This is a genomic window from Mycobacterium novum (assembly GCF_010726505.1).
Lineage (GTDB): Bacteria > Actinomycetota > Actinomycetes > Mycobacteriales > Mycobacteriaceae > Mycobacterium > Mycobacterium algericum.
The window spans coordinates 3215123-3330465 of sequence record NZ_AP022562.1; the positions used below are offsets into that span (position 1 = coordinate 3215123).

The following is a 115343-nucleotide window of genomic DNA, read 5'->3' on the forward strand; positions in this document are numbered from 1 at the left end:
ACCACGGCCAACCCCGCGTCAACCCCTTCCACTTCATCGAAGCCGTCATCGACTACCACCGCCGCCCGCCGCCCGAGGACCTGCCACCGCCCGATGCCGACTGCCCGTGGCCGGGCGACTCGGTTCGCGATGATCCATTGTTCGACGACCCACTGTTCGACGGGGACGCCTACGAAGCTGTGGCCGTCGAGGGCCTCGCGCAACGACACCTCTTCGAGGAACACGACTGGGCGGAAGCCGGATGAGGACGGCGGCTAAGCCGATGCCATCGGCGGGTAGCGCAGCACCGCTGCGACGCCGTCGGCCGGATGGATCGTCCCGCCGGCGGCCACCACGCCCGCGTCGGCTGCGATCGCGCCCCACGGCAGCGCCTCGTCGGCGCGAAGCGTGTATTCCGGTGCCGCACCGTAATCGGAGAGCATGTCGGCATCCGGCGCGGTAACCGTGAGGTCCGCGTCGGCCACCACCGTCGCATCGCCGATGTCGCCGATGATCAGCGTCTCCACCGCGCCCTGGCTCAGCCCGGCGCATACCGCGGCGAGCCCTTCGACCGCCAGCCCGGACAGCCGGCCCGATTCGGCGGTGAAGCGCTGCACCGCGTCTTGGATGTTCTCGAGTTGCCTTCGCAGGCATTCGGCTTCGATCGCGTCTTGTATGTCACCGGCGTCGTGTCCCCGGGCGCCGACCGGGAGCTCCCGCGCCAGCGCCGTGATCCGCTTCGGCAACGCCTCCAGCAATGCCGACCGAGACTGCACCTCGCCGACGACGAACACCGCGTCGAGATCGGGCGGGTCGGCGAGTTCGGTGACCCGGGCGGCGACGGCGCGGACGTTTTTGCGAACGGCCTCCTCGACATGTGGTTGCACATCCCCGTAGCCGGGGGTATCGGCTCCGGCGGCCTTGTGCACCGGATAGCCGCCGCCGTCAATGGTTTCCGAGCGCAGTGCGCCGTCGGCGTGCACGGTGATGTCAGCGCCGGTCTGGTCGACTTCGGCCAACACGTAGTTCGGGTACTCGAAGCCGTGCTCGATGATCGGCAGCAGGTAGGGAAGTCGGGACAGGCGAGCAGTGCTCGCTGCGGGCGCCTGCAGATGCTCGTTGAGCACCACGCCGTCGGCGTCGGCGATCACCGCGCGCCCACTCTTGCCGACCGGCGGCCGCAACTCCCGCACGGCGCGTTCGACCTCGCCGACCAGCTGCTGATCAGCGCCCTGTCGGTTGAGCTGTTCACAGACCGCGCGCCAGGTGAGGTCGAGTTTGGTGGCCGCGTCCTCGGTGTCGTGCGAGTCCTCGAAGTACACCGAGATGAACGGGGCACGGGCGGTGAGCAATCCACGGAATCGTTCGGCATCCACGGCTATCCGGGTTGCCCGGTGATCGGCCCGGCAAACGTGGTCGGCACGTTCGACATGGTTGCCGAACCGGTTCGGCGGGTATGCAGACCGGACTGCAGTCGCTGATTGGAGGTCTCATGCCCAAGACGACGAAGAGCGGCGCCGCCAAGCAAGGCGAGTTGCCCAGCACGCTGCAACGATCCAGCGCGAAGGCGCAACGCACCTTCGCCAAAGCGCACGACGCGGCCGCCAAGGAGTACGGCAGCGAGCAGCGCGCCCACCGGGTCGCCTACGCGGCGCTCAAACACAGTTTCGAGAAGGTCGGAGACCACTGGGAGCCCAAGAAGAAGCGCGGCCCGTCGGATAAGCGTGCTCAGGGCGGGGGCCCGAACAACTCGGGACCGTCCGCCGAGGGTGTCGACGCCAACGCCAGCAAGCAGCATCTGATGGACGTTGCGCGTCGGCTGGACATTCACGGCCGCTCGACGATGAAGAAATCGGAACTGGTCACGGCGATCAAGAAGCACAACCGCCGTGTCCGGGGCACGTAGCCGCACTCCGGTCACATCGGCGATCACGGGGCGTGGATGTCCGCCGCGCTGGCCGCCGCGGTGGGGATGCCGTTGATGACGGTGTAGGGCGCCCGGATCAGTGGTTGGGCCACATTACGCACCGGGACACCGCCGGCGGTGCGGCCCGCCTCGATTCCGGAGTGGGCGTGGCCGTGCACCGCCAGGTCGGCCCCGGCGTCGTCGATGGCCTCGGCCAGCAGGCACGACCCCAGAAACGGATAGATCTCCGGAGGCTCGCCCAGCAAGGTGTCGGCAACCGGCGAGTAGTGCAGCAGCGCGATCCGGTAGTCGGCGTGCAGCGCCCCACGGCCCTCGCGCAACCGGGCCGCCGCGGTCGTGGTGGCGGCGACGAACGCCTTCATCTCCGGCTCGCCGAAGGCGGTCGCACACCGGCCGGCGAAACCGCCGCCGAAACCCTTCACGCCGGCGATTCCGACCCGCCGGCCCGCGACGTCGACGGTGTGGGTCTCGCCTTCCAGGACGACGATCCCGGCGTCGCGCAACGCGTCGGTGATCTCGTCCTGCTGATTCCGGTGATAGTCGTGATTGCCGAGCACGCACACCACCGGTACCGGGCACCCGGACAATTCGTCGGCGACCACCCGGCCCTCGGCGGCGGTCCCGTGGCGGGTCAAGTCTCCGGCGACCAGCAGCAAGTCGGCCCGATCATCGATATGGTGCCAGCGCATCGTGCCGCGCGAGTCCTCGCCCAAGTGGATGTCGCCGACCGCGGCTACCCGGATCACCCGGTCACCTGCTCGACGGGTTCGCACAGCTGCACCACTTCGATGTCGTTGACCACGACGCGCGGTTCGACGATGGCGCGAACGACCGTCTCGATCGTCGCCCGGCGTTGCGGGCCGTTGACCGTCCCGGTCAGACACACGGTGTCGGAGTGGATTTCGATCCCGATGCCCAGCTCGCCGATCTCCGGGTTCTCGGCGAGCTGGCGTCGCACCACCGCCACAGATGATCCGGCGGATCGGGTTCGGCGGCGTCATCGGCGTCGACGATGGCCAGCCCGCACAACAGCTGCCAGAACGCCTCGGCGAACGGTGAACCCCGCAATCGCAGCCGCAGCCGGCCCCAATCGACCTGTTCGCGCAGGATGCGTGCGACGACGAGTAGCTCGGCGTAATCGCAGCGGTGACAGTCCAGCACCGCGAGCTTCTGCACCATCAGGTCGGTGGCGCTGATGACCCGTGCGGTCACCGAGCCGACCGGAAGCAGCGGGGCGCGCGCAATGGTCTCCGCGCTGACCGGGGTGTCACCGAGCCGATAGATCAGATCGATGAGCACGTCGCCGTCGAACACCTTCAGCAACCAGTCCTCCGGCGGCTGGAACCGCGCCATGCCGGCGCTGGTGAGGGCTTGCGCGGCGTGTTCGGCGTCGGACGGTTCCACCAGCAGATCGATGTCGTGCTGCGAGTGCGGGCCGCCGCGGGCATACACCGCGGCGCCACCGGCCACTGCGAAGGGCACGTCGGCGCGTTGCAGTGCGCCGATGGCCCGGATCAGCGTGGTCAAGAAGGTGGCCTCATCCATGCCCGGGCCGCCCGTCGGGCAGGTCTGCGATCGGTGTCCGGTCCAGCTGTGTCAGCAGCTCCTCGGCGTTGTCGAAAACGCCCACCGCGCCTGCCGTTTCCAACTCGGCGCGGGACACGCCGCCGCTGAGCACGCCGATACACGGCAGGCCGGCGCGCACGCAGGCCGCCACGTCCCAGACCGCGTCGCCGACGAAAACCGCCCGCTCCGCCGTCGCGCCGATGCGATCGAGGGCGATCCCGATGATGTCCGGCTCCGGTTTGGCGATGTCGACATCGGCGGACGAGGTGACCGCGGCGATCAGGTCGTCGCAGTCGAGCGCCTTGCGCAACACCGCCAGCTCGTCGTCGGGCGCCGAGGTGGCCAGCACCACCGGCAGATGGAGGGCGGCGATGCGTTCCAGCAACCGCCGGGCGCCCGGCAGCGGTGACAGCAGCGGCGCCGACTCCAGGTAGAAGCGCGAGTGCAGCTCTTTGAGGCGCCGGCGGACGTCGTCGGGTGCGTCGTCTGACAGCAGCCGCACCAGCGCGGATCCGTCCATGCCGATGGCGCGGTGGATGCGCCAGGATTCCACCTCGATGCGCTGTTCGGCGAACGCCCGACGCCAGGCGTGCACATGCAGGTAGTTCGAATCGACCAGCGTGCCGTCGACGTCGAACAACACAGCCGATTGGGCGGTCACGATCGTCCCCTCTCGTTCGCGGGTGGCCCTGGCCGTTTGCGGATGTCCCGGCTGGGATACCCCACGCTGGGAATTCCCAATACGCCGACGAGAGGAACCGTGGTGGCTACCGAGGACCCCAAGCAGCGACAGCTCGACGAGCACCGGTACGACCGGCAGTCCGGGTACCTGACCACCCAGCAGGGGCTGCGGGTCGACCACACCGACGACGCGCTGACGGCCGGGGAGCGCGGGCCCACGTTGCTGGAGGATTTCCACGCCCGGGAGAAGGTCATGCACTTCGACCACGAGCGGATCCCCGAGCGGGTGGTGCACGCTCGCGGGTCGGGCGCCTACGGCTACTTTGAGCCCTACGACGATTCGCTCGCCGAGTACACCGCGGCGAAGTTCCTGACCTCGCCGGGTACCAAGACCCCGGTGTTCGTGCGGTTCTCCACCGTGGCCGGCTTCCGCGGATCCGCCGACACCGTGCGCGACGTGCGCGGGTTCGCCACCAAGTTCTACACCGAACAGGGCAACTACGACCTGGTGGGCAACAACTTCCCGGTGTTCTTCATCCAGGACGGCATCAAGTTCCCCGACTTCGTGCACGCGGTGAAGCCCGAACCGGACAACGAGATTCCGCAGGCGCAGTCCGCCCACGACACGCTGTGGGACTTCGTGTCGCTGCAGCCCGAGACGCTGCACGCCATCATGTGGCTGATGTCGGACCGTTCATTGCCGCGTAGCTTCCGGATGATGCAGGGCTTCGGTGTGCACACCTTCCGCTTCGTCAACGCCAAGGGGCAGGGCACGTTCGTGAAGTTCCACTGGAAGCCCAAGCTCGGCGTGCATTCGCTGATCTGGGACGAATGCCAGAAGATCGCCGGAAAAGACCCGGACTTCAACCGCCGCGACCTGTGGGATTCGATCGAGGCCGGCCAATACCCGGAGTGGGAGCTGGGTGTGCAATTGGTGGCCGAGAGCGACGAATTCAATTTCGATTTCGATCTGCTGGACGCCACGAAGATCATTCCCGAGGAACAGGTTCCGGTGCGTCCGGTGGGCAAAATGGTGCTCAACCGCAACCCGGACAACTTCTTCGCCGAAACCGAGCAGGTGGCCTTCTGCACGGCCAACGTAGTGCCGGGAATCGATTTCACCAACGACCCGCTGCTGCAGTTCCGTAACTTCTCCTACCTGGACACCCAGTTGATCCGGCTCGGCGGACCGAACTTCAACCATCTGCCGATCAACCGGCCGGTGGCGCCGGTGCACACCAACCAGCACGACGGCTACAGCCAACACGCCATCCCGGTCGGCAAGTCCAGCTACTACAAGAACTCGCTGGGCGGCGGCTGCCCGGCTCTGGCCGGCGGTGACGACGAGGTGTACCGGCACTACACCCAGAAGGTGGACGGCGACAAGATCCGCAAACGCGCCGCCAGCTTCGAGAACCACTACAGCCAGGCGCGGATGTTCTACAAGAGCATGTCCGAGCCGGAGGCCAAGCACATCGTCGCCGCGTACGCATTCGAACTGGGCAAATGCGAAACCGTCGAGATCCGGCAGCGCGTGGTCGAGCAACTCAACCACATCGACCACGACCTGGCGCGCCAGGTGGCCGAGAAGCTGGGGCTGTCGGCGCCCGATGAGCGCCAGCTCGATGCCGCAGCCGAGAAGGTCGGGACGTCGCCGGCGCTCTCGCAACTGCACGCCGCCACCGTTCCGCCGGAGTCCCGGGGCGCGCCCACCATCGAAAGCCGCAAGATCGCGGTACTGGCGGCTGACGGTGTCGACGTTACGGGCGTCCAAAGCTTCGTCGAGGCGATGCGCCGGCGCGGCGCCGTCGCCGAAGTACTGGCCCCGACCGGCGGCGGCGAACTCGCCGGCGGCTCGGGTGGGCAGCTGGGCGTCGACCGGGCGATCACCACCATGGCCTCGGTGCTCTATGACGCGGTGGTGGTGCCGTGTGGTCCGGAGGCGATGCACACGCTCGCCGCCGACGGCTACGCCATGCATTTCATCACCGAGGCCTACAAACACCTGAAGCCCATCGGGGCGTTCGGGGCCGGTGTCGAGCTGTTACCCAAAGCGGGAATCGTCGAGCGGTTGGCCGAGGACACCGGGGTCACCGTCTCGACCGGCGTGGTCACCACCACGGCGGCCGCCGGCGATCTGGGTGAGGAGTTCTTCGACGCCTTCGCCGCGGTGCTGGCCAAGCACCGGGTCTGGGACCGGGCGGCCGACGCGGTGCCCGCCTAGCCCGCCGGGAGCCGGGTCCGGGTTCGGGCCCGGCTTCAGGTCACCGCGCGCAGCGGGCGCCCGGATTTCTGCACGTCGGCCAGGGCGTCGGCCAGCGAGGGCACCAGCGGCAGACGGGACTGCGGGTCGCAGATCCGCAGCACGCTGGTCACCGCCGGACTCGGTACCACCATCAGCCGGGTCTGCGCCGCGGCGCAGCGGGCGCTGACCGATTGCAGCGCGGTAAATCCGACCGTGCCAATGAATGCCAGCTCGGCCAGGTCCAAGATCAGCCACTCGCAGCAGTCGGCGCAGCGTCTGGCGTAGTCGGCGAACGGTGCGGCGTTGGCCGCGTCGATCTCCCCGTCCGCGGCAACCACCGCTCCCGACCGACCCCAGTGGATGGTGAATTTGGCGGTATGGCTTCGCCAGGCCTGCGTGGATTCCGTTGCGGGAGTGGCGAAAGCGGTTTCGGTAATCCTGCTGGTTGTCATTTGTGGCTCCATCAGTCGACGAATCGTGCTGTTGGATCACGTCAGCGTAATCTCTTGGCGAGCTACATAAAACACGGTGACGTTCAGTTGCGGCTGTGAACTCAACCGGAGGAACCAGACGTTACCCATGCCCGCTTCGATTGGCAAAGAGATCGGCGACAAACTCCGCAAAATCCCAGTGAAACCTTAACTTTCAATTTGCGAGTAACGAAGATCTTCCCGCCGACCAGGCCGCCATCATAAGGTCGGCGAGCCTGTTCTCGACGACATCACGGGCCCGCATGCCGAATACCACGTCGGCCTCCAGCTGCGGCGCGTGACGTATCAGGTCGCCGACCACGCCGGTGCGCACCACCTGTTCGTGCACCGCGTCGGCCACGACGTGCTCGGCGTAGAACGCCACGCACGGCTCCGGGGCGCCCAGCCGCCGCAGCGCGGCCACCAGGCGGGCCGACCCGGGCGGGGAGGTGATCTCGGTCGAGGCGAAGTGCCCGACGGCCGCCCCCCGCCACCGGCGGTGTAGCCCGAACAGCGACATCAGGTTGACCACCGCCAGCGACTCGGCGGGAACAACGTCGAGGTAGACGAGGTAATCGGCGTCCAAGCCGGCGGCGTTGAGCAGGTCGGCGAACAGTTGCTGATGCACCCGCGTCCCTCGACCGGCGCCGTACTCGTCGAACTCGACCGCGACGAAGGAGGCCTTGGCCTGGCCGGTCAGGCGCGGGATGGCAAAGGCGTGCGGATCGCCTTCCTTGAGGTGATACAGCGACCGGTGCACGAAGTACTCCCGAGCCTGTTCCCAGCTGCCCAGATCGCGCAGATACCACGAGGGTCCACTGCCGCGCACGGGTTCGGTTGCCGCAGCTTCCATTTCGTCGTTCACATTGATGTCCGCCGGTATCGGTCCGACGTCCCGACGAACACTATCGAGGAATACGCGCTCCATCCGCGCGCGTAGTTCCAATAAGGTGGCGTCCCACTCCCACCCCGGGTCCACGCCGGCGAAGCCGCGGTAGTGCAGCTCGTAGCAGACGTAGAGGGCCAGCTGCAGGTCCCGCCCGTAGGGGTCGGCGCCGGTTGTCGCGACGGCGACGTCGCCGGGTGCGCCCGCGGGCCGGCGGAGCAGCCGGCAGACCGTGGCCGACAGCGGCCCGCACGCCGCGGGCAGCTCGGGCTCGGTCGCGGGATCGGTGCGCTGCGGTGCAATGGTCACGCTCGCGGGTACCCCGTCCACGGCCGGGGCCAAACGACGCCGCGACCATCCGCCCCGTTTCGGCGATGAGCCGGTGGGTACCCGAGCACCATGACACGGTTCGGCTACACCCTGATGACCGAGCAGAGCGATCCCAAGGATCTTGTCCGTTACGCCGTCTCCGCCGAAGAACGAGGCTTCGACTTCGAGGTGTGCAGCGACCACTTCTCGCCCTGGCTGGCGTCGCAGGGCCACGCCCCGAATGCCTGGGCGGTGTTGGGGGCGGTCGCGCAGGCCACCGAACAGGTCGGCCTGTGCTCGTATGTGACCTGCCCGACGATGCGCTACCACCCGGCGGTGGTGGCCCAACAGGCCGCCACCGTGCAGATCCTGGCCGACGGCCGGTTCACGCTCGGGCTGGGCAGCGGGGAGAACCTCAACGAGCACATCGTCACCGGCGCCGGCTGGCCGAACGTCGGGCGCAGACAGGCCATGCTCGGTGAGGCGATCAAGATCATCCGCGAGCTGTTGATGGGGGAGACGGTCAACCTGCACGGTGACCACTTCCAGGTCGACCGGGCGCGGCTGTGGGACCTGCCGGAGATTCCCGTCGCGCTGGCCGTCGCGGTCTCCGGGGACAAGGGCGTCGACAGATTCGCCACCGCCGCCGACGACCTGATCGCGGTACAGCCCGACGCAGACCTGGTCAGCGCCTGGCACACCGCACGTCGGGCATCAGGGCTGGGTGACGGCCGGGTCATCGGGCAGCTACCGGTGTGCTGGGGCCCCGACCGCGACGCCGCGGTGCAGCGCGCCCACCGGCAGTTCCGCTGGTTCGGCGGCGGCTGGCTGGTCAATTCCGAGTTGCCCACACCGGCCGCGTTCGCCGCCGCCACCCGGTTCGTCACACCGCAGGACGTCGCCGACGCCATCCCGTGCGGCCCGGACCTGGATCCGATCGTCGAGGCGGTGGGCGCCTACCGCGATGCCGGGTTCACCGACATCGCGCTCATCCAGATCGGCGGGGAGACCCAGGATGCCTTCCTCAAGGAGGCCGCGGAACCGCTGCTGGCGGCGCTGCGCGACGCCGCGGCCTGAGCGGTCCCGGTTTCGGGTGCGGCCGCGGCGGGTACCAGAGAGCCATGGACGAGACCGAGTACCCGATCGATGAGGCCCGTACCACGCGGCCGCGGGCCGGAATGATGTTCAAGGATCGCCGTGAGGCGCCGGGCCTGGCCATGCTGCTGATGGCGGTGCTGGCGCTGGTCGGCTTCATGAGCGCCGCCGTGCAGCATCACGCCGGCTGGTCGCTGGGATTCGGGATCGCGGCCCTAGCGCTGGCGGTCGGAGGCGTGGCCTGGATATGGGTCGGGCGAAACCGCGCCATCCGGGCAACCGGGGCCGGTAATCACCGGCGTCAGACCTAGCGCGCCTGCGGCGAACCGGGACACCGCCTGGGCTCCGGTCAGTGCCGCCTCCTGGTGGCCCGGCCGGCTGCGGGTGGCGATGTCACCCGAGGCCGGGTTCAGCGTGACCTCGGCCAACAATTCGCCGGTGGTCGGCTCGCAGACCGCCCACAGGTAGCGGGTGTCGTCGGCCCAGCCGGACTCCGCCTTGGCGACGTAGTCCCGGTCGGACTCCCCGAGGTCGGCCAGTGTCGGACGGTCATCGACGCGATCATCGGCCCGTGGCATCCGTAGATACCACGGGCCGGCGTTGATCTCGACGGGCTCCATCGGTCACCTCCGCCCGGTCGCCTCCACCGCGAGCGTGCGCAAACCCGGTTAGTTCACCGGCGTGTCGGCCGGGGACACGCACCCTGGCGGATAGCGCTGGGTTACTTGATCTCGCAGAGCACCGTGCCCTGGGTGATGGCCGCGCCGGCCTCGGCGGCCAGGCCGGTGACCACACCGTCCTTGTGCGCCGTCACCGGGTTCTCCATCTTCATCGCCTCCAGGACGACGACCAGGTCACCGGCGGCGACCTCTTGGCCCTCCTCGACGGCCACCTTCACCACGGTGCCCTGCATGGGCGCGGTGACCGCGTCACCGGAAGCCGCCGCCCCGCCGTGCGCACCGCGCTTGCGGGCCTTGGGCTTCTTGCGGATGACTCCGGCGGCACCGCCACCGCCACCGCCGCCACCGAGGGCCAGGTCACCGGGCAGCGACACCTCCAGACGCCGGCCGCCGACCTCCACGACCACTTTCTGCCGCGGCTGCGCGTCCTCTTCGTCGAGGGGCTCGCCGCCGGTGAAGGGCTCGATGGTGTTCTCGAACTCGGTCTCGATCCAGCGGGTGTGCACTGAAAAGCCGTTCTCGTCGCCGACGAACGCCGGGTCGCGCACCACCACGCGGTCGAACGGGATGACCGTGGCCAGCCCCTCGACGTGGAACTCGTCCAGGGCGCGCCGGGCGCGCTCCAGCGCCTCGGTACGGGTCGCGCCGGTGACGATCAGCTTGGCCAGCATCGAGTCGAACTGGCCGCCGATCACTGAGCCGGTCTCCACACCGGAGTCCATCCGGATGCCGGGACCGGTCGGCGGGTCGAAGCGGGTGACCGGGCCGGGGGCGGGCAGGAAGCCGCGACCGGCGTCCTCACCGTTGATGCGGAACTCGATGGAGTGACCACGCGGCTCGGGGTCTTCGGTGATGTCGAGCTGCTCGCCGTTGGCGATGCGGAACTGCTCGCGCACCAGGTCGATGCCGGAGGTCTCCTCGGTGACCGGGTGCTCCACCTGCAGGCGGGTGTTGACCTCCAGGAAGCTGATCAGTCCGTCCTGGCCGACCAGGTACTCCACCGTGCCGGCGCCGTAGTAGCCGGCCTCCTTGCAGATCCGCTTGGCGGACTCGTGGATCTCCTTGCGCTGCGCGTCGGTCAGGAACGGCGCCGGCGCCTCCTCGACCAGCTTCTGGAAGCGGCGCTGCAGCGAGCAGTCCCGGGTGCCCGCGACGACGACGTTGCCGTGCTGGTCGGCGATGACCTGGGCCTCGACGTGGCGGGGCTTGTCGAGGTAGCGCTCCACGAAGCACTCGCCCCGGCCGAACGCGGCGATCGCCTCGCGGGTGGCCGACTCGAACAGCTCCGGGATCTCCTCGATGGTGCGGGCCACCTTCATGCCGCGGCCGCCGCCGCCGAACGCGGCCTTGATCGCGACCGGCACGCCGTACTCCTCGGCGAAGGCCACCACCTCGTCGGCGTCCTTGACCGGGTCCGGGGTACCGGGCACCAGCGGCGCCTTGGCGCGGGCGGCGATGTGCCGCGCGGTGACCTTGTCGCCGAGGTCGCGGATCGACTGCGGGCTCGGCCCGATCCAGATCAGCCCGGCGTCGAGCACGGCCTGCGCGAAATCGGCGTTCTCCGAAAGGAAGCCGTAGCCGGGGTGGATCGCGTTGGCACCCGACTGCGCCGCGGCGTCCAGGATCTTCTCGAAGACCAGATACGACTCCGCCGAGGTCTGCCCGCCCAGGGCGAATGCCTCGTCGGCGAGCCGCACGTGCGGTGCGTCGGCATCGGGCTCGGCGTACACGGCCACGCTGGGCAATCCGGCGTCGCGCGCCGCGCGGATCACCCGGACTGCGATCTCCCCCCGGTTGGCGACGAGCACCTTGGAGATCTTCGAGCTGGCATGGTTCGCCACTGGCCCTCCTGATGGCATGTTTAAGAAATGTCTTTAAGAATGTAGTTCACAGCAGTGTAAGGCGCGACCGCCGAACCTGTTTCGGGTGCCCCTTACGCGGCCCGTAACCGCCGCTTGATCCGGGTCAGCATCGCCGACATCCCACGCAGCCGCAACGGGCTGATCAGCGCCGCCAGCCCCAGACTCGAGGCGAAATCCTCCGGCACCGCCAGGATGACGTCGGCCGGCTGGCCGTCGAGGCCCGCGGCCCAGATCGACGCGAACCCGCGCGTGGTGGGCGCCTCCGGGGGAGCGCTGAAATACAACCGCACCCGCTGCCGGTCGGCGGCGTCGACATGCAGGAACAACGGCGACTGGCACTCCGGCACCGGCTCCATGGCGGACTCGACCAGGTCGTCGGGCAGGTCGGGGAGTTCGTCGGAGAACTCCAGCAGCAGCTTGAGTTTGTCCTGACCTTCGACTTCGGCGAAGTCGGACACCACCTGCGCCAATCCCTCCGGCAGGCTCATCAGGCCGGCACGGCTCCCGGTGCTTCACCGTCCACGATGGGCACCCGCACGGTGTTGCCCCACTCGGTCCAGGAGCCGTCGTAGTTGCGCACGCCCTCCATGCCGAGCAGATGGGTCAGCACGAACCAGGTGTGGCTGGAACGCTCCCCGATGCGGCAGTAAGCCACCGGATTGTCACCCGGCTTCAGGAAGCCGTAGAGCTGTTCCAACTCCTCGCGTTTGCGGAACCGGCCGGCGTCGTCGGCCGCCTTGCTCCACGGGATGGAGACCGCGGTGGGGATGTGGCCGCCGCGCAGCACACCCTCCTCCGGGTAGTCCGGCATGTGGGTGCGCTCGCCGGTGTACTCCTGCGGCGAGCGGACGTCGATCAGGGGCACCCGGCCGATGATCTCCAGCACGTCTTCCTTGTACGCCCGGATCGGGGCGTCGTTGCGCTCGACGACGGGGTAGCCCGTCGTGGTCTTGCTCGGCACCTCCAGGGTGGTCTCCCGGCCCGAGGACACCCACAGGTCGCGCCCGCCGTCGAGCAGCCGCACGTCCTCGTGGCCGAACAGCGTGAACACCCACAGCGCGTAAGCCGCCCACCAGTTGGACTTGTCGCCGTAGATCACCACGGTGTCGTCGCGGGAGATGCCCTTGCGGTTCATCAGGTCGGCGAACTGCTCGCCGGAGATGTAGTCGCGGACCGGCGCGTCGTTGAGGTCGGTGACCCAGTCGATCTTCACCGCGCCGGGAATGTGGCCGACATCGTAGAGCAGCACGTCCTCGTCGGACTCCACCACGACGAGACCGGGTTTACCGAGATTTCCCGCGAGCCAGTCGGCGGTCACCAACCGCTCCGGGTGGGCGTAGGACTGCAGGGCGGGGCTGGGGTCGGCAGGCACTGGCACGTGATTGAGCCTACCGCGTGCCTCGGGTGCGGCCCGCGCGCCGAGTGTGAACTGTTGGCGAGGATCCCCTCCGAATCCCGCCCGGTGTTCACACTCGGTGAGCTCGCGCGTCGGCCACCCGCCCGATGATGCCGCCGATGGTGTCGTCCTTGGTGATGCGCACATCGATCCAGCCCCGTTTGGCCACCGCCTCGGCGCGGCGGATGTCGTGGCCGAATTGCCTGGCGCTGAGTCGGTGATGGTCGCCCTCGTAGTCGACGCCGACTTTGATCTCCTCCCAGCCCATGTCGAGAACCGCGATCAGCTCGCCGTAGTCGCCGTAGACCGGAATCTGAGTGGTAGGCCGGGGGAAACCGGCTCTGATCAGCAGCAGCCGCAACCAGGTTTCCCTTGGCGACTCGGCTCCCGGATCGACCAGGTCGATGGCCCGACGGGCTTTCCGGATGCCCCGATGCCCCGGATAGCGCTGGGCGAACAGTTCGATATCGGGCACCTTCAACCTGGTCGACCGGGCCAGCGCGTCGATTGCTGCGACGGCGGGCTCCAATCGGTAGCGCGACGCGAGGTCGAAGGCGGTGCGCAGGGGCGTCGTTACCGGTATGCCGCGGACCACCTCGACCTCGTCTTCGGCGAGTTCGTCAGCCCACGTCCGAATGCCCGGTGGCGGACGGCGATTGACGTGGTGCAGCTCGGCTGGGGAACCGGCGTCGATCCATTTCGCGCCGTGCAGCGCCGCCGCGGACTGTCCGGCCGGCACACCGTGTCTGCGCGACCACAGCCAGGCGGCCTGCGCACGGTTCACCGCCGTGAGGGGTCGGCCTGCGGGCAGGTAAACACCGGGATACACGGCGCGGTGGTCGCGGCGGAGTGCATGCCGCGTCAGCCGCCTCGTCGTGAGGGCCTCACTGCCGAGAAAGGGCTCGTCCATGACGAGAGTTTGCCGAACAGCACTGACAATGCGCCGAGTGTGAACCCGTGCCGCGAATCCCGCCCGGTGTTCACACTCGGCGAGCCGAGTTGGCCGCCCACAGCGCGGCGATCGAGATGCCCGCCGCGGCCAGCAGTCGACGCAGCAGCGGCAGGCTCAGCCCGACCACGTTGGACGGGTCGCCCTCGATCCGATCGATGAACCAGCCGCCGCGGCCGTCGATCGTGAAGGCGCCGGCGACTCCCAACGGCTCTCCGCTGGCCACGTAGGTATCCAGGTCCGCCGCGGCTGGCTTCGCGAAATGCACTGCGGTGGAGCCGACTTCGGCTTCGCGATGGATGACCGCACCGTCGCGCAGTCGTAGCAAGCAGTGGCCGGTGTGCAGCAGCCCGGTGCGCCCGCCCATCGAATTCCACTGGGCGCGAGCGGCATCAGCCGAATCCGGCTTTCCGCAGAGGCGACCCTCGACGTCCAGCATCGAATCGCAGCCCACCACGATGCAATCGCCCGTCACGTCGGCGTCGAGGTCCGCGGCCACCGCGTCGGCCTTGGCTGCCGCCAGTGCGGCCACCACCTGGGCCGGCGCGGCGTGCGGGTCCAGCCCGGCGATGACCGCGTCCTCGTCGACGCCGGAGACCACCACCAGTGGCTCGATCCCGGCACCGCGCAGCACCGCCAGCCGGCCCGAGGACGCGGAACCGAGGACGACCCTCGTCACCGGCGCAGGTGCGTGCGCTCCAGCAGCGTCACCCGCTGCCAGCTGAACAGCGGATACCGCAGCTTGTCGACGGGGTGACCCCACATGTTGCGGTCCTGCGGGCCGGTTTCGACCGGACCGCCGCCGGCACTGCCCAGCACCGCGACCAGGGCTGCGACCTCTTCGTCGGTGGGGTTGCCCCGCAGCACCGTGATGTGCGGCTCGTTGGTCGCCGGAGTCTCTTCGGCCGGTGTGCTCGCCTCGTCGCTCACAGGGGGATGTTCCCGTGCTTCTTGGGCAGCGGCTGGACGATCTTGCGTTCCAGCAGCCGCAGCGACGTCGCGATGTAGCCGCGGGTGTGCGATGGCGGGATCACCGCGTCGACGTAGCCGCGCTCGGCGGCCACGTACGGGTTCACCAGGGTGTCCTCGTACTCCTGCTGCAGGTTCAGCCGCAGCGCGTCCACGTCCTCGCCGTTGCGGGCGGCCTCGGAGAGCTGCTGGCGGTAGACGAACCCGACCGCGCCGGAGGCGCCCATGACCGCGATCTGGGCGGTCGGCCAGGCCACGTTGACGTCGGCACCCATCTCCTTGGATCCCATCACGCAGTACGCGCCGCCGTAGGCCTTGCGGGTGATGACGGTGATCTTGGCGACGGTGGCCTCACCGTAGGCGTACAGGAGCTTGGCGCCGCGGCGGATGATGCCGTTGTATTCCTGCTCGGTGCCGGGCAGGAAGCCGGGCACATCCACCAGCATGACGATCGGGATGTTGAAGCAGTCGCAGGTCCGGATGAAGCGGGCAGCCTTCTCCGAGGCGTAGATGTCCAGACAGCCGGCGAACTGGGTGGGCTGGTTGGCCACGATGCCGACGCTGCGGCCCTCGATGCGGCCGAACCCGACCACGATGTTGCCGGCGTAACCGGCCTGCACCTCGAGGAACTCGTCGTCGTCGAGGATCCGGGTGATCACCTCGTGCATGTCATACGGCTGATTCGGCGAGTCCGGGATCAGCGTGTCCAGCTCGAGGTCCTCGTCGGTGAGGTTGTCCTCGATCGCGCCTTCGGCGACCGGCACCGCGAAGCGCGGCGGGTCGGCGTAGTTGTTCGGCGGCAGGTAACTGAGCAGGTCGCGCACATACTCGAAGGCGTCCTGTTCCCCGGAGGCGACGTAGTGCGCGGTGCCGGATTTGCCCATGTGGGTGTGGGCGCCGCCCAGCTCCTCCTGGGTGACGTCCTCGCCGGTGACGGTCTTGATCACATCGGGCCCGGTGATGAACATCTGGCTGGTCTGGTCGACCATCACGATGAAGTCGGTCAGGGCGGGGGAGTACACGTGGCCACCGGCAGCCGCTCCCATGATCAGCGAGATCTGCGGGATCACCCCTGAGGCCAGGATGTTGTTGTGGAAGATCTTGCTGTACAGGCCCAGCGAGACCACGCCCTCCTGGATGCGGGCGCCGGCGCCGTCGTTGATCCCGATCAGCGGCCGGCCGGTCTTCATGGCCAGCTCCTGGACCTTGACGATCTTCTCGCCGTAGACCTCACCGAGGCTGCCGCCGAACACGGTGGCGTCCTGGCTGAAGATGCACACTTCGCGGCCGTCGATGGTGCCGTAGCCGGTGACCACACCGTCACCGAGCGGGCGCTTCCCGGCCAGGCCGAAGTTGGTGCTGCGGTGCTTGGCCAGCGCGTCGAGCTCGATGAAAGACCCCTCGTCGAGCAGGGCCAGGATGCGCTCGCGAGCGGTCAGCTTACCCTTGGCGTGCACCTTCTCCACCGCGGCCTCACCGACCGGGTGCAGCGTCTCCTCGGCGCGACGCTTGAGGTCGGCAAGCTTGCCTGCGGTGGTGTGGATGTCGACGACGTGCTCGCCCTGGGCTTCTACAGCGGACTCCCCGGAGTGCTCAGTAACGGTCATAAGAAATGATCTTAATCGCGAGCTATCGGATCAGCCGCGCGGACCCGGTAACACCACGTCGGTGCCCGCGCCGCGATGCGGAGTTCCCGGTCCGGGGCGGCCCTCGGGTGCCGGTTTACCGGTTCGGTGTCAACGGGTACGCGGCCGCTATGAAGCCCAACGTCTCGATCACTCATCCCGACCGGGTGCTCTTCCCGGCGTCCGACACCCACGAGGCGATCACCAAGGGCGATCTCATCGACTACTACGCCGAACTCGCGCCGGTGATGGTGCCGCACCTGGACGGCCGCCCGCTCACGCTGACCCGGTTTCCCGGCGGTATCGACGAGGAGGGGTTCATTCAGCAGAACTTCGCCGCCGCACTGCCGGACTGGATGGACCGGGTCGAGGTCGCCCGGAAGTCCGGCGAGGGAACCGTGGTGCATCCGGTGGTGACGCGGGAGGAGGCGCTGGTGTGGGCGGCCAATCAGGACTGCATCACGCTGCATTCCTGGTCGTCCCGGCGTCCGCACCTGGATACGCCCGATCGGCTGATCTTCGACCTGGATCCCGCCGACGACGACTTCGCGGTGGTCCGGGCGACCGCCCGGTCGGTCGCCGACGTCGTGCAGGAACTGGGGATGACGGCCTACGTGCAGACGACGGGTTCGCGCGGCCTGCACATCGTGGCACCGCTGCGCGGGGACGCAGATTTCGACACTGCCCGTGAGTTCGCCAGCACCATTGCCGGCCTCGTGGTCGACGACGATCCGCTGTATCGCACCCGCGAGATCCGCAAGGCCGGCCGCGGCGGCAGGGTGTATGTGGACGTGATGCGAAACGCCTACGGCCAGACCGGTGTTGCGCCGTACGCGGTACGGGCTCGCGCCGGTGCGCCGGTCGCACTCCCGCTGGAGTGGGACGAGCTCGACATACCCGGTATCCGCCCGGACGGATGGACCCTGCGTGACGTGCCCAAGCGGATGTGCGAACGCGGCGATCCCTGGGCCGACATGTACCGGCAGGCGTGCGCGCTGGCCCCGCTCCGGGATCGACTGGCCAAGCTCGGCGCGTAGCGGAAGGCAGGACCGGGTAGCAGAAAGCAGCCGGCGTCAGGCTGCGGCCGTACCGGATTCGGGCGGTTCGGAGACGTCGGTGACCCGCTTGACGAAGTCGCCGATGTAACGGATCGCCCGCCGGCCCTCCGGTAGCACATCGGCGGCCAGCGGGAAATCGTGAATCTGGCCGTCCCACAGGTGCAGATCGCACGGGACGCCGGCGCTCCCCAGCCGCTCTGCCATGACCTCGGCATCGGGCAGCAGCAGCTCGTCGGAGCTGGCGTGGATGGTGACCGGTGGCAGTGCCGACAAGTCGGCATCCACCGGCGACACGACGTGCGCGCGGCGGAGACAGCGGGTGAACGCCGGCAGCGCCCCGCACGGGAACATCGCGCACCGGTTCGCGTTGCGATGCCGCATCTTCGCGGTCGGATCGGCGTCGGTGAACGGTGAAACCACCGCGATACCAGCAGGTTTCGGCAGATCGGATTGTACGGCGGCCAGGGCGGTCATAAAGGCCAGATAGCCGCCGGCCGAGTCGCCGGCGACCACGATTCGTTCCGGGTCGTAGCCGCGCCGGAACAGCCATCGCAAGCCGTTCAAGCCATCCTCGATCGCGTCGGTTATCCCGTGCGAGGGCAACATTCGGTAATCAATGTTGAGAACGGCTGCCTCCGCCGCCTGCGACAGCCGGGCCACCAGCGCGCGGTGGGTGTTGAGTCCGCAGGTCAGGAAGGCACCGCCGTGCAGGTAGAGGATCGCCCGCTGCGCCGATGTCTCCTTGGCCTGAACACGTTCGGCGACACAGGAACCCAGGCGAAGCCGTTCGACCGTCACGGCCGGCCGGTAGGGCACCCAGCCGGCGAACCGGTCGACCGAGGCGAACGGCCAAGGCATGTCGGGCCGAATCGCCCATGCGCGCACCACATTCTTGACGACGAGCCTGCTCGCCAGCGACACCGCAACCGATTGTGCGCTGTGACGACGGTGAATTCGTAGCTTCAACCCCCCGGTGACCACTCCGATCACCCCCTCTAAGTGCCTCTGAGGGGCCGGGTACCCTGCGGTCGGGCGTTTCAACCGGCGCCGCGGGGACGCCGGCTCTAAGCTGGCGAAATGAATGTTTCGCCGCTCGACGCAACCGTTCTGCGTGACGGGCTCACCGGGCCCGGTCGGCCGTGGCGTGCACTGGACGTGGTCGCCGAGACCGGGTCCACCAACGCCGACCTGTTGGCTCGCTCGGCGGCCGGTGAGGACGTCGACGGCGCGGTGCTGCTGGCCGAACACCAGACGGCCGGACGCGGACGGCACGGCCGGGATTGGGTGGCGCCGGCGAGCAGCCAGTTGGCCCTGTCGGTGGGGGTGGCCGCCGACATGGTGCCGACATCGGGCTGGGGCTGGCTGACACTGGCGACCGGCGTCGCGGTGGCCGACGCACTCACCGAGGTCTCGGGCCTGCAGGTCGGTCTGAAGTGGCCCAACGACGTGATCGTGGGCGCAGACAACCAGGGCAAACTGGCCGGGATCCTCGCTGAGGTGGCTGCCCCCAAACAGCTCGTCGTGGTCGGACTCGGCCTGAACGTCACCATGACCGCGCAGCAGGTGCCGGATCCGCGGGCGGTCTCATTGGTCATGCTGGGCGCCTCGGTGATCGACCGAAACCTCTGGGCGGAGAAGATTCTTCGGAACCTGGCGGGCCGGATCGTGGCCTGGCGTGCGGCCGGCGGGGCCGACGAGGCGCTGACGGCGGACTACCGCGGGTACAGCTGCACGCTGGGCGCCCGGGTGCGCGCGGAGATGCCCGGCGGCCAGCGGGTCGAGGGCCTCGCCCAGTCCATCGACGACACCGGCCGACTGGTCATCGACACCGGGAGTGAAACGGTCACCGTGTCGGCCGGCGACGTCACCCGGCTGCGGCCCACCGGCGGTTCTGCGAGGCTCGACGGAGGAGAGCCGAAGCAGGGATCGCCGAATCGGTGCGACTAGGGCCGGCCGTGGGTTATCCCGAAAGCGTGCTGGCCGAAGACGAACAGGTGGTGCTGCACCGGCACCCGCACGTCAAACGCCTGCTCGGTCCGGTGCTGGCGCTGCTGCTGGCCACCGCCTGCGCCGGCTTCGCATCCGGGTTCGTCAACCCGCGGGCCTGGGATCCCAACGCCAAGAACGTGGTCTTCGCGGTGATCTGGGCGATCTGGCTGGTGGTGGTCGGCTGGCTGGCGCTCTGGCCGTTCCTGAGCTGGCTGACCACGCATTTCGTGGTCACCGACCGGCGCGTGATGTATCGGCACGGCTTGCTGACCCGCAGCGGCATCGACATCGCGCTGGCGCGGATCAACAGCGTGGAATTCGTCCACGGGCTCATCGACCGGATGCTGCGCACCGGGACGCTGATCATCGAGTCGGCGTCACAAGAACCGCTGGAGTTCTACGACATCCCGCGCGTGGAACAGGTGCACGCGCTGCTCTATCACGAAGTCTTCGACAACCCGTCCGCTGCGGGCTGATGCCGGGCCGGGCGCCGGAACAGGGTCACCACCCCGGCGTGGCCGTCGGGTGAGGACTCGGCGGTCTCTTCCAGGGTGTCCTCGAGAGCCTCGACGAGCGCGCCGTCCTCGATGGAGGCGCTCAACGCCGAGTCCGGGGTGCGCCCGAACTCGTCGGGGAAGACCCAGCGGCGGAACGCCCAGAACCGGAACGCCATCTGCAGCAGGTTGCCGATGATGTAGGCCGAGATGAAGTCGGCGATGTTCTCCATGGTCAGCGACACCATCGGGGCCCGCAGCTGCAGGACGTAGCTGGAGAACCACAATGGCGCCATCGACAACAGCACGCCAACGCCGCTGACCCCGAAGAACAGCAGTGCCTCGTGGTGGCGCTCCCGGCCACCCCGGTCCTTGAAGCTCCACTCACGGTTGAGGATGTAGGACGCGATCACCGCGACGATGCCCGAGATGACCTTGGCCGTGACCGGCTTGGGTTCCAGGATGGTCAGCTTGAGGGTGTAGAACAGCGCCGAGTCGATGATGAAGGTGGTCGCGCCGACAATGGCGAACTTGATCAACTCGTGGTGGCGCTCGGCCAGCGGCCGGATCACCCGCGGCAACCGGGCGATCGTGGCGTCGGTAAAAGACACAAGTTGCCAGTGTACGGACTTTGCCGGATCGATGCCTAATGACTGGATAACGCCGTAGCCGGGGCGGCGTGACACGATATTGCCCGTGCCAGTGCCCTCCACGCCCCCGGCTGCAACGCCGGCGCCCGCAACCGGGCGCTACCCCCAGGTCGCCATGGTCGGCGGCGGTCAGTTGGCCCGGATGACCCACCAGGCCGCGATCGCGCTCGGTCAGCGACTGCGGGTGCTGGCCACCGCGACCGACGAACCGGCGGCTCAGGTCACCTCCGATGTGGTGATCGGGTCGCACACCGACCTCGACGATCTGCGTCGGGTCGCGACCGGGGCCACCGTATTGACCTTCGATCACGAGCACGTCCCCGGCGAGCTGTTGGACAAGCTGGTGGCCGAGGGAGTCAATGTGGCCCCGCCGCCGGCCGCGTTGCGCCACGCCCAGGACAAGCTGGTGATGCGTCGCAAGCTGGCGGCATTGGGGGCCCCGGTGCCCCGGTTCGCCGCGATCGAGACCGCTGCGGGCATGCCGGCCCTCGACGAGTTCGGGGCGCAGACGGGTGGCGCGATGGTGGTGAAGGCGGCCCGGGGTGGTTACGACGGGCGAGGGGTGTCGATCGTCGACGATGTGGCCGGGGCGCGGGCCGCCGTCGCCGACTATCTGGCCTCCGGGGTGCCGGTGCTGGTCGAGGAGCGGGTGGCGATGCGCCGGGAGCTCTCCGCGCTGGTAGCCCGATCACCGTTCGGCCAGGGCGCGGCGTGGCCGGTGGTGGAGACGGTGCAGCAAGACGGGATCTGTGTGGCGGTGATCGCGCCGGCCCCCGAGTTGTCCGACGAGTCGGCGGCCGCCGCACAGCAACTGGCGCTGCGGCTGGCCGATGAGCTGGGCGTGGTCGGGGTGCTCGCCGTCGAGCTCTTCGAGACGGTGGACGGCGAGTTGCTCGTTAATGAGCTGGCGATGCGGCCGCACAACTCCGGGCACTGGACCATGGACGGCGCGGCCACCAGCCAGTTCGAACAGCATCTGCGCGCCGTACTGGACTATCCGCTCGGCGCGACCGACCCGGTGGTGCCGGTGACCGTGATGGCCAACGTGCTCGGCGCACCCGAGCCGCCGGCGATGACGATCGACGAGCGACTTCACCACCTGTTCGCCCGCTATCCCGACGCGCGCGTGCACCTCTACGGCAAGGACGAGCGGCCCGGCCGCAAGATAGGGCACATCAACCTGCTCGGTGACGATGCGGCGGGTTCGGCGGAGCTGCGTGAGCGGGCTGAAAACGCGGCACACTGGTTGTCGCACGGGGAATGGCGCAACGGATGGGACCCGCATGAGTGAGCAGAAGCCCGGTCCCCGGGTCGGCGTGATCATGGGTAGCGACAGCGACTGGTCGGTGATGGAAGAGGCGGCCATGGCGCTGGCCGAGTTCGACATCCCGTTCGAGGTCGGGGTGGTCTCGGCACACCGCACCCCGCAACGGATGTTCGACTACGCCCGCGACGCCGCCGGCCGCGGCATCGAGGTGATCGTCGCCGGGGCGGGCGGGGCCGCGCACCTGCCCGGGATGGTGGCTTCGGCCACACCGCTGCCGGTGATCGGCGTTCCGGTTCCGCTGGCCCGGCTCGACGGGCTGGATTCGTTGCTGTCGATCGTGCAGATGCCGGCCGGGGTGCCGGTGGCCACCGTTTCCATCGGCGGCGCACGCAACGCAGGTTTGCTGGCAGTGCGAATCCTGGCCTCCGCCGACCCGGCGCTCCGGGCCCGGATGGCGGCTTTCCAGCAGCAGCTGGCGGACACCGTGCTTGCGAAGGACGCCGCACTTCAAGGTAAAGTTACCGGCGAGTAGCTTAGGAGGCTGTAATGGCTGGGTGGGCCGGAAATCCATCGTTCGACCTGTTCCAACTCCCCGAAGAGCACGACGAGCTGCGGGCCGCGATCCGCGCCTTGGCCGAGAAGGAGATCGCTCCGCACGCCAAGGAGGTCGACGAGCAGGCCCGCTTCCCCGAAGAGGCCCTGGCGGCCCTGAACGCTTCGGGGTTCAACGCCGTGCACGTGCCCGAGGAGTACGGCGGGCAGGGCGCGGACTCGGTGGCGGCCTGCATCGTGATCGAAGAGGTGGCGCGCGTCGACGCGTCTGCATCGCTGATTCCCGCCGTTAACAAGCTGGGCACCATGGGGTTGATCCTGTCTGGCTCCGACGAGCTCAAGCAGCAGGTGCTGCCGGGCCTGGCCGCCGGTGAGGTGATGGCCTCCTACGCTTTGAGCGAGCGGGAGGCCGGTAGTGACGCCGCGGCGATGCGCACCCGCGCCAAGGCCGACGGCGACGACTGGATTCTCAACGGGGCCAAGTGCTGGATCACCAACGGCGGCAAGTCCAGCTGGTACACCGTGATGGCGGTGACCGACCCCGACCTGGACGCCAACGGCATCTCGGCGTTCATGGTCCACGTCGACGACGAGGGCTTCACCGTCGGACCCAAGGAACACAAGCTCGGCATCAAGGGCTCGCCCACCACCGAGTTGTACTTCGAGAACTGTCGCATCCCCGGCGACCGGATCATCGGCGAGCCCGGCACCGGGTTCAAGACCGCGCTGCGGACCCTGGACCACACCCGCCCGACCATCGGCGCCCAGGCCGTCGGCATCGCGCAGGGCGCCCTGGACGCGGCGATCGACTACACCAAGGATCGCAAACAGTTCGGCAAGAACATCAGCACTTTCCAGGGCGTGCAATTCATGCTCGCCGACATGGCGATGAAGATCGAGGCGGCCCGGCTGATGGTTTACTCCGCCGCGGCGCGCGCCGAGCGCGGCGAGACCGAGCTGGGCTTCATCTCCGCGGCATCGAAGTGCTTCGCCTCCGATGTGGCCATGGAGGTCACCACCGACGCCGTGCAGTTGTTCGGCGGGGCCGGCTACACCACCGACTTCCCCGTTGAGCGGATGATGCGTGACGCCAAGATCACCCAGATCTACGAGGGCACCAACCAGATTCAGCGTGTCGTGATGAGCCGGCACCTGCTGCGTTAAATTGGCTCGATGACATCCCGGATCGAGACCGCCCGCGCGGCGCGCCAGGCGTTCATCGACACGGTCGACGGACTCACCGACGCGGAATTCGACCACGGCACCACCTTGTGCACCGGCTGGTCGCCGCGCGATGTGCTGGCGCACCTGATCGGCACTACCGAGATCGGCCGGTACCTGCGGGCACCGTGGCGGTTGCACAAGATCAACGCCGAGATCGTGGCGGCCGGGCGGCTTCGCGACCGCGACGAGATCATCGCCGCGGGCCGGCGCTGGGCGCAGGTGCCCGACCGGGCGATGGCCGGGCTGCTGCTGGGCGACGTGGCCATGCATCACCAGGACGTGCTGCGCGGGCTGGGGCGTTCCCGGGACATCCCGCCGGCCGAAGAGGCCGCGATCCTCGCCGAGGGCATGAGCCTGACGCTGCAGAAGCTGCAGCCGACGTTGCTGCGGTATCGGGTGGAGCCCACCAACGGGATCGGCCGGCCTCGCGGCCGTGGCATCGTGGTCCGTGGCACCGCCGAGGCGCTGGGGCTGTGGCTGGGCGGTAGAGACATATCCGATGTCGAGATCGGCTCCGTTCGCCCCGCCTAGGAGAGCTTCATGCCAGGACTTCTGCCCGACGTCGACCCGGACGGATTGCTGGAGTATTCGGTCGTCTACACCGACCGGGCGCTCAACCACATGTCGGTGCGTTTCCGTGACGTCATGACCGACGTCTCGGCCATGCTGCGTGAGGTGTACCGCGCCGATGCGGCAATCCTGGTGCCCGGCAACGGAACCTGCGGCATGGAGGCGGTCGCGCGGCAGTTCGCCAACGGTGCCGACGTGCTCGTGGTGCGCAACGGGTTCTTCAGCTACCGGTGGAGTCAGATCCTGGAGACCACCGGCATCACCGACGCCGTCACGGTGCTCACCGCGCGCCCGGCGGGCGACGGCGAACAGGCACCCTGGGCGCCCGCTCCCATCGACGAGGTCGAAGCGGCCATCGCGCGCACCCGGCCGGCGGTGGTGTTCGTCCCGCACGTCGAGACCGCCAGCGGAATCCTGCTGCCCGACGACTACCTGGCGCGCGTCGGAGCGGCGACGACGGCGGTGGGCGGCCTGTTCGTACTGGACTGCATCGCCTCCGGCGCGGTCTGGGTCGACATGACAGCGCTCGGCGTCGACGTGTTGGTCACCGCGCCGCAGAAGGGCTGGAGTGCCGAACCGGGCTGCGCCATGGTCGGCCTGTCCGGCCGGGCGCTGGCGGCCATGGCGCGCACCCGGAGCACCAGCTTCGCGCTGGACCTCAAGAAGTGGCGGGAGATCATGGCGGCCTACGAGAACGGTGGCCACGCGTATCACGCGACCATGCCGACCGGGGTCATCGGCCGGCTGCGCGACGCCATGGCCGAGACCCGCGACCGCGGTTTCGGCGAGGTCGCCGACCAGCAGTGCACCCTGGGGCGCAAGGTGCGTGCGCTGCTGGCCGAACGCGGCTTCCCCAGCGTTGCCGCGCCGGGCTTCGAAGCACCCGGGGTGGTGGTCAGCTACACCACCGACCCCGAGATCCGCTCCGGGAGAAAGTTTCTGGGGCAAGGGCTGCAGACGGCCGCCGGGGTACCGCTGCAATGCGGCGAACCGGCGACGTTCAGCACCTTCCGGGTGGGGTTGTTCGGTCTGGACAAGCTGGCCGACATCGAGGGGACCGTCGCGCGACTGCGCTCCGCGATCGACCGGATCAGCTGAGCCCGGCCGCCATGACCGAAGCCGATCCGGCCCGCGCATCGAGCATCTACCTGGCCGCCGCCGAGGGCGGCACCGGCAAGGCCGTCATCGCGCTGGGGCTGCTGCACCTGTTGGCCGCCTCGTCGGCGCGGGTCGGGGTGTTCCGCCCGATCGTTCGCTCGCTCGACGGGCCCGATGAGCAACTCGAGCTGCTGCTGGCGCACGCCACCGCCAGGATCGACGACCACGGCAGCTGTCGCGGCGTGACCTACCAGCAGGTCTACGCCGACCGGGAAGCCGCGCTGGGCGAGATCGTCACCCGGTTCCACGAGGTCGCGCGCCAATGCGACACCGTGTTGGTGGTCGGCAGCGACTACAGCGACGTGGTGAACCCGAGCGAGTTGACCTTCAACGCCCGCGTCGCGGTGAACCTCGGCGCGCCGCTGGTGCTGGCCATCAACGGTCACCACCGCGAGGCGCAAGACATCGCTGAGATCACCGCGCGCTGCCTGGCCGAGGCGGCGGCCGTACATGCGCACCCGGCGGCGGTGATCGCCAACCGCTGCGACCCCGACCGGTTGACGGAGATCACCGAGGCGATCTCGGGTCAGCCGGCCGCCGTCGACCTCCCGGCGTTCGCCGTTCCGGAGGTGGCGCTGCTGTCCGCGCCGACGATGGCCGAGCTCTGCGCGGCGCTCGACGGCACCGTCTACAGCGGTGACCCGGAGCTGCTGCGCCGGGAGGCGCTGAGCGTCATGGTCGGCGGCATGACCGCCGAGAACATCCTGGAGCGGCTCACCGAGGGTCAGGTGGTGATCGTGCCGGCCGATCGTTCCGACGTGCTGCTGGCATTGGTGAACGCCCATGACGCACAGGGCTTTCCGTCGCTGGCCGGGATCATTCTCAACGGCGGGCTGCTGCCGCACCCGGCCATCGACAAGCTGGTCAAGGGGCTGCGCCCCACGCTGCCGTTGATCGCCACCGGCCACCGCACCTATGACACCGCCGAGCAGGTGTCGCACACCGGGTCCCGGATCACCGTCGATTCGCTGCGCAAGATCGACACCGCGCTGCAGGTGATGGCCGACCACGTCGACGGCGCCGAACTGACCGAACGGATCCGGGTGCCGGCGTCGACGGTGGTGACCCCGCAGATGTTCACCTACCGGCTGCTGGAGCGGGCCCGGGCCGACCGTCGCCACATCGTGCTGCCGGAGGCCACCGATGACCGGATCCTGCTGGCCGCCGGCCGGTTGCTGTCCCGCGGCATCGTGGACCTCACGCTGCTCGGGGTGGAGGATGTGGTGCGCCGGCGCGGCGCCGAGCTCGGCGTCGACCTGGATACGGCGCAGGTGGTCGACCCGGGCAGCAGCGGGCTGCTGGGTTCGTTCGGTGCGGAATACGCCCGGCTGCGCGCCCACAAGGGCATGATCGAGGACCGCGCCCGCGAGATCATGCGCGACATCTCCTATTTCGGCACCATGATGGTGCAACTCGGTATCGCCGACGGCATGGTGTCCGGTGCCGCGCACACCACCGCCCACACCATCCGGCCGGCGTTCGAGATCATCCGGACCGCGCCGGGAGTGTCGACGGTGTCCAGTGTGTTCCTGATGTGCCTGTCGGACCGGGTGCTGGCCTACGGCGACTGTGCGGTGGTGCCCGACCCGACCGTCGAGCAACTCGCCGACATCGCCATCTCGTCGGCGGCCACCGCCGCGGCATTCGGTATCGAACCCCGGGTGGCGCTGCTGTCGTATTCCACCGGTGAATCCGGGGCCGGTGCAGGTGTCGACAAGGTACGTGCCGCAACGCAACTGGTACACGAGCGGCGCCCCGATCTGCTCGCCGACGGACCGATCCAGTACGACGCCGCGGTCGATGCGGGGGTGGCGGCGGCCAAACTACCGGATTCGGCGGTGGCCGGACGGGCCACCGTGCTGGTCTTCCCCGATCTCAACACCGGCAACAACACCTACAAGGCGGTGCAGCGCAGCGCCGGCGCGGTGGCGATCGGGCCGGTGCTGCAAGGCCTGGCGAAACCCGTCAACGACCTGTCGCGTGGTGCGCTGGTCGACGACATCGTCTACACGGTGGCGATCACCGCGATCCAGGCGCAGGAGGTGGCCCGGTGAGCGCGGTGTCGGCCGGGGTGGTGCTGGTGCTCAACTCCGGCTCGTCGTCGATCAAGTTCCAGCTGGTCGACCCCGTGGCCGGCACCGCGGTGGTGTCGGGGCTGGTGGAGCAGATCGGCGAACCGGACTCGGCGGTCGCCGACCACGCCGCCGGACTGCGGCTGATCCATCAACGGTTGGCCGATTCCGGCGTGGACCTCGGTGAGGTTCGAGCGGTAGGCCACCGGGTGGTCCACGGCGGCACCAGGTTTCACGCACCGACCCTGATCACCGACGCGGTGGTGGCCGAGGTATCGCGGCTCGCCGAACTGGCGCCGCTGCACAATCCGGCCAATGTGATCGGCATCGAGGTCGCCAGAGCCGACTTCCCGGATGTGCCGCACGTGGCGGTGTTCGACACCGGCTTCTTCCACTCCCTGCCGGCGGCCGCCGCCGCCTATGCGATAGACCGTGAGGTGGCAAGCCAGTACGGCATCCGCCGGTACGGGTTCCACGGCACCTCGCACGAGTACGTCTCCCGCGAGGCCGCGCTGTTGCTGGGCCGCGAGCCCGCGGAGGTGAACACCATCGTGTTGCACCTGGGCAACGGCGCGTCGGCGTCGGCGGTCCGCGGCGGGGTGGCCGTCGAGACCTCGATGGGTCTGACGCCGCTCGAGGGGCTGGTGATGGGAACCCGCTGCGGCGACATCGATCCCGGCGTGCTGTTTCATCTCAACCGCACCGCCGGTCTGGGCGTCGACAAGCTCGATGAGTTGCTCAACCGGCGCTCCGGGCTCAAGGGGCTATCCGGGGTCAACGATTTCCGCGAACTGCTACAACAGGTTTCACACGGGTCGTCGGCCGCGACACTGGCCTATGACGTCTACATCCACCGGCTGCGCAAGTACGTCGGCGCCTACCTGGCGGTGCTGGGCCGCGTCGACGCGATCGCCTTTACCGCGGGAGTGGGGGAGAACGTTGCCGCGGTGCGCGAGGACGCGCTGGCCGGCCTGGACGGCCTGGGTATCGTCGTCGACCCGCAGCGCAATCGCGGCGGCAACGGCGCGCGGATCATCTCTGCCGAGCACTCGCGCAGCACCGTGCTGGTGGTGCCCACCAACGAGGAGCTCGCGATCGCCCGGGCGGCCTGGCAGTTCGTGTGACCGTCCCGGGCGCTTTCCTGCTGGTGGCTCAGCCCGACGGTTCCTGGCCCAAGAGATCCGCGTTGTGCTGGCCCGGTGCCGGCGGAGCGCCGGTGGCCACCGCCTCGAACGAGCCATAGCGGGCCGGGGTGCGCACCACGGTGACCGCGTCATCGCCGTCGCCGATTCGCAGCGCCAGCCGATTCTCGGCGAACAGCGCGGTGTCGACGACCTGCTTCCAGGTGTTGGCCAGACACGCCATCAGGCCGTTGCGCTGCAACCGAGCCACCCATTCGGCCGAGGTCGCCGAGGCCAGCGTGGTCTCCAGCTCGTCGGTGAGCTCGGCGTAGTTGATCGACCGGGAGCGCTGATCGGCGAACCGCGGATCCTCGATCAGGTCGGGCCGGCCGATGGTGCGGCACAGGATGTCCCAGTGCTTGGGGGTGTAGGCGCTGATGACGACGTGGCCGTCGGCGGTGCGGAAGGCGTCCGACGGCTGGGTGGCGAAGCCGACGCCCTTGCGGCGCTTGGCCGGCTGCCCGGCCGCAGGTCCGGCGGCAGCGGCCGCCGGCCGGTTCAGGTGCACGGTGAGCTGATTGGCCTGCAGGGCCACCGCCACGTCGTACATCGCCACTTCCACCACGTCGGCGACCCCGTGTCGCTCGCGGTTGAGCAACGCGGCCAGCACCGCCTGGGCCAGCACGTGCCCGCTGGCGTTGTCGACCAGCTGGAACGGGATGATCTGCGGTTTGCCGTCCGGGGTGCGCATGCCCGAGGTCATCCCGGCCTCGGCCGCCACCATCAAGTCGACCCCCGGCCGGTCGCCGTTGGGGCCGTTGCCGCCGTAGGCCGACAACCGCGCGTAGACCAGCTTCGGGTTTCGCGCACGCAACTGGTCGGGCCCCAAGCCCAGCCGTTCCATCACACCGGGCCGGAACGCCTCCAGCACGACGTCGGCGGTGTCGACCAAGGACAGGATCTGCTGTTTGGGACCGTCGGCCCGCAGATCGGCGGTCACCGACTTCTTGCCGCGGTTGTTGGGCAGAAAATAGACGGCCAGCGGCGGACGGCCCGGCAGCACCGAGGTGATCTGCCGGCTGGCCTCGCCGCCCGGCGCCTCCACCTTGATGACCTCGGCGCCCAGGTCGGCCAGTACCTGGCCGGCCAGCGGCCCGGCCACGTTCTGGGTGAAGTCCAGCACCCGGAATCCGTCCAGTGGTTTCGGGCCCGAATCGTCGGTCATCTGCTCAGCCCTCTCCGATGCCGGCCGGACGGCCCGGCGAGCCGCCGTCCGGCGATGATGAGCAACACCATGAACACGATAGGCACAGTGCCCCGGATCCCGGGCGGACGCCGATGCCCGATCCGCTCGATGGGAGTCGGGGTAAGGTTCGGTGCTGTGAAATCCGGCCGATGGTCTGTGTTGCCGACTTTGCTCGTTGTTGGCGCACTTGCCGTTTCGGCGTGCGGCGGCTCCCCTGAGGAGGCGGCCTCGCCGGCCGGGCCGGAGTCGACGGTGGATTGCGGCGGTAAGCAGGACCTGCACGCCGCCGGCTCGGCGGCCCAGCAGAACGCGATCGCACAGTTCGGCTACGCCTACGGCCGGGCCTGCCCGGGGCAGACGCTGAACTACACCGCCAACGGCTCGAGTGCCGGGGTCGACGACTTCCTTGCCGCCGAGACCGACTTCGCCGGCACCGACGTGGCGCTGGATCCGGCCAAAGGGCAGCCGGAACGGGCCGCGGAGCGGTGCGGCTCACCGGCATGGCACCTGCCGACGGTGTTCGGCCCGATCGCGGTCACCTTTCACATCAGCGGAGTCGGCGCGCTGAACCTCGACGGCCCGACCGTGGCGAAGATCTTCAACGGCACGATCGGCACCTGGGACAACCCCGCCATCAAGGCGCTCAATGCGGGCGTGGCGCTGCCGTCGACACCCATCCACGTGGTGTACCGCAGCGATAAGTCCGGGCTCACGGCCAACTTCCAGAGGTATCTCGAGAACGCCTCCGAGGGTGCCTGGTACGCCGCCGACGGCGAGATGTTCAACGGCGGCGTCGGCGAGGGTGCCGCCGGCAACAACGGCACGTCGGCGGCGCTGCAGAACACCGACGGCTCCATCAGCTACAGCGAGTGGTCGTTCGCGGCGGGCAAGCAGTTGCCCATGGCACAGATCATCGCCACGGCCGGCGACCGGCCGGTGTCCATCTCCGCCGAGTCGGTCGGCAAAACGATCGCCGGCGCGAGATTCGCGGCCGGCTCCGGGCACGGCAACGACCTCGTGCTGGACATGTCATCGCTGTACAAGCCGAGCACCCCGGGCGCCTACCCGATCGTGTCGGCGACCTATCAGATCGTCTGCTCGAAATACGCCGACGTCGCCACCGCAACGGCGGTCAGGGCGTTCCTGCAGGCCGCGGTCGGTCCCGGACAGGACGGCCTGGACCAGTACGGGTCGATCCCGCTGCCGGAAGCCTTCGCAGCCAAGGTGCTGGCCGCGGTGAACGCCGTCTCCTGACCGGTTGCCCAGTCGCCGCCGGTTAGGCTGGTAGCCGGTCTTTCGCTGCGGATTCGCGGCACGGTGGTGCGCAGCGGTCGAAAGGAGTGTCGTCGGTGAACAACACCGAGCCCGGTTCGCGGGCCGGGTCACGGTTCGGCCCCTACCAGCTCGGCGACCTGCTGGGCCACGGCGTCGTGGGTGCGGTCTACCGGGCCGAGGACACCCGCAACGACGAAATGGTGGCGCTGAGGCTGATCTCCGAATCGCTCTCCGGCGACGAGGCGTTCCGCAGTCGGCTGGAAGACGAGGCCGAAGCCGCCGGTCAGTTGACCGAACCGCACGTGGTGTCGATCCGGGCCTACGGCGAGATCGACGATCTGCTGTACCTGGAGACCGACCTGGTCGAAGGCACCGACCTGGCCACCGTGTTGGCCGACGGCGGCGCGTTGAGCCCACCGCGGGCGGTGGCCGTCGTGCGGCAGATCGCCGCGGCGCTGGACGCCGCCCACAACGCCGACGTCGTCCACCGCGATGTCAAAACCGCCAACATCCTGGTCACCGACGACGACCTGGCCTACCTGATGGACTTCGGGGTGGCTGCGGCGATCGCCGACCCCGGGAAGCCCGCCGACCCGGCGACCGGCCCGGTGGCCTATATGGCGCCCGAACGGCTGACCGGCGAGCAGGCCACCCACCTCGCCGATATCTACGCACTGGCCGCCGTGCTGGCCGAGTGCCTGAGCGGAGTGCCCGCATTCACCGCCGACACCGTCGACGCCGCGCTGCAGGAACGCCGGACGGCCGCCGCCCCGCGCCCCAGCAAGCTGCGCCCGGGACGCGTTCCGGCCGCCATCGACGACGTGCTGGCCCGCGGGATGGCCCGCAAACCCGAGGACCGCTACAGCAGCGCCGGTGAGCTGGCCGCCGCCGCCTACCAGGCGCTGACCGAGCCCGAACGCCATCAGGCGAGCAGGATCCTGCGGCGAGGCGAGCCGGCGCTGCACCTGCCCGGCGGCCTGGAACCCGAGACCAGGCCCGACGCCCGCCCCGACACCGCGACCGGCGGCTGGGGCGATACCGCGGCGCAGCCGGCGCCGGCCGGCCCGGGCTGGCCGGCGCCCGGTGAGGAGTCCGACGCACGGTTGGGCGGACCGTTCCCGGTGTCCCCGCTGCTGCAGACCGACCTGGCCGCCGAGACCCTGCCGATGCCGACCGCGTCTCGTCGCCGGCGGCTGCCGCGCAAACCGGTGCTGGTGGCCGGCGCGGTGCTGGCCGCGGTCGCCGTCGCCGCCGCGGTGGGCCAGCTGGTGAGCCGGCCGTCATCGGCGACACCGGTGGCAGCGCCCCCGCAGGACGTGCTGCCGTTCACCGACCTCGACTATCGGCTCTCGCCCGGCGGGGTGGCGCTGGACGCCGAGGGCAACGTCTATGTCAGCAGCGAGGGCATGCACGGGCGGGTGGTGAAGCTGGCGGCCGGCTCGGACTCCTCGACGGTGCTGCCGTTCAGTGACCAGTACCAGCCGCGGGGCCTGGTAGTCGACGACATCGGCAACGTCTACTTCTCCGACGCCAGCCGGGTCGTCAAGCTGGCCGCCGCCGACGACTCCCACACGGTGCTGCCGTTCGCCGGCCTGGACGATCCCGACGGGGTGGCGGTGGACTCCGACGGCAACGTCTACGTCGCCGACCGCGGCAGCGATCTGGTGCTGCGGCTCGAATCCGGCACGAACACCCAGACCGCGCTGCCCTTCGTCGGTCTCAACAAGCCCGACGGGGTGGCGGTGGACTCGGCCGGCAACGTCTACGTCACCGACACCGGCAACAACCGGGTGCTCAAGCTGGTGGCGGTCTCCAACGAGCAGGTGGTGTTGCCGTTCGTCGGGATCGTCTCGCCGCGGGGTATCGCGGTCGACGACGGCGGCAACGTCTATGTCACCGAGCACAACCGCAACAAGGTCGTGAAGCTGGCGGCCGGGGCCGCCATCCCGGTGGTGTTGCCGTTCACCGGCCTCAACGCCCCGTTGGACGTCGCGGTGGACAAGCACGGCAACGTCTACGTCGCCGACCGCGGCAATGATCGGGTGGTCAAGGTCGACGCCGACCGCTGAGAGCCGTTTCACCCCGGATCCTGCAGGCTGAGCGGCCCGGCGGCGGGCCCGGGCCCGAAATGGGCGGTAGCATTTTTGTCGTGGACAGTCGCGTCGTGGGCCCCGATGCGGCCGTGGATCCGAGCGGCGTGGACGTCGGCCGCCGTCACGATCACCCCGGACATCGCACCGTCATCCGCCCGGTGTTCGACGCGGGCTGGCATCGCGCCGCACGCTGGGCCCGGCGGCTGGCCTGGGTCAGCCTGCTGGTCGTCGGGGTGGAAGGCGTGGTGGGGATCTGGCAGGGCCTGGCGGCCGGCTCGATCGCGCTGACCGGCTGGGCGCTGGGTGCCATTCCCGAGGCGCTGGCCGGGGCCATCGTGATCTGGCGGTTCACCGGCGCCCGCACGCTGTCCGAGACCGCCGAGCGGCGCGCCCAGATCGGGGTGGCGGTGTCGTTCTGGATCAACGCCCCCTACATCGCCGCCGAGTCGGTCCGCCACCTGTTCAGTGACCACCGCGCCGAGAGCAGCCTCATCGGGATCGCGCTCACCTCGGTGGCAGTGCTGGTGATGCCGGTACTGGGCCGCGCGCAGCGACGGCTCGGCACCCGGCTGGGCTCGGCGGCCACCGTCGGGGAAGGCGTACAGAACTATCTGTGCGCGATCCAGGCCGCCGCGGTGCTGGTGGGGTTGACGCTGACCGCGCAGTGGGCGGGCGGATGGTGGCTGGACCCGCTGATCGGGCTGGCGGTGGCGGCGGTGTCGGTCTGGCAGGGCTTCCGGTCCTGGCGCGGCGAGGGTTGCGGCTGCTGAGCAAAGTCCCGACTGTCCTGGAGCTGGTGGTGTTGCTCGACAGGAACAGTCGGGACGGGGACAGATTACGCCTCCGCGGCGCCCGATGCCATCGGTTCGCGATCCAGCTTGTAGCGGATCAGCCGCGAACTGTTGGCGACCACCGCCACCGACGAGGCGTTGTGCAGGATCGCCGCCAGCACCGGTGACAGCGCTCCGCCGGCGCCGATCAGCAGGCCGGCGGCGTTGACCGCGATCGACATGCCGTAGTTCTGCCGGATCACCTCGACCGCCCGGCTGCCCAGGTCGCGGACGTCCAGCAACCGCCGCAGGTCGTCGTTGGCCAGCGCGACGTCGGCGGTCTCCACCGCCACGTCGGTGCCGGCCAACCCCATCGCGATGCCGATGTCGGCGGCGGCCAGTGCCGGCGCGTCGTTGACGCCGTCACCGATCATGCCGACGACGTAGCCCTCGTCCTGCAGGTCGCGAACCACCTGCAGCTTGTCCTCGGGCAGCACCTCGGCGCGCCATTCGGCGATACCGAGTTCGGCGGCCACCGCCGCGGCGGTCTCCGGGTGGTCGCCGGTGAGCATCACGACGCGGCGAATACCCTTGGCACGCAACTGCTCGAGCACCTCGTGCGCCTCCGGGCGTACCTCGTCGCGCAGGCTGATCAGCCCGACCAGGGTGCCGTCGACGGCCAGCAGCAACGGGGTCTCGGCCTGGGCGCGCAACTTGGTGACCCAGCCCGCCGCCTTCTTCGAGATGCGGACCTTCTCGGCGCGCAGCAGATTCGGGCTGCCCAGCAGCAGGGTGCGCCCGTCGGCCCAGGTGCGGATGCCCAGCCCTACCAGGACTTCGCACTCCTCGTGCGGCGGGATCACGATGTGGCGCTCCTCAGTGGAGCGGATCACCGCCTCGGCCAGCGGGTGCCGCGAGTGCAGCTCCGAACTGGCGGCGTAGGCGAGCACCTGCTCGGGCTCCCAATCCTTGTGGATGGCAACGATGTTCGTCACCACCGGGCGGCCCACCGTGAGTGTCCCGGTCTTGTCGAACACGATGGCGTCGACCCGGCCGGCCTGTTCGAGGTGCGAGCCGCCCTTGATCAGGATCCCGCGCCGGGCGCCGTTGCCGATCGCCGCGCTGATCGCCGTCGGTGTGGCCAGCCCGACCGCGCACGGGCAGGCGATCAGCAGCATCGTCATCGCGCGGCGGACGTCGCCGGTCACCAGCAGGGTGAACGCCGACAGGATGAACGAGGCCGGCACGAAACGGCGGGAGAAGTTCTCGCCGACGGTCTGGATCGGGGCGCGGTCGTGCTGGGCCTCCTCGACGCGGCTGATGATCCGGCCGATCACGGTCTGGCTGCCGACCGCGGTGGCGCGCACCACCACGCGGCCGCGCACCACCACCGACCCGGCGTGCACCGCCGTCCCGGCGATCACGCTGACCGGCAGGGTCTCGCCGGTGATCGCCGACTGGTCGACGATGGCCTCGCCGTCGATGACCTCGCCGTCGACCGGGATCGCGACGTGGTCGTGGACGATGACCTCGTCGCCGAGCTGCACCGTGTCGATCGGTACCTGCACCTCCGTGTATTCCGGATTTTCCGGGGGCCCTTGGCCCAAACGCACCCAGGCGGTGTCCTGACTGCCGCGCAACAGATCCGAGATCGCGCGCCGGGTGCGCCGCAGCGTCAGGTCCTGCAGGTACTCGCCGATGTTGAGCAGCCACAGCACGGTGAGTGCCACCACGTTCTCGCGCAGTACCAGGCTGGCGATGGTCGCGGCGGTCACCAGCGCGTCGGTGCCGGCGCGTCCGGATCGGATCGAGCGCAGCGCGCCGCGCAGGAACGGATAGCCCATGAAGACCGTCGCGCCGGTGGCGACCAGTTGGCCGCTCGGCCCGAGCAGCGGTGGCCGGGCGAACGCGTAGCGGCGCAGGCCCAGCATCGCCAGCGCGGTGCCGCCGATCACCATGCGCAGCACGTCGGTGTTGCGGATATCCGCCGACCGCGGCGTGCGGGCCGGGATGAGGTCGGCCGCGACGTCGGCCGCGTCGCGGATGGCGGCCAGGATCGCATCGGTGTCGCAGCGCTGGGGGGAATACCAGACCACCACCGAGCCGGTGCGCGGGTAGGCGTGCACGGTGCGCACCCCGTTGACCCGGCCGGCCGTCTCCTCGACTGCCACCGCGCGTCGCGAGTCGCCGCGGACCCAGGGGGTGCGCACCCGCATCCGGCCGGCGGCGTCGGAGACGACGATCAGCTCTGCGCTGTTGGCGGCGCTCACGTCGCCGCGATCAATGGTCGTGGTCGTGTGCGACGGCCACCGCCGGCGGGGTGGCCTCCTCGCCGATGCGTTCGCGTGCCTCGGCCACCACGTCGGCCACCTTCAGCCGTGCCGACTCGGCGACCTCTTCGGCCCGCCGGGTGCCGCGCAGGCTCCACTCGGTGGCGGTCACCGCGGCTTCGTGCAGCGGAGCCTTCTCCAGCGCCTTGCGCACCACCTCGTAGGCGCTCACGCCGACCAGCCCGGTGAACACCGTGGTCGCCGCTTTCGCCAGCAGTCCCTGTACCGCCATGAGTCATCCCCTTCAGATCCTGGTTCTCGCCGGTAGGAGCATCAGCATATAAGCATTTATGCATGAATGCCAGGCCGCCGAACCGGGCCTGCCGCCGGGTCAGCCCAGGGCGCGGGTCACCTTCTCGCTTTCCCGGCGGCGTGCTTGGACGTCCGGGTCCGGATTGCCGACCTGCACCAGCGAGGCGCCCACGGCGAAGACCGCCAGCATGTTGTCGATCAGCCGGGCCGGCGTCTGCCAGCCGTTGGCCGACCACACCCGATCGGCAGCCGTCAAACCGGTTGCGGCCGCGGATTTCTCACATAGCGCCAGCACCTCGTCGGCGGACGATCCGGCCAGCGCCGTGCCGGGGGAGCGCTCGGGGTCGAGGTGGTCGCCGTGCACCCGCACCGCCGTCGCATAGTCGGTGACACCCACCGGCAGGTCCGGTGCCGGCTTACCGAACGGGTCCAGGGACGCCACCACCACTTCGCCGCCGGTGGCGGCCACCGCCGCGTCGGCCTCATCGAGCCGGTCGGCGGTGCATAGCGCGATGTCGGCGTCCGGTGCTGCGTCGCCGAGCAGTACTTCGGCCCCGATCCACCAGGCGCCGAACAGCACCGCCGCGGTCTGCCAGTGCGCCGGCAGCAATACCGCCACCCGGGCGCCCGGACCGGCGCCGAGTTCGTCACGCAGCAGGTTGCCGGTCTTGGCGGCCCAGTTCGCCAGCGTCGCCGCCGACAACTCGATGCGTTCGCCGGTGGCGTCGTCGTAGTAAGTGATCCGTGGTCCCGCCGGATCGGCGCGCATGATCGGATCAAGGATCGCCGAGCTGAGGTTGGTCACCTCAGCGACGTTAGTTCACGCATTGCGGGTCGCCGGAACCCGCGGTCAGAATCGGTGACGGGGGCGGGATTTCGCTCACGCCGCCGTCTTCGGCGCCGGAGATGCCGGCCACCTCGGCGTAGCCCCCGCCGCCCAGGCCCGAGCCCGGTCCGGTGTAGTCGTCGGCCAGCACGACGCGCACCGCGCCGGCGGGCACCGACTCGTTGGACACCACCGGCAACCCGCCGAGGTCCTTGGCCACCGCCTGCGCGCCGGGATCGTCGGTATCGGCGGCCTGCACCTGGCTGGCGGGCACATGGGCGGCCTCGTTGTTGCCGACCGCGCCGGTGCCGAATCCCTTGGCCCGCAGCACTCCCGAGACCGCGGCGGCCAAGCCGTTGATGTCGGTGTCGTTGTAGACGCTGGCGGTGGTGTGCTCCGGTTCGTATGCCAGCTGCTCGGTCTTGCCCTCGTCCTGGTCATGCAGCAGCCCGTCCACCCAGTCGGCCACCTGGCCCGGATCGACCCGCACCACACTCTGCATGCCGTCGTCGCTCCAGCCGGATTCCTCGAGCACCGGGATGGTGGCGAACGCGACCTTGCCGCCCGCCAGATCCTGCAGCTTGGTGATGAAATCCAGCACGTCCCAGCCCTCTGACAGCACCACCGACCGCTGCACCGCCGCCTGCAGCCGCGACAGCGTGGCCGGGCTCGACAGCGTCTTGCCGGAGATGACCTTGTGGGCCAGCGACGCCATCACCGCCTGCTGGCGGCGCACCCGGTCCAAGTCGCCGTGTGGCAGCTCGTGGCGCTGCCGCACGAAGCTGAGCGCCTGGGCGCCGCCGAGCCGCTGCCAGCCGGCCGGGAAATCCGCGCCGGAGAGTTCTTCGTACACCGGCTCCCGCAGGCAGACGTCGACGCCGCCGAGCGCGTCGGTGATCAGCGAGAAGCCCAGTAGACCGATCTCGGCGTAGTGGTCGACGGTGACCCCGGTCAACTCGGCCACGGTCTGGATCAGCGCCTCCCGGCCGGCCTGGGTGCCGCGGGCCTGGGCCTGGACCGGGTCCATCCCGGTTTCGACCAGCGCGTCGGCGGTCTCCAGCCGGGTGGCGCCATAGACGCCGTTGATCTTGGTTTTGTCCAGCCCGGGTGCCGCCACGTAGGAGTCGCGGGGGATCGAGATCGCGGTGGCCGACTTCCCGTTGTTGGGGATGCGGACCAGGATGATGGTGTCGGTGTTGGTGGCGTCATCGTCGCCGACCCGCAGCGCCGCCAGCTCCTCGGGCGTCAGCGGGTTGCCATGGGCGTCGGTGCGGCTGTCCATCCCGACCAGCAGGATGTCGACCGCGCCGTCGGATCCGCCTTGGCCCAGGGCCAGCGACGCGACGTGGAAGATGCCGTCCTCGAAGGAGCGGACCTGGCTCCAGGCCACCCCGGTTCCCAGCACGATGACGACGGCTGCCACGGTCGCGATCACACGAATCACACGTTGCGCAGGCATCACATCAGGCTACTTGTGTCACAGCTGTATCGGCGGTAGCCGCGGTCGGCGTGCCAGACTCTCCGGTCATGGGCGCACTGCAGCGGATCGTGATCACCGGAGCCCGCGGCCAGCTCGGCCGGTTCCTGACCGGGCGCGCCGCCGAGGCGGGCCGAGACGTGCTGGCACTGTCCTCGGCGCAGTGCGACATCACCGATCCCGGCGCCGTCGACGCCGTCGACCTGCGCGCCGGTGACCTGCTGGTCAACTGTGCCGCCTATACCGCCGTCGACGCCGCCGAGACCGACCCTGAGCGCGCCCACGCCGTCAACGCGGCGGGGCCGGGCCACCTGGCCGCCGCCTGCGCCCGGGCCGGCGCGCGGCTGATCCACATCTCCACCGACTACGTCTTCGACGGCGACTTCGGCGGCGCCCCGCCGCGCCCGTACGAGCCGGGGGATCCGACCCGGCCGCTCAGTGTCTACGGCGACACCAAACTGGCCGGCGAGAAAGCGGTGCTGGCGGGGTCGCCGGATGCCCTGGTGGTGCGCACCGCCTGGGTCTACACCGGCGCCGTCGGCGGGTCGGACTTCGTCGCGGTGATGCGGGCCCGCGCCGAGGCCGACGAGACGGTGGAGGTGGTCGACGACCAGATCGGCTCACCGACCTACGTCGGCGATCTGGCCGATGCGCTGCTGCGGCTGGCCGAGGCGTGGCCGGCCGCGCGGCTGCTGCACGCCGCCAACGCCGGCGCGGCGAGCCGCTACGAACAGGCCCGCGCGGTGTTCACCGCGCTCGGCGCCGACGCCGACCGGGTGCGTCCGGTCAGCAGCACCGCCAACCCCCGCCCGGCGGCCCGGCCGGCTTACTCCGCGTTGTCGGGGGTCGACTCGGGGCGGGCCGGCCTGGCGCCGCTGCGCCCATGGCGCGATGCGTTGGCCGCCGCGGTGGCCAGATAACCTCTACGCCGTGAGTGAGGCCCTGCCGGTGGTGACGGTGACCTATTCGCCGGGATGGCATCTGGACCGCTTCCTGGCGTCCTTGTCGTTGGCAACCGACCGTCCGGTGCAGGTGGTGATGGCCGACAACGGGTCGACCGACGGTGCGCCGCAGGAAGCCGTGCAGCGCTATCCCAACGTGGAACTGCTGGTCACCGGGGCGAATCTGGGCTACGGCGGAGCGGTCAACCGGGCGGTGTCCAAGCTCGCCGGCAACGATGAGTGCGGTGAATTTTTTATCGTGGCCAATCCCGACGTGCAGTGGGGGCCCGGCAGCATCGACGCGCTGCTGGAGGCGGCCGCCCGCTGGCCGGACGCGGCCACGCTGGGTCCGCTGATCCGCGAGCCCGACGGCTCGGTCTACCCCTCGGCGCGGCAGCTGCCCAGCCTCATCCGCGGCGGCATGCACGCTGTCGTCGGTCCGCTGTGGCGGAACAACCCGTGGTCGCGGGCCTACCGGCAGGAACGCCTGGCGCCCAGCGAACGCCCGGTGGGGTGGTTGTCGGGTGCCTGCCTGCTGGTGCGCCGCGCCGCCTTCGACGCGATCGGCGGCTTCGACGAGCGCTACTTCCTTTACATGGAAGACGTGGACCTGGGAGACCGGGTGGGCCGGGCCGGCTGGCTCAACGTCTACGTGCCGGCCGCCGAAGTGCTGCACCAGAAGGGCCACGCCACCGGCAAGGACCCGGCGGCCAACCTGGCGGCGCACCACCGCAGCACCTATACCTATCTGGCCGACCGGCACACCGGGTGGTGGCGGGCGCCGCTGCGCGCGACCATGCGGGGGGCACTGGCGGTGCGCTCACACCTGGCGGTGCGCAACGCTCGCCGCAAACTGACGAGGGGACGCCCGTGACACTCAGCCAAGTCGACGCGGTCGTGCTGGTCGGCGGCAAGGGCACCCGGCTGCGGCCGCTGACGCTGTCGGCGCCCAAGCCGATGCTGCCGACCGCCGGTCTGCCCTTCGTGACGCACCTGCTGTCGCGGATCGCCGCGGCCGGCATCGAGCACGTCATCCTCAGCACCTCCTACAAGCCGGCGGTGTTCTCGCAAGAGTTCGGCGACGGGTCGGCGCTGGGCCTGGAGATCGACTACGTGACCGAGGACGAGCCGCTGGGCACCGGCGGCGGTATCGCCAACGTCGCGCCCAAGCTGCGCCACGACACCGCGATGGTGTTCAACGGTGATGTGCTCTCCGGGGCGGACCTGGCCGAGCTGTACGCCTACCACCGTGAGCGTGAGGCCGAGGCCACGCTGCATCTGGTGCGGGTCGGTGACCCGCGCGCGTTCGGGTGCGTGCCCACCGACGACGGCCGGGTCACCGCGTTCCTGGAGAAGACCGAGGACCCGCCGACCGATCAGATCAACGCCGGCTGTTACGTGTTGTCGCGTAACGTCATCGACCGCATTCCGCGCGGCCGGGCGGTCTCGGTGGAGCGCGAGGTGTTCCCGGCATTGTTGTCGGACGGGGTGAAGGTCTGCGGCTACGTCGACACCAGCTACTGGCGCGACATGGGCACCCCGGAAGACTTCGTGCGCGGCTCGGCGGATCTGGTGCGCGGGATCGCGCCGTCGCCGGCGCTGGGTGGCCGGCGCGGCGAGTCGCTGGTGCACGACGGCGCCGCGGTCGCGCCGGGCACCGTGCTGATCGGCGGCACGGTCGTCGGGCGCGGGGCCGAGATCGGCCCCGGCGCCCGGTTGGACGGCGCGGTGATCTTCGACGGCGTGAAAGTCGAAGCGGGCAGCGTGATCGAACGCTCGATCATCGGGTTCGGCGTCCGGATCGGGCCGCGCGCGCTGATCCGCGACGGGGTGATCGGCGACGGCGCCGACATCGGGGCGCGCTGCGAATTGCTGCGCGGCGCGCGGGTGTGGCCGGGGGTGTCGATCCCGGATTGCGGGATCCGCTACTCCAGCGACATCTGAGCCGGTTAGCCAGCCTCGTGCAGCCGCAACCCGTCGACCCTTTGGAAGTATTCGTGGTTGCGGGTGGCCAACGGCAGGTCGAAGTTCAAGCAGATGCCGGCCTGCAGGCAGTCGGCCATTCCGATGTCCTGACCATCACGCCGTAGTGCTGCGGCCACGTCGCCGGCGCGCAGCGCACTTCGGGCGTCGAGCGGGAAGGTCCGCGACCGCACCAGCCGCAAAATGTCGTCGCGGCGCGCCAGGAAGTCCGCACCGACCCGCAGCTCGAAGGCGGTAATCGCGGTGACGCGCAGCCGGTGGCTGGCGACCAACTCGCGGACCAACGGCACTCCGGGGCCCTTGCCACGCAGAAAATCGATGACCAGATCCGTGTCGACGACTACGACGCCCGCCATGTGGCTCTCGCGTCGTTGATGCGGGTCTCCATTTCCTGGGCCTCGGCGTCGGTGAGGGTGCCTTCGAGGCCGATCAGCAGATCGACTTCGTCGGTGTCCAAGCTTGCGAGGTAACCGTCCAGCGCCTCCTGGACCAGCAGTGAGAATCCGCGCACGCCTCGACGCTGTGCGATCGCGCTCAGCGCGCGGTGCTGTTCGTCGGTGATCTCGACCGTAGTACGCATGCATGCATGTTAATGCATGTCCATAGGGAGTGCCCTTGTGCTTTTGTCACGGCCCTTTGCGTTTGACTCTGCGCGTCTTGCGTTTGACTCTGCGTCCACCAGGCATCCCACTCGACCTTTTGTCTGGTACATGCAGAGTCAGTGCTGGCGCGCAGCCTGGCTCAGCGCCGGTTGCTCGCTGCGCCCACCAGATACCGCAGCGCATCGTCGGCATCCGGCGGCAGCGCGTCGACCGGCCACCAGCGCAGGTCGACCGATTCATCGCTGATGCCGATCTGCGCCCCGGCCGGCGCGTGCGCCACGAACTGCAGGTCCAGATGCCGGGTGGGGATCCCCAGCGAGCAGGTCACCGGATGCACGTGCACGGCCGCCAGTCGCGGGTCGAGCCGCAGCCCGGCGATGCCGGACTCCTCGGTGGCCTCGCGCATCGCCGCGGCGACGATGTCGGCGTCGGAGCCCTCGCAGTGCCCGCCCAGTTGCACCCAGCGGCCGACCCGTGGGTGCAGCGTCAGCAGCGCGTGTTCACCGGTGTGGTCGAGCACCAGCGCGGAGGCGGTGATGTGGCCGGGCACGCATTCGCGCACGCACGCATCGGGGCGGGCGGCCAGAAATGCCAGCACCGCGTGGCGCAGCGCGTCCTGCGCGAAATCCGGTGCGGTCCAACCGGTCAGCGCGTCGACGGCGGAGGCGTGCGTGCTCACCGACGCACCAGCAGGCCATCGATGGCAGCCGGCGGCCGGGGTTCGGGCGGCTCGACGCTGTATCCGATAGCGATGGCGCCCAACGGTTCCCAGTCCGTCGGTAGATCCAGTTCGGCCCGTACCAGATCCGGTGTGAAGATGGTGGACCCGATCCAGCAACTGCCGACACCGCGCACCGCCAGCGCCACCAGCAGCGCCTGAACCGCGGCACCGACCGCGACGGTGAACATGGTGTGTTCGGCGGCGGTGCGGGTCGCGTCGGGGTAGTGGTGGGCGCCGTCGGGCACCATCACCGGGATGACGACTTCAGGTGCCTCGTAGAGGATCCGGCCGCGCGCGACCCGGGCCTCGACGGCCTCGGGGGATTTGCCGTCGCCGGTCAGGTCGGCGCGCCACTTGTCGGCCATGGCGTCGAGCAGCCGGGTGCGCACGCCCGGGCTCTGCAGCCAGACGAACCGCGTCGGCCGGGTGTGGTGGGGTGCCGGGGCGGTCAGCGCCTCGGCGATGGCGTCGGTGATCGTCTCCGCCGGCACCGGCTCGGCGGAGAACGCGCGCACCGAGCGGCGCAGCAGCTGGGCTTGCCGGCGCCCCGCCTCGATGGCCTCGGCGGTGCCGAGCCAGAACAGGTCCTCGGGTCCGGAGCGCACCAGCGCGGCCGCGGTGGATCCGTCGTCGGGACTGACGACGCCGCGCACCACCGCCACCGGGACATCGGTGAGCTTGCCCTTGACCAGGTCGGCGGCCGCCGCCAGTTCGTCGGCGACGGCCACCTCGGTGACGACCAGCTCGTTGCCGTGCCGGTCGACGGCGCCGGCGTAGCCGTTGAGCACGGTCAGACCGGACGCCCCGATCGCGACGTCGATCTGCCCATGGCGCCAGGCGCGGCCCATCGTGTCGGTGATCAGCACCGCGACGTCGACGCCGAGCTGCTCGGCCAGCCGGGCGCGCAACGTCGCGGCGCTGCCGTCGGGGTCGACCGGCAGCAGCGCGAGTTCGCACGCGCCGACGTTGGAGCCGTCCACGCCGGCGGCGGCCTGCACCAGTCCGAGCCGATTCTCGGTGATCCAGGTGCGGCCCTTGCGGGCCAGTACGCGCACCGCCTCGGCCTCGACCAGTTGGCGGCGCAGCGCATCACGCGCCTCGGGGTCGTGGGGAGCAGGAACGATCCGGCCCTCGCACTTGGACACCACCTTGCTGGTGACGACCACGATGTCGCCGTCGGCCAGCCACGGCGCGGCCTGCGCCAGCGCGCCCGCCAGATCGTCGCCCGGCCGGAACTCGCCCAAGCCGGTGACCGGCAGGATCTCGACCTTCGCGGCACTGCCGTGTTCGCCGGGGCCCGTCACGGTGACACGCCCGCGACATCTAGCCCGACGCGCACCATCTCGGCCGTCGCCGCCGGATCGGTCATCAGCAGCGGGGCGCTGCGCACGGTGATACCGGCCGGCTCGTCGGCGGTCTGTTCGCCCTCGTGCACCAGCCAGTAGTCGAGGATTCCGGTCCCGCTGCGCGACCCGTAGTGCTGACCCACGGCGTGTGAGCTGGACTCCAGGCCGATCACGCTCAGGCAGGTGTCGGCCATGCCGCGCAACGGTTTTCCGGCGATGATCGGCGAGTAGCCGACGACCGGCGCCGGGGTGGACCGCAGCGCTGCCCGGACGCCGGGAATGGCCAGGATGGCGCCGATGCTCACCACCGGATTCGACGGCGCCAGCAGCACGATGTCGGCGTCGGCGATGGCTGAGAGGACTTGCGGTGTCGCGCTGGCCTTCTCGGCGCCCACGAAGCCGAATCCGTGCGTGGGCACTTCGGCGCGGTAGCGCACCCACCACTCCTGGAAGTGGATCGCACGCTGGGTGTCGTCGGCGGGATCGGTGATCACGACATGGGTTTCACAGCTGTCGTCGGTGACCGGCAGCAGCCTTGCGCCGGGCTGCCAGCGGTCGCACAGCGCCGCGGTCACCTCCGTCAGCGGGTAGCCGCCGCGCAACGCCTGGGTGCGCACCAGATGGGTGGCGAGGTCGCGGTCGCCGAGACCGAACCAGTCCGGTTGCATCCCGTAGCGGGCCAACTCCTCCATGGCGTGCCAGGTCTCGTCGCGGTGCCCCCAGCCGCGCTCGGGGTCCACCCCGCCGCCCAGGGTGTACATGCAGGTGTCCAGGTCCGGGCAGATGCGCACCCCGTGCATCCAGGCGTCGTCGCCGACGTTGACGACCGCGGTCAGCTCGTGCGCCGCAGCGTCGGCCTCGCCGAACCGGCCCAGGCTCAGCAATTTCTGCACGCCGAGCAGGAACTTCGCGCCGCCGACCCCGCCGACGAGAACCGTGACCTTCACAGCGCACGACAGTACCGTTGGCGTGGACGCGACCGGTGTGGCGGACCGCCACAGTGGCCGCTCAGCCGGCCCCGGTAAGACACGCCGAAACAGGGGTGTGGGCTAGATGACACGGACTCGCCGGTCTCGGACACGTCCGAAATCGGTCACGAGATGGTAAGGAATTTCGCCATTCGGCTTGACCGGACCAGTCATCCCGTGTCTAATCACATCAGTGTCATTTCCCGGTTGGCCAGCCGATTCCGGTGTCGCAGACCGAGATTCGATCACATGTTCGAATTGGGATGGAGAGCATCGCAATACGGGCGACACATCAGAATCGCGCAACCAGGTGAGGAGCGGAGCATGTCCTATGAGCACCTTTGGGGCGTAATGGGAGCGACACCGCATGCCAATACCGGATTCACGGCACCAGCAGAGGCCGAACCGGCGCCCAGCCGGCCACACCTGAGCCTGGTTCCCGAGCTCGACGACTACGACGAATTCGACCCGTTCGACCCGGCCTCGGCCACCAACGAGCAGTGGCAGGACCGCGCGCTGTGCGCGCAGACCGACCCGGAGGCCTTCTTCCCGGAGAAGGGCGGGTCCACCCGCGAGGCCAAGAAGATCTGCCAGCGGTGCTCGGTGCGCAGCGAGTGCCTGGAATACGCGCTGGCGCACGATGAGCGCTTCGGCATCTGGGGCGGCCTGTCCGAGCGTGAGCGCCGTCGCCTCAAGCGCGGCATCATCTGAAGCGCGTCGAACACCGCTGTCGGCCGCTAGTCCTCGATCGTCGGATCGATGACCGTGGGCTCGACATCCAAGTAGGTGGCGACCTGAGCCACCAGGATTTCGTGCAATAAATCCCCGAGTTCCACGCTGTCATTCGCGCGTTGTTCGATCGGCTTGCGGAACAACAATATTCGTGCTCGTGTCGGGTTACCCCGGACATCCACCCCGGCAGGTATCAAGCGAGCCAGCGGAATCGGCCCGTCGGCGACCACCTCCGGGGGCCACTGCACACTGTCGGGATCCTTGGCGGCGATCCGGGGAATCTCGTCGACCGCGACGTCGAGCGCCGCCAGCCGTTGTTTCCAGCGTTGCTCGATGGGCTCGTAGGCCTCCAGCACCGCCATGTCGAACCGTTCGGCCCGGGTGCGCCAGCCGGGCACGGTCGGCGGCAGCAGCGGCCCGCGGGGTTCGCGGCCGCGCCATGGGCGACGCGTGGCGATCACGGAAGAAGATGGTAACGGTTGCGCATAGGGTCTTCGCCCCTTGCGCGTGTCCGGCGCCCCGGGGCTGCGCCGCCACGATAGCCTCGACCGCGTGAAGGTTCCCCGCCGCTGCTGTCGGCCAGGGTGTCCGCACTATGCGGTGGCGACGTTGACGTTCGTCTACTCGGACTCCACCGCCGTGGTGGGCCCGCTGGCGACCGCCGCCGAGCCGCATTCGTGGGATTTGTGTTTCAGCCACGCCGGCCGGATCACCGCCCCGCGCGGCTGGGAACTGGTCCGTCACCCCGGCCCGTGGGTGTCCCCCGAGGAGGACGACCTGATCGCGCTCGCCGAAGCGGTGCGCGAGGGCCAGTCCGGCCAAGCCGCGCCGGCCAACGGGTGGTATCCGCAGGCCGGGCCGGCGGATACCGGCTCCCGGGGCGCTTCCTCGGGCACCCCCGGCGGCGGCGTACTGGCGCCGCCCGGCCCGCCGGGCAAGAGCAACGGCAGGCGTCGCGGCCACCTGCGCGTGTTGCCGGACCCTTCGGACTGATCGGACGTTCCGGGCTAGGCTTGAGCGTCAAGAGTCCACTTCGTCAGGAGCCCTGTCCATGTCTCGGCCCGCTGCGGCTGTCCACCGTGTGATCAAGGCGTACGACGTACGTGGTCTGGTCGGTTCGGAGATCGATGAATCCCTGGTCGCCGAGGTCGGCGCCGCGTTCGCCCGGCTGATGGCCGACGAGGGCGCCCGGCAGGTGGTGATCGGCCACGACATGCGGGACAGTTCGCCCCCGCTGTCGGCGGCGTTCGCCGAGGGGGTGATCGCCCAGGGCCTCGACGTGATCCGGATCGGGCTGGCCTCCACCGATCAGCTCTACTTCGCCTCCGGGTCGTTGGACTGTCCGGGGGCGATGTTCACCGCCAGCCATAATCCGGCCGCCTACAACGGCATCAAGCTGTGCCGGGCGGGCGCCAAGCCGGTCGGCGCCGACTCCGGCCTGGACCGGATCCGCGATGAGCTGATCGCCGGGGTGGCGCCCGATGCCGGCCGGGCCGGATCCCGCGGGGCGGTCTCCGACCGCGACGTACTGGCCGACTACGCGGCGTTCCTGCACTCCTTGGTCGACATCTCCGGTGGGCGCCCGCTGCGGGTGGCCGTGGACGCCGGCAACGGCATGGCCGGACACACCGCTCCGGCGGTGTTCGGCTCGCTGCCGGCGATCACGTTGCTGCCGCTGTATTTCGAGCTCGACGGGAACTTCCCCAACCACGAGGCCAATCCGCTGGACCCGGCCAACCTGGTCGATCTGCAGGCGTTCGTCCGCGACAGCGGCGCCGATATCGGGCTGGCCTTCGACGGCGACGCCGACCGGTGCTTCGTGGTCGATGAGCGCGGCGAGCCGGTTTCGCCGTCGGCGGTGACCGGCCTGGTCGCCGCCCGGGAACTGGCCCGCGAACCCGGAGCGACGGTGATCCACAACCTGATCACCTCCCGCGCGGTGGCCGAACTGGTGGCCGAGCGCGGCGGCACGCCGTTGCGGTCACGGGTCGGACACTCCTATATCAAGGCGGTGATGGCCGAGACCGGCGCCATCTTCGGCGGGGAACACTCGGCGCACTACTACTTCCGGGACTTCTGGGGGGCCGACTCGGGGATGCTCGCAGCGCTGCATGTGCTGGCCGCGCTCGGCGAGCAGCAGCGGCCGCTGTCGGAGCTGACCGCCGACTACCAGCGTTATGCGGCCTCCGGCGAGATCAACTACACCCTGGCCGACGGCGTCGACGCGCAAGCCTATGCGGACGCCGTGGTCGCGTCGTTCGGCGAGCAGGCATCCGTCGACCATCTCGACGGGGTGACCGTCGACCTGGGCGGAGGCAGCTGGTTCAACCTGCGCAGCTCCAACACCGAACCGCTGCTGCGGCTCAACGTGGAGGCCCCCGATTCCGCCGCGGTCGATGCGGTGGTGGCCCGGGTCACCGAACAGGTCGAGGCCGTCACCGCCGCCGAGAAGTCACGGTCGTGAACGCGTTCCCCGGATCCTTCTCGTCCACCGTCGACCTCGACGACGCCGAGGCGTTGCTGGCCGCTGACCGCGACGGGGCGCTGTGGGCCGCGTCGATGGCCGGGGCGCAGGTGCGCGCCACCGCCGCCGCGGTCGCCGAGGGCGCCTTGGACACCGTGCGCGGTGACATCCGGGACTTTCCGGCGCGCACCCTGATCTGGGTGGCGACCCGCGGCGCGGCGGCGACGGCGGGGAGCCTGCTGGCCGCGGCCCGGGGGGATTCGGCTCGCGAACCGCTGGTGCTGGCCGCCGAGGCCCCGGCCTGGATGGGCTCGCTGGACGTACTGGTGGTCGCCGGCGACGATCCGGGAGATCCCGCGCTGGTCGCCGCGGCCTCCGCCGGGGTGCGCCGCGGCGCACGGGTCGTGGTCGCCGCGCCCTACCAGGGCCCGTTGCGCGATGCCACCGCCGGCCGTGTCGCGGTGCTCGAGCCGAGGGTCGGGGTCCCCGACGAGTTCGGCCTGCCTCGCTACCTGGCCGCCGGGCTTGCCGTGCTCGAAGCCGTGGAGCCGGGGAATCCCGCCGCGCAGATCGACCTGGGTGTGCTGGCCGACGAACTGGATGCCGAGGCGCTGCGCAACAGCGCCGGCCGCGAGCTGTTCACCAACCCGGCGAAGATCCTGGCCGACCGGATCGTCGGCCGCGACGTCGCCCTGGCCGGTGACTGCGCGGCATCGCTGGCACTGGCCCGGCACGGGTCGGCGATGATGCTGCGGATCGGGCGGACCGCGGTGGCGGCGACCGGGTTGGCCGACGCGGTGAGCGCGCTGCGCGCCCGGGCCGCGGACGGCGCCGGCGGATCCGCTGATATTTTTCATGACGAGCAGATCGACGGGCCGGCTGCCGAGCGGCTGCGGGTGCTGGCCTTGGCACTGTCGGCCGAGCGGACGGTGGTGGCGGCCCGGATCAGCGGGCTGCACGATGTCGACCTGATCGGCGCCGGGGACGTGCCGCTGACACCGGCGGCGGCCGAGGAGACGTCGGGTCCGGCGGCCGTGCCGGCTCCGGCCGGGCCGGGCCGGGCCGAGCAACAGCTTGCGGTGCTGGCCGTGCGGCTGGAGATGGCCGCCGCCTACGTGCGACTTTTACGAGGTTGACGGGAACAGTGGAACCACTACGCGGCGCGATACGGACCTACGCCTGGGGATCGCGGACCGCCATCGCCGAGTTCACCGGGCGGCCGGTCCCGGCGGCGCATCCGGAGGCCGAGCTGTGGCTGGGCGCCCACCCCGGCGACCCGGCCTGGCTGGAGACCGCCACCGGCGAGGTGTCGCTGCTGGAGGTCTTGACCGCCGACTGGGAGGGCCAGCTCGGGCCGGTGGCCCACGCCCGCTTCGGTGACCGGCTGCCGTTCCTGGTCAAGGTGCTCGCCGCCGACGAGCCGTTGTCGCTGCAGGCCCACCCCAGCGCCATGCAGGCGATCGAGGGCTACGAGCGGGAGGAGCGGCTCGGGGTTCCGGTGTCCTCGCCGATCCGCAACTACCGCGACACCAGCCACAAACCCGAACTGCTGGTGGCGTTGCAGCCGTTCGAGGCGCTGGCCGGCTTCCGTCCCGCGGCGCGCACCGTCGAGTTGCTGCGGGCGCTGGCGGTATCGGATCTCGATCCGTTCATCGACCTGCTCGGCGGCCAGACCGCCGGCGATCGCCCCGCCCTCGATCCCGCCGATGCCCAGTCCGACGCCGACGGGCTGCGGGCGCTGTTCACCACCTGGATCACCGCGCCTCAGCCCGATCTCGACGTCCTGGTTCCCGCGGTACTCGAGGGTGCCATCCAATACCTGCATTCGGAGGCCGGCGAATTCGCAGCCGAGGCCAAGACCGTGCTCGAACTCGGTGAGCGCTATCCGGGCGACGCCGGCGTGCTGGCGGCGCTGCTGCTCAATCGGATCAGCCTGGCGCCCGGCGAGGCCATCTTCCTGCCGGCCGGCAACCTACACACCTATCTGCACGGTGTCGGGCTGGAGGTGATGGCCAACTCGGACAACGTGCTGCGGGGCGGCCTGACGCCCAAGCACGTCGACGTGCCCGAGTTGCTGCGGGTGCTGGACTTCACCCCGACCACCGAGCAGGCGCTGCGGCCGGCGATCCACTCCGACGGGCCCGAGGTGGTCTACCAGACCCCGGCCGAGGAGTTCGCCGTGTCCCGGTTGACGCTGGACGGCGCCCACCTCGGCCACGAGCTGGACGCTCCGGCCCACCATGACGGCCCGCAGATCCTGCTGTGCACCGAGGGCTCGGTCACCGTGCACGCCAAGTCGGGGAGCCTGATACTGCGCCGGGGCGAGTCGGCCTGGGTGCCCAGCGACGACGGGCCGATCCGACTGCTGGCCCAGCAACAGGCCGTGCTGTTCCGGTCGACGATAGGTCTGTGAGTGTCCACCTCCGGTAGCACCAGGGCGATCCTGGCGGCACTGTTGGCCAACGCCGGGATCGCGGTCGCGAAGTTCACCGGCTACGTGATCACCGGCAGCGCCGCCATGCTCGCCGAGGCGGTGCACTCGGTGGCCGACACCTCCAACCAGGCGCTGCTGCTGTTCGGGCAGCGGGCCGCCGCCAAGGCCCCAGATGAGCTGCATCCGTTCGGATACGGCCGCAGCCGCTACTTCTGGTCGTTCGTGGTGGCCCTGGTGCTGTTCAGCCTGGGTTCGATGTTCGCGTTGTACGAGGGCTACAAGAAGGTTCACCACCCGGTCGAGTTGAGTTCGCCGGTGGTGGCGATCGTGATCCTGGTGGTGGCGATCGGGATGGAGACGTTCAGTTTTCGCACCGCGGTGGTGGAGTCGCGCCCGTTCAAGGGGGAGGGCAGCTGGCTGCGGTTCCTGCACACCTCGCGCACCCCGGAGCTTCCGGTGGTGCTGCTGGAGGACACCGCCGCGTTGATCGGCCTGGTGCTGGCGTTGATGGGTGTGGGCCTGAGTGTGGTCACCGGCAATCCGGTATGGGACGGCGTGGCAACCCTGGGCATCGGCGTGCTGCTGGGCGTCGTTGCGGTGTTCTTGATGGTCGAGATGCACAGCCTGCTGATCGGTGAGGGCGCCACGGTCGCCGAGGACCGGGCCATCCGCGCGGCGCTGGAGCAGACCCGTAACGTCACCCGGCTGATCCACATCCGCACCCTGTATCTCGGCCCCGACGAGATGCTGGTGGGCGCCAAGATCGCGCTGCGTCCGCAGCTGGATCTGCCCGCCGTCGCCGCCACTATCGACGATGCCGAAGCCAACGTCCGCAGGGCGGTACCGGCAGCCCGGGTGATCTACCTCGAACCCGACCTGGACCGCACCGCTGTGCCAGACTCGCGGCAGCAGAAAGGTTGATCGCTTTGTCCAGCTTCTCCTACCGGCAGCTCACCGCGGCCTGTCAGGCCGGCGGTGCGAGCACGCTGAGCGTGTACACCGAACTGGCCCCCGCCGGCGGGCCGCATGTCGCGATCAGCCCGGCCCACCGCGCCGGACGTGGCCCGTCGGCCATCGCCCACGAGACCCGGCTGATCGACGGCAATCCGACCGCGTCGGTGATCATCGACGACAACCAGAGCCAGATCCAGCGGGTGGAAGCCGCGATCCTGCAGGGCATCCGCGATCAGCATCCAGTGTTGGGCCGGGTGCCGCGGCTGGAGGTGTCCTACGAAGGCGGCCGGACGGTCTACACCGATCTTGAGCTGCCGCAACGGATTTTCGACGGCCACTTCTTGACCGGCTCGATCGGCGGCAAGCCGGCGATCGCCCACCCGGCCTACCGGGCCGCACGCGAGAGCACTCCCGAGAATGCCCGCGCCGTGGCCGAGTTGAGCCCGGGCAGCCTGGTTTTCGGTGCGATCGACGCCGCCCGCGGCACCGGCCAGAGCCGCTTCCGCGGCGTGCTGTCCGGCGAGATCATCGGGGTGCTCGTGGACGGTGCGCCGACGGATTCGCGCGCCCCGGCCGAGTCCGGTGTCTGCTGCGGCCGCATCATTCGCACCCAGGTGCTGAGCTTCGCCGCGCTGCGGCAACTGCGCTTCGACTGCGGCATCGCCGGGGATGAGGCCGGCCGCGCGCTGCTGGCCGCCTACGCGCTGGCGGGGCTGACCCGCGCCAACTCCGAGCTGAGCATCCGGGCCAACTGCGACCTGGTCGAGACCGGCCCGACGACGCTGAAACTCGACGCCCGCGACGGCGAATTCGTCGAGTTGGCGGCGCTGTCGATCGAGCAGGCCGACGAACTGCTGGAGCGCGCGCTGGTGGCAGCCTACCGGGAGGCCGACATCACCTGGCGCGGCCAGGTGCTGGCTGTCACCGGTAACTCCGGTGCCTACGCCGCGGCCCAGAACGGCGGAGTGGCGCAACAGGAACCGGTCGCGCACGAGCCGCGCCGCTTCCGGCTGCCGCACTTCATCGAGAACCGGCGCGCCGGCGCACGCTGAGCTGGGATGCGGCGTGCGACGGGCCGGGGCCGGTTAGAGCCGCAAAACGCTCGGCTGGGATACCCCAGCCGAGCGCTTGCGTGATCGATCACCGACTCAAAACCGTCGAGCCTGCCGGCTGCCGCCCGAAGTCTTCCCCGGGTTAATGGTCGTGGTCGTGGTCGTGGTCGTGGTCGTGGTCGCCACCGGGATCACCACCGGGGTCACCACCGGCGTCGTGGTCGTGGTCGTGGTCGTGGTCGTGCGGGTGCCCGATTCCGCCGGCGCCGCCAGTCCCACCGGTTGCGCCGTCGGCCTCGCCGCCGGCTTCGCCCGGGTCACCCAAGAGGTTCCCCGATGCGCCGCCGTTGCCACCGACGCCACCGTCACCACCGGGAGCGAGAACCTGGCCGTATTCATCGACGGCACCGCTACCGCCGCTACCACCGGCACCGCCGTCGCCACCGACACCGTGGCCGTTCGCGTTGTCACCGCCGTTTCCACCGGCTCCACCGTGGCCGGCAGCGCCAGAGACGACGCTGCCGTCGGGCAGCGTGAGGCTTTCGCCCGCCGAGCTGCCGCCGTTCCCGCCGACGCCGCCCTGGCCGCCGTCGCCCGTGTTGCTGTCGCCACCGGTGCCACCGGCACCGCCTGCACCGCCTAGCACGTCGCCGTCGCCGCCGTTGCCGCCCGCGCCGCCGGCGCCACCGATGCTGCCGTCCCCGCCGCCGCCGCCCGCGCCGCCCGCGGCCCCCGCGGAGATGAAGCTGGCCTCGTCGACGGCACCGTTGCCACCGTTCCCGCCTGCGCCACCGTCGCCGCCGGCTCCCAGGGTTCCGGCGGTGCCGTTCACACCAAAACCGAACAGGGTGCGCGCGACTCCGGCGGCACCCGCAGCGCCGCCGTTGCCGCCGACACCGCCATTGCCTCCTTCGGTGGCCTCGTGGACGTAGTGGTCGTGATCATGATCGTGCGCGATGCTGTCTGAACCGGAGCCCCCGAGACCACCACCGCCGCCGGCACCACCCGCACCGGCGTCACCACCGTCGCCGATGATCCAGCCACCGTTGCCACCGTTGCCGCCGGCACCACCGGCACCACCGTTTCCGCCGTTTCCTCCGACCTGGTCCAGTTGGCTGCCGGCACCCGCGCTGCCGTGCCCGCCCGCACCGCCGTTACCACCATTACCACCACTGCCGAAGAGGAACGCACTGCCTCCTTCGCCGCCGCCAGCCCCGATGCTGCCGTTGAGCCCGTCGGCGAGGATTCCGCTCCAGCCGGCACCACCGGCGCCGCCGTCGCCGCCGTCGCCGAACAACCAGCCGCCGGAACCACCGGCACCACCGGCCGTGGCCTCGACCAGGGTGTTGCCGCCGTAGTAGTCGGCATTCAACCCGGCGCCGCCGATGCCACCGTTGCCGATCAGTCCGGCGTTGCCGCCCACCCCGGCAGCGGTGAGCAGATTGTCGACATAGCTGGCGTCGGTGCCGGCGCCGCCGTCACCGAAGAGGAACCCGCCGTCACCGAGGTCGCCGATACCGGGCAGCCAGCCGAACAACGACGTGTTGGTACCGGCGAATTCGTCGATCCCATTTCCGATCAACAACCGACCGAAAAGGGATTCAAAGAGTCCGTAGCCGTTGATCAGATTGAGCAGATCGGTGTTGCCGGGGTCGGTGATGAAGTCTTGCAGGTCGGCGTGCAGGTTGCTGTAGGACGAATCGAAGCCGTCGATCCAGATCCCCGCATCGGCGGCGCCCGCCGTATCGGCTGATGTCGCGCTGATGTCGAGAAAATCCACCAACCAGTCGATATCCGCATGTGCTTGCGGTGCGGTTGCCATCGGGCCCAGGCCGAACGCCAAGAAGGCGCCTATGGCGCTGCCTGCACCGGTAGCACGTCGGCGCTCGCGAACCCGCTGCCGTTCGTTGTGGCGACCGTACATGTGTGCTCCTTCATTTGTGTTGTACCTACTCGTTGATCCAGCGGGGTCCGTCGATAGCGCCGCCAGACGCGTTCTTGCGCAGCTGCCTTCCTGCAGGTACTGGCCGAGGCATGAGCCGCTTCGGTCGCAATCCCTTTCAATCGCTCAGGACAAGCTGTGCACGACCTTATCGATAATGAAAATCATTGTCAATAAGGGTGAAGGGGGCGTGGGTCTAGCCGTCGTTCGGCGCGATCGGCGCTACCTGGGATGTATTGGCAGAGCACACGTTCGGGCTGTATGAGACCAGAGAGGTCTGCAAGGACTCCGGCCGACTCAGGTACACCACACCGGCCGGCTGGCCGGAGTCAAGTATCTAGGGCCTGCCCCATAGGCCCGAAATGCGTTAATCCCCAACGACTCTGGCGATCATGGCCGGTTTGTCAGCCCTCGGGCATGTCAGCCCGGTGTAATTCGAGACACTGCCTCGATGACGCCAGCTCAGGGCATCGGCTCAACGGCGATCACGTAGTCGCGGCCGTATCTGAGGGAGCCTTCGCGTTCGATCAGTGCCAGCGCCCGAGACTGCAAGTCGTCGATGTACTGCCGCATCGAACTACCGAGCGCCTGGGAATGGAAGCGTTCGAGCCGATTACGGCACATGTTGAGCTGGCCGTATACGTGCCGGGCGCCGTAGCGTATCGGGAAGTATCGACTCTCCACTGCAAGGAAACCGGCCCGCTCGAGCTGTCGGAGGATCCATTCGAGGGGGTACTCACGGTAGGGCCGCTCACCGGCCAGCAGCAGACATGCGTCGCGGGCCCGGCCGATTTCCCAAATGACATGGCCGCTTTCGGTGTTGGGCCGGTACTGAACGTAGGGCTCCAGTCCGGTGACATAGAGTCGGCCGCCGTCGGCAACCAGGGGGCGCAGCCTTTCGAACAGTCGATCCTGCCAGTAAGGTGCGAAGCCCTCGATCGCGCCGACGAGATAGTCAACCAGCACGGTGTCGAAGGTCTCGCCGGCGAGCAGGTTGTCATCCATCCAGTTGCCCAGCATCAGCCGGTCTTGTGGTCTGATATCGCCCGGGGTGGCGCGGGTCGCGTCGACCATACTGGCTGCCGCGGTAATCGCAGTCCAGCGGTCGGTCGGTAATGTCCGAATCCACTGCAGCGACTTCACCCCGGTGCCGGAGTCCAACACACTGCCCCACGGCCGGTCACCTTGAAGGCTTTCGATGTAGCGGAACAGCGACGAGATTCTGGGATTGGCGTTGGTAGACAACAGCATTGCTCGCTTTGCAGACGCGGCGTTGCGCGCACGGGCAACGACTGTCGGGGCAGGGCTCGAGGAGGTGCGTAGCCCTTAGAGTACTGTGAACCACGGGTTATTGAAAATCATTATCAATAACTGCCCGGGTCATATACCCGGGCTGCTCAGCTCGCGGCGCTGAGCAGCAGCCGGGCCGACTTCTCCAACCGGTCGGCGATCTGCTGGTAGGAGCCGTACCCCATCCCGGCCCGCACCAGCGCCCCGGAGTAGAGCAGCTCCAGTGAATCGACCAGGTCCGGTTCGCCGCCGGGGCCCACCGCGGTGGCCAGTCGGTCGTGGATCTCGGTACCGATCCGGCGGCGCAGATGCTCGACGTCGGGATCGCTGCCGAGCAGCGCAGCGGTGACGGCACCGGCCAACTCGGGTTCGTCGGCGACCAGCAGCGCGATGTGGCGCAGCACGGTGACGACCCGGATTATGCGGTCGGGGGAGTCGACCGTCGGGGCCGGTGTCAGGGCCAGCCGGCGCCAGAAGATCTCGGCGACCAGGTGCTCTTTCGACGAGAAGTAGGTGTAGGCGGTCGCGGCGCCGATTCCGGCCTCGGCGGCCACCATGCGAATCGTCAGGCCGGAGAATCCCTCCCGGCCCAGCACCGTCATCGCGGCGCGGCTCAGCCGCTCCACCGTGTCAGCCTGTTTGGCCGTCAGCCGACGGCGCGTCGACTCCCGAGCCACCGGACTGGACACATGTCTGGACGCTACTACAACAGCGCAGCGGACGCTAGCGTAGTTTGCCTGCATGGCATCCGATGAGACCCAGCGACTGTTCGACCTGGCCGACCGGGTGACCGGCTTCATGCCCGAGGACGAGGGCCGGGCGCTTCACCAGGCCGCGGTCGATGCGCTCGACGGCGGCGTGGCGGTCGAGATCGGTACCTACTGCGGCAAATCCACCGTGCTGCTCGGCGCTGCGGCGCACGAGCGCGACAGTGTGCTCTACACCGTTGACCACCATCACGGATCCGAGGAGCATCAACCGGGCTGGGAGTACCACGACGTCACCATGGTCGACCCGCACAGCGGCCGGTTCGACACGCTGCCGGCGTTCCGGCGCACCCTGGATCAGGCCGGCCTCGACGACACCGTGGTGGCGGTGGTGGGCAAGTCCAGCGTGGTGGCCCGGGGCTGGCGCACCCCGCTGCAGCTGCTGTTCATCGACGGCGGCCACAGCGAGGCGGCCGCGCAGCAGGACTTCGACGGCTGGGCGCGCTGGGTCGACCGGGGCGGCGTGCTGGTGATCCACGACGTGTTCCCGGATCCGGCCGACGGCGGCCAGGCGCCCTACCAGATCTATTGCCGGGCGATCGAAAGCCGGCAGTTCGAGCAGGTGTCGGAGTCGGGGTCGCTGCGGGTGCTGCGGCGCACGTCCGGGGTTGCCGGCGACGACGTCTAGCGCGGTAGTTCGGCGCAGGCGCAGTCGTAGTCGCCTTCCAGCCCGCGGGGCAGGTCGGCGCCGCGGAAGATCCCGGCGCCGGCAGTGGTGTCCGACAGCGCATCGGCGGCCAGGATGACGGCGGCCCCGGTCCAGGTGGTGCGCTCCACCGGCCAGCGTTTCCCGTCGGAGAAAACCAGGCCGGTCCAATAGGATCCGTCCGCCTCGCGCAGATGCTGCATCGCTGCGAGCTGGTTGCGGGCCGCATCGGCCCGGCCCATCGCGTCCAATGTCAGCACCAGCTCGCAGGTTTCGGCGCCGGTCACCCACGGCCGGTCGTCGACGCAGCGGATACCCAGGCCGTCGACGACGAAGGCGTCCCACCGCGCGGCGATCCGCTCATCGGCCGCCGGGCCGCGCAGTGCTCCGGTGAGCACCGGGTAGTACCAGTCCATCGCGTGATGCGGCTTCTCGGTGAACGCGCCGGGGTGGGCGGTGATGGCGTGCCCGAGCCGTCCCAGCGCCACCTCCCACTCCGGTTGCGGCGCACCGAGATAGTCGGCGAGGGCGAGCGCGCAGCGGATGCTGTGGTAGATGCTGGCGCATCCGGTCAGCAACGCCTCGCCGACCGGGCCGGCCGGTGACGCCGCCCAGCAGATCTCCCCGTAGCCCCGCTGCAGCCCCAGCACGAAGTCGATCGCGGCTGCCACCGTCGGCCACATGGCCGCGGCGAACGGCCGATCTCCGGTGATCAGTACGTGGTGCCAGACCCCGGTGGCGATATAGGCGCAGAAGTTGCTGTCGCTGTTGGCGTCCTCGATCTCGCCGGCCCGCAACTGAATCGGCCACGACCCGTCGGCACGCTGGGACTCCCGCGACCAGTCGAACGCCGCGCGGGCGGGCTCGATCAGTCCGGCCGCGGTCAGCGCCATCGCGCATTCGACGTGATCCCACGGGTCGGTGTGCCCGGTGGCCGACCACGGAATCGCCCCGGAGGATTCCTGCACCGCGGCGATCGAGGCCGCGGTCTGGCGGCACTGCTGCGGGGTGAGCACACCGGGAACGCCCGGCGCGCCGGCCTCAGCGGAGCGCACGGGTTCTCGCCGTGGTGGTGAAGTCCGCCTTGGTGAAATACATAGCGACGCTCTTGCCGACCACCGGATTGAGCACCGCCTCGGCGACTCGGGTGGCCGACGGCCGCGACATCATGTCCCACACCAGCAGCTTGTGATAGGCCGACACCAGCGGATGATCCGGATTATTGACCCCCACAGCGCATTTGAGCCACCAGAACGGTGCGTGCAGCCCGTGGGCGTGATGCGATCCGGTGAATCGCAGCCCGGCGCCGGTGATCTTGTTGCGCAACGCGGACGCCCGGTAGATCCGGACGTGACCGCCCTCGTTGCTGTGGTACTCGTCGGAGAGCAGCCAGCAGATCTGCTCGGGCAGCCAGCGGGGCACGCTCACCGCCAGGGTGCCGCCGTCGGCGAGCACCCGGATCAGCTCGGCGATCGCGGTACCGTCAGCCGGGACGTGCTCGAGGATCTCCGAGGCGATCACGACATCGAAGGCGCCGTCGGGGTAGGGCAGTGCCAGGGCGTCGCCGACCACCGCGCGGGCCGACGCGCCCGCCGGAGCCTCCCCGGCCTCGGCCATCGCGGCGAACATGGTTGCGACACCGTCGATCTCGTCGGCATCCTGGTCGAACGCGATGACGTCGGCGCCGCGGCGGTAGGCCTCGAACGAGTGCCGTCCGGCGCCGCAGCCCACGTCGATCAGCGTCGTCCCGGTTCCGATCCCCAGCCGGTCGAAGTCCACGGTCAACACGGTGCGGCGCTCCGTTCGATCGCGTCGCGGTAGACGGCGACGGTCGCCGCGGCGACGGCCGGCCAGCTGTAGACATCCAGGGCGCGGCGGCGGCCCGCCGCGCCGAGCCTCCGGCGTCGGTCGGGGTCGTCGAGCAGCACGCCCAGCGCCCGCGTCAGCGCCGCCGCGTCGCCGGGCGGCACCAAGTGCGCGCAGACCCCGTCGTCGCCGAGCACCTCGGGCAGGGCGCCGGCCCGGCTGGCCACCACCGGGGTGCCGCTGGCCATCGCCTCCACCGCCGGCAGCGAGAACCCCTCGTAGAGCGAGGGGATGCAGACCAGTTCGGCAGAAGCCAGCACCGCCGCCAGTTCGGCGTCGGTCAGGCCGCTGGAGACCGTCACGATGTCGGCGATCCCGAGTTCGGCGATGAGCTTCTCGGTCACCCCGCCCCGTTCCAGCTTCGCCACCAGCTGCAGCTCCACGTCACGCTCGGTGCGCAGTTCGGCCACCGCCGCCAGCAGATGCGCCACCCCCTTGAGCGGCACGTCGGCGCTGGCGATCGCCACGATGCGCCCGGCGACCCGCGGTTGCTCGCGGGGGCGGAAGACCTGGGTGTCCACCCCCAGCGGGACCACCCTGAGCCGAGCCGGATCCACCTCGAAGTCGGCGGCGATGTCGGCGGCCGAGGTGCTCGAGACGGTCAGCAGCTCGGGGAGTCGGCGAGCCACTCGCTTCTGCATCTCGGCGAATCCGTACCAGCGGTGCACCGCCGGTTTGCGCCACCACGGCGCGGCGGCCAGGTCCAGCCGCCGGTCGCGGGTGATCGGATGGTGCACGGTGGCCACCACCGGCAGCCCGGTCGCCGCGATCCGCAGCAGGCCCGTGCCGAGGCACTGGTTGTCGTGGACGACGTCGAAGTCGTCGCGGCGGGCGGCGAGCAGCCGGGCGGCGCGCAAGCTGAAGGTGCGCGGCTCCGGGAACCCGGCGGTCCACATGGTGGTCAGCTCCAGCAGGTCGATGCGGTTGCGGATCTCGCTGGGCCGCGGCACCCGGAAGGGGTCCGGTTCGCGATACAGGTCCAGGCTCGGTACCTCGCGCAACTGCACCGCCGGGTCGAGCCGCTCGGGGTAGGGCTGCCCGGAGAACACCTCGACGCGGTGGCCGAGCTCGGCGAGCCCCCGGCTGAGGTGTCGTACGTAGACGCCCTGGCCGCCGCAGTGCTCCTTGCTGCGATAAGACAGCAGCGCGATCCGCAGGCGCTCGACATCATCGGCTGGCTGTCTGGACATGTGTCCAGATATTAGGTTGCTTAGCTAAGTGACGCAATCAGGGCGCCGCGCCGCAGGTCAGGCCGGCGGGTCGATGGCGGCGAAGTTCACCGTCGCGGTGGCCGCGAGCTGGTCGTCGTTGCCGCGGTAGATGTCGACCTGGACCACCACCGAGCGCCGGCCGGTGCGCAGGATGGCCGCGACGGCACGGGCGGGCCCGATCTTGATCGGCCGCAGATACCGGATGAACAGATCCGTGGTGGCGATCGCGTTGCCGAACGCGGTGCTACGGGCGGCGAGCTGCCCGGCCGCCACGTCGGCCATGGTGGCGATCAAGCCGCCCTGCAGCCCGCCGGCGGTGTTGACCACCCGCTCATCGACCGGCATCTCCATGGTCAGGGTGTCATCGGGCGACGGCACCTCCTGCAGGCCGAGCTGGTCGAACAACTCCCTGATCGATTGAGGTGCGGTCATGGCGTGAGTCAGCGCGCCTCGGCGTCGTCCCAGACCTGCGACATGGTGCGCAGAATCTCCTCCGCGCGCCCCAGTCCGGCCAGATGACTCTCACCGGGCAGCGGGTAGAGCTGCGCGTCGGGCAGCAGCGAGACCGCGTGCTCGCCGTGGGCGAACGGGACGATGTGGTCGGCATCCCCGTGCCACCAGTGCACCGGCACCTTCACCTCGTCGAGCCGGAAACCCCAGTACCGGGCGAACAACACGGCGTCGGCGATGGGCGCGGCAAGCTGCTTGCGGGAGCCGTTGAGCAGGTCGTCGAGGAACATCGCCTTGAACTCCGGCCGGGCCAGCAACCGGCGGTCGCCCTCCGGGGAGATCAGCGCGTAGAGCTCCAGCGCCGGTTCGGCGACCGGCCGGATCATCCGGATCAGGCCGGTGGCCAGGATGCCGATCGGGCGCCCGGCGCGCTGCAGCACCGGCTCGGCGATCCGGGCCAGTGTCATCAGGTTGCTGTCGATGGCATCGGGGCCCACGGCCGGGGCGACACCGCCCAGAATCCCGGCGGCCACCACCCGCTCGGGCATCGCCGCGGCGCACGCCAGGGTGTACGGGCCGCCGCCGGACAGTCCGATGACCGCCATCTTGTCGATGCCGAGCGTGTCGGCCACGCTGCGCAGATCCTCGGCGAACTGCGACACCGTCTCGTACTGATACGGCGTCGAGGAGCCGATACCGGGCCGGTCCACCCCGATCAGCCGGATGCCGGCCTCCTTGGCGACGACCCGCGCCTCGACCGGGATCTGCCGCCGGGCGCCGGGGGTGCCGTGCAGCCAGAACATCGCCCGGCCGTGCGGAGCGCCGAACTCGGCGAAGCCGAGCTGACGGTCTTCACCGACGGCTATCTTGCCCTCGATCTGAGGTCGGGCGATCGCGTAAACCATGCCCAGAGTGTGACATGACGGTGGGAGCTGGGTCACATGCCGGTGGCCGGCACCGGGATCGGCTCGCCGGTCGGCATGGACATCACGGTGGGCTCGGCACGGCCGCGCAGCACCGCCGTCTCGTGCCTCGCCCACCGCGCCCGCTCGTCGTCGTCGGCCCATTCCAGTGCCGTCTGGGAACACAGCGCGCGGGCGGCCACGGTCTTGGCGCGATCGGCCAGCCGCGCGGCCTCGTTGACGGCGTCACCGACCACGGTGTACTCGTAGCGGTTCTCGCTGCCGATGTTGCCGGCGAACACCGGCCCGGCCGAGACGCCGATCCCGAAGTCCACCAACGGCAGCCGCCGCAGCTGGGTGAGCAGGGTCCGCGCGGTGGCCAGCGCCGCTGCGGCCGCACCGTCGGAGGCGACCGGGGCGCCGAACACCGCCAGCGCCGCGTCGCCCTGGAACTTGTTGATCGAGCCGTGCCGCGCGTCGACGGCGGCCACCACGATGCGGAAGAAGTCGTTGAGCACCGCGGCGACCTCATCGGGCGGGTGAGTGGCCGCCAGTTCGGTCGAGCCCATCAGGTCGATGAACAGGATCGCCGCGTCCTGCACCTGGCCCGACAACGCGAGATCCCGCTCCACCGCCAGCCGGGCCACCTCCGGGCCGACGTGCCGGCCGAAGAGGTCCCGCAGCCGGTCGCGTTCGCGCAGGCCGGCAACCATGCGATTGAACCCGGTTTGCAACCGGCCGATCTCGGAGTGCTCGTAGACGCCGACGGCGACGTCCCGCTCGCCGTGCTGGACCCGGGCCATCGCGCGCACCACCTCGCCGACCGGATCGGAGATCGAGCGGGCCACCAGGATCATGGCGCGCATCCCGAGCAGCACCGCCACCAGGCACAGCACCAGCACCGGGATCTCCACCGAGGCGTCGCGGTCGATGACCCACCCCATCCGGCGGCAGACGATCAACACCACGATCGCCGCCGCGGGCAGCGCGCTGGTGATGAACCACATGGTGACCAGCCGCGGCAGCACGCCGGGAGCGTTCTCGCGGATCTCGGTCTCCCGCCAGGCGGCAGCCACGATCGGCCGAAACGTGCGGTGGGTGAACAGCATGCTGGTGCTCACCGTGGCGGTTCCACCGAAGACGACGACCAGGCTCTGCAACACGATCATCCCGGCGTCACTCGAGCGCACGGTGGCCAGGCCGATCGCTCCGCCGATCACCCAGGTGCCGAACACGACCGCCGACTGCCGGCGCACGATGTGCACGGCCGCGCGGCGCTGCGCGGCGTCGGGCTGTTGTCCGGCGGTGTACCAGCGCAGCGTGGGGGCGATGCTGACGGTGCCCGCGATGGCCACGCTGAGCGTGCTGAGCGCGACGAGCACCACGGTCAGGACCACGTAATCCGAGCGCCAGATACCGGTGCCGCTGTGGGTCTCACCGCTCAGCGACATCACCACAGCGATCGCTTCGGTACTGGTGAGCAATTGCGCGAACGCCAGCCCGGCGGCGTAGTGGGCGCCGAGTCGCAGCGCTGTGGGCGGCCGCGAATCCGCCCCCGGCCCTGCAGTGATCATCGCGGTCGTGCCCGTCCGTGAGTGGGTTGTGCACTCAAAGTTATACGGCTGCGCGGATGCCGTTGCACCAAATGTTCGTGTACAAATCAGCATCAAATGTCTAGACACCGGACGAACTGCGAGGTAATGTCCATCCGCAACGGTGGTTGAACTCACAAGGAGGGCAGGAATTTGAGCACCGAGGCGGCAGCGGAGGTCTGGCGGGACAAGAAGCGCTACCTGTGGCTGATGGGCCTGATCGCCCCGACGCTGCTGTTCACCATGCTGCCGATGATCTGGGTGATGAACCGGCTCGGCTGGCACGTCGCCGCCCAGCTGCCGTTCTGGATCGGGCCGATCCTGGTCTACATCCTGTTGCCGGCGCTGGATCTGCGGTTCGGCGCCGACGGTCAGAATCCGCCGGACGAGCTGATGGCGCAGCTGGAGAGCGACCGGTACTACCGCTACTGCACCTACGCCTACATCCCGTGCCAGTACGCCAGCGTCGTCATGGGCGCCTACCTGTTCACCGCAACCGATCTGAGCTGGTTGGGAGTCGAGGGGTCTCTCAGCTGGTTCGCCAAGATCGGGCTGGCGTTGTCGGTGGGAACCCTGGGCGGCGTCGGCATCAACACCGCGCACGAGCTGGGTCACAAGAAGGATCGGCTGGAGCGGTGGCTGGCGAAGATCACCCTGGCGCAGGTCTGCTACGGCCACTTCTACATCGAGCACAACCGCGGCCACCACGTGCGGGTGGCCACTCCGGAAGACCCCGCGTCGGGCCGGTTCGGCGAGACGTTCTGGGAGTTCTTGCCGCGCAGCGTGTTCGGTGGGTTGCGCTCGGCCTGGCAGCTGGAGGCCGCGCGGCTGCGCCGACTCGACAAGAATCCGGCGGATCCGAGAACCTGGCTGTCCAACGACGTGGTCAACGCCTGGCTGATGTCGGTGGTGCTGTGGGGTGTGCTGATCGCGGTGTTCGGCCCGGCGCTGATCCCGTTCGTGATCATCCAGGCCGGCTACGGCTTCTCGCTGCTGGAGTCGGTGAACTACATCGAGCACTACGGCCTGCTGCGCCAGACCCGCGCCAACGGTCGCTACGAGCGCTGCACACCCGAACACAGCTGGAATTCCGACCACTTGGTGACCAACCTGTTCCTCTACCACCTGCAGCGGCACAGTGACCACCACGCCAACCCGACGCGGCGCTATCAGACGCTGCGCAGCATGGACGAGGCGCCGAACCTGCCCAGTGGGTACGCCTCGCTCATCGGGCTGACCTACCTCCCGCCGTTGTGGCGAGCCCTGATGGACCACCGGGTGTTGGCCCACTACGACGGCGACATCACCCGGGTCAACATCGAGCCGCGCCGGCGGGCGAAGATCCTGGCCCGCTACGGTGCGCCCCTGGACGAAGGGGCGGCCGCGTGATGGCGAGCTACCGCTGCCCGGGCTGCGACTACGTCTACGACGAGGCGCTCGGCGCGCCCCGCGAGGGCTTTCCGGCCGGCACCCCGTGGGCGCAGGTGCCCGACGACTGGTGCTGCCCGGACTGCGCGGTACGCGAGAAGGTGGACTTCGAGCAGGTCCACGCGTGACACCCGCTAATCTCGCGGTGGTGAAACGCGTCCCGTACGCCGAGGCATCCCGGGCGCTGCTGCGCGACTCGGTCCTCGATGCGATGCGGGAGCTGTTGACCAGCCGGGACTGGTCGTCGATCACACTCGCCGCGGTAGCGGAGGCGGCCGGGGTCAGCCGGCAGACCATCTACAACGAATTCGGTTCCCGTCAGGGCTTGGCGCAGGGCTACGCGATCAGGCTGGCCGACCGGCTCGTCGACGCTGTCGAGCGCGCCATCTACGACAACGTCGGCGACGTCCACGCTGCGTTTCTGGAGGGATTCCGGTCCTTCTTCTCCTCCTCGGCCGCCGACCCGCTGGTGATCTCGCTGCTGACCGGTGCCGCCAAGCCGGACCTGCTGCAGATCATCACCACCGACAGCGGCCCGATCATCACCCGCTGCTCGGCACGGCTCACCTCGTCGTTCATGCACAGCTGGGTCAAGGCCAGCGAGGAGGACGCCGGAATCCTGGCCCGGGCGATCGTCCGGCTGGCCATGAGCTATGTCTCGATGCCGCCGGAGGCCGACCACGATGTGGCCGCTGACCTGGCCCGATTGTTCACCCCGGCAGCCGAGACCTATGGGGTCCTAGACATCTGACTGACGTCGATTGACCCGCTCGAGCAGACTCGGCTTCCCGCCGGTAGCTTGTAGCGGAGCTGATTTCACCGAACCTACGGGGGCGCACTGATGAGTTTGACCGCAGACAGCCGTAACGGCATCGACTACAAGGTCGCCGACCTGTCGCTGGCCGACTACGGCCGCAAGGAGATCCGGCTGGCCGAGCACGAGATGCCCGGCCTTATGGCGCTGCGCAACGAGTACCACGGCGTCAACCCGCTCAAGGGCGCTCGCATCACCGGCTCGCTGCACATGACCATCCAGACCGCCGTGCTCATCGAGACGTTGGTGGACCTCGGTGCTGAAGTGCGATGGGCGTCGTGCAACATCTTCTCCACCCAGGACCACGCCGCCGCCGCGGTCGTCGTCGGCCCGCACGGCACCGTCGAGGAGCCCAAGGGCACCCCGGTGTTCGCCTGGAAGGGCGAGAGCCTCGAGGAGTACTGGTGGTGCGCCGAGCAGGCCCTGACCTGGGACGGCGAGCCGGCCAACATGATCCTCGACGACGGCGGCGACGCCACCATGATGGTGCTGCGCGGCGCCCAGTACGAGAAGGCCGGCGTGGTCCCGCCGGCTGAGGACGGCGACTCGGCCGAGTGGAAGGTCTTCCTGAACACCCTGCGCGAGCGCTTCGAGACCGACAAGACCAAGTGGACCAAGATCGCCGAGTCGGTCAAGGGCGTCACCGAGGAGACCACCACCGGCGTGCTGCGCCTGTACCAGCTGGCCGCCGCCGGCGAGCTGGCGTTCCCGGCGATCAACGTCAACGACTCGGTCACCAAGAGCAAGTTCGACAACAAGTACGGTTGCCGGCACTCGCTGATCGACGGCATCAACCGCGGCACCGACGCGCTGATCGGCGGCAAGAAGGCGCTGGTCTGCGGTTTCGGTGACGTCGGCAAGGGCTCGGCGGAGTCGCTCAAGGGCCAGGGCGCCCGGGTGACGGTCACCGAAATCGACCCGATCAACGCGCTGCAGGCGCTGATGGAGGGCTACGACGTGGCGACCGTGGAGCAGGCCATCGGCGACGCCGACATCGTCATCACCACCACCGGCAACAAGGACATCATCACCCTCGAGCACATGAAGGCGATGAAGAACCAGGCCATCCTGGGCAACATCGGTCATTTCGACAACGAGATCGACATGGCCGCCCTGGAGACTTCCGGCGCGGTGCGCGACAACGTCAAGCCGCAGGTCGACGTCTGGACCTTCCCCGACACCGGCAAGTCGATCATCGTGCTGTCCGAGGGCCGGCTGCTCAACCTGGGCAACGCCACCGGCCACCCGTCGTTCGTGATGAGCAACAGCTTCTCCAACCAGGTGATCGCTCAGATCGAGCTGTGGACCAAGGGCGACGAGTACGACAACGAGGTCTACCGGCTGCCCAAGCACCTCGACGAGAAGGTGGCCCGCATCCACGTCGAGGCCCTGGGCGGCACGCTGACCAAGCTGACCAAGGACCAGGCCGAGTACATCGGCGTCGACGTCGAAGGCCCGTACAAGCCGGACCACTACCGGTACTGATTCCATGTCGACCGTGCGGTTTCGTACGCAACACACCGTAGGTGGCGTGCGAAACCGCACACTCGCGCCATGCTGATCGCGATCGAAGGCGTCGACGGCGCCGGCAAGAACACCCTGACCCAGGGGTTGCGCGCGGCGTTCGAAGCCGCCGGGAAATCGGTGGCAACTTGCGCGTTCCCGCGCTACGGCAGCTCGGTGACCGCCGACGTCGCCGCCGAGGCGCTGCGCGGGCAGCACGGTGACCTGGCCGATTCGGTGTACGCGATGGCGTTGCTGTTCGCGCTGGACCGGGCCGGCGCCATAGAGGAGATCGCGGGCCTGCACACCAGCCACGACGTGGTGATCCTGGACCGGTATGTGGCCTCCAACGCCGCCTACAGCGCCGCCCGGCTGCATCAGGACGCCGACGGCGGGGTGGTCGCCTGGGTGCGGCAGCTGGAATTCGAGCGGCTCGGGCTGCCCGCGCCGGACTGGCAGATACTGCTGGACGTCCCCGCCGAGCTCGCCGCCCAGCGTGCCCGCGACCGCGAGACGCGCGACGCCGCCCGGGCCCGCGACAGCTACGAACGTGACGACGGTCTGCAGCGCCGCACCGGCGAGGTGTACCGGGGGTTGGCCCGCGCCGGCTTCGGCGGCCCCTGGCAGTTGGCCGGTCCGACGCTCGCCCCGGCCGAGCTGGCCGACGTTCTGTGCGGTTAACCTGCGAAACGCGGGTGTGGTAGCAGGGTTTTATCTCGATCTGGTGACACCATGTACGCCATGAGGCAAAGGATTCTCGTCGTCGATGACGACGCTTCGCTGGCCGAGATGCTCACCATCGTGCTGCGCGGGGAGGGTTTCGACACCGCGGTCGTCGGCGACGGCACCCAGGCGCTCACCGCGGTGCACGAGCTGCGGCCCGATCTAGTGCTGCTGGACCTGATGCTGCCCGGCATGAACGGCATCGACGTGTGCCGGGTGCTGCGCAAGGACTCCGGGGTGCCGATCGTGATGCTCACCGCCAAGACCGACACCGTCGACGTGGTGCTCGGGCTGGAGTCGGGTGCCGACGACTACATCATGAAGCCGTTCAAGCCCAAGGAGCTGGTCGCCCGGGTGCGCGCGCGGCTGCGCCGCAACGACGACGAGCCGGCCGAGATGCTCTCGATCGCCGACATCGACATCGACGTGCCGGCACACAAGGTCAGCCGCGGCGGTGAGCAGATCTCCCTGACGCCGCTGGAATTCGACCTGCTGGTGGCGCTGGCACGCAAACCCCGCCAGGTGTTTACTCGGGAGGTGCTCCTCGAACAGGTCTGGGGATACCGGCACCCGGCCGACACCCGGCTGGTGAACGTGCACGTCCAGCGCCTGCGGGCCAAAGTAGAGCAAGACCCGGAGAATCCGACCGTGGTGCTGACCGTTCGAGGAGTGGGTTACAAGGCCGGACCTCCGTGATCCCCCCCGGGGTGCGGCGCCAGTGATCTCCGCGTCTTCGACGATGCCGAGCGCCAGCGAGGCTGAGGAGAAGCGCCAATGATCTTCAGCTCCAGACGGCGCCCCCGGCGGTCGGGTCCGCTGCTGCTCGGCGTGAACACGCTGCGCCGCGCGGTGCAGATCGCCTGGCGCCGGTCGCTGCAGCTGCGGGTCGTGGTGCTGACGATGGGGCTGTCGGCTGCGGTCATCCTGGCACTCGGCTTCGTGCTGACCAGTCAGATCACCGACCGGGTGCTCGACGTCAAGGTCCGGGCGGCCACCGAACAGATCGAGCGGGCCCGCATCACGGCCGGCGGCATCGTCGGCGGTGAGGAGGCCCGGTCGCTGACCTCGAGCCTGCAACTGGCCCGCAACACGCTGATGAGCAAGACCGACCCGGCATCCGGCAGCGGAACCGCCGGCGCGTTCGACGCGGTGCTGGTGGTGCTCGGCGAGGGCCCGCGTGCGGCGACCAGCGCCGGGCCGGTGGATCAGGTACCGGCCGCACTGCGCGAATTCGTCAAGGCCGGTCAGGTCAGCTACCAGTACGCCACCGTGCACGTGGAGGGGTTCTCCGGCCCGGCGCTGGTGATCGGGACACCGACCACCTCGCGGATCACCAACCTGGAGCTCTACCTGATCTATCCGCTGGGCAGCGAGCGCAACACTATCTCGATGGTGCGCGGCACCATCGCCACCGGCGGCCTGGTGTTGCTGGTGCTGCTGGCGGGAATCGCGCTGCTGGTGTCGCGCCAGGTGGTGCTGCCGGTGCGATCGGCCTCGCGGATCGCCGAACGGTTCGCCGAGGGGCACCTGTCCGAACGGATGCCGGTGCGCGGCGAAGACGACATGGCCCGGCTGGCGGTGTCGTTCAACGACATGGCCGAGAGCCTGTCGCGCCAGATCACCCAGCTCGAGGAGTTCGGCAACCTGCAGCGCCGGTTCACCTCCGACGTCAGCCACGAGCTGCGGACCCCGCTGACCACGGTGCGGATGGCGGCCGACCTGATCCACGATCACAGCGAAGACCTGGAGCCCTCGCTGCGGCGGTCCACCGAGCTGCTGGTCAGCGAGCTCGACCGGTTCGAGTCGCTGCTCAACGACCTGCTGGAGATCTCCCGGCACGACGCCGGTGTGGCCGAACTGTCGGTGGAGTCGGTGGACCTGCGCTCGACGGTCAACAGCGCGCTGGACAACGTCGGTCATCTGGCCGCCGAGGCCGGCGTCGAACTCCGGGTGAACGTGCCGGGCGACCCGGTGATCGCCGAGGTCGATCCGCGACGGGTGGAACGGATTCTGCGCAATCTGATCGCCAACGCCATCGACCACGCCGAGCACAAGCCGGTGGTGATCCGGATGGGCGCCGACGCGGACACCGTCGCGGTCACCGTGCGCGATCACGGGGTCGGATTGCGGCCGGGGGAGGAGAAGCTGGTGTTCAGCCGGTTCTGGCGCGCCGACCCGTCGCGGGTACGCCGCTCCGGGGGCACCGGGCTGGGGTTGGCGATCAGTGTCGAGGACGCCCGACTGCACCAGGGCCGGCTGGAGGCCTGGGGCGAACCCGGCAAGGGCGCCTGCTTCCGGCTCACGCTGCCGCTGGTCCGCGGCCACAAGGTCACCACCAGCCCGCTGCCGATGAAACCGGTGAGCGCCGCCGAGCGCCGGGAGCGCCGGCAGCGGGCGCGTGAACATGCTGAACGGAGCGGGTGATGCGCCGGCGGACTCCGGTGGCGTTGCTGGTCGCCCTGATGAACGCGGTGCTCGTGTTGGCGGGCTGCGCCGGGGTGCCCAGCAACTCGGCGCCGCAGGCGATCGGCACGGTGCAGGCGCCACCGCCGTCGGTGCTGCCCAAACCCACCCCGGGGATGGACCCTGACGTGCTGCTGCGCGAGTTCCTCAAGGCGACAGCCGATCCGGCCAACCGACACCGTGCCGCGCGGCAGTTCCTCACCCAGTCGGCGTCGGACGCCTGGGACGACGCCGGCAGCGCGCTGCTGATCGACAACGTGGTGTTCGTCGAAACCCGCAGCGCCGACCGGGTCGCGGTCACCATGCGAGCCGACATGCTGGGTTCGCTATCGGACATGGGGGTTTTCGAGACCGCCGAGGGGGCACTGCCCTCCCCGGAGCCGATCGAGCTGCTCAAGACCTCCGATGGCTGGCGCATCGACCGGCTGCCCAACGGAGTCTTTTTGGACTGGCAGCAGTTTCAGGCCACCTACAAGCGCAACACGCTGTATTTCGTGGACCCCACCGGCAAGACGGTGGTTCCCGACCCCCGGTACGTGGCGGTGTCCGACCCGGACCAGTTGGCGACGGAGTTGGTGTCCAAACTGATCGCCGGCCCCCGTCCGGAGATGGCCGGGGTGCGCAACCTGCTGGCGGCGCCGTTGCGGTTGCGCGGGCCGGTGACCCGCGCAGACGGTGGCAAGAGCGGGGTGGGCCGGGGCTACGGCGGCGCGAAGATCGACCTGGACAGCCTCTCGACCACCGACCCCAACAGCAGGCAACTGCTTGCCGCCCAACTGATCTGGACGCTGGCCCGGGCGGACATCAAGGGGCCGTATGTGATCAACGCCGACGGCGCGGCGCTCGACGACCGGTTCCCCGACGGCTGGACGACCTCCGATGTGGCCACCACCGACCCGGGCGCCTCCGACGGTGCCGGCGCCGGGATCCACGCCCTGGTGGGCGGTTCGCTGCTGGTCCTCGACGGCCAGCAGGCCAACCGGGTGCCCGGGGCGTTCGGCCGCGAACCCGACCAGCAGGCGGCCGCGTTGTCCCGCAACGGGCGTCAGGTGGCGTCGGTGGTGGTGCATCCCGGCGACCCCGAGGCCACGCTGTGGATCGGCGACCTCGGCGGTGAGGCGGTGCAGGCGGCCGAGGGGCACACCCTGTCGCGGCCCAGCTGGTCGCTGGACGAAGCGGTGTGGGTGGTGGTCGACGGCAACTACGTGGTGCGGGCGATCCAGGAGGTGGCCTCGGGCCGCCCGGCCCGGATCCCGGTGGACTCCGGGGCGATCAATGCGCGGTTCCCCGGCCCGATCAGCGAGCTGCAGCTGTCCCGCGACGGCACCCGGGCCGCCATGGTGATCGAGGGGCAGGTGATCCTGGCCGGCGTCGAGCAGACCGCGGCCGGCCAGTTCGTGCTGAACTATCCGCGCCGGCTGGGCTTCGGGCTCGGCTCCTCGGTGGTGTCACTGAGCTGGCGCACCGGCGACGACATCGTGGTGAGCCGGTCCGATCCCAAGCACCCGGTGTCCTACGTCAACATCGACGGGGTGAACTCCGATGCGCCCAGCGGCAATCTGCAGCTGCCGGTGTCGACGATCGTCGCCGACCCGTCCACGGTCTATGTGGCCGATCCGCGCGGGGTGCTGGCGCTGTCGTCGTCGCGGGCACAGGACGACCAGAGCTGGTCGCCGCTGGGCCCGTTCATGGTCGGTGGCGCGCTGCCGGTGTTGCCGGGCTGATCGCGTCGGTACGCTGCGGCGGATCGCTCACCCGGTGACGACCAGCACCGGCTGCCGGTGTTCGCTACGTTCCCGCCTGGCGTTACGCCGCTTGGCGACGGCAACCAGCCGGGCCACCGCGGTCTCGATGCTGCGGGCGAATTCATCGACGTCGGGCATGGTGTCGTAGTCGGCCAGTACGCCGAAGAACAGGCTCTCGGCGTAGCTCAGCATCGCCACCCCGGTGCGCAGCTGCAGCGCGATCGGCGGCACCGGAAGCACGTCGAGCACGGTGCGGCCCATGATGTGCAGAGTCTGCGACGGACCCGGCACATTGGTCGCGATGGTGGTGACGCCCTGCTGAGGCAGCCGCGTCAACAGCCGCACCGCCCATGCGGTCAGCGGGAACGGGATGTGGTTGGCCGCCGAGACGAACGCACTGCCGGCCTGGCGCTGCCCGGTGCGCTTGGTTCGGCTCAGCCGCGCGTGCACCAGTTTCAGCCGCCGCACCGGGTTGTCCTCCTCCACCGGCAGGTAGGGCAGCATCACCGACACCCGGTTGTCGGTCGCGTCGACGGCGTCGCCGCCGCGGGTGGACACCGGCACCAACGTGCGCAGCGTTTCGGGCAGGGGGCGTTCGCCGCGGCGGTGCAGCATGCCGCGGTAGGCCTCGGTCAAGCCGGCCAGCGCGACATCGTTGAGGGTCACGTCGAATGCCTGACAGATCTGGTGGACGTCGGCGAGCGATACCTTCGCCGAGCTGTACCGGCGCAGCGCGCTCATCGGTCCGTTCAACGAGGTGGGGGTGCCCTGGTGCAGCAGCCCGGCGGACAGTTCGACGGTGCCGCGGGCGGCCCGTAGGGCCGCGGCGCTGATCGCGGTCGACACGTTCCACAGATCGGCGGCCCAGGCCGCAGGGCTGGTGTTCACCGCGGGAAGTCCGAAATGCCATTCACCCGAATGTGATTCGTGCGAGCTCCGAAGGTGGCCGGCGAAACTCGCCACCCCGCCGCCGAGGTCGCCGCCTTCATCGCAGAGCCCGGTGAACAGGTGCGAGGTCGCGATCCCGTCGCCGATACAGTGGTGAACTTTAACCAGCATGGCCCACCGGTCGCCGGTCAGCCCCTCGATCACCCAGATGTGCCACAGCGGCCGATCCCGGTCCAGCCGGCGTGCCATCTGGTCGGCGACGAAGCCGAACAGTTCGGCGTCGCCGCCCGGGCCCGGCAGCGCGACCCGCCGCAGGTGATGCCCCATGTCGAAGTCGGGATCGGCCACCCACTGCGGCGGCGCCAGGTCGAACGGGTGCACCTGCAGTTTCTGGCCGAACCGCCGGCAGCCGCTGATCCGCGCACCCAACGCGGAGACCAGGGCGGCGTAATCCGGTGGCGGCCCTTCCAGGATGACCAGCCCGCCGATCGCCAGGCTGATGTGGCGGTCGGAGTCCTCGGCCTCCAGAAAACCCGCGTCCAGTGTGGTCAGTTGCTCCATGATGCGGACCTCCTGCCTGCGTCCGCTCTTTATGATCCGCCCGCATGAGTCGGCGTCGGCAGAGCCAGAAGTCCCGAGTAGCGCCTGCCAGCGTGATCCACCGGGCTTCGGCGCGCAGGCTGGCCCAGGGCGTGCGCCGGCATACCGGATGCCTCGGCGGTCGACGGATCCTGGACGAGCACCCGGCCCACCATTGCGTGTGCCCGCCCGGCACCCGTTGGAGCCATCGGCCAGTCGCCCCGCCAGGATCACCGCAATCGTCGCGTCTGGGTGGCTGAACTGGCCAAGCCCGCAGACCGCGTTCTGCCAGGCGAAGCCCGCTGCCGCTGGTGGCCCAAAGTCCTTCGCAGCCAGGGCCTTCCTGCCCTGTCGCGGGCCACCCGCCCAGCGGCATCGTGGAAACGTCACGGGCTCGGAGACGGCGCCGATTCGGCTCGGGCCCATGACAGCCGAAAGGGGGCCCGGACCGTGGACGAACAGCCTGCTGGCTACCAGGCCACCGCGGCCGTTCGGGAGACCGTTCGCACTGCGCTGCAGCTGGCGGCCCGCGCACCGTCGGTGCACAACTCCCAGCCGTGGCGCTGGAAGGTGCAGCTGGTGACACAGCAGCCTCGACTGGAGCTGTTCGCCAACCCCGATCTGCACCTGCGCAGCGTGGATCCCGACGGCCGCGGTCTGATCCTGAGTTGCGGTGCGGCGCTGCATCATTGCGTGGTCGCGCTGGCCGCGTTGGGGTGGCGTTGCCGGGTTCACCGGCTGCCCGATCCGGCCCACCCCGACCACCTGGCCTCGATCGAGCTGTTCGTGCCCGATCCCGGGCGGCTGCCCGAACAGGTCCCCGAGCAGGTGAATGTGTCATTGGCCGCGGCGATACCCCGGCGCCGCACCGATCGCCGCTACTTCAGCGGCTGGCCGGTGGCGGCGGCCGACATCGCGTTGATGGGCGCCCGCGCCGCCCGCGCCGGGGTGATGCTGCGCCGAATCGACGCGCTCGACCGGCTGAATACCGTGGTGGCTCAAGCTGTTTTCGCCCACCGGACCGACTACGACTACCTTGCCGAGCTGGCGAGGTGGAGCGGTCGGTACGGGTCGGTGGCCGGCGTCCCGGCGCGCAGTGTTCCGGCGCCGAGCACCGGCGCGCCGCTTCCGGGGCGGCTGTTCGCCGACCCGCTGCTGGCCCAGCCGCCCGGAGCCGGCCCGGCCGAGGACCGCGCGGTGATGCTGGCGTTGGGCACCGAGCACGACGACCGGCTGGCGCAGCTGCGTGCCGGTGAGGCCACCAGTGTGGTGTTGTTGACCGCGACGGCGCTGGGGCTGGCCAGCTGCCCGGTCACCGAGCCGCTCGAGATCGCCGAAACCCGCGCCGCGGTGCGCCGCGACGTCTTCGGCACCAGCGGCTATCCGCAGATGCTGCTGCGGGTGGGCTGGGCCCCGATCAACGCCGACCCGCTGCCGGCGACCCCGCGGCGCTTCCTCGACGACACCGTCGAATGGCTGACCGCCGGCGATCGTCCGGCCGGCACCGCCGAAACCGGGAACCTCGCGGTGTGTGTCTGACGGCGGTGGCGAAGGCTATATCGTCAGCGGCGCGGACCAGCGCACCACCGTGCCACCGCCCGGCGCCGCCTCGATGCCGAACGTCCCGCCCGCCTGCTCGGCGCGTCGTCGCAGGTTGGCCAGACCACTGGGGGTGACCACCTCCGGCATCCCGCGGCCGTTGTCGGCCACCTCGATGGCCAGCTCGTCTTCGACCTTGATCTGCACCGTCAACTCGGTGGCGCCCGCGTGCCGGACCGCATTGCTGACGGCCTCGGAGACCACCGCCTCGGCGTGATCGGCCAGCACCGGTTCGACCACCGACAGCGGGCCGATGAACGCAACGGTGGTGTGCAGGCCCGAACCGGAGAATTGGGCGACGGCGTTGTCGAGGCGTTGCCGCAGCCGGGTCACCGTCGCCGAGGTGCCGTGCAGGTCGAAGATGGTGGTGCGGATCTCGCCGATGATCTCCTGCATGTCGTCGACCGCGTCGGTCAGCCGGCGCCGCACCACGGCGTCGCGGGCCCGCGGAATGGTGCCCTGCAGCGACAACCCGACGGCGAACAGTCGCTGGATGACGTGGTCGTGCAGGTCGCGGGCGATCCGGTCCCGGTCGGTGAGCACGTCGAGTTCGTGCATCCGGCGCTGCGAGGTGGCCAACTGCCAGGCCAGCGCGGCCTGGTCGGCGAACGCGGCCATCATGTCGAGCTGTTCGACGCTGAACGGAATGGTGGTGCCGTGGCGCATCACCACCACCACGCCGGCCACCGCGTCGGCGGCTCGCAACGGCAGGATCAGTGCCGGACCGGTCGCGTCGATCCCGGGCAGCGCAAGCCGGGCCACCTGGCGTGGCTTGCGCTGGGAGAACGCCTCGCCGACCGAGCTGCCGGCGACCGGGATGGTGTCGCCGTCGAGGGGAGCCATTACCGCGCCGATGGTTTCGACCACCAGAAGCTCGTCGACCTCGGCTTCGACGGTGTCGTCGTCGAGCGGGATGGCGACCAGCGCCGACTCCGATCCGGTGAGCTTGCCGGCTTCCTCGGCGATCAACCGGAACACGGTGCTCGGATCGGTTCCGGACAGCAGTTCGGTGGCGATGTCGCGGGTGGACTCGATCCAGGACTGTCGCGCCTTGGCCTGGGCGTACAACCGGGCGTTGGCGATGGCGATCCCGGCCGCGGCGGCCAGTGCCTGCACCAGCACCTCGTCGTCCTCGCTGAACGGCAGCCCGTTGGCCTTCTCGGTGAGATACAGATTGCCGAAGACCTCGTCACGCACCCCGACCGGCACCCCCAGGAACGTGCGCATGGTCGGGTGCCCGGACGGAAATCCCACCGATGAGGGATGTTTGGTCAGATCATCGAGCCGCAGCGGTTTGGGATCCTCGATCAACAGGCCCACCACGCCCAGTCCCTCGGGCAGCCGTCCGATCCGCGCGAACGTGTCGTCGTCGATGCCCTCGTGGACGAACTCCAGCATCCGGCGGTCATTGTCGTGCACTTCCAGCGCACCGTATTTGGCATCGACCAGGTTGGTCGCGGTCTGCACGATGGAGCGCAGCGTGGCGTCGAGCTCCAACCCGGAGGTGACCACCAGCATCGCGGCCAGCAGGCCGTCGAGGCGATCGCGGCCCTCTACGATCTGTTCCACCCGGTCCTGGACACCGACCAGCAGCTCACGCAACCGCAGCTGAGATAACGTGTCGCGCAGCGGGTCCGGGCCGTCCGCGGGTCCGTCGTCAGTCATTCCGGGAGCGCTCGAGTTTGGTGGCGAACACCGCGGCCTGGGTCCGCCGTTCCATCCCCAGCTTGGCCAGCAGCCGCGACACATAGTTCTTGACGGTCTTCTCGGCCAAAAACATCCGGTCGGCGATCTGCTTGTTGGTCAGGCCCTCGGCGAGCAGGCTCAGCAGCGTGCGCTCCTGTTCCGAGAGCCCGGACAGTGGATCGGGCTTGGCGGTGGCGCCACGCAGTTTGGCCATCAGCGCCGCCGCGGCGCGGTTGTCCAGCAGCGAGCGTCCGGCGCCGACGTCTTTGACGGCACGGGCCAACTCCATGCCCTTGATGTCCTTGACGATGTAGCCGCTGGCGCCGGCCAGGATGGCGTCGAGCATGGCCTCGTCGGAGGTGAACGAGGTCAGGATCAGGCACCGCAGCTCCGGCATGCGCGACAGCAGTTCGCGGCAGAGCTCGATGCCGTTGCCGTCGGGCAGCCGGACGTCGAGCACCGCCACGTCGGGGCGCAGCGCCGGGATGCGCGCCAGCGCTTCGGCGACCGAACCGGCCTCGCCGACCACGTCGAGCTCGGGATCGGCGCCGAGCAGGTCGATCAGGCCGCGGCGCACCACCTCGTGGTCGTCGACCAGAAAGACTGTGACCACAACGCGTCCTCTCCGCTCAGGCACTGACCACGGTAGCGGCGCAACCCACGGATTCACAGGGTACAAAGCCCCGATACCGCCCGGAAGTGATTTCGGCATTCCCCGACAAGGAGGTCGCAGTGGACCGGTCCGCCCTCAACGCGTTGTTCGACCTGACCGGCCGCACTGCCATCGTGACGGGAGGTACACGCGGCATCGGGTTGTCGGTGGCGCACGGCCTGGCCGGCGCCGAGGCGATCGGGGTGGCAACGCATCTCGGCGACGTCGAGGCGATCCAGCAGCTGGTCGACACCGCGGCTGGCCACGCCGGCAGCTTCATCACCGGGCAGGCCCGCCACGCCGACGGGGGATGGTGGCCCGCTAACCGCCGCTAACCGACTCAGTCGGCTGTGCTGTCCCGTCCGGTAGCACGCAGCGCCTGGCTCGCGCCGCCCAGGAACGGCGTGATGATGTCCACCGGCAGCGGGAACACCACCGTCGAGTTCTGGTCGGCGCCGAGTTCCAAAAGGGTTTGCAGATAACGCAGTTGCAGCGACGCCGGGTTACGCGACAGCGTTTCGGCGGCCTGGCTCAGCTCCTCGGATGCCTGCAGTTCACCGCGGGCGTTGATGACCTTCGCCCGGCGTTCCCGCTCGGCCTCCGCCTCGCGGGCCATCGCCCGCTGCATCGATTCGGGGATCTCCACGTCCTTGATCTCCACCACCCGGACCTGCACGCCCCACGGCTCGGTCTGCTTGTCGATGATGGTGCGCAGGTCGGCGTTGAGGTCGTCGCGGTGGGCCAGCAGGGTGTCCAGGTCGGCCCGGCCCAACAGCGAGCGCAGCGTGGTCTGGGCGATCTGGGAGGTGGCCACCGCGTAGTTCTCGACCGCCAGGATCGCTTTGAGCGGATCGACCACCTGAAACATCACCACCGCGTTCACCCGGGCGGGAACGTTGTCGCGGGTGATCACCTCCTGCGGGGGAATGGTGAGCGTCACGACCCGCTCGTCAACGCGGATCATCTTGTCCACCACGGGAATCAGAAACCGCAAACCGGGCTGGTAGAGCGGCCGGGCATGGCCGACCCGGAACACGACACCCCGCTCGTATTGCGGCAGCACCCGAATGGAGAAGTAGGCCAGCACGGCCAGCGCCGCGATCACGAGCACCACCACGGTGATGAGCCCTTCACTCACTTGCGTACTGCCTTCCTGGTCCTGGTCGTCGACGAACTGTCCGAGAAACCGCCCCACCGGGTGGAGTACCGGTCGATGGCCGCTTCGACCTGCTCGACCTGCGCTTGCCCGCCGGCCCGGTCCGGTGTCTCAGCGGGGGCGTTCGACGGAGTGTTCCACAGATGGCGCACCAGTGGGGCACCGCCGGCCAGCACGATCAGGATCGTCGCACCCAGCACCAGGACGTCGCCGGACCGGTGGTTGGCGATCAGCGTCGCCAGCGGCATGACCACCCCGAATCCCGCTACCGCACAGGCGATGCCCCGATGGAACCGGCCCGCCTCCGAATGCGGCCACGGGTCCACCGGCCGGGTGATCTCCCGGCCGTGGTTCGACGTGGTGCAGGTGTCCTTGACCGGGCAGGCGTTGCAGATCGACGGCGTCGCCCGGTAGCGCATCACCCGGTTGTCGGGGTCGAACGACGTCGGCCAGAGCCACTGGTCCTCCGGGCACTTCCAGGCGTCGTGATCGTCGTGGTAGGTGAACCTGCCGGTGCGCCACTGCGCGGCGCGGTCGGAGGTCCGTCTGGCCATGGCGTCGAAGCCCCACGCGAAGACGAGCAGGAGCAGGGCGTAGCCGGACATCAGCCACACCCACGCTCCCGGCATCGTCATCGTCGTCAGCTCTGCGTTTCGGAAGCTTCAGCATCCGCGCCGACGGTCACCGTGGCGTAGAGCGGGTGCTCCGGCAACTCGTCGACCGTCTCACCGGAACGGAAGTTGCGCAACGCGATCCAGGCGATCCAGCAGAACGGCAGCACGCCGCCGACGATGACGATCAAGTCACCGGGCAGTCGCATCCACTCCAGCAGGGCGTTGCCCGGCTTGGTGATGTAGCCCAGCGACCGCGCCTCGAAGTAGCCGGCGTTGACCGAGTGGAACAGCTGCAGCACACCCAGCGGCAGCAGCGTGACGAACACCATCCAGGCCAATCCGATGTTCATGCTCCAGAACGAGAGCCGGGCCAGCTTGTTGGGCCACTTGTCCGCCGGGATCACATAGCGGAAGGCGAACATCGCCAGCGCCACCGCGAGCATGCCGTAGACCCCGAACATCGCCGCGTGCGCGTGGTTGGCGGTCAGCGCGGTGCCGATCTCGTAGTAGGACACCACCGGAAGGTTGATCAGGAAGCCGAAGATGCCCGCCCCCAGGAAGTTCCAGAACCCGACCGCGACCAGGAACATCACCGCCCAGCGAGCCGGGAAGTTGTGCTCGCCGCCGGCCTCCTGGCGAGCGCCCAGCTGCAGGAACGCCCACGCCTCCACGGTCAGGAAGGTCAGCGGGATGACCTCGGCGGCCGAGAAGAACGCGCCCAGGGCCATGTGCTCCACCGGGGTGCCGGAGAAGTACAGGTGGTGCATGGTGCCGATCACACCGCCGGCGGAGTACAAGATGATGTCGAGGAAGATCACCAGCAGCGCGACGCGCTCGCGCACCACCCCGAGCTGCACGAACAGATAGGCCACCATCGCCGTGGTGAACAGCTCCAGGAAGTCCTCCACCCACAGGTGCACCATCCAGAACCGCCAGAAGTCGGCGACCGAGAAGTGTGTTTCGCTGCCGGCGAGCAGGCTGACCGCGTAGAACGCCGGGATGGTCAGGCCGGTGAAGAAGAACACCCAGGGCAGATTGAGCTTCGAGGTGGACGCCAGCTTGGCGCGCATGCCGCGCCAGATGATGAAGATCCACAAGAACAGGCCGATGATCAGCAGCAGCTGGAACACCCGCGGCAGGTCCAGGAACTCCCACTGCTGGGAGAGGGCGGTGCCGGGCTCGATCATCCCGAAGATCGACAGCGCCTCGAATGCCATGGATCCGAAGACCACGATCGCGAGCGCACCGAGCAGCCCGTAGACCAGCCACGACTGCTTGGTGGGCTCGCGGCGGGTGATGAACGGCACCAGGAAGATCCCGCCGGCCAGGAACGCCGCCGCGGTCCAGAACAGCGACAACTGCAGGTGCCAGGTGCGGGCCAGGTTGTAGGGCAGCAGCTTGGCCAGGTCGATGCCGTAGAACTCCGCCAGGTCCGCGCGGTAGTGCTCGACGGCGCCGCCCAGCAGCGTTTGGATCAAGAACAGCACCGCGACCACGGCGAAGATCCAGATCGCGGCGCGCTGCGAGCGGGTCAGCGGCACCTCGCCGGGCTGGCGGAACCTGAGCTTGGTCGTCTCGGCGCCGTGCCAGCCGATGTTCTGGCTCCACCGGCCGTAGATGGTGAACATGATCCCGATGCCGCCGAGCAGCGCGATCAGCGACAGCACCGACCACACCACGACCGATCCGGTGGGGCCGTTGTCGACGCGGGGCTCCGAGGGCCAGTTGTTGGTGTAGCTATAGCTGTGGCCGGGCCGCTCGGCCGCCGCCGCCCAGGCGGTCCAGGCGAAGAACGCGGTCAGGTCGCGGATCTCGCCCGGGTCGGTGATCATGTCCGGCAGCAGGCCGTATTTGGTGGTGGACTCACCGAAGTACTCGGCGTAGTGGCGTTGGATGTCGTGGAATGCGCGGGCCTGTTTGTCGGTGAAGACCAGCGTGGAAGTGTCGGCGTTGTAGCGGTTGGTCCGGAACTCCGCGACCACTTCCTGGTGCGGGTTGGGTACGCCCTGTGCTTCGAACTGGCCGGCCACGTTGTCGGTGGCCAACCGCAGGTATTCGGCGGTGTAATCCGGGCCGAGGTAGGCGCCGTGGCCGAGGATCGAGCCGTACTGCATCAGTCCGCGGGCCTGGAACAGCGTCTGGCCGCGGGTGATGTCGTCGCCGGTGAACAGCTGCTCGCCGGTCTCGGTGACGACCTTGTCCGGCATCGGCATCGATGCGGTGTAGGTGCGGTACGCCAAGATTCCCATCACCAGGAATCCGAAGATCATCACCAGGGCCACCCCCTGGGCCCAGCCTTTGCCGACCAATGCTTCGGCGCGGCCGGAGTCGCTGGTCGGCGTGCCCATCTGTGTCGCTTCGGATGTCATGGACGGGGACGCTAACAGCATCGGGTTGGAAAATTCGTGAATCTGTTAGGGACCTCACGGTATTGGGGTCCGGCGTCAGCATTGTTGCTGACCAAGGCCCCTTGACACTGAAATACGACATCGCGTAGTAGCGCCTCGGCGCAGGCCAGGTTGTCGGTGGGCGATGGCAGTTTCACCGTTGTGCTCGACCTCGTGCTGCCCCGGCAGTGTGGTGGCTGCGGCGCCCCGGCGACCCGATGGTGTCCCGGTTGCGCGGCGCAGCTGGCCATCGGGGACGACGAGCCGCGGCTGGTGAGTCCGCGGCTGGACCCGCAGGTGCCGGTGTTCGCGCTGGGCCGCTATGCCGGAGCCCGCCGGGCGGCGATCGTCGCGCTGAAGGAACACGGGCGCACCGACCTGATCACACCGTTGGCATCGACGCTGGCCGAGGCGCTGCACCGGCTGGTGTGCTGGCGGATGGTCGACCTGCCGCTGACGCTGATTCCCGCACCCACCCGGCGCAGCGCCGCCCGCCGCCGCGGCGGTGACCCGATCGGACGGGTGGCGGCCGCGGCCACGGCGCGACAGCCCGGGATGACGGTGGTGCCCGCGCTGCGGATGCGGGCGCTGACCCGCGACTCGGTCGGGCTGGGCAGTGGCGCCCGGGAACGCAACATCGCCGGCCGGGTGCTGCTGAACCGCCGCCGGCTGCCCGCCGCCGGCGGTGACGTCGTGATCGTCGACGACGTCGTCACCACCGGCGCCACCCTGGCCGAGTCGGCGCGGGTGCTGCGCGCCGGGGGCGCTCGGGTGATCGCCGCGCTGGTGATCGCCGCCGCCTGATGCCGCTGCGGCAACCAACCGGCAACGGGTCCGTCAAACCGGTGGCACGTATCCGGCGGCATGGCTACGGTCGTCATCAAGGGGTTCGCTGGACCGTAGAGGCGCAGCACTACGTGGTCGAGACGACGAGAAAAGAGTGTCGAGTATGGCAAGTCAATTCGTGGAAACCAGCCGTACGCAGGTCGACGTCGACGACAGCCAGGAGCAGTCGACCGGCGCGGAGATCGTGGTCAAGGGCCGCAACGTGGAGATACCGGACCACTTCCGGGTCTATGTCGCGCAGAAACTGGCCCGGCTGGAGCGGCTGGACCGCTCCATCCGACTGTTCGACGTCGAGCTCAAACACGCCAACAACCGCCGGCAGCGAAAGTCCTGCCAGCAGATCGACATCACCGCGCACGGTCGCGGGCCGGTGATCCGCGGCGAGGCCCGCGCCGACAGCTTCTACGCCGCGTTCGAGGCCGCGATCGACCGACTGGAGGGCCGGCTTCGCCGCCACAAGGACCGCCGCAACGTCTCCTACGGCGACAAGACGCCGTTGTCGGTGGCCGAGGCGACCGGGGCGACGACGCTGGACCCGGAGTTCCTGGCCACGGCGTTCAACCGGGACGGCACCGCCGAACCGGACCGGGACGGCTCCGCGCACAGCCGTCCCTTTGACGGGCACGGCCACGATCACGAGCCGGGCCGGATAGTGCGCACCAAGGAGCACACCGCCACGCCGATGTCGGTCGACGACGCGCTGTATGAGATGGAACTGGTCGGCCACGACTTCTTCCTGTTCCACGACAAGGAGACCGACCAGCCGTCGGTGGTCTACCGCCGCCACGCCTACGACTACGGCCTGATCCGATTGGTCTGACGCCGCCCCGACCGGCGCCGCGGAGAAGCCGTCCCGACACTGCTCGGCCGCGGCAAAACCGGGCTGCGCAGCGGCGTCACCTACCATGGGTGACGCTCGTAATAGACGAAGACTGAGTAGGGGACCAGCCGTGCTGTCCAAGTTGCTGCGTTTTGGTGAAGGCCGGATGGTCAAACGGCTCAGGAAGGTCGCCGACTACATCGACACGCTGTCCGATGATGCCGAGGCCCTCACCGACGCCGAACTGCGGGCCAAGACCGACGAGTTCCGGGAGCGGCACCAAGCCGGCGAATCCCTTGATGACCTGCTGCCGGAGGCGTTCGCGGTGGCCCGCGAGGCGGCCTGGCGGGTGCTGACCCAGCGGCCGTTCCACGTCCAGCTGATGGGCGGCGCCGCGCTGCACTACGGCAATGTCGCCGAGATGAAGACCGGTGAGGGCAAGACCCTGACCTGTGTGCTTCCGGCCTACCTCAACGCGATCGCCGGCAAGGGCGTGCACGTCGTCACCGTTAACGACTACCTGGCCAAACGCGACAGCGAGTGGATGGGCCGGGTGCACCGGTTCCTGGGCCTGGAGGTCGGGGTGATCCTGTCGGCGATGACCCCCGACGAGCGGCGGGTCGCCTACAACGCCGACGTCACCTACGGCACCAACAACGAGTTCGGCTTCGACTACCTGCGTGACAACATGGCGCATTCGCTGGACCAGCTGGTGCAGCGCCCGCACAACTTCGCCATCGTCGACGAGGTCGACTCCATCCTGATCGACGAGGCCCGCACCCCGCTGATCATCTCCGGGCCGGCCGACGGCAGCTCCAATTGGTACACCGAGTTCGCCCGGATCGTGCCGTTGATGGAGAAGGACGTCCACTACGAAGTCGACCTGCGCAAGCGCACCATCGGGGTGCACGAGCTCGGGGTGGAGTTCGTCGAGGACCAGCTCGGGATCGACAACCTCTATGAGGCGGCCAACTCGCCGCTGGTCAGCTACCTCAACAACGCCCTGAAGGCCAAGGAGCTGTTCAACCGCGACAAGGACTACATCGTCCGCAACGGCGAAGTCTTCATCGTCGACGAGTTCACCGGCCGGGTGCTGGTGGGACGGCGCTACAACGAGGGCATGCACCAGGCCATCGAGGCCAAGGAGCAGGTGGAGATCAAGGCCGAGAACCAGACGCTGGCCACCATCACCCTGCAGAACTACTTCCGGCTCTACGACAAACTCGCCGGGATGACCGGCACCGCCGAGACCGAGGCCGCCGAGCTGCACGAGATCTACAAACTGGGCGTGGTGCCGATCCCGACCAACAAGCCGATGGCGCGCACCGACCAGATCGACCTCATCTACAAGACCGAGGAGGCCAAATTCGCCGCGGTCGTCGACGACCTCGTCGAGCGGTACGAGAAGGGCCAGCCGGTGCTGATCGGCACCACCAGCGTGGAGCGCTCGGAGTACCTGTCCAAACAGCTGACCAAGCGGCGGATCCCGCACAACGTGCTCAACGCCAAGCAGCACGAGCGCGAGGCGCACATCATCGCCGAGGCAGGCCGGCGCGGCGCGATCACCGTGGCGACCAACATGGCCGGCCGCGGCACCGACATCGTGCTCGGCGGCAACGTCGACTTCCTGGCCGACCAGCGGCTGCGCAGGAAGGGCTTGGACCCGGTCGAGACACCGGAGGAGTACGAGGCCGCCTGGGACGAGACGCTGAGCGAGATCAAGGCATTGGCGGCCGTCGAGGCCAAGGAAGTGATCGAGGCCGGTGGCCTCTATGTGCTGGGCACCGAGCGGCACGAGTCCCGGCGCATCGACAACCAGCTGCGCGGCCGGTCCGGCCGGCAGGGTGACCCCGGTGAGTCGCGGTTCTATCTGTCGCTGGGCGACGAGTTGATGCGACGGTTCAACGGTGCGGCGCTGGAGTCGCTGCTGACCCGGCTCAACCTGCCCGACGACGTGCCGATCGAGGCCAAGATGGTCAACCGGGCGATCAAGAGCGCCCAGACCCAGGTCGAGCAGCAGAACTTCGAGATCCGCAAGAACGTGCTGAAGTACGACGAGGTGATGAACCAGCAGCGCAAGGTGATCTACGCCGAGCGCCGGCGCATCCTCGACGGCGAGAACCTGGCCGAGCAGGCCCACGACATGCTCGTCGACGTGATCACCGCCTACGTCAACGGCGCCACGTCCGAGGGCTACGCCGAGGACTGGGACCTGGAGCAGTTGTGGACCGCGCTGAAGACGCTGTACCCGGTGGGCATCGACTATCACGAACTGCTGCACGCCGCCGACGTCGGCGAGGCCGACGACCTGACCCGCGAGGAACTGCTGGAGGCGCTGATCGCCGACGCTGAGAACGCTTACGCCGCACGTGAGGCCGAGGTCGACGGCAAGGCGGGTGCCGGGGCCATGCGGGAGCTGGAACGCGGCGTGCTGCTGTCCGTCCTGGACCGTAAGTGGCGTGAACACCTCTACGAGATGGACTACCTCAAGGAGGGCATTGGGCTGCGGGCGATGGCTCAGCGCGACCCGCTGGTGGAATACCAGCGTGAGGGCTACGACATGTTCACCGGCATGCTCGAGGGCCTCAAGGAGGAGTCGGTCGGCTTCCTGTTCAACGTCGCCGTCGAGGCCGCGCCCACCCAGCCGCAGGTGGCACCGGTGGACGCCCCGGAGGGGTTGGCGCAGTTCGGCTTGCGCGCCAAGGGAGTCGACGGTGCCAATGGCGCCGACGGCGCCGACGGCACCGCGGGCCTGACGTACTCCGGGCCCGACGAGGACGGCTCCGCGCAGGTGCGGCGCGGTCGCGACCTGCAACCCGCCGGTGCCAACAATTCGACGTCCCGTCGATCGCGGCGCGAAGCGGCCCGCCGTGAGGGTCGCGGGCCCCGGCAGCCGAAGACCCCGCGAAAGGGCTAGCCCGAAGGACCGCTCAGCCGATGTGCAGGGCGACGATCTGCCATGCCGTGCTTTCGGGTCCGGTTGCGGCCACCCGCTCGATACGGCAGGCCAGCGCGTGGGTGCGCCGGCCGCGCCGGTAGGTGCCGAACGCCTCGACGGCCGTGGCCGGTTCGGCTGATCCGGCCGGTCGCGCGCGCACCCGCTGCAGTGTCGCCGGCCCGCCACGGACCGCCGCCGCTGCGCGCGCCGACAGCACCGACTCGGCGAGTCCGGCGGCGAGCAGTGGATACATATGCGCCGCTGAACGGCGACCATCGATGACCTCCAGCACCCGGCGCAGCGCGGCGTCGGCGAACACCACGGCCGACTGCAACGGTGGCGGCAGCCGGTGACGCGGGGGCCGGTCCTGCCGAACTCCGGGGGGCTGACCCCGTCCGCGCCGGGGCCCGGGCGGTGGTGACTGTTGTGCCGGCCGGCACGGCGTCGCCGCCCGGGCCGGTGGCTCGTAGTCGATCACCGGGGCGACGGTCGAGCCTACGGGCGGGGAGGGGTCCACGGTCACGGCAGCTCTCCACGGTCGATCCGACGGATGGCCCTGCTGGAGAGTGGCAGGATGTGTGGCGATCATCGCACAATCACGGCGCGGCCGTATCCGGGTACGCTGCGCTGCGGCGGCGGGCTACCGTGAGCGGCAGTGTTTCTCCGGTTCTGGTTCCGGTGGGTGTCGCGCGCCAGGCCGAATCGAGTCAGCAGGGAGGGCGGGCGGCGATGGTGAACCGGCTGTCGGCGACGGACGCGGCCTTCTACCGGCTGGAGAACACCACCACGCCGATGTACGTGCAATCGCTGTTCATCCTGCGCCGGCCGCGCGGCGGATTGAGCTACGAGCAGCTGCTGGCCACCGTCGAGCAACGGCTGCCGCAGATCCCGTATTACCGGCAGAAGATCCGCGAAGTCACGATGAGCCTGGCCCGGCCGGTGTGGGTCGACGACCACGAGTTCGACATCACCTATCACGTACGCCATCTGGCGGTGCCCTCGCCGGGCAGCGACCGCCAGCTGCACGAGCTGATCGCCCATCTCGGGCAGCAGCCGCTGGATCGCCACCGGCCGCTGTGGGAGCTGTACCTGATCGAGGGGCTGGCCGACAACCGGATCGCGGTCTACATCAAGTCGCATCAGGCGCTGGTCAACGGAATGGCGGCGCCGGCGCTCGGGCATGTCCTGGTGGACCGGACGCAGCGCCCGCCGCCGTTCGACGAGGACATCTGGGTTCCGCGGCGCGAGCCCGGCGCCGTCGAACTGGTGCTGGGGGCGGTCGGGGACTGGGTGGCGGCACCTCGAGCCCAGCTGCAAGCGGTCGGATCGACGTTCAGCGACCCGCTGACCTGGGTGGGGCGCAAGGCATTCGACACCGCCCGGGCGCTGGTGCGCGGCACCGCGCCGCACACCCCGCTCAACACCCAGGTGTCGCAGAACCGCCTCTTCACGGTGGCGCACGGGGCGCTGGAGGACTACCGCACGGTACGCGCCCGCTACGGCTGCGCGATCAATGACGTCGTGCTCGCCGTGATCACCGGGGCACTGCGCAACTGGCTGCTGTCCCGCGGCGAGCCGGTGTCCTCGACGCGGACGGTGCGGGCGATGGCGCCGCTGTCGGTGTATCCCGACCATGAGTACGACACCGCCGGTCAGCCAATCGGTGCGGTCACCCCGTTCCTGGTGGATCTGCCGGTCGGAGAACCCAATCCGGTGGTGCGACTGTCCCAGATCGCCTACGCCACCGAGTCGCACCCAACGCCGACCGGCCTGGTGGACGCCCGCACCATTCTGACGGTGTCGGGCTTCGCGCCGCCGACGCTGCATGCGATGGGCGTTCGGGTCGCCACCGCGTTCGCCGGGTTCTCCGGGCGGGTGTTCAACCTGTTGATCACCAATGCGCCCGGCGCGCAGCGGCAGCTGTACGTCTGCGGCGCCAAACTGCTCGAGACCTACAGCGTGCCCCCGCTGCTGCCCAACAAGGCGTTCACTATCGGGGTCACGTCCTACAACGGCACGCTGTACTACGGGGTCAACGCCGACCGCAAGTCGATGAGCGACGTCGGCCTGGTCTCGGCACTGTTGGACGAGGCGCTGGCCGAACTGCTGGAGGCGGCCACATGAGCGGTGCGCAGGCCCGGATCGCCGACGATGTGTACCAGGCCGAATTGCTGCGTTTGCAAACCGAATTCGTGAAACTCCAAGAATGGGTGCGGCGCTCCGGCGCCCGAGTCGTGGTGATCTTCGAAGGCCGCGACGCGGCCGGCAAAGGCGGTGTCATCAAGCGGATCACCGAGAGCCTCAACCCGCGTGTGGTCCACGTGGCGGCCCTGCCGGCGCCCACCGAACGTGAACGCGGGCAGTGGTACTTCCAGCGTTATGTCGCCGCGCTGCCGGCCCGCGGCGAGATCACCCTCTTCGACCGGTCCTGGTACAACCGCGCCGGCGTGGAGAAGGTGATGGGGTTCTGCACGGCCGACGAGCATGCGCGCTTCCTCGAGCAGGCACCGGTGTTCGAGCAACTGCTGATCGACGACGGGATCCTGTTGCGCAAGTACTGGTTCTCGGTCTCCCAGGAGGAACAGCTGCGCCGGTTTCGCAACCGGCGCAACGATCGGCTGAAGCAGTGGAAGCTGTCGCCGATGGACCTCGAGTCGGTGAATCGCTGGGATGACTACTCGCGGGCCCGTGACGAGATGATGGCGCACACCGATGTCCCGGCAAGCCCCTGGTATGTCGTCGAGTCCGAGATCAAGAAGCACGCGCGGCTGAACATGATGGCGCACCTGCTGTCGACGATTCCCTACCGCGAGGTGGCGCTGCCACAGGTGGAACTGCCGGACCGGCCCGCGGCGGGCGATGGTTACCAGCGCCCCGACCGGGGAAACTACCGCTACGTCGAGGACTACGCGGCGACGCTGGCGGGCGAGGCATGACCGGCCCGGCCGGGCCGCTGTGTTTGATGGCGGCGACCCGCTTCGCCCGGCTTCGCCGCGCTCGCGATCACCGCTAAGGTCTGGGCTCATGCGCGTGTACATCCCGGCGACGCTGGCCATGCTGGCCCAACTGGTCGCCGACGGATCACTGCAGGCGGTCAGCGGGACCGCGTTCGCCGTGACCCCGGCGCTGCGGGAGTCCTACGCCCACGGCGACGACGAGGAACTGGCCGAGGTGGCACTCGCCGAGGCAGCGCTGGCCTCGCTGCGGCTGCTCGGTGCCGCCGGCACAGGCCCGGACGGCGATACGCTGCCCACCCGCCGGGCGGTGCTGGTCGCCGAGGTCGACGGCGCAGCCGCGCGGCCTGATCTCGATGCCGCCGTGGTGCGGCTGGCCGGGCGGGTTGAGATCGGCGACGTCGTCGCGGCTTACGTGGACAACGCGGCCGCCGAACCGGCGGTGCGCGCGGCGGTGGCCGCGATCGATGACGCCGACCTCGGCGACGAGGACGCCGAGCTGACCGTCGGCGACGCCCAGGACCACGACCTGGCCTGGTACGCCACCCAGGAGCTGCCGTTCCTGCTTGACCTGCTCTGATGTCGGCCGGGCGAAGCTACGCTACCGTAGGTTCATCGTGAGCAAGAAACATTCCGCGGTCACCGCGAACATCGGCGACACCAAACGGCCGACCGTCGCCGGCGCCGACCGCCATCCGGGTTGGAACGCGTTGCGCCGCATCGCCACACGCATCACCACCCCGCTGCTGCCGGACGACTACCTGCGACTGGCCAACCCGTTGTGGTCGGCCCGTGAGCTGCGCGGGCGGGTGCTTGAGGTGCGGCGTGAGACCGCCGATTCGGCGACGCTGGTCATCAAACCGGGCTGGGGTTTTCACTTCGACTACACCGCCGGTCAGTACATCGGCATCGGCCTGCTGGTCGACGGCCGCTGGCGCTGGCGGTCCTACTCGCTGACCTCCAGCCCCGTGACCGAGGCACGCACCATTGCGATCACCGTCAAGGCGATGCCCGAGGGATTCCTGTCCAGCCACCTGGTAGACGGGGTCGCCCCGGGCACCGTGGTCCGGCTGGCCGCCCCCCAGGGTGAGTTCGTGCTGCCGGATCCGCCGCCGGCCACGGTGCTGTTCTTGACCGCCGGGTCCGGCATCACCCCGGTGATGTCGATGCTGCGGACCCTGGCCCGCCGGGACGGCATCACCGACGTGGTGCACCTGCACTCGGCGCCCACCGCCGACGACGTGCTGTTCGCCGAGGAGTTGGCGGCCCTGGCGCGTGAGTTTCCCGGCTACCGGCTGCTGTTGCGGGCCACCCGCACCGAAGGCCGGCTGGACCTGTCGGGCCCGGGCTCGCTGGACGCCGAGGTGCCCGACTGGCGCGGCCGACAGGCCTGGGCGTGCGGGCCGGCGCCGCTGCTGGGTGACGCCGAGCGCATCTGGGCGGCCGCCGGGATCGCCGACCGGCTGCACATCGAGCGATTCACCCTCGCGCGTACCGCGGTGGCCGACGGTGGCGGTACGGTCACCTTCGCCGCCAGCGGCAAGAGCGTCGTGACGGATGCGGCGACGACGCTGCTCGAGGCCGGTGAGAGCGTCGGGGTGCAGATGCCGTTCGGCTGCCGGATGGGTATCTGCCAGTCCTGTGTGGTGGAGTTGACGGCCGGCCAGGTCCGCGATCTGCGCACCGGCGCCGATCATGAGCCGGGCACCCGCGTCCAGACGTGCATCTCGACGGCCGCCGGCGACTGCGAACTGGACGTCTGAGGGTTACCCGTTGGTAACCTACGCCAACGTAGGTTACGATATCGTAGGTCAAGGTTTTTGGTATCCATGCCCGAAAGGCGGTTCGATGGCGGTAACCGACGTCGAGGTGTTCGCGCACCTCAGCGACGCCGATGTGGAGAATCTCGCCGCTGAGCTCGACGAGATCCGCCGCGACATCGAGGCATCCCGCGGTGAGCGCGACGCTCGCTATATCCGTCGCACCATCGCCGCGCAGCGGGTGCTCGAGGTGACCGGCCGGCTGATGCTGGCCGCCGGCTCTCGCCGCTCGGTCCGCTGGGCCGGCACCGCGACGCTGGGGGTCGCCAAGATCATCGAGAACATGGAGATCGGCCACAACGTCATGCACGGTCAGTGGGACTGGATGAACGACCCCGAGATCCACTCCAGCGGCTGGGAGTGGGACATGGCCGGGTCGTCCAAGCACTGGCGCTTCACCCACAACTTCCAGCATCACAAGTACACCAACATCCTCGGGATGGACGACGACGTGGGCTACGGCCTGTTGCGGGTCACCCGCGACGCGCCCTGGAAGCGCTTCAACCTGTTCAACCTGTTCTACAACACCATGCTGGCGATCGGGTTCGAGTGGGGAGTCGCCCTGCAGCACTTGGAGATCGGCAAGATCTTCATGGGTCGTGCGGATCGTGCGGCGACGCTGGTGCGGCTGCGGGAGTTCGCCGGCAAAGCCGGTCGGCAGTTGTTCAAGGACTACATCGCGTTCCCGGCGCTGACCGCGCTGTCGCCCGGCGCGACGTTCGGCTCGACATGCAAGGCCAACGCGATCGCCAATGTGATCCGCAACGTGTGGTCCAACGCGATCATCTTCTGCGGCCACTTCCCGGACGGTGCCGAGAAATTCACCAAGACCGACATGGTCGGCGAGACGCGCGGCCATTGGTATCTGCGGCAGCTGTTGGGCAGTGCCAACATCGACGCCGGGCAGCCGATGCGGTTCTTCAGCGGCAGTCTGTCCCATCAGATCGAACACCACCTGTACCCGGACCTGCCCAGCAACCGCTACCCCGAGATCGCGGTGCGGGTGCGCGAGATCTGCGAGCGCTACGACCTGCCCTACACCTCAGGGCCCTTCCTGGTGCAGTACGGCAAGACCTGGCGCACCATCGCCAAACTGTCGCTGCCGGACCGATTCCTGCGTGACACCGCCGATGACGCCCCGGAGACCCGCAGCGAGCGGATGTTCGCCGAGCTGGGCCCGGCGTCGACCGGAGCCGACCCGGTGACCGGCCGGCGTCGCGGACTCAAGACCGCGATCTCGACCGTGCGGGGCTGGCGGCGCGACAAGCCGGCCCGCCTGGCCGCCTGATCTTCGTTGTGGCGCGCTAACCCTCGCGGAGTGTGGACAGCAGGTGCCGCGCCGCGGCGACGCGCCGTGCCGCGGGCCCGCTCAGCGAGTCCAGGGCGCATTCAGGGTCGGCCGGCGGCCCCAGATGTCCACAGCCGCGCGGGCATTCGGTGATCGCATCGGCGAGATCGGAGAACGCCATCAGCACATCGTCGGGCGCGATATGGGCCAGCCCGAACGATCGGATGCCCGGGGTGTCGATCACCCAGCCGGATCCGGCCAACCGCAGCGCCACCGACTGGGTGGAGGTGTGCCGGCCCCGGCCGATGTCGGTGACCAGCCCGACCGCTCGGCCGGCCTGCGGGACAAGGCGATTCACCAGCGTCGATTTACCCACCCCGGAGTGGCCCAGCAACACCGTGATGTGGGACTGCAGTAGCGGCGCCACGGCGTCCAGCGGATCGTCGCGCCCTGCGGTGACCACCGTGAGATCCAGGTCGGCGAACTGGCCGGCGAACGGCCCCGGATCGGCCAGGTCCGTCTTGGTCAGGCACAGAATCGGCACCAGTCCACCGGCGTAGGCGGCGATCAGCGTCCGCTCGACCAGCCCGGTGCGTGGCGGCGGGTCGGCCAGGGCCACCACGATCAGCAGCTGGTCGGCGTTGGCGACCACCACCCGCTCGGTCGGATCGGTGTCATCAGCGGTGCGGCGCAACACTGTTCGGCGGGGACCGCGCCGGACGATGCGGGCCAGCGTGTCGGGCCGGCCGGACAGGTCGCCGACGACGTCGACGTCATCGCCGACAACGATCGGGGTGCGGCCCAGTTCCCGGGCGCGCATCGCGGTGATCTGTCGATCCGGCTCGCCGTCCAGCACACACCCCCAGCGGCCGCGGTCGACGCTGACCACCATGGCCGAACGGGCGTCGGCGTGTTCGGGGCGGATCTTGGTGCGCGGCCGGGAGCCGCGGCCGGAGCGGACCTTGACGTCGGACTCGTCGTAGTCGCCGGGCTTCAAGCGCTCGAACCCGAATCGGCCAGCATCTCCGCCCACATCCGGGGGAACGCGGGCAGGGTCTTGCCGGTGGTCTCGATGTCCTCCACGTCGACGTCGGGGACCCGCAGGCCGATGATCGCCCCTGCGGTGGCCATCCGGTGATCGGCATAGGAGCACCAGGTTCCGCCGTGCAGCGGCGCCGCGGTGATGACCAGGCCGTCGGGAGTCTCAACGGCGTCACCGCCCAGCCGGTTGATCTCGGTGGTCAACGCCGCCAGCCGGTCGGTCTCGTGGCCACGCAGGTGCGCGATACCGCTCAACCGAGACACCGATCCCGGCTCCGCCAGCGCGGCCAGCACGGCGACGGTCGGCGTGAGCTCGCCGACCGTTCGCAGGTCGACGTCGAACCCGCCGTAGCTGGGCGGCCCCTGTACCTGTAGCTGCGAATCGCTGTGGCGCACCGTCGCGCCCGTCCTGCCGATGATGTCGATGATGGTGTCGGACGGCTGGACGCCGAGGGCCGGCCAGTCGGCGATGCGCACCTCACCGCCGGTGACCACGGCCGCGGCCATGAACGGGGTGGCGTTGGACAGGTCCGGCTCGATCTCCCAGTGCCGGGCCTGAAGGGTGGCCGGCGACACCCGCCAGCGGTTGGCGGTGGTGTCGTCGACGTCGATCCCGGCCTGGCGCAGCATCGTGACCGTCATCGCGATGTGCGGCGCCGACGGTAGCGACGCGCCGGTGTGCACCACGGTCAGCCCGTCGTCGAACGCCGCCGCGGCCAGCAGCAGGCCCGAAACGAATTGTGAGGACGCCGAGGCGTCGATCGCCACGGTGCCGCCGGTGACCGACCCGGTGCCCTTGATCGTGAACGGCAGGGTGTCACCGTCGACCGCGATGCCCAGGCCGCGCATCGCATCCAGCAGCGGAGCGATGGGCCGGGCCCGGGCCTGCTCGTCGCCGTCGAAGGTCACCGTGGCGGTGCCCAGCGCGGCCAGCGGCGGGACGAACCGCAGTACGGTGCCGGCCAGGCCGCAGTTCAACCAGGTGTCCGGCTCGGGGTCGATCTCGCCGCTGACGGTCACCTGGTGGGCCACCGCCTCGACGCGCAGGCCCAGCGCACGCAGCGCGTCGAGCATCAGGTCGGTGTCGCGGCTGCGCAGCGCCCCGGAGAGGGTAGAGACCCCGCCACCGCGCGCGGCCGCCAGCGCCGCCAGCACCAGCGCCCGGTTGGTCTGGGACTTCGAGCCCGGCACGGTGACCGTGGCGTCGACAGGGGTGGTGGTGGTCGGTGCCGGCCAAGTCGTCACGGCTTCATCCTGCCAGCGTTTTGCTCCGACGCTGGTATCCGGCGGTTCAGCGAGGCTCGACGGAGGAGGGGCGAAGCTGGGAGCGCCGCATCAACACCGCGGTTCAGCGAGGCTCGACGGAGGAGGGGCGAAGCTGGGAGCGCCGCATCAACACCGCGGTTCAGCGAGGCTCGACGGAGGAGGGGCGAAGCTGGGAGCGCCGCATCAACACAGCGGTTCAGCGAGGCTCGACGGAGGAGGGGCGAAGCTGGGAGCGCCGCATCAACACAGCGGTTCAGCGAGGCTCGACGGAGGAGAGGCGAAGCTGGGAGCGCCGCATGAACCCGGCGTACGGGGTGTGCTGGACGCGTTCTTTGCCGATTGGCCGCTTTGCCGCACCCGGCCGTTCACCCGGGATCGTTACCATCGCGGCATGGCTCTGGCAGCGGGCTCTATTTTTGCTGAGTACACCATCCTCAAACTGTTGGGTGCCGGCGGGATGGGCAAGGTGTACCTCGCGCAGCATCCCCGGCTCCCGCGCCGTGATGCGCTGAAGGTTCTTCGCCGGTCGCTGAGCGCCGACGACGAGTACGAGGAGCGCTTCCGGCGGGAAGCCGAAGCCGCCGCGGTGTTGGACCACCCGAACATCGTGCGGGTGCACGATCGTGGCGAGTACCGGGGACGGTTGTGGATCGCCATGGAGTACGTCGACGGCGAGAGCCTCGCCGAGCTGATCACCCGCAGGTTTCCGGCCGGTATGCCCCCGGAAGCCGTGGTCCCGATCGTCGCGACCATCGCCGACGCGCTCGATTACGCCCACCGGCAAGGCGTGGTGCACCGCGACGTCAAGCCCAGCAACATCCTGGTGACCGAGTCCGAAGCCGGCGAGCTGACGGCCGTGCTGGCCGACTTCGGCATCGCCCGGCAACTGAGCGGGCCCACCGGGCTGACCGCGAGCAACCTGGCGATCGGCACCATCGCCTATGCCGCGCCGGAGCAACTGATGGGCGCCGAGGCGCTGCAATACGCCGACCAGTACGCGCTGGCCGCCACCACCTTCCAGATGCTCACCGGTACGCCGCCGTTCCAGCACGACAACCCGGTGACCGTCATCAGCCACCATCTGAACACGCCGCCACCGCCGCTGAGCGCGCAGCGTCCCGAGCTGGAAGAACTCGACGACGTGCTGGCCGCGGCGTTGGCCAAAGACCCCGCCGAGCGGTTCCGGAACTGTTCGGACTTCGTCGCGGCGCTCGCCGAGCGGCTGGGCGATCCGGATGCCGAGGATGCACCCGACGCCGCGAGCACCGTCGTTCGGGGTGTTCCGCGAGCGGTGCCGGACCCGGCGCCGCGGAGCCGGTTGGCGACACTGGCCCGGCCGGCCCTCGTCGTGCCGCTGGCGCTGGTGCTGGTCGGCTCGGTGGCGACCGTCGTCCCGCGCATGTTGGCCGACGAGCAGGTGGAGACGGCCGCCGCCGGTGGCGAGCCGGCGGCCGCGGTGGTGCCGCCGGTCAAGGCGCCGGCGTTCGACGGGACCTACCGGGTGGACGCCAACCGGGCGGGGGAGAAGTACAACGGTGTCCCCAACCCGCACCCGCCCAACGTGAGCACCTGGTGGGCGATCCGGACGTCATGCGACGAGAAGGCCTGCACCGCCTCGGCGAGGATGCTCGACCAGAAGGATCACCGGAAAGCGGCGACGCTGCCCGACGGCGGCACCCAGATGGTGCTCGAATACGCCAACGAGACCTGGCGGTCCGAGCCGCAGCAGCTGGAGGGGCCGTGCATGGCGCCCGACGGGCGGCTGGGCACCCACACCACCACGCAGGTGCTGACGCTGTCGCCGACCATCCCGGGCGTGCTGCACGGCGCGATGGTAGCCACCGTCGACACCAACGAGTGTTCCCAGCGCGGCGCCCAGATCTGGGTTCCGGTGGTCGCCAGTCGCTTCGGCGATGCGCCGGCGGAGGTCGTCGGAGCCGTGGACCCCGTCGAACCCGTCAAACCCGCCAAACCGGCCTGAGTTTCCCGCTGCCGTCAAGGCCTGCCGCCGCGTGCGGTGCGCGGCGCGGTTGATCAGGCAGCGATCGGTTAGCCGGCGCTGGGCGGGCGGTTCATGACGCGGTGGCGGTAGCCGTAGCGGGGAACGAAGCGAAAACCGGTGGGCCCGCCACCGCCACCGGCGCCGGCTGCGGCCGCGGGCAGCGCCGCCAGGCCGGCCATACTGCCCATACCGGCGCCGCGGGGCATCGCTCCGGCCTCCGAGGCCGCGGCGCCACTGGAAGCGGCCATCCGGGACACCAGCGTCGCCGCGGCCTGATTGGCCCCACTCGGTGCGACGGGCCAACTCTGCGGCACCGACAACCCGCCGAGCTGGATACCCCGGCCCACCGCGGCGGACGGTGCCGCGGGAGTGAAACCCGACGTGCGGGTAGCGGCGGAGCCGGCGCTCTTGGCCGCTTCCTCAGCGGCCTTCGCCGAGTCCGCCAGGAAAGTGCGCACACCGGCGGGGCCGGAGCCCGCGTGCTGCCAGCCTTTGAAAACTTCACCGGCCGGATGCATGTACCGCGTCGGCAGCAGCGGGTTGCCCCGCATGCTGTCGAGCGGCTTCATCGCATCGACGAACCTCTGCAGGAACGCGGTCAGCGGCGACACCGGTTCTCCGGGCGGCGCGGTGCCCGGGGGCACCGGGGTGCCCGGCGTGGTGGGCGTCCCGCTGGCGGTGCCGGCCTGGGCGAGCGACTGGTTCAGCGCCTGCGTCGCCGCCGAGTTCCCGGCCGCATTGCTGGTCGCGGCGGCCTGTTCGGCGGGCCCGGCCGGATTGGTGATCTGCGGCGGCGAGGTGAACTCCGACAGTTGCGTGGCGGCCGCGGAACCACCGGCGTAGGCGTACATCGCCGCGGCGTCCTGCGCCCACATCGCCGCGTACTGGGCTTCGGTGGCCGCAATCGCCGGGGTGTTCTGACCGAAGAAGTTGGTGGCGACCAACGTCATCAGCTGGACCCGGTTGGCCAGCACCGCCGGCGGCGGCACGGTCATGGCGAACGCGGCTTCGTAGGCGGCCGCCGCGGCCTTGGCCTGCAGGGCCGCCTGCTCGGCTTGCGCGGCGGTGGTCTGGAACCAGGTGGTGTAGGGCAGTGCGGCAGCCGCCATGGCGGTGGCCGACGGTCCACGCCACGGACCACTGGTCAGGTCGGTGATGGTCATGTGCACCGCAGCAGCGGTGATGCTCAACTCTTGGGCCAGGACGTCCCAGGCCCCCGCGGCTGCCAACAGTGGACCGGAGCCGGCTCCCACGTACATGCGTGCGGAATTGACCTCCGGCGGCAGCGCCCCGTAGTCGATCACTTGGGCTTCCTCGGTCTATCCGCCGAACGGACGACGTGGCATGACTGTCAACGGGCTTCCGTAGCGCGGCGCGCCGAACCCCTTGAAGCCGGCCCCGGCCGCACCCGCGGCACCCGCCGGCATGCCGGCCATCCCCATCGGGGGCGCCATCGGGGTGTTGCCGAGGATTCCGCTGCCGGCCGCACCGCCGATCGGCTGCCACGTGCCGCCCGACACCGGCCCCAGGGCGCCGCTCAACGGCGCCGACGGAACAGTCCAGCTCGGCGGCACCGACAAGCCACCGAGTGAGCTGGCCGCACCCGAGGCGGCGCTGGCGGCACCCGAGGCGGCTCCGGAGGCGGCGTTGGCGGCACCTGAGGCGGCCCCGGAGGCCGCGCCGGCGGCTCCGGAGGCGGCTCCGGAAGCGGCCTTGGCAGCGTCCTTCGCCCCATCGGCGAACATCTTCTGCAGGCCGGTCAGACCGCTCATACCACGCCAGACCGCACAGAGGTTGTTCGAGTGCATGGTGATCTGGCCGGTGGCCATGCTTATGGCCTCGTCGCCCAGCTTGAAGTTCGGGTCTTCGAGGATGTCCCCTGCGGGGCTGCCCGTGCTCTCGGCCGACATCGGGCGGAACAGGTTCTGCAAGGCGCTGGATGCCCTCGCCGCCTGCCCCGTTGCCGCGTTCCCTGTGGCCGCCTCGCCGCCCGGGTTGGTCGGGTTCGGCGGCGGGGCGAACTCGTTGAGCTGGGTGGCCGTGCTGGACTGGGCCTGGTAGCCGTACATCGCCATGGTGTCCTGCGCCCACATCTCGCCGTGCTCGGCCTCGGTGGCCGCGATCGACGGGGTGTTCTGCCCGAGGATGTTGGTGTTGACCAATTCCTGCAGCATCTCGCGGTTCGCGTAGACGGCCACCGGCGGCACCGTCTGAGCATGTGCCGTCTCGTACGCGGCCGCGGCGGCGCGGCCCTGGGTGGCGGCCTGCTCGGCCTGCGCGGCGGTGAGCTCCATCCAGTTCACGTAGGGCGTGACCGCGGTGACCATCGTCGCCGACGCCGGCCCCAGCCATTCCTCCGAGGTCAGCTGACCGATCACTGCCCGGTACTGGGCGGCAATGGATTTCAGCTCCGCGGCCAGCGAGCTCCAGGCCGAGGACGCCGCCACCATGGGCCCGGAGCCGGGCCCGGCGTAGATCAGTGTGGAGGTGACCTCCGGCGGTGAAGACAAATAGTCCATTGTCGTCGCCTAACCGGCCGCGGCCGCGTTGGCAGCCTCGGTGGCGGCGTACGCGTTTGCGCCGTTGCTCAGTGCGTTGACGAACATCTCGTGCACCGCCACGGCCTGGGCGCTCACCGCCTGGTAGGACTGGCCGTGATTGGCGAACTGGACTGCCGTCAGCGCGGAAACCTCGTCAGCGGCGGCCGGCACCACACCGGTGGTGGGGCTGGCGGCCGCGGCGCTGTGGGCGGCCAGCGACGAACCGATGACGCGCAGGTTGGCGACCGCAGCCAGTAGTGCCTCGGGCTGCGTGGTGACGAACGACATGAACGCTCCTCATCGAAGTCCATGATCTGCGATCGCAAAGTTTGCGAGGCGCAGGCGCGGTTGTGCGCAGCTCCGACGCTAAGCGATCTGACCCCCGAGACACAGTCGGGAGGCGGGCTTTTCGGAGACTGTCAACAGTTGTTCATCGACCGTTCGGAACGGCACCCGATTCATTCACCGAGCGGCCCGCCGATGTTGCTTTGGCGTCACTCTTCGTTCACCTAGTGCGGCAGGGCGCCGGCCACCAATTTCAGGGTGGTTTCGCGACCCGGCGAGGCGGCGGGATCGGTTCCCTGCCGGGCCGAGGCGACCGGGTTGAGCATCAGTTCGTCCACGCCGAACCGCTCGGCGAGCGCACGCAGCTGCGCCAGCGCTTCCGCGGGCGTTCCCACCACCGCGCGCCCCAGTTCGGCTTGGGCGATACGGTGCTGCTCCGGGGTGAGCGTGGCCTGCTGGGCCTCTTCGACGAGCTCCACGGGACCGGGCAGCTGCCCGGTGGCGGTCCGGGCATGCAGATGCAGGTACGGAAGTATCAAAGCCGTTGCCTCCTGGTGTGTTTCGGCGACAACGGTGTTGACGGTCAGGAATGCGGTCGGCTCGGTGGTCAGCTCGCTCGGCACGAACTCCGACCGGTAGCACGCCAGTGCCTCGTCGGTCTGCTCGCCGAACAGGTGGTGGCCGAACACATAGGGCAGCCCCTTGGCCGCGGCGACCCGGGCCGATTGCACCGAGGAACCCAGCACGAAGACCCGCGGCCGCGTCAGTGCATGCGGCGTCGACTTGAGCACATAGTCGCGATCGGGCAGTCGCACCGACACCCCGGCGGGCCCCAGCAGGGCGATCACGTCATCGAGGTGATCGGGGAACTGATCGACGGCGCGGTCGTCGCGGCCGCCGCGCAACACCGTCGAGGTAACCGGGTCGGCACCGGGGGCACGTCCGATGCCCAGGTCGATGCGGCCGGGGTAGGCGGCCTCCAGCAGCGCGAACTGTTCGGCCACCGCCAGTGGCGCATGATTGGGCAACATCACCCCGCCCGCGCCCACGCGCAGCCGGGAGGTCGCGGTCGCGAGCATCGCGACCAGCACCGCCGGGTTGGTCGCCGCGACCGAGGGGAGGTTGTGGTGCTCGGCGACCCAGTACCGGACGTAGTCCAGACCGTCGACCAGCTTCGCGAGCCGCAGGGTCGCCGCCAGGGCGTCAGGACTGGACTGGTCGGTGCGTACCGGGGCTAGGTCGAGGACGGAGAGACGCACATCGCGATCTTGCCATTCCCCGGTCGGGTATCGACGCCGGTAACCCGGCGTTCCGATTTCGTTAACTTCGGTCACGCACAGTGGGCCGATGAGCAGCGACGCCGAGTTCGCCGGTGCTGTGCCTTCCGGGCCCCCGGAGCCCTGGGACATCGGCCGGCCGCAGCCGGTGGTGCAGCAGCTGGTGGCTTACGGCGCGTTGCGCGGTGAGGTGCTCGATCCCGGCACCGGCCCGGGGCATCACGCGATCCACTATGCCTCGCAGGGCTATCCCACGACCGGGATCGACGTGGCACCGGCCGCGATCGCGGTGGCGCAACGCAACGCCGCGAAAGCCGGTGTGACGGTGAACTTCCAGGTGGCCGACGCGGTCGAGCTCGCCGGGTTCGACGGCCGGTTCGACACCGTCGTCGACAGCGCGTTCTACCACGTGTTCCAGGACGACGAGGAGACCCAGCTGCGGTATGCCCGAAGTCTGCACCGGGCCACCAAACCACAAGCGCGGCTGTACATGTTCGAGGCCGGACGCCACAACGTCAACGGCTGGCAACTGGACGGGCTGTCGCCCGAGCGTTTCGGGCCGTTGCTCGCCGAGGCCGGGTGGCGGATCGACCACATCGGGCCCACCACCTATCAGGGCACCTTCGACCCCAACTCCTTCACCGAGATGATCACGGTGATGGAGGCGCTTGGCCGGGAGGATCTGCTCGACGGCGTTCGCGCGCTGGCCGAGCGGTTCGCCTACCTGCAACCGCTGCTCGAGGACAACGTGGTGCACATGCCGTTCTGGGCCGTGACCGCCACCCGGCTCGACTAGCTGCCACCATGGAGGCATGTGCGGGCGCTTCGCGGTAACCACCGACCCGGCGCTGCTGGCCGAGCGGATCGAGGCGATCAACGAGGTTCCGGCGGACGCCGATCCGGGCCCGAACTACAACGTGGCACCGACCGACGCCGTCGCGACCGTGGTCAGCAGGCATACCGATCCCGGCGACGCCCCGACCCGCCGAGTCCGGCTGATGCGGTGGGGACTGGTGCCGCCGTGGACCAAAGCCGGCCCTGACGGCGCCCCGGCCGGCGGTGGCCCGCTGCTGATCAACGCCCGCGCCGACAAGCTCACCACCTCGCCCGCCTACCGCTCGGCTGCCGAACGCCGGCGCTGCCTGATTCCGATGGACGGCTTCTACGAGTGGCGCGCCGAAGCCCCCGGCGGGAAGAAGGCGCGCAAGACACCGTTCTACATCCACGGTGACGACGGGATGCTGTTCGCGGCCGGCCTGTGGTCGGTCTGGCGGGGCGGCCCTCGATGCGACCCGCTGCTCAGCGTCACGATCATCACCACCGGGGCGGCCGGAGAGATCGCCGGCATTCACGACCGGATGCCGCTGCTGCTGCCCGAAAAGCGTTGGGACGCTTGGCTGGATCCGGACGCACCGCTCGACACCGCGCTGCTGGACAGTTCGCCGCAGGCGCCGGGGCTGGTGTTGCGTGAGGTCTCGACGCTGGTCAACAGCGTGCGCAACAACGGACCGGAGTTGATCGCGGAAGCCGCGCCGCAGCCCGAGCAGGGCTATCTGCTGTAGCCGGACGCCGACGGCTCCGCTAGTGACCGACCAGGGCCCGCTTCTCGGCGGCGTATTCCTCATCGGTGAGCACGCCGGCGTTGCGCAGTTCGGCCAGCTCACGCAGTTCGATGTCGGCCCCCATCAGCAGGCCGAACGCCGATTCCGGTGTCAGCTCCGGCAGCTCGTTCGGCCGCTGTTCGCGCGGCCGCGGCGTGGTGGCGCCGGTAGTCGGTGTGCGCCGGCCGCCCGCGGCACCCGCGCTGGCCCGGCCCGCCAAGCCCGCCGCGGCCATCCCCACCGCGGGCACCGCGGTCTCGCCGGCGATGGCCGGGGCGGCGGAGCTACCGGCCGAGGCCAGCGAGACTCCGGCCTGCCCGATCACCGATGGCACCGCCGATGCCCAGGCCAGCGGCACCGACAGGCCGCTGATCGAGACCGCCGAGGCCATGCTGGCCGTCATCGGCAGCGCACCGGACATCGCGGCCCGAAACAGTTCTTCAGCTATCCCGGCGACGCCGAGCGGATCGATCAGGAACGTGCCGAGGGCGTCGATGCCGAACGTGCCTATCGAGTCGACGACGACCTCGAGACCGGCGTCAATGAGCTCGATCGTGTGTGCGCTGGACGCCGCCGAGGCGGTGAGTGGCCCGATGATGCCGGCCAGCGCGGTTGCACCGGTCGACGAACCGGCGGCGGTCGGCACGGTGGAACCCGGCAGGGCCGGGGCGATCCCGGCGAGAAGGCCCTCGCCCTGGCCCTCGGCGGCGGTGGCGGCGGCCTGGCCCACGGCTTTACCCAATCCGGTGGCCTGGCCCACGGCTTTACCGAATCCGGTGGCGTGACCCACGGTTTTACCGATTCCGGTGGCGTGACCCACGGTTTTGCCGATTCCGGTGGCGTGACCCACGGTTTTGCCGATTCCGGCGGCCTGGGCGGCGCCCGCGGCGGCGTTGGTGGTGGGCGGCGGTTGGCTGAACGGATCGAGCCGGGTGGCTGACGCGGCTCCGGCGGCGTAGCCGGACATGGCGGTGGCGTCCTGGGCCCACATTTCGCCGTAGTGCGCTTCGGTGGCCGCGATCGCGGCCGTGTTCTGACCCAGGAAGTTGGTCGCGACCAGGGTCATCAACAGGCTGCGGTTGGCGGCGATGACCGGCGGTGGCACCGTCATGGCGAACGCGGCCTCGTACGCGGCGGTGGCGGCCCTGGCCTGGATGGCAGTCTCCTCGGCCTGGGTCGCGGCGGTACGCATCCAGTGGGCATACGGTGCGGCGGCCGAGGCCATGGCGGCGGCGCTGGGCCCGGCCCAGCCGGACGACAGTTCGGTCAGCACCGATTCGTAGGCAAGGCCCGCGGCGTTCAATTCGGCGGCGAGGGCATCCCAGGACGATGCGGCGGCCAGCAGCGGACCGGCACCCGCGCCGGCATACATCCGGCCCGAGTTGATCTCCGGTGGCAAGAACGCGAAATCCATAGGTGTTACCGGCCGAGGAGGCGCCGCTTCTCTTGGGCGAACTCGTCTTCGGTGAGGATCCCGGCGTCGCGCAGTTCGGCCAACTCCCGCAGTTCGCCGGAGATCCGCGTGATCGGCCCGTTCAACGGCCGCGCCGGCGGTGACTCCGGCTTCCCGGCCGGGTCGCGTTGCTTGACGATCGCGCGCGGAGGCCGCTTGGCGGTTGCTTTCGTGCTCGTCGTTGCGGTCGCGGCGCCGCCGCGGCTGCGCCCCGACGCCGGCGGTGGCCCGGCCGGCCAGACCGGCGGCGGCCATCGCGGCCAGCGGCAGCGCGGCGGCCCCCGCCGCGGCGGGGACGGCTGCCTCGGCGGCGGTGGGCAGTGCGCCGCCCACCTGCTGGATCACCGTGGTTGTCGGGGCGGTGGTGGCCCAGGTCTGCGGTACCGACAGCCCGCTGAGCGTGGCGGCCTCGCCCATCTCGGCGCTGACCGGGGTCACCGCGCTGGCCAGTGCCATCTCCGGCAGTAGTTCGCTCTCGATCTCGCCGATGCCGATCAGGTCGATGCCGAAGGAACCGGCCGCGTCGACGCCGAACGTGCCGGCGGAGTCGATGACGAATGTGCCGAACAGGCTCGCCGCCAACGCCGCGTACGACGCCGCCAGACCGGGCTCCATCGCCGCCGCCGACCCGATGGAACTGAGCAGCGACGCATTCGTTCCGGCCGCTGTCGAGCCGGGGGCGGCGAGGCCCTGCAGGGCCTGGGTGACCGCGGCGGCCACGGTGTTGGCCTGGTTTCCGGCCGCGGTGGCGGTCGCCTGCCCGACCGCGCCTGCCTGGCTGGGGGCGCCGGCGGGGCTGGTGGTGGGCGGTGCCTGCGTGAAGGGGGTAAGCCGGGAGGCCGCCGCGGAGGTCGTTGCGTAGCCGTACATCGCGGTGGCGTCCTGGGCCCACATCTGGCCGTAGTGGGCTTCGGTGGCTGCGATCGCGGCGGTGTTCTGGCCCAGATAGTTGGTGGCCAGCAGGGTCATCAGCTGGGCCCGGTTGGCGGTGATCATCGGCGGCGGGACCGTCATGGCGAACGCGGATTCGTAAGCGGCGGCCGCGGTTCTGGCCTGCGACGCGGCGTGTTCGGCCTGTGCCGCGGTGGCGTGCATCCACTGCGCGTAGGGCGCCGCAGCGGCGGCCATCGCGGTGGCGCTGGGCCCGGCCCAGCCGCCGGACAGCTCATCGATCATCGAGTCATAGGCCACGCCGGCGGTGGTCAGTTCGGCGGCCAGGGCGCTCCAGGCGGTGGCGGCGGCCAGTAGCGGCCCGGCGCCGGCTCCGGTGTACATCCGGGCCGAGTTGATCTCTGGTGGAAGTGTTGCGAAATCCATTGCTAGCCAGACCCGTCAGTGATAGGCGTCATGATGCCTCCTGAATCGCCGGGGTCGCTGCGGCCGCCACGCGTACGCAGCGTTGACCGAGTAACGGCGACGCTAGATGGTGAACTTGAAGTGAACCTGAAGATGCTGCCGGTCAACGAGAACCGGCGGAGGGATGCTCCCCATCCGGGCGCTGCGGTGTTATCAATGGACCATGGCCGATTCGCGGTCCGCCGATCGGCGAGGCGGCATTCCCTCAGCGCGCGGCGCCGAGACCTTCAGCGTGGGGACACCGCGGGTGCTGGTGGTGGAGGATTCCGAGACGATCCGCGAGATGGTCAGCGAGGCGCTGGCCGACGCCGGCTATCTGACCGAAACCCAGCCCGACGGCCGCGGGCTCGAAGAGGTGCTGGACGGCTTCCGGCCGGATCTGGTGGTGCTTGACGTGATGTTGCCGGGCCGCGACGGGTTCGACCTGATGGAGGTGATCCTGCGTTGGGGTGAGGTCGGAGTGGTGCTGCTCACCGCGCGTGACGGACTGCCCGACCGGCTGCGCGGGCTCGACAGCGGCGCCGACGACTACGTGGTCAAGCCGTTCGAGCTGGCCGAACTGGTGTCTCGGGTCGGTGCGGTGCTGCGCCGGCGGGGCCGGCTGCCGTCAGCGGTGCAGTTCGGCGATCTGATGGTCGATGTCGACGCCGGGGTGGCCTCCCGCTCGGGGACCCCGTTGGGGTTGACCGCGACCGAACTGCGGGTGCTGGTCTACCTCGTGGAACAGCGCGGCCGCATCGTCAGCAGTGCGCAGATCCTCAATGCGGTGTGGGGGTATGAGGCCTACGACCCCAACCTGGTTCAGGTCCACATCAGCGGGTTGCGACAGAAGCTGGAGACGCACGGGCCGCGGATCCTGCACACCGTGCGCGGGATCGGTTACCGGCTGCAGCTGTCGGCCTCATGACCGCCACCCCGTCGTTGCGCCGGCGTTTGACGGTGATGGTGCTGGCACTGCTGGCGGTGTTGATGCTGACCATGGGGCTGGTGATCAACGCCACGCTCACCGCGCTGGAGAATCACAGTCTGCAGGAGCGGCTGGCGTTGGCCACGCAGCGTGCGGATTCCCTCGTCGCACTGGGTGTTTCGCCGGAACAACTGGCCGATCAACTCAACGGCGGCATCATCAGTGCACTCGTCGTCGCCGTGGACGGGTCCAGCTACGGCGACCCCGCTATCGAGCCCGACGCCACCACCGGATCGCGAGTGGCGCCCCCGCCGCTGGAGCCCGACGAGACCTCGACGGTGCTGGTGCATCCGCTGGCCTACGGCGGGCGGGTGATCCTGGTCGCCGACACCACCGAGGCCGCCGAGACGCTGAGCCGGCTGCGGCGCCTGATGGTCGGCGCCGGCCTGGGGATCCTGTTCATCGCGTCGATCCTGTTGGCCGGGGTGAGCCGGGCCATGCTCGCCCCACTGGATCGGCTCACCGATCTGGCCCGTGACATCACCACCGGTGACCGCGGACGACGGCTGCGTCCCGACCGGCAGCGAACCGAACTGGGCCGCGCGGCAAGTGCTTTCGACGACATGCTCGACGAGCTGGAGGATTCCGAGAAGCGCGCGCAGCGAGCCGCCGAAGCTGCCCGGCGCGCCGAGGCCGCAGTCCGGCGATTCCTCGCCGATGCCGCCCACGAGCTGCGCACCCCGATCGCCGGCATGCAGGCCGCCGCCGAGCAGATCGCCGGCAATGTCGGCCAGGACGTCGGGCTGGACGCCGGGCTGGACACGGTCGAGCCCGAAGTGCTCCGCCAGCACCGCCGCGCCACCCTGCTGCTCACCGAGGCGCGCCGCGCCACCCGGCTGGTCACCGACATGCTCGACTTGAGCTACATCGACGCCGGGCTGCCCCTGGAACTCAAAGACATCGATCTGGTCGGCATCGTCGACACCCAGCTGGACCGGGCGGCGCTGTTGGCGCCGCAACTGCGCCTGGGCCGCACCGGTGTGGACACCCTGACCGTCCGGGCCGATCCGACCCGGCTGGCTCAGATCCTGTCCAATCTGCTGGACAACTCCCGCCGTTACACCCCGCCGGGCGGGAGCATCATGGTAGATGTGGCGCGCCTCGGCGAGCGCGCCGAGGTAACGGTCACCGACACCGGGATCGGCGTCCGCGGCGAGGACGCCGAGCGGATCTTCGACCGGTTGGTGCGCCTGGACAGTGCCCGCGGACGGGATCACGGGGGAGCCGGTCTGGGCCTGCCGATCGCGCGGGCACTTGCCGACGCACACGGCGGCCGGCTGGGCTGTGTCCCGCGGGACGGTGGGGCCTGTTTCCGGCTGACCCTGCCGCTGCGCGCAGTTTCCGGCCGATAGCTGGCAGATTGCGGACGAATTGGGTACAACGGTGCGATGGAAAGTTGGCCACAGCTGTGGAGTCGCTCGCCGATGTTGCAGGAGGCGATGGCTCGGCGGCTGCATCGCAGGTCCGAGGCCACTGGGCGAATCAAGCTGCCGGCGGTTCCGGGCATGGTCGATGAGTATGTCCGGATGTGCGAGACGATGTTCGCAGCGCTGGGTACCCCGCTCGACACCCAGCAACGGGATCACCTGCAGAAAGTCCTGCAAACAGAGGCGGAAGCGGCGTTTTCGGGCTCGCCGCGCTCATACATCATCATCAGCTATGAGGTGCCGGTCGGCAGCGTCCTCAACTACTGGGTCCGCGCCGAATGGCAGTCGATCGAAGCGGGGTACGAGAGCTGGGTCGCCCTTCGCGAGCCGCCCTTGTTCGGCACCGAGCCCGATGCCCGCGTGTGGGCGCTGGCCGGCGAGGCCACCGATCCGGAGAACTGCCGGGTGCTCGACATCGGAGCCGGCACCGGGCGCAACAGTCTGGCGCTGGCCCGGCGCGGACACCCGGTGGACGCGGTCGAGATGACGCCGCTGTTCGCCGACGGCATTCGCGCGGACGCGCAGCGCGACGGGCTCGGGGTCCGCGTGATTCAACGGGATGTCTTCACAGCCGGCGACGAACTGGGCAGTGATTACCAGTTGATCGTGCTCTCGGAGGTCACGCCGGATTTCCGAAGTACCGGGCAGCTTCGCGACATGTTCGAGCTGGCCGCCCGTCGGCTGGCCCCGGGCGGGCGTCTGGTTTTCAACGTGTTCTTGGCCCGGGATGGCTATCTGCCCGACGCGGCCGCCCGCGAACTGAGCCAGCAGTGCTACAACATGTTCTTCACCTGGGACGAGATGCACGGTGCCGCAGCCGGGCTGGGCCTGCAGCTGGTCGCCGACGATTCGGTTCACGACTACGAGAAGACGCATCTGCCCGAGGGCGCCTGGCCACCTACCGGTTGGTACACCGAGTGGACCCGCGGCCAAGACGTGTTCGACGTCGCGCCGGCCGCCTGCCCCATCGAGATGCGTTGGCTGGTTTACCGCAAGCCTGCCCAGGCCGGCGAGGCTACGATGGCGCGATGAGCGTCACTTTGACCGCCCGCGACGCGGAACGGCGGGACTTCTGGAGCGCACTGTGCCCCCAATTGTCGATCGACGGCGATGCCGTGGCGGTACCCGCCGCGGTCGGTGCGACCGACCCGCTGCTGGTGACCCTCAAACGAGAGGGCTACATCCGGGTACCCGGCGCGCTGCCCGAAGCGGTGGTCGCGCCGATCCGTGACGCGGTGTCGACGCTGTTCGGGTTGGGCATTCCGCTGCCGTTCGTGTTCGTCTACGACCAGTTATGGCGGGCATTCCAAGGACTTTCGGACTTCCTGACGGCGGTGCTCGGCGACGGTTATCGGGCGTTGCCCGACTTCTGGGTCTGGCATGTCAAGCCCGACGAGAGCGCGGCGGGCTGGGGACCACACCGCGACCGGGTGATGCCGACGTTGGATGCCGACAACTCGCCGCACACGCTGACGGTGTGGCTGCCGTTCAGCGACGCCACCCCGCTCAACGGGTGCATGTACTTCCTGCCCGCCCACCTCGATGACCGGTTCCGGCAACGGCGTTGGGACGGCCCCGACAACACCCTGGTCCACAACCTGCAAGACATCCGCGCTGTGCCGGCCACCGCCGGCACGCTGATGGCCTGGAACCAGGCGGTGCTGCACTGGGGTGGACGGGCCAGCCGCCTGGGTGAAGCCCCGCGGATCAGCGCGGCGTTCGAGTTCCAGCGCGCCGACTCGCCGGCGTTCAACTCTCCGTTGCTCGACCCGGGCCGACTGCCGACGTTCGGTGAACGACTTGGGCTAATCGGCAAGCAGGTGCTGCAGTATCGGCACATGTATCCACTCAGCGACGACGTCGCCGCCATCGCCACGTCATTGGTGGAGCGCTTCATGCCCGGCGTCGCGCCGGTGGGGGATTCGCCGTCGGTGGGAACGGCGGTGTCGTTCTGACCGGATGTGCGCTACTGCTGCACATACCCCGGCGGGTTGACGGTGTCCACCCACAGGTCCACGCCCAGGTCGCTGCCGGGCACGCAGTCATACACCGATAGATCGGTGACGCCTGATTCGACCAGCACGTCCTCGCACAGCACCGTGTTCCCGGTGTATTCGGTCGCCGGTTTGGTCAGGATCGCGTAGGCGGCGTCGGCGTAGACCTCGGGGGTGCGGGCCCGGGCCATCGCCTCGTCGCCGCCGAGCAGGTTCTGCACTGCGGCGGTGGCGATCAGGGTGCGCGGCCACAGCGTGTTGGATGCGATGCCGTGCGAGCGCAGCTCCTCGGCGATGCCCAGCGCACACAGCGTCATCCCGAATTTCGCCATCATGTAGGCGGTGGGCTTGAGCCATTTCGGTTCCAGTCGTATCGGCGGGGACAGCGTGAGGATGTGCGGGTTCTCCCGGCCGATCATGTGCGGGATGCAGGCCTGTGACACCGCGTAGGTGCCGCGAACCTCGATGCCGTTCATCAGATCGAAGCGCTTCAGCGGAACCTCGAGGATGGACCCGAGGTTGATCGCCGAGGCGTTGTTGACGCAGATGTCGATGCCGCCGAACCGTTCGACGGTGGCCGCCACGGCACTGGTCACCGAGTCACCGTCGCGGATGTCGCCGACGATCGGCAGCGCCTGCCCGCCGGCCTCCTCGATCTCGGTGGCCGCGGTGTAGACGGTGCCGGACAGCTTCGGGTGGGGTTCGGCGGTCTTGGCGATCAGCGCGATGTTGGCGCCGTCGCGTGCGGCCCGCTTGGCGATCGCCAGGCCGATGCCGCGGCTGGCACCCGAGATGAACATGGTCTTGCCGGAGAGCGGAGCTGGATTGGCCATGGTGTCACCCTATGCCTAACCGCCGCCGGCTCCGTTCGCTGCGCGAGAAAGGCCCTGGTGCGCTTGCGGGTCGGCATCATCAGCCCGCGGCCGGTGACCACTGCGGCAGGTCCAGCTCGCCGGCAGGGGTGGCCAGCTGGGGGAATTAGAGCGCGCCACCGGTGCCGTCGGGTTGCTGCCGGTCACGCCACCTGTTGCCCACCGGTCCAGAAAGTCGTCAACAAATGATGAAGACGGCACAACTTGAGGTTGTTGCAAGTCGGGAATCTACCCCCCCTGACGGCCCTCGGCCAGCCAGCCGGGCCGCGGTCTGTATGAGATCGACCAGACCCGCGGTGCCCAGACCGCCGATCGCGGTCAGCGACGCCAACTCGGCATCGAACATACATACCTTCGGCCATACCCGAATCGGCCGACACGATCCGGCGCGTCGCCAATCGGTGCGAGGTCCGTCGAGGATTGGTAAAGATATCAATACCCGTCACTACTGTTGAAAACGTGACCACTTCCCCCGACATCATCGCCCCCGCCCTCATCGAACATCTGGAGCGACCGTGAGACGCGCCGCCGACGATGCGGAGCGCACCGACAAGGACGAGAGGCGCAAATGGCACTGAACAAAGTGGTCGAATCGGCCGCCGCGGCGGTCGCCGACATCCCGGACGGCGCCAGCCTGGCCGTCGGTGGCTTCGGGCTGGCCGGCATCCCGTGGTTTCTCATCGAGGCGCTGCTGCAGCAGGGCGCAACGGATCTGACCATCGTGTCCAACAACTGTGGGGTCGACGGCGCCGGGCTGGGCCTGCTGCTCGACGCGCGGCGCATCAGCCGGGTCATCGCCTCCTACGTCGGGGAGAACAAGGAATTCGCCCGCCAGTACCTGTCCGGTGAGCTGACCGTCGAACTCACTCCGCAGGGCACCCTGGCCGAACGGATGCGGGCCGGCGGCAGCGGTATCGGTGCCTTCTTCACCCCCACCGGCGTCGGGACCGCCGTCGCCGACGGCGGACTGCCCTGGCGATATCACCCGGATGGCAGCGTTGCCCTTGCCTCGCCGCCCAAGGAGGTCCGCAACTTCCGCGGCACCGACATGGTGCTCGAAGAAGGGATCGTCACCGACTACGCATTGGTGCGCGCGGCGGTCACCGACCGGGCGGGCAACTGTCAATTCCATGCGGCCGCACGTAATTTCAACCCGCCGGCGGCGATGTCCGGTCAGATCACCATCGTCGAGGCCGAGCGGGTCGTCGAGGTCGGGGAACTACACCCCGACGCGGTCCATCTGCCCGGGATCTTCGTCAAGCGGATCCTGGAACTCACCGCCGAGCAGGCCGCCCGCAAAGACATCGAGAAACGCACCACCCGACAGCAGGAGACGATCCGATGAGCTGGACCCGCGACCAGATGGCCGCCCGGGCGGCACAGGAACTGCACGACGGCGACTACGTCAACCTCGGCATCGGTCTGCCCACGCTGATTCCCGGCTACCTTCCCGAGGGTTCGACCATCACGCTGCACGCCGAGAACGGCATCCTCGGTGTCGGGCCGTTCCCCTACGACGACGAGGTCGACCCGGACTTGATCAACGCGGGCAAGCAGACCGTCACCGTGCTGCCCGGGGCATCGTTTTTCGACTCGGCGACGAGTTTCGCGATGATCCGCGGCGGGCACGTCGACGCGGCCGTGCTGGGTGCCATGCAGGTCGCCGGCAACGGTGACCTGGCCAACTGGATGGTGCCCGGCGCCATGGTCAAGGGCATGGGCGGCGCGATGGATCTGGTCAGCGGGGTCGAACGGGTCATCGTGCTCACCGAGCACGTCACCAAAACCGGTGCTGCCAAACTGGTTACGATTTGCGATCTACCGCTGACCGGCCGCGGTGTGGTGAGGCGGGTGGTCACCGATCTCGGGGTGTTCGACGTCACCGGCGTCGGCTTCGCGGTGGTGGAACTGGCGCCGGGAGTGAGTTACGACGAGGTGGTGGCGAAAACCGGAGCGCCGGTGACCCCTCACCGCAGCAGCGAGTTGAGCGCGTAGCGGGTCTGCAGGCCGATGTAGTCGTCGAGGCTGTACAACTCGCCGAAGTGCCAGTGCTTGAGCGCCCAGCCGTGGGCCAGCAGCATGATGTCGAACACCATCAGATCCACATTCACCTCGGCGAATGTTCCCGCGGCGATCCCGGCCTCGATCGCAGTGCGAAGCGGTGCCGCACTGGCGATCTCGAGCTCTTTGATCTGGGTCCGCCCGGCCGCGTTCAGGGTGCGGCTCTCCCGATAGGTCAGCACGACCGCATCGAGATTCTCGTCGACGATCTCGATATAGCGCCGGATTCCGGCGGTCAACTGGGCGACCGGATCGGTACCGGCCGCCGCGATCACCGGGGCGAGCTGATCGACGAACGCCTCCTGGATCCGCACGATCGTCGCCAGCAACAGATCCTCTTTGCCGCCGAAATACTTGTAGATCAGCCCGACGCTGACATTGGCTTCGGCCGCCAGATCCTGCATGGACATCTGATGAAAGCCGGTCTGCTGCATGACTTTCACCGCGGCGTCCAGGATCTGTCGGCGCCGGGAGTCGGTGCGGGCCGCCCGCACGGCCTCCTCGACGGGCAGCTGAGCGTAGTCGATGGCCATCAGATACCGAGATCCTTGGCGATGATCGTCTTCATGATCTCGGTCGTGCCGCCGTAGATGGTCTGGATGCGGGCGTCGACGAACGCTCGCGCCACCGGGTATTCGCGCATGTAGCCGTAGCCGCCGAACAACTGCAGGCACCGGTCGGCGGTGCGGACCTGCAGGTCGGTGGTCCACCACTTCAGCTTGGCGGCCCGCGCCGGGGTCAGCTCGCCGTCCAGGTGTGCCGCGATGCAGTCGTCGAGGAAGGTGCGAGCCACATCGAGTTCGGTGGCGATCTCGGCGAGCACGAACTGGGTGTTCTGGAAGCTCGCGATGGGGGAGCCGAACGCCTGGCGTGCCTTGACGTAGTCGAGGGTCTCGGCCAGCACGCCCTCCGCCGCGGCGACCGCACCCACCCCGAGCGACAGCCGCTCCTGGGGCAGGTTGCGCACCAGTTGATAGAAGCCCTGGCCTTCCTCGCCGAGCAGGTTGGCGGCCGGCACCCGCATATCGGTGAAGGACAGCTCGGAGGTGTCCTGGGCGTGCAGTCCGATCTTCTCCAGGTTGCGCCCGCGGTGAAAGCCCGGGGTGTCGCCGGAGACCACCAGCAGCGACAGGCCCCGGTGCCGGTCCTCGCCGGTGCGCACCGCGACCACGAACAGATCACCGGTCTGGCCGTTGGAGATGAAGGTCTTGGCGCCGTTGACCACGTAGAAGTCGCCTTGTGAATCAGATTGGCGGCGGGCGGTGGTGCGGATACCGGCCAAGTCGCTGCCGGTGCCGGGTTCGGTCATCGCGATACCGAGCACGGTCTCGCCGGTCACCACCCCGGGCAGCCAGCGGCGCTGCTGCTCGGGCGTGGTCAGGTCGGTCAGGTAGGGCAGCACCACGTCGTTCTGCAGCGAGAACGCGACGGCCTCGGCGGCGGCGCCGGCCCGCTGCAACTCCTCGATGACGATCGCGTGGTAGCGGTAGTCGTGCACGCCGGGCCCGCCGAACTCCTCGGGGACCGGGAATCCCAACAGGCCGAGCTCGCCGGCCGCGGCGAACAGCGAGCGGTCCCACGCGCTGGAACGCTCCCAGTCCTGGTGGGCCGGGACGACGGTTCGCTGCACGAAGTCGGCGACCGTCTCGCGGAACTGCTGATGTTCGGGGGTATAGCTCAGCGCCATCGGAGTTGCCCTGGTCAGTTGAATGCCGCAAGCCCGGTGAAGGCTTTGCCCAGGACCAGTTGGTGCATCTCGGGGGTGCCCTCGTAGGTCAGCACCGACTCCAGGTTGACCATGTGCCGGATGACCGGGTACTCCAACGAGATCCCGTTGCCGCCCAGGATGGTTCGTGCGGTGCGGCAGATCTCGATCGCTTCGCGGGTGTTGTTGAGTTTGCCGAAGCTGACCTGCTCGGGCCGCAGGCCGACGGAGTCCTTGAGTCGTCCCAGGTGCAGCGAGAGCAGCTGGCCCTTGTGCAGCTCGACGGCGGTGTCGGCGAGTTTGGCCTGGGTGAGCTGGAATCCGGCGATGGGTTTGCCGAACTGGGTGCGCGCCGTGGCGTAGTCGCGGGCGGCCTGCCAGGCTGAGCGGGCCGCACCCATTGCGCCCCAGACGATCCCATAGCGGGCCTCGGACAGGCACTCCAGCGGCCCCTTGACCCCGCGTGCCTGCGGCAACATCGCCTCGGCCGGCAGCCGCACGTCGTCGAGCACCAGTTCGCTGGTGATCGAGGCGCGCAGCGACAGCTTGTGATGAATCGTGTTCGCCGTGAACCCGGGGGAGTCGGTGGGAACCACGAAGCCGCGGATGCCGTCGTCGGTGGCCGCCCACACCACCGCGACGTCGGCGATTGATCCGTTGGTGATCC

107 protein-coding genes and 5 pseudogenes (2 of these 112 running past the window's edge) are annotated in these 115343 nt (G+C 69.5%); 55 read left to right on the plus strand and 57 right to left on the minus strand.

Annotation, left to right across the window (positions count from 1 at the left end; genetic code table 11):
- A protein-coding gene (locus tag G6N19_RS14955) for an HNH endonuclease signature motif containing protein (RefSeq protein ID WP_013829986.1) crosses the window boundary here: on the plus strand, nt 1–245 show its 3' end. It extends 1306 nt beyond the left edge of the window; only the last 245 of its 1551 coding nucleotides appear in the window; its start codon lies beyond the left edge, outside the window; it ends in the stop codon at nt 243–245.
- Between the two features lie 9 nt (nt 246–254).
- Here G6N19_RS14955 and G6N19_RS14960 read toward each other — a convergent pair whose 3' ends face one another.
- A complete protein-coding gene (locus G6N19_RS14960) occupies nt 255–1355 on the minus strand; it encodes an Rv2629 family ribosome hibernation factor (RefSeq protein WP_193465220.1) in 1101 nt (366 codons plus the stop codon).
- 116 nt (nt 1356–1471) lie between these two features.
- Between G6N19_RS14960 and G6N19_RS14965 the strand changes: the two genes are divergently transcribed.
- On the plus strand, nt 1472–1885 hold the full coding sequence (locus tag G6N19_RS14965) for a ChaB family protein (protein ID WP_013829984.1): 414 nt from the start codon (nt 1472–1474) through the stop codon (nt 1883–1885).
- Between the two features lie 23 nt (nt 1886–1908).
- On the opposite strand, the gene G6N19_RS14970 is transcribed toward G6N19_RS14965, so the two are convergent.
- The 4 genes from G6N19_RS14970 to G6N19_RS14985 are packed head-to-tail and all read right to left on the minus strand — an operon-like array spanning nt 1909 to nt 4133.
- A complete protein-coding gene (locus tag G6N19_RS14970; RefSeq protein ID WP_193465221.1) occupies nt 1909–2652 on the minus strand; it encodes a metallophosphoesterase family protein in 744 nt (247 codons plus the stop codon).
- Complete coding sequence (locus G6N19_RS14975; protein ID WP_332101732.1) at nt 2649–2873, minus strand: BON domain-containing protein; 225 nt, start codon at nt 2871–2873, stop codon at nt 2649–2651. Before G6N19_RS14975 ends, G6N19_RS14970 begins: the two co-directional genes overlap by 4 nt.
- Nucleotides 2783–3451 carry a nucleotidyltransferase gene (locus G6N19_RS14980; RefSeq protein WP_193465222.1) on the minus strand — a complete coding sequence of 223 codons (669 nt, stop codon included), beginning with the start codon at nt 3449–3451 and terminating at the stop codon, nt 2783–2785. Before G6N19_RS14980 ends, G6N19_RS14975 begins: the two co-directional genes overlap by 91 nt.
- Nucleotides 3444–4133 carry an HAD family hydrolase gene (locus tag G6N19_RS14985; RefSeq protein WP_083036140.1) on the minus strand — a complete coding sequence of 230 codons (690 nt, stop codon included), beginning with the start codon at nt 4131–4133 and terminating at the stop codon, nt 3444–3446. Before G6N19_RS14985 ends, G6N19_RS14980 begins: the two co-directional genes overlap by 8 nt.
- Before the next feature lie 99 nt (nt 4134–4232).
- On the opposite strand from G6N19_RS14985, the gene G6N19_RS14990 reads away from it, so the two are divergent.
- Nucleotides 4233–6377 (plus strand): catalase, encoded by a 2145-nt coding sequence (locus G6N19_RS14990; RefSeq protein ID WP_193465223.1) that lies wholly within the window; start codon nt 4233–4235, stop codon nt 6375–6377.
- A gap of 35 nt (nt 6378–6412) precedes the next feature.
- On the opposite strand, the gene G6N19_RS14995 is transcribed toward G6N19_RS14990, so the two are convergent.
- Both G6N19_RS14995 and G6N19_RS15000 read right to left on the minus strand, forming a co-directional pair.
- Entirely contained in the window at nt 6413–6850 is a 438-nt protein-coding gene (locus G6N19_RS14995; RefSeq protein ID WP_232062403.1) for an STAS domain-containing protein, read from the minus strand.
- Between the two features lie 193 nt (nt 6851–7043).
- Entirely contained in the window at nt 7044–8063 is a 1020-nt protein-coding gene (locus tag G6N19_RS15000) for an iron-containing redox enzyme family protein (RefSeq protein ID WP_013829977.1), read from the minus strand.
- Nucleotides 8064–8153: 90 nt separating this feature from the next.
- Here G6N19_RS15000 and G6N19_RS15005 point away from each other — a divergent pair, with 90 nt between their 5' ends.
- Complete coding sequence (locus tag G6N19_RS15005; RefSeq protein WP_013829976.1) at nt 8154–9140, plus strand: TIGR03557 family F420-dependent LLM class oxidoreductase; 987 nt, start codon at nt 8154–8156, stop codon at nt 9138–9140.
- Nucleotides 9141–9373: 233 nt separating this feature from the next.
- On the opposite strand, the gene G6N19_RS15010 is transcribed toward G6N19_RS15005, so the two are convergent.
- The 8 genes from G6N19_RS15010 to G6N19_RS15045 form a co-directional block, all read right to left on the minus strand.
- Nucleotides 9374–9778, minus strand: a complete 405-nt coding sequence (locus G6N19_RS15010; RefSeq protein ID WP_013829975.1) for a GNAT family N-acetyltransferase — start codon at nt 9776–9778, stop codon at nt 9374–9376.
- A 101-nt stretch (nt 9779–9879) separates the two neighbouring features.
- Nucleotides 9880–11679 carry an acetyl/propionyl/methylcrotonyl-CoA carboxylase subunit alpha gene (locus G6N19_RS15015; protein WP_013829974.1) on the minus strand — a complete coding sequence of 600 codons (1800 nt, stop codon included), beginning with the start codon at nt 11677–11679 and terminating at the stop codon, nt 9880–9882.
- Nucleotides 11680–11771: 92 nt separating this feature from the next.
- Nucleotides 11772–12188, minus strand: coding sequence for a SufE family protein (locus G6N19_RS15020; RefSeq protein ID WP_013829973.1), 417 nt, complete (start codon nt 12186–12188; stop codon nt 11772–11774).
- On the minus strand, nt 12188–13078 hold the full coding sequence (locus G6N19_RS15025; RefSeq protein ID WP_013829972.1) for a sulfurtransferase: 891 nt from the start codon (nt 13076–13078) through the stop codon (nt 12188–12190). The genes G6N19_RS15020 and G6N19_RS15025 overlap by 1 nt, the downstream gene beginning before the upstream one ends.
- An 88-nt stretch (nt 13079–13166) precedes the next feature.
- Nucleotides 13167–14006 carry a hypothetical protein gene (locus G6N19_RS15030; RefSeq protein ID WP_041318477.1) on the minus strand — a complete coding sequence of 280 codons (840 nt, stop codon included), beginning with the start codon at nt 14004–14006 and terminating at the stop codon, nt 13167–13169.
- A 70-nt stretch (nt 14007–14076) separates the two neighbouring features.
- Nucleotides 14077–14724 (minus strand): Maf family protein, encoded by a 648-nt coding sequence (locus tag G6N19_RS15035; RefSeq protein ID WP_041318474.1) that lies wholly within the window; start codon nt 14722–14724, stop codon nt 14077–14079.
- Nucleotides 14721–14975, minus strand: a complete 255-nt coding sequence (locus G6N19_RS15040; RefSeq protein ID WP_193465224.1) for an acyl-CoA carboxylase subunit epsilon — start codon at nt 14973–14975, stop codon at nt 14721–14723. Before G6N19_RS15040 ends, G6N19_RS15035 begins: the two co-directional genes overlap by 4 nt.
- Nucleotides 14972–16621: an acyl-CoA carboxylase subunit beta gene (locus tag G6N19_RS15045; RefSeq protein ID WP_193465225.1), complete on the minus strand. Its 1650-nt coding sequence runs from the start codon at nt 16619–16621 to the stop codon at nt 14972–14974. The genes G6N19_RS15040 and G6N19_RS15045 overlap by 4 nt, the downstream gene beginning before the upstream one ends.
- 149 nt (nt 16622–16770) lie before the next feature.
- Between G6N19_RS15045 and ligD the strand changes: the two genes are divergently transcribed.
- A complete protein-coding gene (ligD, locus tag G6N19_RS15050) occupies nt 16771–17676 on the plus strand; it encodes a non-homologous end-joining DNA ligase (protein WP_193465226.1) in 906 nt (301 codons plus the stop codon).
- 36 nt (nt 17677–17712) lie between these two features.
- On the opposite strand, the gene G6N19_RS15055 is transcribed toward ligD, so the two are convergent.
- The gene (locus G6N19_RS15055; RefSeq protein WP_013829966.1) at nt 17713–18618 is read right to left on the minus strand and encodes an alpha/beta hydrolase; all 906 of its coding nucleotides are present in this window, start codon (nt 18616–18618) and stop codon (nt 17713–17715) included.
- A 156-nt stretch (nt 18619–18774) separates the two neighbouring features.
- Here G6N19_RS15055 and G6N19_RS15060 point away from each other — a divergent pair, with 156 nt between their 5' ends.
- Nucleotides 18775–19644 carry a biotin--[acetyl-CoA-carboxylase] ligase gene (locus tag G6N19_RS15060; protein ID WP_013829965.1) on the plus strand — a complete coding sequence of 290 codons (870 nt, stop codon included), beginning with the start codon at nt 18775–18777 and terminating at the stop codon, nt 19642–19644.
- Between the two features lie 8 nt (nt 19645–19652).
- Nucleotides 19653–20162, plus strand: a complete 510-nt coding sequence (locus G6N19_RS15065) for a PH domain-containing protein (RefSeq protein ID WP_013829964.1) — start codon at nt 19653–19655, stop codon at nt 20160–20162.
- Here G6N19_RS15065 and G6N19_RS15070 read toward each other — a convergent pair.
- A complete protein-coding gene (locus tag G6N19_RS15070) occupies nt 20126–20791 on the minus strand; it encodes a GtrA family protein (RefSeq protein ID WP_013829963.1) in 666 nt (221 codons plus the stop codon). The two genes, G6N19_RS15065 and G6N19_RS15070, sit on opposite strands and share 37 nt — an antisense overlap.
- 154 nt (nt 20792–20945) lie before the next feature.
- Here G6N19_RS15070 and G6N19_RS15075 point away from each other — a divergent pair, with 154 nt between their 5' ends.
- From G6N19_RS15075 to G6N19_RS15105, 7 genes are read left to right on the plus strand one after another with little or no spacing between them, the layout of a single operon-like run.
- Nucleotides 20946–22121 carry a 5-(carboxyamino)imidazole ribonucleotide synthase gene (locus G6N19_RS15075; RefSeq protein WP_193466408.1) on the plus strand — a complete coding sequence of 392 codons (1176 nt, stop codon included), beginning with the start codon at nt 20946–20948 and terminating at the stop codon, nt 22119–22121.
- Nucleotides 22114–22629, plus strand: coding sequence for a 5-(carboxyamino)imidazole ribonucleotide mutase (gene purE / locus G6N19_RS15080; RefSeq protein WP_013829961.1), 516 nt, complete (start codon nt 22114–22116; stop codon nt 22627–22629). Before G6N19_RS15075 ends, purE begins: the two co-directional genes overlap by 8 nt.
- 14 nt (nt 22630–22643) lie before the next feature.
- Nucleotides 22644–23813 carry an acyl-CoA dehydrogenase gene (locus tag G6N19_RS15085; RefSeq protein ID WP_013829960.1) on the plus strand — a complete coding sequence of 390 codons (1170 nt, stop codon included), beginning with the start codon at nt 22644–22646 and terminating at the stop codon, nt 23811–23813.
- A gap of 9 nt (nt 23814–23822) precedes the next feature.
- The gene (locus G6N19_RS15090) at nt 23823–24404 is read left to right on the plus strand and encodes a maleylpyruvate isomerase family mycothiol-dependent enzyme (RefSeq protein WP_193465227.1); all 582 of its coding nucleotides are present in this window, start codon (nt 23823–23825) and stop codon (nt 24402–24404) included.
- Between the two features lie 9 nt (nt 24405–24413).
- Nucleotides 24414–25541 carry an aminotransferase class V-fold PLP-dependent enzyme gene (locus G6N19_RS15095; RefSeq protein WP_013829958.1) on the plus strand — a complete coding sequence of 376 codons (1128 nt, stop codon included), beginning with the start codon at nt 24414–24416 and terminating at the stop codon, nt 25539–25541.
- An 11-nt stretch (nt 25542–25552) separates the two neighbouring features.
- Entirely contained in the window at nt 25553–27655 is a 2103-nt protein-coding gene (pta, locus tag G6N19_RS15100) for a phosphate acetyltransferase (RefSeq protein WP_193465228.1), read from the plus strand.
- Entirely contained in the window at nt 27652–28797 is a 1146-nt protein-coding gene (locus G6N19_RS15105; RefSeq protein WP_193465229.1) for an acetate kinase, read from the plus strand. The genes pta and G6N19_RS15105 overlap by 4 nt, the downstream gene beginning before the upstream one ends.
- Nucleotides 28798–28825: 28 nt before the next feature.
- Here G6N19_RS15105 and G6N19_RS15110 read toward each other — a convergent pair whose 3' ends face one another.
- The gene (locus G6N19_RS15110; protein ID WP_193465230.1) at nt 28826–30019 is read right to left on the minus strand and encodes a CoA transferase; all 1194 of its coding nucleotides are present in this window, start codon (nt 30017–30019) and stop codon (nt 28826–28828) included.
- A gap of 156 nt (nt 30020–30175) precedes the next feature.
- On the opposite strand from G6N19_RS15110, the gene pstS reads away from it, so the two are divergent.
- The 3 genes from pstS (at nt 30176) to G6N19_RS15125 (ending at nt 34178) form a co-directional block, all read left to right on the plus strand.
- Complete coding sequence (gene pstS / locus G6N19_RS15115; RefSeq protein WP_408632440.1) at nt 30176–31294, plus strand: phosphate ABC transporter substrate-binding protein PstS; 1119 nt, start codon at nt 30176–30178, stop codon at nt 31292–31294.
- Between the two features lie 95 nt (nt 31295–31389).
- Nucleotides 31390–33384 carry a serine/threonine-protein kinase PknD gene (locus G6N19_RS15120; protein WP_193465232.1) on the plus strand — a complete coding sequence of 665 codons (1995 nt, stop codon included), beginning with the start codon at nt 31390–31392 and terminating at the stop codon, nt 33382–33384.
- Between the two features lie 182 nt (nt 33385–33566).
- Nucleotides 33567–34178 (plus strand): cation transporter, encoded by a 612-nt coding sequence (locus tag G6N19_RS15125; protein WP_013829951.1) that lies wholly within the window; start codon nt 33567–33569, stop codon nt 34176–34178.
- A 65-nt stretch (nt 34179–34243) separates the two neighbouring features.
- On the opposite strand, the gene ctpC is transcribed toward G6N19_RS15125, so the two are convergent.
- The 4 genes from ctpC to G6N19_RS15145 form a co-directional block, all read right to left on the minus strand.
- On the minus strand, nt 34244–36394 hold the full coding sequence (gene ctpC, locus G6N19_RS15130) for a manganese-exporting P-type ATPase CtpC (protein WP_081465670.1): 2151 nt from the start codon (nt 36392–36394) through the stop codon (nt 34244–34246).
- 64 nt (nt 36395–36458) lie between these two features.
- On the minus strand, nt 36459–36740 hold the full coding sequence (locus tag G6N19_RS15135) for a DUF1490 family protein (protein WP_083035940.1): 282 nt from the start codon (nt 36738–36740) through the stop codon (nt 36459–36461).
- Nucleotides 36741–36839: 99 nt separating this feature from the next.
- On the minus strand, nt 36840–37529 hold the full coding sequence (locus G6N19_RS15140) for a TIGR03089 family protein (RefSeq protein ID WP_049793041.1): 690 nt from the start codon (nt 37527–37529) through the stop codon (nt 36840–36842).
- 46 nt (nt 37530–37575) lie between these two features.
- Complete coding sequence (locus G6N19_RS15145; RefSeq protein WP_041318466.1) at nt 37576–39045, minus strand: LCP family protein; 1470 nt, start codon at nt 39043–39045, stop codon at nt 37576–37578.
- A gap of 68 nt (nt 39046–39113) precedes the next feature.
- On the opposite strand from G6N19_RS15145, the gene rfbD reads away from it, so the two are divergent.
- Genes rfbD through manB form a run of 3 tightly spaced genes read left to right on the plus strand, consistent with a single transcriptional unit; the run spans nt 39114 to nt 41948 of the window.
- A complete protein-coding gene (gene rfbD / locus G6N19_RS15150) occupies nt 39114–39983 on the plus strand; it encodes a dTDP-4-dehydrorhamnose reductase (RefSeq protein WP_013829946.1) in 870 nt (289 codons plus the stop codon).
- A gap of 28 nt (nt 39984–40011) precedes the next feature.
- Entirely contained in the window at nt 40012–40878 is an 867-nt protein-coding gene (locus tag G6N19_RS15155) for a glycosyltransferase family 2 protein (protein WP_085975777.1), read from the plus strand.
- Nucleotides 40875–41948, plus strand: a complete 1074-nt coding sequence (gene manB / locus G6N19_RS15160) for a mannose-1-phosphate guanylyltransferase (RefSeq protein ID WP_013829944.1) — start codon at nt 40875–40877, stop codon at nt 41946–41948. The genes G6N19_RS15155 and manB overlap by 4 nt, the downstream gene beginning before the upstream one ends.
- Before the next feature lie 5 nt (nt 41949–41953).
- Here manB and G6N19_RS15165 read toward each other — a convergent pair whose 3' ends face one another.
- The 5 genes from G6N19_RS15165 to cofD form a co-directional block, all read right to left on the minus strand.
- Nucleotides 41954–42343, minus strand: a complete 390-nt coding sequence (locus G6N19_RS15165; protein WP_013829943.1) for a type II toxin-antitoxin system VapC family toxin — start codon at nt 42341–42343, stop codon at nt 41954–41956.
- Entirely contained in the window at nt 42328–42567 is a 240-nt protein-coding gene (locus tag G6N19_RS15170) for a hypothetical protein (RefSeq protein WP_013829942.1), read from the minus strand. The genes G6N19_RS15165 and G6N19_RS15170 overlap by 16 nt, the downstream gene beginning before the upstream one ends.
- Before the next feature lie 161 nt (nt 42568–42728).
- Nucleotides 42729–43268 (minus strand): NUDIX hydrolase, encoded by a 540-nt coding sequence (locus tag G6N19_RS15175; RefSeq protein WP_013829941.1) that lies wholly within the window; start codon nt 43266–43268, stop codon nt 42729–42731.
- Complete coding sequence (locus G6N19_RS15180) at nt 43265–44614, minus strand: coenzyme F420-0:L-glutamate ligase (RefSeq protein ID WP_013829940.1); 1350 nt, start codon at nt 44612–44614, stop codon at nt 43265–43267. Before G6N19_RS15180 ends, G6N19_RS15175 begins: the two co-directional genes overlap by 4 nt.
- Nucleotides 44611–45603: a 2-phospho-L-lactate transferase gene (gene cofD / locus G6N19_RS15185; protein WP_013829939.1), complete on the minus strand. Its 993-nt coding sequence runs from the start codon at nt 45601–45603 to the stop codon at nt 44611–44613. Before cofD ends, G6N19_RS15180 begins: the two co-directional genes overlap by 4 nt.
- Nucleotides 45604–45975: 372 nt before the next feature.
- On the opposite strand from cofD, the gene G6N19_RS15190 reads away from it, so the two are divergent.
- Nucleotides 45976–46335, plus strand: a complete 360-nt coding sequence (locus G6N19_RS15190; protein ID WP_041318462.1) for a WhiB family transcriptional regulator — start codon at nt 45976–45978, stop codon at nt 46333–46335.
- Between the two features lie 26 nt (nt 46336–46361).
- Here G6N19_RS15190 and G6N19_RS15195 read toward each other — a convergent pair whose 3' ends face one another.
- On the minus strand, nt 46362–46817 hold the full coding sequence (locus G6N19_RS15195) for a metallopeptidase family protein (RefSeq protein ID WP_013829937.1): 456 nt from the start codon (nt 46815–46817) through the stop codon (nt 46362–46364).
- 91 nt (nt 46818–46908) lie between these two features.
- Between G6N19_RS15195 and G6N19_RS15200 the strand changes: the two genes are divergently transcribed.
- The 6 genes from G6N19_RS15200 to G6N19_RS15225 are packed head-to-tail and all read left to right on the plus strand — an operon-like array spanning nt 46909 to nt 53260.
- Entirely contained in the window at nt 46909–47349 is a 441-nt protein-coding gene (locus G6N19_RS15200) for a DUF3499 domain-containing protein (RefSeq protein ID WP_081465668.1), read from the plus strand.
- Between the two features lie 58 nt (nt 47350–47407).
- Entirely contained in the window at nt 47408–48820 is a 1413-nt protein-coding gene (locus G6N19_RS15205; RefSeq protein ID WP_083035921.1) for a phosphomannomutase/phosphoglucomutase, read from the plus strand.
- The gene (locus tag G6N19_RS15210; RefSeq protein WP_013829934.1) at nt 48817–49956 is read left to right on the plus strand and encodes a hypothetical protein; all 1140 of its coding nucleotides are present in this window, start codon (nt 48817–48819) and stop codon (nt 49954–49956) included. The genes G6N19_RS15205 and G6N19_RS15210 overlap by 4 nt, the downstream gene beginning before the upstream one ends.
- 8 nt (nt 49957–49964) lie before the next feature.
- Nucleotides 49965–51233 (plus strand): mannose-6-phosphate isomerase, class I, encoded by a 1269-nt coding sequence (gene manA / locus G6N19_RS15215; protein ID WP_013829933.1) that lies wholly within the window; start codon nt 49965–49967, stop codon nt 51231–51233.
- Nucleotides 51234–52175, plus strand: a complete 942-nt coding sequence (locus G6N19_RS15220) for a cation diffusion facilitator family transporter (protein WP_013829932.1) — start codon at nt 51234–51236, stop codon at nt 52173–52175. It abuts the gene before it with no gap.
- Nucleotides 52172–53260, plus strand: coding sequence for a type I-U CRISPR-associated protein Cas7 (locus G6N19_RS15225; RefSeq protein ID WP_232062405.1), 1089 nt, complete (start codon nt 52172–52174; stop codon nt 53258–53260). The genes G6N19_RS15220 and G6N19_RS15225 overlap by 4 nt, the downstream gene beginning before the upstream one ends.
- A 142-nt stretch (nt 53261–53402) precedes the next feature.
- Here the strand turns inward: G6N19_RS15225 and G6N19_RS15230 are convergent, their stop codons facing one another.
- The 3 genes and pseudogenes from G6N19_RS15230 to G6N19_RS15240 form a co-directional block, all read right to left on the minus strand.
- Nucleotides 53403–55184 (minus strand): hypothetical protein, encoded by a 1782-nt coding sequence (locus tag G6N19_RS15230; RefSeq protein ID WP_193465233.1) that lies wholly within the window; start codon nt 55182–55184, stop codon nt 53403–53405.
- 480 nt (nt 55185–55664) lie between these two features.
- Nucleotides 55665–56423, minus strand: a pseudogene (locus tag G6N19_RS15235) (class I SAM-dependent methyltransferase); the annotation flags it as partial.
- 176 nt (nt 56424–56599) lie between these two features.
- The gene (locus G6N19_RS15240) at nt 56600–57169 is read right to left on the minus strand and encodes a TetR/AcrR family transcriptional regulator (protein WP_013829928.1); all 570 of its coding nucleotides are present in this window, start codon (nt 57167–57169) and stop codon (nt 56600–56602) included.
- A gap of 64 nt (nt 57170–57233) precedes the next feature.
- Between G6N19_RS15240 and G6N19_RS15245 the strand changes: the two genes are divergently transcribed.
- Entirely contained in the window at nt 57234–57887 is a 654-nt protein-coding gene (locus tag G6N19_RS15245) for a class I SAM-dependent methyltransferase (RefSeq protein WP_013829927.1), read from the plus strand.
- On the opposite strand, the gene G6N19_RS15250 is transcribed toward G6N19_RS15245, so the two are convergent.
- The 6 genes from G6N19_RS15250 to G6N19_RS15275 form a co-directional block, all read right to left on the minus strand.
- Entirely contained in the window at nt 57884–58960 is a 1077-nt protein-coding gene (locus G6N19_RS15250) for a prenyltransferase (RefSeq protein ID WP_193465234.1), read from the minus strand. The two genes, G6N19_RS15245 and G6N19_RS15250, sit on opposite strands and share 4 nt — an antisense overlap.
- A complete protein-coding gene (locus G6N19_RS15255; RefSeq protein WP_193465235.1) occupies nt 58947–59693 on the minus strand; it encodes a class I SAM-dependent methyltransferase in 747 nt (248 codons plus the stop codon). The genes G6N19_RS15250 and G6N19_RS15255 overlap by 14 nt, the downstream gene beginning before the upstream one ends.
- The gene (locus G6N19_RS15260) at nt 59687–60928 is read right to left on the minus strand and encodes a glycosyltransferase family 4 protein (RefSeq protein WP_193466410.1); all 1242 of its coding nucleotides are present in this window, start codon (nt 60926–60928) and stop codon (nt 59687–59689) included. The genes G6N19_RS15255 and G6N19_RS15260 overlap by 7 nt, the downstream gene beginning before the upstream one ends.
- A 90-nt stretch (nt 60929–61018) precedes the next feature.
- Nucleotides 61019–61414, minus strand: a complete 396-nt coding sequence (locus tag G6N19_RS15265) for a PaaI family thioesterase (protein WP_013829923.1) — start codon at nt 61412–61414, stop codon at nt 61019–61021.
- Nucleotides 61415–61422: 8 nt separating this feature from the next.
- Nucleotides 61423–62337, minus strand: a complete 915-nt coding sequence (locus tag G6N19_RS15270) for an alpha/beta fold hydrolase (protein ID WP_193465236.1) — start codon at nt 62335–62337, stop codon at nt 61423–61425.
- Nucleotides 62338–62369: 32 nt separating this feature from the next.
- A complete protein-coding gene (locus G6N19_RS15275; RefSeq protein ID WP_408632441.1) occupies nt 62370–63908 on the minus strand; it encodes an adenylate/guanylate cyclase domain-containing protein in 1539 nt (512 codons plus the stop codon).
- Nucleotides 63909–64136: 228 nt separating this feature from the next.
- On the opposite strand from G6N19_RS15275, the gene G6N19_RS15280 reads away from it, so the two are divergent.
- The 8 genes from G6N19_RS15280 (at nt 64137) to lpqB (ending at nt 72581) form a co-directional block, all read left to right on the plus strand.
- The gene (locus G6N19_RS15280) at nt 64137–65315 is read left to right on the plus strand and encodes an alkane 1-monooxygenase (protein ID WP_081465667.1); all 1179 of its coding nucleotides are present in this window, start codon (nt 64137–64139) and stop codon (nt 65313–65315) included.
- The gene (locus G6N19_RS15285; protein WP_041318448.1) at nt 65315–65482 is read left to right on the plus strand and encodes a rubredoxin; all 168 of its coding nucleotides are present in this window, start codon (nt 65315–65317) and stop codon (nt 65480–65482) included. The genes G6N19_RS15280 and G6N19_RS15285 overlap by 1 nt, the downstream gene beginning before the upstream one ends.
- Nucleotides 65483–65502: 20 nt before the next feature.
- On the plus strand, nt 65503–66105 hold the full coding sequence (alkX, locus tag G6N19_RS15290; RefSeq protein ID WP_013829918.1) for a TetR family transcriptional regulator AlkX: 603 nt from the start codon (nt 65503–65505) through the stop codon (nt 66103–66105).
- A 90-nt stretch (nt 66106–66195) separates the two neighbouring features.
- Nucleotides 66196–67653 (plus strand): adenosylhomocysteinase, encoded by a 1458-nt coding sequence (ahcY, locus tag G6N19_RS15295; protein ID WP_193465237.1) that lies wholly within the window; start codon nt 66196–66198, stop codon nt 67651–67653.
- 69 nt (nt 67654–67722) lie between these two features.
- Nucleotides 67723–68352 (plus strand): dTMP kinase, encoded by a 630-nt coding sequence (locus tag G6N19_RS15300; RefSeq protein WP_193465238.1) that lies wholly within the window; start codon nt 67723–67725, stop codon nt 68350–68352.
- Nucleotides 68353–68403: 51 nt separating this feature from the next.
- Nucleotides 68404–69090, plus strand: a complete 687-nt coding sequence (mtrA, locus tag G6N19_RS15305; RefSeq protein WP_013829915.1) for a two-component system response regulator MtrA — start codon at nt 68404–68406, stop codon at nt 69088–69090.
- A 78-nt stretch (nt 69091–69168) separates the two neighbouring features.
- The gene (gene mtrB / locus G6N19_RS15310) at nt 69169–70818 is read left to right on the plus strand and encodes an MtrAB system histidine kinase MtrB (RefSeq protein WP_013829914.1); all 1650 of its coding nucleotides are present in this window, start codon (nt 69169–69171) and stop codon (nt 70816–70818) included.
- A gap of 38 nt (nt 70819–70856) precedes the next feature.
- Entirely contained in the window at nt 70857–72581 is a 1725-nt protein-coding gene (lpqB, locus tag G6N19_RS15315) for an MtrAB system accessory lipoprotein LpqB (RefSeq protein ID WP_408632506.1), read from the plus strand.
- A gap of 27 nt (nt 72582–72608) precedes the next feature.
- Here the strand turns inward: lpqB and G6N19_RS15320 are convergent, their stop codons facing one another.
- A complete protein-coding gene (locus G6N19_RS15320) occupies nt 72609–74051 on the minus strand; it encodes a WS/DGAT/MGAT family O-acyltransferase (RefSeq protein WP_193465240.1) in 1443 nt (480 codons plus the stop codon).
- Nucleotides 74052–74519: 468 nt separating this feature from the next.
- Here G6N19_RS15320 and G6N19_RS15325 point away from each other — a divergent pair, with 468 nt between their 5' ends.
- Nucleotides 74520–75608: an Acg family FMN-binding oxidoreductase gene (locus G6N19_RS15325; protein WP_193465241.1), complete on the plus strand. Its 1089-nt coding sequence runs from the start codon at nt 74520–74522 to the stop codon at nt 75606–75608.
- Between the two features lie 15 nt (nt 75609–75623).
- Here the strand turns inward: G6N19_RS15325 and G6N19_RS15330 are convergent, their stop codons facing one another.
- On the minus strand, nt 75624–77333 hold the full coding sequence (locus G6N19_RS15330) for a GAF domain-containing sensor histidine kinase (protein ID WP_193465242.1): 1710 nt from the start codon (nt 77331–77333) through the stop codon (nt 75624–75626).
- Nucleotides 77326–77967, minus strand: coding sequence for a hypoxia response regulator transcription factor DosR/DevR (gene dosR, locus G6N19_RS15335; RefSeq protein ID WP_085085023.1), 642 nt, complete (start codon nt 77965–77967; stop codon nt 77326–77328). The genes G6N19_RS15330 and dosR overlap by 8 nt, the downstream gene beginning before the upstream one ends.
- Before the next feature lie 119 nt (nt 77968–78086).
- Here dosR and G6N19_RS15340 point away from each other — a divergent pair.
- Nucleotides 78087–78254 (plus strand): annotated as a pseudogene (locus tag G6N19_RS15340) (oxidoreductase); the annotation flags it as partial.
- Nucleotides 78255–78346: 92 nt separating this feature from the next.
- Here the strand turns inward: G6N19_RS15340 and G6N19_RS15345 are convergent.
- The 3 genes from G6N19_RS15345 to G6N19_RS15355 are packed head-to-tail and all read right to left on the minus strand — an operon-like array spanning nt 78347 to nt 82124.
- Nucleotides 78347–79144: a slipin family protein gene (locus tag G6N19_RS15345; RefSeq protein ID WP_013829905.1), complete on the minus strand. Its 798-nt coding sequence runs from the start codon at nt 79142–79144 to the stop codon at nt 78347–78349.
- A complete protein-coding gene (locus tag G6N19_RS15350) occupies nt 79141–79797 on the minus strand; it encodes a hypothetical protein (RefSeq protein WP_193465243.1) in 657 nt (218 codons plus the stop codon). Before G6N19_RS15350 ends, G6N19_RS15345 begins: the two co-directional genes overlap by 4 nt.
- Before the next feature lie 5 nt (nt 79798–79802).
- Nucleotides 79803–82124 carry a nitric-oxide reductase large subunit gene (locus tag G6N19_RS15355; RefSeq protein WP_408632507.1) on the minus strand — a complete coding sequence of 774 codons (2322 nt, stop codon included), beginning with the start codon at nt 82122–82124 and terminating at the stop codon, nt 79803–79805.
- A gap of 201 nt (nt 82125–82325) precedes the next feature.
- On the opposite strand from G6N19_RS15355, the gene G6N19_RS15360 reads away from it, so the two are divergent.
- The 3 genes from G6N19_RS15360 (at nt 82326) to secA (ending at nt 86746) form a co-directional block, all read left to right on the plus strand.
- Nucleotides 82326–82967 carry a ComF family protein gene (locus G6N19_RS15360; protein WP_193466412.1) on the plus strand — a complete coding sequence of 214 codons (642 nt, stop codon included), beginning with the start codon at nt 82326–82328 and terminating at the stop codon, nt 82965–82967.
- Between the two features lie 145 nt (nt 82968–83112).
- Nucleotides 83113–83829, plus strand: a complete 717-nt coding sequence (hpf, locus tag G6N19_RS15365; protein ID WP_193465245.1) for a ribosome hibernation-promoting factor, HPF/YfiA family — start codon at nt 83113–83115, stop codon at nt 83827–83829.
- A 130-nt stretch (nt 83830–83959) separates the two neighbouring features.
- Nucleotides 83960–86746, plus strand: coding sequence for a preprotein translocase subunit SecA (gene secA / locus G6N19_RS15370; RefSeq protein ID WP_193465246.1), 2787 nt, complete (start codon nt 83960–83962; stop codon nt 86744–86746).
- A gap of 13 nt (nt 86747–86759) precedes the next feature.
- Here the strand turns inward: secA and G6N19_RS15375 are convergent, their stop codons facing one another.
- Nucleotides 86760–87290, minus strand: coding sequence for an Rv3235 family protein (locus G6N19_RS15375; protein ID WP_049792913.1), 531 nt, complete (start codon nt 87288–87290; stop codon nt 86760–86762).
- 206 nt (nt 87291–87496) lie between these two features.
- Here G6N19_RS15375 and G6N19_RS15380 point away from each other — a divergent pair, with 206 nt between their 5' ends.
- The 5 genes from G6N19_RS15380 to G6N19_RS15400 all read left to right on the plus strand — a co-directional run bounded on the left by G6N19_RS15380 (nt 87497) and on the right by G6N19_RS15400 (nt 92829).
- Complete coding sequence (locus tag G6N19_RS15380) at nt 87497–88891, plus strand: WS/DGAT/MGAT family O-acyltransferase (protein ID WP_013829898.1); 1395 nt, start codon at nt 87497–87499, stop codon at nt 88889–88891.
- The gene (gene ppk2 / locus G6N19_RS15385; RefSeq protein WP_083035878.1) at nt 88888–89703 is read left to right on the plus strand and encodes a polyphosphate kinase 2; all 816 of its coding nucleotides are present in this window, start codon (nt 88888–88890) and stop codon (nt 89701–89703) included. The genes G6N19_RS15380 and ppk2 overlap by 4 nt, the downstream gene beginning before the upstream one ends.
- Before the next feature lie 88 nt (nt 89704–89791).
- Nucleotides 89792–90301: a DUF6912 family protein gene (locus tag G6N19_RS15390; RefSeq protein WP_013829896.1), complete on the plus strand. Its 510-nt coding sequence runs from the start codon at nt 89792–89794 to the stop codon at nt 90299–90301.
- A gap of 37 nt (nt 90302–90338) precedes the next feature.
- On the plus strand, nt 90339–91484 hold the full coding sequence (locus G6N19_RS15395) for a ferredoxin reductase (RefSeq protein ID WP_013829895.1): 1146 nt from the start codon (nt 90339–90341) through the stop codon (nt 91482–91484).
- 85 nt (nt 91485–91569) lie between these two features.
- A complete protein-coding gene (locus tag G6N19_RS15400; protein WP_013829894.1) occupies nt 91570–92829 on the plus strand; it encodes a fatty acid desaturase family protein in 1260 nt (419 codons plus the stop codon).
- Between the two features lie 16 nt (nt 92830–92845).
- Here G6N19_RS15400 and rsgA read toward each other — a convergent pair whose 3' ends face one another.
- Entirely contained in the window at nt 92846–93826 is a 981-nt protein-coding gene (gene rsgA / locus G6N19_RS15405; RefSeq protein ID WP_013829893.1) for a ribosome small subunit-dependent GTPase A, read from the minus strand.
- Nucleotides 93823–95115: a 3-phosphoshikimate 1-carboxyvinyltransferase gene (aroA, locus tag G6N19_RS15410; protein WP_193465247.1), complete on the minus strand. Its 1293-nt coding sequence runs from the start codon at nt 95113–95115 to the stop codon at nt 93823–93825. Before aroA ends, rsgA begins: the two co-directional genes overlap by 4 nt.
- Before the next feature lie 412 nt (nt 95116–95527).
- Between aroA and G6N19_RS15415 the strand changes: the two genes are divergently transcribed.
- On the plus strand, nt 95528–97117 hold the full coding sequence (locus G6N19_RS15415) for a serine/threonine-protein kinase (protein ID WP_193465248.1): 1590 nt from the start codon (nt 95528–95530) through the stop codon (nt 97115–97117).
- A gap of 68 nt (nt 97118–97185) precedes the next feature.
- On the opposite strand, the gene G6N19_RS21635 is transcribed toward G6N19_RS15415, so the two are convergent.
- From G6N19_RS21635 to G6N19_RS15435, 4 genes are all read right to left on the minus strand, one after another.
- Nucleotides 97186–98439, minus strand: coding sequence for a PPE family protein (locus G6N19_RS21635; protein ID WP_408632508.1), 1254 nt, complete (start codon nt 98437–98439; stop codon nt 97186–97188).
- A gap of 18 nt (nt 98440–98457) precedes the next feature.
- Complete coding sequence (locus tag G6N19_RS15425; RefSeq protein WP_193465250.1) at nt 98458–99657, minus strand: PPE family protein; 1200 nt, start codon at nt 99655–99657, stop codon at nt 98458–98460.
- A gap of 9 nt (nt 99658–99666) precedes the next feature.
- Nucleotides 99667–99966, minus strand: a complete 300-nt coding sequence (locus tag G6N19_RS15430; protein WP_193465251.1) for a PE family protein — start codon at nt 99964–99966, stop codon at nt 99667–99669.
- 221 nt (nt 99967–100187) lie between these two features.
- On the minus strand, nt 100188–101222 hold the full coding sequence (locus G6N19_RS15435; protein ID WP_193465252.1) for an LLM class flavin-dependent oxidoreductase: 1035 nt from the start codon (nt 101220–101222) through the stop codon (nt 100188–100190).
- Between the two features lie 88 nt (nt 101223–101310).
- On the opposite strand from G6N19_RS15435, the gene G6N19_RS15440 reads away from it, so the two are divergent.
- Nucleotides 101311–102036, plus strand: coding sequence for a class I SAM-dependent methyltransferase (locus G6N19_RS15440; RefSeq protein ID WP_193465253.1), 726 nt, complete (start codon nt 101311–101313; stop codon nt 102034–102036).
- A gap of 16 nt (nt 102037–102052) precedes the next feature.
- Nucleotides 102053–102802 carry an SOS response-associated peptidase gene (locus G6N19_RS15445; protein ID WP_193465254.1) on the plus strand — a complete coding sequence of 250 codons (750 nt, stop codon included), beginning with the start codon at nt 102053–102055 and terminating at the stop codon, nt 102800–102802.
- An 871-nt stretch (nt 102803–103673) separates the two neighbouring features.
- Here the strand turns inward: G6N19_RS15445 and G6N19_RS21820 are convergent.
- The 3 pseudogenes from G6N19_RS21820 to G6N19_RS21880 form a co-directional block, all read right to left on the minus strand.
- A pseudogene (locus tag G6N19_RS21820) lies at nt 103674–104255 on the minus strand (PPE family protein); the annotation flags it as partial.
- A 297-nt stretch (nt 104256–104552) separates the two neighbouring features.
- Nucleotides 104553–104909, minus strand: a pseudogene (locus G6N19_RS21875) (PPE family protein, SVP subgroup); the annotation flags it as partial.
- Nucleotides 104910–105062: 153 nt separating this feature from the next.
- A pseudogene (locus tag G6N19_RS21880) lies at nt 105063–105611 on the minus strand (PPE family protein); the annotation flags it as partial.
- A gap of 202 nt (nt 105612–105813) precedes the next feature.
- Between G6N19_RS21880 and G6N19_RS15460 the strand changes: the two are divergent.
- The 4 genes from G6N19_RS15460 to G6N19_RS15475 are packed head-to-tail and all read left to right on the plus strand — an operon-like array spanning nt 105814 to nt 109999.
- Complete coding sequence (locus tag G6N19_RS15460; protein WP_232062408.1) at nt 105814–106557, plus strand: response regulator transcription factor; 744 nt, start codon at nt 105814–105816, stop codon at nt 106555–106557.
- Nucleotides 106554–107969 (plus strand): sensor histidine kinase, encoded by a 1416-nt coding sequence (locus tag G6N19_RS15465; RefSeq protein ID WP_193465255.1) that lies wholly within the window; start codon nt 106554–106556, stop codon nt 107967–107969. The genes G6N19_RS15460 and G6N19_RS15465 overlap by 4 nt, the downstream gene beginning before the upstream one ends.
- A 36-nt stretch (nt 107970–108005) precedes the next feature.
- Nucleotides 108006–109076 carry a class I SAM-dependent methyltransferase gene (locus G6N19_RS15470; protein WP_049792911.1) on the plus strand — a complete coding sequence of 357 codons (1071 nt, stop codon included), beginning with the start codon at nt 108006–108008 and terminating at the stop codon, nt 109074–109076.
- Nucleotides 109073–109999, plus strand: a complete 927-nt coding sequence (locus tag G6N19_RS15475; protein WP_013829879.1) for a phytanoyl-CoA dioxygenase family protein — start codon at nt 109073–109075, stop codon at nt 109997–109999. Before G6N19_RS15470 ends, G6N19_RS15475 begins: the two co-directional genes overlap by 4 nt.
- Nucleotides 110000–110010: 11 nt before the next feature.
- On the opposite strand, the gene G6N19_RS15480 is transcribed toward G6N19_RS15475, so the two are convergent.
- Nucleotides 110011–110871: an SDR family oxidoreductase gene (locus tag G6N19_RS15480; protein ID WP_013829878.1), complete on the minus strand. Its 861-nt coding sequence runs from the start codon at nt 110869–110871 to the stop codon at nt 110011–110013.
- Between the two features lie 607 nt (nt 110872–111478).
- Between G6N19_RS15480 and G6N19_RS15485 the strand changes: the two genes are divergently transcribed.
- Both G6N19_RS15485 and G6N19_RS15490 read left to right on the plus strand, forming a co-directional pair.
- Nucleotides 111479–112255 carry a CoA transferase subunit A gene (locus G6N19_RS15485; protein WP_193465256.1) on the plus strand — a complete coding sequence of 259 codons (777 nt, stop codon included), beginning with the start codon at nt 111479–111481 and terminating at the stop codon, nt 112253–112255.
- On the plus strand, nt 112252–112905 hold the full coding sequence (locus G6N19_RS15490; protein WP_193465257.1) for a CoA transferase subunit B: 654 nt from the start codon (nt 112252–112254) through the stop codon (nt 112903–112905). The genes G6N19_RS15485 and G6N19_RS15490 overlap by 4 nt, the downstream gene beginning before the upstream one ends.
- On the opposite strand, the gene G6N19_RS15495 is transcribed toward G6N19_RS15490, so the two are convergent.
- The 3 genes in view from G6N19_RS15495 to G6N19_RS15505 are tightly spaced (at most 14 nt apart) and all read right to left on the minus strand, a layout consistent with a single transcriptional unit that may run on beyond the window.
- Nucleotides 112878–113504 carry a TetR/AcrR family transcriptional regulator gene (locus tag G6N19_RS15495; protein WP_013829874.1) on the minus strand — a complete coding sequence of 209 codons (627 nt, stop codon included), beginning with the start codon at nt 113502–113504 and terminating at the stop codon, nt 112878–112880. The two genes, G6N19_RS15490 and G6N19_RS15495, sit on opposite strands and share 28 nt — an antisense overlap.
- Nucleotides 113504–114658: an acyl-CoA dehydrogenase family protein gene (locus tag G6N19_RS15500; RefSeq protein ID WP_013829873.1), complete on the minus strand. Its 1155-nt coding sequence runs from the start codon at nt 114656–114658 to the stop codon at nt 113504–113506. Before G6N19_RS15500 ends, G6N19_RS15495 begins: the two co-directional genes overlap by 1 nt.
- Nucleotides 114659–114672: 14 nt before the next feature.
- Nucleotides 114673–115343, minus strand: the 3' portion of a protein-coding gene (locus G6N19_RS15505; RefSeq protein WP_013829872.1) for an acyl-CoA dehydrogenase family protein. Its footprint extends 514 nt past the window's final position; the window shows 671 of its 1185 coding nt (coding positions 515–1185); the start codon falls outside the window, past its right edge; it ends in the stop codon at nt 114673–114675.

Coding starts and splice junctions, on each gene's coding strand:
- G6N19_RS14965 (WP_013829984.1), top strand. CDS start 1,472: ATGCCCAAGACGACGAAGAGCGGCGCCGCCAAGCAAGGCGAGTTGCCC.
- G6N19_RS14980 (WP_193465222.1), bottom strand. CDS start 3,451: ATGGATGAGGCCACCTTCTTGACCACGCTGATCCGGGCCATCGGCGCA.
- G6N19_RS14995 (WP_232062403.1), bottom strand. CDS start 6,850: ATGACAACCAGCAGGATTACCGAAACCGCTTTCGCCACTCCCGCAACG.
- G6N19_RS15005 (WP_013829976.1), top strand. CDS start 8,154: ATGACACGGTTCGGCTACACCCTGATGACCGAGCAGAGCGATCCCAAG.
- G6N19_RS15010 (WP_013829975.1), bottom strand. CDS start 9,778: ATGGAGCCCGTCGAGATCAACGCCGGCCCGTGGTATCTACGGATGCCA.
- G6N19_RS15020 (WP_013829973.1), bottom strand. CDS start 12,188: ATGAGCCTGCCGGAGGGATTGGCGCAGGTGGTGTCCGACTTCGCCGAA.
- G6N19_RS15030 (WP_041318477.1), bottom strand. CDS start 14,006: ATGGACGAGCCCTTTCTCGGCAGTGAGGCCCTCACGACGAGGCGGCTG.
- G6N19_RS15045 (WP_193465225.1), bottom strand. CDS start 16,621: ATGACCGTTACTGAGCACTCCGGGGAGTCCGCTGTAGAAGCCCAGGGC.
- ligD (WP_193465226.1), top strand. CDS start 16,771: ATGAAGCCCAACGTCTCGATCACTCATCCCGACCGGGTGCTCTTCCCG.
- G6N19_RS15060 (WP_013829965.1), top strand. CDS start 18,775: ATGAATGTTTCGCCGCTCGACGCAACCGTTCTGCGTGACGGGCTCACC.
- G6N19_RS15075 (WP_193466408.1), top strand. CDS start 20,946: ATGGTCGGCGGCGGTCAGTTGGCCCGGATGACCCACCAGGCCGCGATC.
- purE (WP_013829961.1), top strand. CDS start 22,114: ATGAGTGAGCAGAAGCCCGGTCCCCGGGTCGGCGTGATCATGGGTAGC.
- G6N19_RS15085 (WP_013829960.1), top strand. CDS start 22,644: ATGGCTGGGTGGGCCGGAAATCCATCGTTCGACCTGTTCCAACTCCCC.
- G6N19_RS15090 (WP_193465227.1), top strand. CDS start 23,823: ATGACATCCCGGATCGAGACCGCCCGCGCGGCGCGCCAGGCGTTCATC.
- G6N19_RS15095 (WP_013829958.1), top strand. CDS start 24,414: ATGCCAGGACTTCTGCCCGACGTCGACCCGGACGGATTGCTGGAGTAT.
- pta (WP_193465228.1), top strand. CDS start 25,553: ATGACCGAAGCCGATCCGGCCCGCGCATCGAGCATCTACCTGGCCGCC.
- G6N19_RS15110 (WP_193465230.1), bottom strand. CDS start 30,019: ATGACCGACGATTCGGGCCCGAAACCACTGGACGGATTCCGGGTGCTG.
- ctpC (WP_081465670.1), bottom strand. CDS start 36,394: ATGCGGGTGCGCACCCCCTGGGTCCGCGGCGACTCGCGACGCGCGGTG.
- G6N19_RS15135 (WP_083035940.1), bottom strand. CDS start 36,740: ATGGCGGTACAGGGACTGCTGGCGAAAGCGGCGACCACGGTGTTCACC.
- G6N19_RS15140 (WP_049793041.1), bottom strand. CDS start 37,529: ATGCGCGCCGATCCGGCGGGACCACGGATCACTTACTACGACGACGCC.
- G6N19_RS15145 (WP_041318466.1), bottom strand. CDS start 39,045: ATGCCTGCGCAACGTGTGATTCGTGTGATCGCGACCGTGGCAGCCGTC.
- rfbD (WP_013829946.1), top strand. CDS start 39,114: ATGGGCGCACTGCAGCGGATCGTGATCACCGGAGCCCGCGGCCAGCTC.
- G6N19_RS15165 (WP_013829943.1), bottom strand. CDS start 42,343: ATGGCGGGCGTCGTAGTCGTCGACACGGATCTGGTCATCGATTTTCTG.
- G6N19_RS15170 (WP_013829942.1), bottom strand. CDS start 42,567: ATGCGTACTACGGTCGAGATCACCGACGAACAGCACCGCGCGCTGAGC.
- G6N19_RS15190 (WP_041318462.1), top strand. CDS start 45,976: ATGGGAGCGACACCGCATGCCAATACCGGATTCACGGCACCAGCAGAG.
- G6N19_RS15205 (WP_083035921.1), top strand. CDS start 47,408: ATGTCTCGGCCCGCTGCGGCTGTCCACCGTGTGATCAAGGCGTACGAC.
- G6N19_RS15230 (WP_193465233.1), bottom strand. CDS start 55,184: ATGTACGGTCGCCACAACGAACGGCAGCGGGTTCGCGAGCGCCGACGT.
- G6N19_RS15245 (WP_013829927.1), top strand. CDS start 57,234: ATGGCATCCGATGAGACCCAGCGACTGTTCGACCTGGCCGACCGGGTG.
- G6N19_RS15265 (WP_013829923.1), bottom strand. CDS start 61,414: ATGACCGCACCTCAATCGATCAGGGAGTTGTTCGACCAGCTCGGCCTG.
- G6N19_RS15270 (WP_193465236.1), bottom strand. CDS start 62,337: ATGGTTTACGCGATCGCCCGACCTCAGATCGAGGGCAAGATAGCCGTC.
- G6N19_RS15275 (WP_408632441.1), bottom strand. CDS start 63,908: ATGATCACTGCAGGGCCGGGGGCGGATTCGCGGCCGCCCACAGCGCTG.
- G6N19_RS15280 (WP_081465667.1), top strand. CDS start 64,137: ATGGGCCTGATCGCCCCGACGCTGCTGTTCACCATGCTGCCGATGATC.
- G6N19_RS15285 (WP_041318448.1), top strand. CDS start 65,315: ATGGCGAGCTACCGCTGCCCGGGCTGCGACTACGTCTACGACGAGGCG.
- ahcY (WP_193465237.1), top strand. CDS start 66,196: ATGAGTTTGACCGCAGACAGCCGTAACGGCATCGACTACAAGGTCGCC.
- G6N19_RS15300 (WP_193465238.1), top strand. CDS start 67,723: ATGCTGATCGCGATCGAAGGCGTCGACGGCGCCGGCAAGAACACCCTG.
- mtrA (WP_013829915.1), top strand. CDS start 68,404: ATGTACGCCATGAGGCAAAGGATTCTCGTCGTCGATGACGACGCTTCG.
- mtrB (WP_013829914.1), top strand. CDS start 69,169: ATGATCTTCAGCTCCAGACGGCGCCCCCGGCGGTCGGGTCCGCTGCTG.
- lpqB (WP_408632506.1), top strand. CDS start 70,857: ATGAACGCGGTGCTCGTGTTGGCGGGCTGCGCCGGGGTGCCCAGCAAC.
- G6N19_RS15320 (WP_193465240.1), bottom strand. CDS start 74,051: ATGGAGCAACTGACCACACTGGACGCGGGTTTTCTGGAGGCCGAGGAC.
- G6N19_RS15330 (WP_193465242.1), bottom strand. CDS start 77,333: ATGACTGACGACGGACCCGCGGACGGCCCGGACCCGCTGCGCGACACG.
- G6N19_RS15350 (WP_193465243.1), bottom strand. CDS start 79,797: ATGACGATGCCGGGAGCGTGGGTGTGGCTGATGTCCGGCTACGCCCTG.
- G6N19_RS15355 (WP_408632507.1), bottom strand. CDS start 82,124: ATGGGCACGCCGACCAGCGACTCCGGCCGCGCCGAAGCATTGGTCGGC.
- hpf (WP_193465245.1), top strand. CDS start 83,113: ATGGCAAGTCAATTCGTGGAAACCAGCCGTACGCAGGTCGACGTCGAC.
- G6N19_RS15380 (WP_013829898.1), top strand. CDS start 87,497: ATGGTGAACCGGCTGTCGGCGACGGACGCGGCCTTCTACCGGCTGGAG.
- ppk2 (WP_083035878.1), top strand. CDS start 88,888: ATGAGCGGTGCGCAGGCCCGGATCGCCGACGATGTGTACCAGGCCGAA.
- G6N19_RS15390 (WP_013829896.1), top strand. CDS start 89,792: ATGCGCGTGTACATCCCGGCGACGCTGGCCATGCTGGCCCAACTGGTC.
- G6N19_RS15400 (WP_013829894.1), top strand. CDS start 91,570: ATGGCGGTAACCGACGTCGAGGTGTTCGCGCACCTCAGCGACGCCGAT.
- G6N19_RS15415 (WP_193465248.1), top strand. CDS start 95,528: ATGGCTCTGGCAGCGGGCTCTATTTTTGCTGAGTACACCATCCTCAAA.
- G6N19_RS15425 (WP_193465250.1), bottom strand. CDS start 99,657: ATGGACTATTTGTCTTCACCGCCGGAGGTCACCTCCACACTGATCTAC.
- G6N19_RS15430 (WP_193465251.1), bottom strand. CDS start 99,966: ATGTCGTTCGTCACCACGCAGCCCGAGGCACTACTGGCTGCGGTCGCC.
- G6N19_RS15440 (WP_193465253.1), top strand. CDS start 101,311: ATGAGCAGCGACGCCGAGTTCGCCGGTGCTGTGCCTTCCGGGCCCCCG.
- G6N19_RS15445 (WP_193465254.1), top strand. CDS start 102,053: ATGTGCGGGCGCTTCGCGGTAACCACCGACCCGGCGCTGCTGGCCGAG.
- G6N19_RS15460 (WP_232062408.1), top strand. CDS start 105,814: ATGGCCGATTCGCGGTCCGCCGATCGGCGAGGCGGCATTCCCTCAGCG.
- G6N19_RS15465 (WP_193465255.1), top strand. CDS start 106,554: ATGACCGCCACCCCGTCGTTGCGCCGGCGTTTGACGGTGATGGTGCTG.
- G6N19_RS15470 (WP_049792911.1), top strand. CDS start 108,006: ATGGAAAGTTGGCCACAGCTGTGGAGTCGCTCGCCGATGTTGCAGGAG.
- G6N19_RS15475 (WP_013829879.1), top strand. CDS start 109,073: ATGAGCGTCACTTTGACCGCCCGCGACGCGGAACGGCGGGACTTCTGG.
- G6N19_RS15480 (WP_013829878.1), bottom strand. CDS start 110,871: ATGGCCAATCCAGCTCCGCTCTCCGGCAAGACCATGTTCATCTCGGGT.
- G6N19_RS15485 (WP_193465256.1), top strand. CDS start 111,479: ATGGCACTGAACAAAGTGGTCGAATCGGCCGCCGCGGCGGTCGCCGAC.
- G6N19_RS15490 (WP_193465257.1), top strand. CDS start 112,252: ATGAGCTGGACCCGCGACCAGATGGCCGCCCGGGCGGCACAGGAACTG.
- G6N19_RS15495 (WP_013829874.1), bottom strand. CDS start 113,504: ATGGCCATCGACTACGCTCAGCTGCCCGTCGAGGAGGCCGTGCGGGCG.
- G6N19_RS15500 (WP_013829873.1), bottom strand. CDS start 114,658: ATGGCGCTGAGCTATACCCCCGAACATCAGCAGTTCCGCGAGACGGTC.